Annotated in this window: 106 protein-coding genes and 1 tRNA gene (1 of these 107 cut by a window edge); 66 read left to right on the top strand and 41 right to left on the bottom strand. The window is 62.2% G+C overall.

Annotation, left to right across the window (positions count from 1 at the left end):
- The 23 genes from rplV to rplQ all read left to right on the top strand — a co-directional run.
- Nucleotides 1-9 carry the 3' end of a 50S ribosomal protein L22 gene (gene rplV, locus AC1RRC_RS31050; RefSeq protein ID WP_493059664.1) on the top strand. 324 nt of this gene lie to the left of the window's left edge, so the window shows 9 of its 333 coding nt (coding positions 325-333); its start codon lies off the left edge, out of view; its stop codon occupies nt 7-9.
- 9 nt (nt 10-18) lie between these two features.
- Entirely contained in the window at nt 19-813 is a 795-nt protein-coding gene (rpsC, locus tag AC1RRC_RS31045; RefSeq protein ID WP_493059651.1) for a 30S ribosomal protein S3, read from the top strand.
- A 3-nt stretch (nt 814-816) separates the two neighbouring features.
- Nucleotides 817-1,236: a 50S ribosomal protein L16 gene (gene rplP / locus AC1RRC_RS31040; protein WP_493059650.1), complete on the top strand. Its 420-nt coding sequence runs from the start codon at nt 817-819 to the stop codon at nt 1,234-1,236.
- A 12-nt stretch (nt 1,237-1,248) separates the two neighbouring features.
- Nucleotides 1,249-1,440: a 50S ribosomal protein L29 gene (gene rpmC, locus AC1RRC_RS31035; protein ID WP_154379322.1), complete on the top strand. Its 192-nt coding sequence runs from the start codon at nt 1,249-1,251 to the stop codon at nt 1,438-1,440.
- Entirely contained in the window at nt 1,437-1,709 is a 273-nt protein-coding gene (gene rpsQ, locus AC1RRC_RS31030) for a 30S ribosomal protein S17 (protein WP_093556910.1), read from the top strand. The genes rpmC and rpsQ overlap by 4 nt, the downstream gene beginning before the upstream one ends.
- A gap of 258 nt (nt 1,710-1,967) precedes the next feature.
- Nucleotides 1,968-2,336, top strand: coding sequence for a 50S ribosomal protein L14 (gene rplN, locus AC1RRC_RS31025; RefSeq protein ID WP_154379320.1), 369 nt, complete (start codon nt 1,968-1,970; stop codon nt 2,334-2,336).
- A 10-nt stretch (nt 2,337-2,346) separates the two neighbouring features.
- Nucleotides 2,347-2,661: a 50S ribosomal protein L24 gene (gene rplX, locus AC1RRC_RS31020; protein WP_493059649.1), complete on the top strand. Its 315-nt coding sequence runs from the start codon at nt 2,347-2,349 to the stop codon at nt 2,659-2,661.
- A gap of 6 nt (nt 2,662-2,667) precedes the next feature.
- Nucleotides 2,668-3,207 carry a 50S ribosomal protein L5 gene (gene rplE / locus AC1RRC_RS31015; RefSeq protein WP_493059648.1) on the top strand — a complete coding sequence of 180 codons (540 nt, stop codon included), beginning with the start codon at nt 2,668-2,670 and terminating at the stop codon, nt 3,205-3,207.
- Between the two features lie 7 nt (nt 3,208-3,214).
- Nucleotides 3,215-3,520: a 30S ribosomal protein S14 gene (gene rpsN / locus AC1RRC_RS31010; RefSeq protein ID WP_493059647.1), complete on the top strand. Its 306-nt coding sequence runs from the start codon at nt 3,215-3,217 to the stop codon at nt 3,518-3,520.
- 14 nt (nt 3,521-3,534) lie between these two features.
- Nucleotides 3,535-3,930, top strand: coding sequence for a 30S ribosomal protein S8 (rpsH, locus tag AC1RRC_RS31005; RefSeq protein WP_155440043.1), 396 nt, complete (start codon nt 3,535-3,537; stop codon nt 3,928-3,930).
- A 9-nt stretch (nt 3,931-3,939) separates the two neighbouring features.
- The gene (rplF, locus tag AC1RRC_RS31000) at nt 3,940-4,473 is read left to right on the top strand and encodes a 50S ribosomal protein L6 (protein WP_493059646.1); all 534 of its coding nucleotides are present in this window, start codon (nt 3,940-3,942) and stop codon (nt 4,471-4,473) included.
- 13 nt (nt 4,474-4,486) lie between these two features.
- Complete coding sequence (gene rplR / locus AC1RRC_RS30995; protein ID WP_092280160.1) at nt 4,487-4,849, top strand: 50S ribosomal protein L18; 363 nt, start codon at nt 4,487-4,489, stop codon at nt 4,847-4,849.
- Nucleotides 4,850-4,859: 10 nt separating this feature from the next.
- Complete coding sequence (gene rpsE / locus AC1RRC_RS30990) at nt 4,860-5,378, top strand: 30S ribosomal protein S5 (protein ID WP_493059645.1); 519 nt, start codon at nt 4,860-4,862, stop codon at nt 5,376-5,378.
- An 11-nt stretch (nt 5,379-5,389) separates the two neighbouring features.
- A complete protein-coding gene (gene rpmD / locus AC1RRC_RS30985) occupies nt 5,390-5,566 on the top strand; it encodes a 50S ribosomal protein L30 (RefSeq protein WP_028833787.1) in 177 nt (58 codons plus the stop codon).
- A 27-nt stretch (nt 5,567-5,593) separates the two neighbouring features.
- Nucleotides 5,594-6,025: a 50S ribosomal protein L15 gene (rplO, locus tag AC1RRC_RS30980; RefSeq protein WP_493059642.1), complete on the top strand. Its 432-nt coding sequence runs from the start codon at nt 5,594-5,596 to the stop codon at nt 6,023-6,025.
- A 27-nt stretch (nt 6,026-6,052) separates the two neighbouring features.
- Nucleotides 6,053-7,387: a preprotein translocase subunit SecY gene (secY, locus tag AC1RRC_RS30975; protein ID WP_493059640.1), complete on the top strand. Its 1,335-nt coding sequence runs from the start codon at nt 6,053-6,055 to the stop codon at nt 7,385-7,387.
- A 17-nt stretch (nt 7,388-7,404) separates the two neighbouring features.
- Nucleotides 7,405-7,623: a translation initiation factor IF-1 gene (infA, locus tag AC1RRC_RS30970; protein ID WP_010812378.1), complete on the top strand. Its 219-nt coding sequence runs from the start codon at nt 7,405-7,407 to the stop codon at nt 7,621-7,623.
- Between the two features lie 32 nt (nt 7,624-7,655).
- Nucleotides 7,656-7,769: a 50S ribosomal protein L36 gene (rpmJ, locus tag AC1RRC_RS30965; protein WP_005663407.1), complete on the top strand. Its 114-nt coding sequence runs from the start codon at nt 7,656-7,658 to the stop codon at nt 7,767-7,769.
- 28 nt (nt 7,770-7,797) lie between these two features.
- Nucleotides 7,798-8,163: a 30S ribosomal protein S13 gene (gene rpsM / locus AC1RRC_RS30960; protein WP_493059638.1), complete on the top strand. Its 366-nt coding sequence runs from the start codon at nt 7,798-7,800 to the stop codon at nt 8,161-8,163.
- Nucleotides 8,164-8,177: 14 nt separating this feature from the next.
- Entirely contained in the window at nt 8,178-8,582 is a 405-nt protein-coding gene (gene rpsK, locus AC1RRC_RS30955; RefSeq protein ID WP_154379299.1) for a 30S ribosomal protein S11, read from the top strand.
- A gap of 216 nt (nt 8,583-8,798) precedes the next feature.
- Nucleotides 8,799-9,422 (top strand): 30S ribosomal protein S4, encoded by a 624-nt coding sequence (gene rpsD, locus AC1RRC_RS30950; protein ID WP_493059635.1) that lies wholly within the window; start codon nt 8,799-8,801, stop codon nt 9,420-9,422.
- A 138-nt stretch (nt 9,423-9,560) separates the two neighbouring features.
- Nucleotides 9,561-10,538: a DNA-directed RNA polymerase subunit alpha gene (locus AC1RRC_RS30945; protein WP_154379297.1), complete on the top strand. Its 978-nt coding sequence runs from the start codon at nt 9,561-9,563 to the stop codon at nt 10,536-10,538.
- A gap of 126 nt (nt 10,539-10,664) precedes the next feature.
- Nucleotides 10,665-11,060 carry a 50S ribosomal protein L17 gene (rplQ, locus tag AC1RRC_RS30940; protein WP_154379295.1) on the top strand — a complete coding sequence of 132 codons (396 nt, stop codon included), beginning with the start codon at nt 10,665-10,667 and terminating at the stop codon, nt 11,058-11,060.
- A gap of 129 nt (nt 11,061-11,189) precedes the next feature.
- On the opposite strand, the gene AC1RRC_RS30935 is transcribed toward rplQ, so the two are convergent.
- Nucleotides 11,190-12,866, bottom strand: coding sequence for a M28 family peptidase (locus tag AC1RRC_RS30935; RefSeq protein ID WP_493059634.1), 1,677 nt, complete (start codon nt 12,864-12,866; stop codon nt 11,190-11,192).
- Nucleotides 12,867-12,968: 102 nt separating this feature from the next.
- On the opposite strand from AC1RRC_RS30935, the gene dsbD reads away from it, so the two are divergent.
- Nucleotides 12,969-14,732: a protein-disulfide reductase DsbD gene (dsbD, locus tag AC1RRC_RS30930; protein WP_493059632.1), complete on the top strand. Its 1,764-nt coding sequence runs from the start codon at nt 12,969-12,971 to the stop codon at nt 14,730-14,732.
- Nucleotides 14,733-14,945: 213 nt separating this feature from the next.
- On the opposite strand, the gene AC1RRC_RS30925 is transcribed toward dsbD, so the two are convergent.
- On the bottom strand, nt 14,946-15,461 hold the full coding sequence (locus tag AC1RRC_RS30925; protein ID WP_493059631.1) for a Spy/CpxP family protein refolding chaperone: 516 nt from the start codon (nt 15,459-15,461) through the stop codon (nt 14,946-14,948).
- Between the two features lie 207 nt (nt 15,462-15,668).
- Here AC1RRC_RS30925 and AC1RRC_RS30920 point away from each other — a divergent pair, with 207 nt between their 5' ends.
- The 7 genes from AC1RRC_RS30920 (at nt 15,669) to AC1RRC_RS30890 (ending at nt 25,324) form a co-directional block, all read left to right on the top strand.
- Nucleotides 15,669-16,394, top strand: a complete 726-nt coding sequence (locus tag AC1RRC_RS30920) for a response regulator (protein WP_493059630.1) — start codon at nt 15,669-15,671, stop codon at nt 16,392-16,394.
- Nucleotides 16,391-17,746: a sensor histidine kinase gene (locus AC1RRC_RS30915; protein ID WP_493059629.1), complete on the top strand. Its 1,356-nt coding sequence runs from the start codon at nt 16,391-16,393 to the stop codon at nt 17,744-17,746. Before AC1RRC_RS30920 ends, AC1RRC_RS30915 begins: the two co-directional genes overlap by 4 nt.
- A gap of 27 nt (nt 17,747-17,773) precedes the next feature.
- Nucleotides 17,774-18,991 carry an efflux RND transporter periplasmic adaptor subunit gene (locus AC1RRC_RS30910; RefSeq protein ID WP_493059628.1) on the top strand — a complete coding sequence of 406 codons (1,218 nt, stop codon included), beginning with the start codon at nt 17,774-17,776 and terminating at the stop codon, nt 18,989-18,991.
- Nucleotides 18,988-22,113 (top strand): efflux RND transporter permease subunit, encoded by a 3,126-nt coding sequence (locus tag AC1RRC_RS30905; RefSeq protein ID WP_493059627.1) that lies wholly within the window; start codon nt 18,988-18,990, stop codon nt 22,111-22,113. The genes AC1RRC_RS30910 and AC1RRC_RS30905 overlap by 4 nt, the downstream gene beginning before the upstream one ends.
- A 312-nt stretch (nt 22,114-22,425) precedes the next feature.
- Nucleotides 22,426-23,337, top strand: coding sequence for a cell envelope integrity TolA family protein (locus AC1RRC_RS30900; RefSeq protein WP_493059626.1), 912 nt, complete (start codon nt 22,426-22,428; stop codon nt 23,335-23,337).
- 7 nt (nt 23,338-23,344) lie between these two features.
- On the top strand, nt 23,345-23,755 hold the full coding sequence (locus AC1RRC_RS30895; RefSeq protein ID WP_493059624.1) for a DUF3052 family protein: 411 nt from the start codon (nt 23,345-23,347) through the stop codon (nt 23,753-23,755).
- A gap of 108 nt (nt 23,756-23,863) precedes the next feature.
- Nucleotides 23,864-25,324 (top strand): high affinity choline transporter 1, encoded by a 1,461-nt coding sequence (locus AC1RRC_RS30890; protein WP_493059622.1) that lies wholly within the window; start codon nt 23,864-23,866, stop codon nt 25,322-25,324.
- 60 nt (nt 25,325-25,384) lie between these two features.
- Here AC1RRC_RS30890 and hemB read toward each other — a convergent pair whose 3' ends face one another.
- Both hemB and yihA read right to left on the bottom strand, forming a co-directional pair.
- Nucleotides 25,385-26,389, bottom strand: coding sequence for a porphobilinogen synthase (gene hemB, locus AC1RRC_RS30885; RefSeq protein ID WP_493059620.1), 1,005 nt, complete (start codon nt 26,387-26,389; stop codon nt 25,385-25,387).
- 21 nt (nt 26,390-26,410) lie between these two features.
- Nucleotides 26,411-27,127 carry a ribosome biogenesis GTP-binding protein YihA/YsxC gene (yihA, locus tag AC1RRC_RS30880; protein ID WP_493059619.1) on the bottom strand — a complete coding sequence of 239 codons (717 nt, stop codon included), beginning with the start codon at nt 27,125-27,127 and terminating at the stop codon, nt 26,411-26,413.
- Between the two features lie 165 nt (nt 27,128-27,292).
- On the opposite strand from yihA, the gene AC1RRC_RS30875 reads away from it, so the two are divergent.
- The 7 genes from AC1RRC_RS30875 (at nt 27,293) to AC1RRC_RS30845 (ending at nt 36,263) form a co-directional block, all read left to right on the top strand.
- Nucleotides 27,293-27,949, top strand: a complete 657-nt coding sequence (locus tag AC1RRC_RS30875) for a c-type cytochrome (RefSeq protein ID WP_493059618.1) — start codon at nt 27,293-27,295, stop codon at nt 27,947-27,949.
- Nucleotides 27,950-28,102: 153 nt separating this feature from the next.
- Nucleotides 28,103-30,214 (top strand): cytochrome c biogenesis protein ResB, encoded by a 2,112-nt coding sequence (locus tag AC1RRC_RS30870; RefSeq protein WP_493059617.1) that lies wholly within the window; start codon nt 28,103-28,105, stop codon nt 30,212-30,214.
- Nucleotides 30,215-30,244: 30 nt separating this feature from the next.
- Nucleotides 30,245-31,582, top strand: coding sequence for a c-type cytochrome biogenesis protein CcsB (gene ccsB / locus AC1RRC_RS30865; RefSeq protein ID WP_493059616.1), 1,338 nt, complete (start codon nt 30,245-30,247; stop codon nt 31,580-31,582).
- A 79-nt stretch (nt 31,583-31,661) separates the two neighbouring features.
- Nucleotides 31,662-32,642 (top strand): protein-methionine-sulfoxide reductase catalytic subunit MsrP, encoded by a 981-nt coding sequence (gene msrP / locus AC1RRC_RS30860; RefSeq protein WP_493059614.1) that lies wholly within the window; start codon nt 31,662-31,664, stop codon nt 32,640-32,642.
- Entirely contained in the window at nt 32,642-33,283 is a 642-nt protein-coding gene (gene msrQ / locus AC1RRC_RS30855; protein ID WP_493059613.1) for a protein-methionine-sulfoxide reductase heme-binding subunit MsrQ, read from the top strand. Before msrP ends, msrQ begins: the two co-directional genes overlap by 1 nt.
- 89 nt (nt 33,284-33,372) lie before the next feature.
- Nucleotides 33,373-34,689, top strand: a complete 1,317-nt coding sequence (locus AC1RRC_RS30850; protein ID WP_493059612.1) for a choice-of-anchor Q domain-containing protein — start codon at nt 33,373-33,375, stop codon at nt 34,687-34,689.
- A gap of 77 nt (nt 34,690-34,766) precedes the next feature.
- Nucleotides 34,767-36,263, top strand: a complete 1,497-nt coding sequence (locus AC1RRC_RS30845) for a Fic family protein (RefSeq protein ID WP_493059611.1) — start codon at nt 34,767-34,769, stop codon at nt 36,261-36,263.
- Here the strand turns inward: AC1RRC_RS30845 and AC1RRC_RS30840 are convergent.
- Genes AC1RRC_RS30840 through lptM form a run of 3 tightly spaced genes read right to left on the bottom strand, consistent with a single transcriptional unit; the run spans nt 36,218 to nt 38,297 of the window.
- On the bottom strand, nt 36,218-36,754 hold the full coding sequence (locus AC1RRC_RS30840) for a 2-thiouracil desulfurase family protein (protein ID WP_493059663.1): 537 nt from the start codon (nt 36,752-36,754) through the stop codon (nt 36,218-36,220). The two genes, AC1RRC_RS30845 and AC1RRC_RS30840, sit on opposite strands and share 46 nt — an antisense overlap.
- Before the next feature lie 16 nt (nt 36,755-36,770).
- Nucleotides 36,771-38,048 carry a diaminopimelate decarboxylase gene (gene lysA, locus AC1RRC_RS30835; RefSeq protein ID WP_493059609.1) on the bottom strand — a complete coding sequence of 426 codons (1,278 nt, stop codon included), beginning with the start codon at nt 38,046-38,048 and terminating at the stop codon, nt 36,771-36,773.
- Nucleotides 38,049-38,051: 3 nt separating this feature from the next.
- A complete protein-coding gene (lptM, locus tag AC1RRC_RS30830; protein WP_493059608.1) occupies nt 38,052-38,297 on the bottom strand; it encodes an LPS translocon maturation chaperone LptM in 246 nt (81 codons plus the stop codon).
- Here lptM and cyaY point away from each other — a divergent pair.
- The 3 genes from cyaY (at nt 38,296) to sorU (ending at nt 40,379) form a co-directional block, all read left to right on the top strand.
- Nucleotides 38,296-38,631 (top strand): iron donor protein CyaY, encoded by a 336-nt coding sequence (cyaY, locus tag AC1RRC_RS30825; protein WP_493059607.1) that lies wholly within the window; start codon nt 38,296-38,298, stop codon nt 38,629-38,631. The two genes, lptM and cyaY, sit on opposite strands and share 2 nt — an antisense overlap.
- A 177-nt stretch (nt 38,632-38,808) precedes the next feature.
- Nucleotides 38,809-40,044, top strand: a complete 1,236-nt coding sequence (gene sorT, locus AC1RRC_RS30820) for a SorT family sulfite dehydrogenase catalytic subunit (protein WP_493059606.1) — start codon at nt 38,809-38,811, stop codon at nt 40,042-40,044.
- Nucleotides 40,044-40,379 carry a SorU family sulfite dehydrogenase c-type cytochrome subunit gene (sorU, locus tag AC1RRC_RS30815; RefSeq protein WP_493059662.1) on the top strand — a complete coding sequence of 112 codons (336 nt, stop codon included), beginning with the start codon at nt 40,044-40,046 and terminating at the stop codon, nt 40,377-40,379. The genes sorT and sorU overlap by 1 nt, the downstream gene beginning before the upstream one ends.
- Nucleotides 40,380-40,413: 34 nt before the next feature.
- Here the strand turns inward: sorU and AC1RRC_RS30810 are convergent, their stop codons facing one another.
- The 9 genes from AC1RRC_RS30810 to AC1RRC_RS30770 all read right to left on the bottom strand — a co-directional run bounded on the left by AC1RRC_RS30810 (nt 40,414) and on the right by AC1RRC_RS30770 (nt 47,097).
- A complete protein-coding gene (locus tag AC1RRC_RS30810; protein ID WP_493059604.1) occupies nt 40,414-41,085 on the bottom strand; it encodes a phytanoyl-CoA dioxygenase family protein in 672 nt (223 codons plus the stop codon).
- Nucleotides 41,082-41,564 (bottom strand): macro domain-containing protein, encoded by a 483-nt coding sequence (locus AC1RRC_RS30805; protein ID WP_493059602.1) that lies wholly within the window; start codon nt 41,562-41,564, stop codon nt 41,082-41,084. Before AC1RRC_RS30805 ends, AC1RRC_RS30810 begins: the two co-directional genes overlap by 4 nt.
- A gap of 37 nt (nt 41,565-41,601) precedes the next feature.
- The gene (locus AC1RRC_RS30800; RefSeq protein ID WP_493059601.1) at nt 41,602-42,129 is read right to left on the bottom strand and encodes a hypothetical protein; all 528 of its coding nucleotides are present in this window, start codon (nt 42,127-42,129) and stop codon (nt 41,602-41,604) included.
- Nucleotides 42,130-42,137: 8 nt separating this feature from the next.
- Nucleotides 42,138-42,446: a hypothetical protein gene (locus AC1RRC_RS30795; RefSeq protein WP_493059599.1), complete on the bottom strand. Its 309-nt coding sequence runs from the start codon at nt 42,444-42,446 to the stop codon at nt 42,138-42,140.
- Between the two features lie 101 nt (nt 42,447-42,547).
- Nucleotides 42,548-42,979 (bottom strand): hypothetical protein, encoded by a 432-nt coding sequence (locus AC1RRC_RS30790; protein WP_493059597.1) that lies wholly within the window; start codon nt 42,977-42,979, stop codon nt 42,548-42,550.
- A gap of 161 nt (nt 42,980-43,140) precedes the next feature.
- Nucleotides 43,141-43,611, bottom strand: a complete 471-nt coding sequence (locus AC1RRC_RS30785) for a DUF4431 domain-containing protein (protein WP_493059596.1) — start codon at nt 43,609-43,611, stop codon at nt 43,141-43,143.
- An 88-nt stretch (nt 43,612-43,699) separates the two neighbouring features.
- Nucleotides 43,700-44,170: a helix-turn-helix domain-containing protein gene (locus tag AC1RRC_RS30780; RefSeq protein ID WP_493059595.1), complete on the bottom strand. Its 471-nt coding sequence runs from the start codon at nt 44,168-44,170 to the stop codon at nt 43,700-43,702.
- Nucleotides 44,171-44,359: 189 nt separating this feature from the next.
- Entirely contained in the window at nt 44,360-44,734 is a 375-nt protein-coding gene (locus AC1RRC_RS30775) for a hypothetical protein (protein ID WP_493059594.1), read from the bottom strand.
- Nucleotides 44,735-44,778: 44 nt separating this feature from the next.
- Complete coding sequence (locus tag AC1RRC_RS30770; protein WP_493059593.1) at nt 44,779-47,097, bottom strand: penicillin-binding protein 1A; 2,319 nt, start codon at nt 47,095-47,097, stop codon at nt 44,779-44,781.
- A gap of 341 nt (nt 47,098-47,438) precedes the next feature.
- Here AC1RRC_RS30770 and AC1RRC_RS30765 point away from each other — a divergent pair, with 341 nt between their 5' ends.
- The 8 genes from AC1RRC_RS30765 (at nt 47,439) to AC1RRC_RS30730 (ending at nt 57,805) form a co-directional block, all read left to right on the top strand.
- On the top strand, nt 47,439-48,518 hold the full coding sequence (locus tag AC1RRC_RS30765) for a pilus assembly protein PilM (RefSeq protein WP_493059591.1): 1,080 nt from the start codon (nt 47,439-47,441) through the stop codon (nt 48,516-48,518).
- Entirely contained in the window at nt 48,518-49,165 is a 648-nt protein-coding gene (locus AC1RRC_RS30760; protein WP_493059589.1) for a PilN domain-containing protein, read from the top strand. Before AC1RRC_RS30765 ends, AC1RRC_RS30760 begins: the two co-directional genes overlap by 1 nt.
- Before the next feature lie 12 nt (nt 49,166-49,177).
- A complete protein-coding gene (locus tag AC1RRC_RS30755) occupies nt 49,178-49,846 on the top strand; it encodes a type IV pilus inner membrane component PilO (protein WP_493059588.1) in 669 nt (222 codons plus the stop codon).
- Nucleotides 49,843-50,379 carry a pilus assembly protein PilP gene (locus tag AC1RRC_RS30750; RefSeq protein ID WP_493059587.1) on the top strand — a complete coding sequence of 179 codons (537 nt, stop codon included), beginning with the start codon at nt 49,843-49,845 and terminating at the stop codon, nt 50,377-50,379. The genes AC1RRC_RS30755 and AC1RRC_RS30750 overlap by 4 nt, the downstream gene beginning before the upstream one ends.
- A 161-nt stretch (nt 50,380-50,540) precedes the next feature.
- Nucleotides 50,541-52,634, top strand: a complete 2,094-nt coding sequence (locus AC1RRC_RS30745) for a type IV pilus secretin PilQ (RefSeq protein ID WP_493059661.1) — start codon at nt 50,541-50,543, stop codon at nt 52,632-52,634.
- 23 nt (nt 52,635-52,657) lie between these two features.
- Nucleotides 52,658-54,916 (top strand): Ig-like domain-containing protein, encoded by a 2,259-nt coding sequence (locus tag AC1RRC_RS30740; protein WP_493059585.1) that lies wholly within the window; start codon nt 52,658-52,660, stop codon nt 54,914-54,916.
- Nucleotides 54,917-55,041: 125 nt separating this feature from the next.
- Complete coding sequence (aroKB, locus tag AC1RRC_RS30735) at nt 55,042-56,655, top strand: bifunctional shikimate kinase/3-dehydroquinate synthase AroKB (protein WP_493059583.1); 1,614 nt, start codon at nt 55,042-55,044, stop codon at nt 56,653-56,655.
- A 13-nt stretch (nt 56,656-56,668) separates the two neighbouring features.
- Complete coding sequence (locus AC1RRC_RS30730) at nt 56,669-57,805, top strand: deoxyguanosinetriphosphate triphosphohydrolase (protein WP_493059582.1); 1,137 nt, start codon at nt 56,669-56,671, stop codon at nt 57,803-57,805.
- A gap of 97 nt (nt 57,806-57,902) precedes the next feature.
- Here the strand turns inward: AC1RRC_RS30730 and mutY are convergent, their stop codons facing one another.
- The 3 genes from mutY to mutM are packed head-to-tail and all read right to left on the bottom strand — an operon-like array spanning nt 57,903 to nt 61,871.
- Complete coding sequence (mutY, locus tag AC1RRC_RS30725) at nt 57,903-59,060, bottom strand: A/G-specific adenine glycosylase (protein ID WP_493059581.1); 1,158 nt, start codon at nt 59,058-59,060, stop codon at nt 57,903-57,905.
- A gap of 9 nt (nt 59,061-59,069) precedes the next feature.
- Complete coding sequence (locus AC1RRC_RS30720; protein ID WP_493059579.1) at nt 59,070-61,001, bottom strand: dynamin family protein; 1,932 nt, start codon at nt 60,999-61,001, stop codon at nt 59,070-59,072.
- A 21-nt stretch (nt 61,002-61,022) separates the two neighbouring features.
- On the bottom strand, nt 61,023-61,871 hold the full coding sequence (mutM, locus tag AC1RRC_RS30715; RefSeq protein WP_493059577.1) for a bifunctional DNA-formamidopyrimidine glycosylase/DNA-(apurinic or apyrimidinic site) lyase: 849 nt from the start codon (nt 61,869-61,871) through the stop codon (nt 61,023-61,025).
- A 113-nt stretch (nt 61,872-61,984) separates the two neighbouring features.
- Here mutM and AC1RRC_RS30710 point away from each other — a divergent pair, with 113 nt between their 5' ends.
- From AC1RRC_RS30710 to pth, 7 genes are all read left to right on the top strand, one after another.
- A complete protein-coding gene (locus AC1RRC_RS30710) occupies nt 61,985-63,805 on the top strand; it encodes a tetratricopeptide repeat protein (protein WP_493059575.1) in 1,821 nt (606 codons plus the stop codon).
- 21 nt (nt 63,806-63,826) lie between these two features.
- Complete coding sequence (locus AC1RRC_RS30705) at nt 63,827-64,426, top strand: outer membrane lipoprotein LolB (RefSeq protein ID WP_493059573.1); 600 nt, start codon at nt 63,827-63,829, stop codon at nt 64,424-64,426.
- A 21-nt stretch (nt 64,427-64,447) separates the two neighbouring features.
- A complete protein-coding gene (ispE, locus tag AC1RRC_RS30700) occupies nt 64,448-65,329 on the top strand; it encodes a 4-(cytidine 5'-diphospho)-2-C-methyl-D-erythritol kinase (RefSeq protein ID WP_493059571.1) in 882 nt (293 codons plus the stop codon).
- Between the two features lie 88 nt (nt 65,330-65,417).
- Nucleotides 65,418-65,494 (top strand) — tRNA-Gln (locus AC1RRC_RS30695).
- Between the two features lie 163 nt (nt 65,495-65,657).
- On the top strand, nt 65,658-66,608 hold the full coding sequence (locus AC1RRC_RS30690) for a ribose-phosphate pyrophosphokinase (RefSeq protein WP_493059570.1): 951 nt from the start codon (nt 65,658-65,660) through the stop codon (nt 66,606-66,608).
- 174 nt (nt 66,609-66,782) lie between these two features.
- Nucleotides 66,783-67,406, top strand: a complete 624-nt coding sequence (locus AC1RRC_RS30685; protein ID WP_493059568.1) for a 50S ribosomal protein L25/general stress protein Ctc — start codon at nt 66,783-66,785, stop codon at nt 67,404-67,406.
- Nucleotides 67,407-67,500: 94 nt separating this feature from the next.
- Nucleotides 67,501-68,085, top strand: coding sequence for an aminoacyl-tRNA hydrolase (pth, locus tag AC1RRC_RS30680; protein WP_493059565.1), 585 nt, complete (start codon nt 67,501-67,503; stop codon nt 68,083-68,085).
- On the opposite strand, the gene AC1RRC_RS30675 is transcribed toward pth, so the two are convergent.
- Nucleotides 68,086-69,357 carry a cyclic di-GMP phosphodiesterase gene (locus tag AC1RRC_RS30675; protein WP_493059564.1) on the bottom strand — a complete coding sequence of 424 codons (1,272 nt, stop codon included), beginning with the start codon at nt 69,355-69,357 and terminating at the stop codon, nt 68,086-68,088. It lies immediately after the preceding gene.
- Nucleotides 69,358-69,505: 148 nt separating this feature from the next.
- The gene (locus tag AC1RRC_RS30670) at nt 69,506-70,126 is read right to left on the bottom strand and encodes a flavin reductase family protein (RefSeq protein ID WP_493059563.1); all 621 of its coding nucleotides are present in this window, start codon (nt 70,124-70,126) and stop codon (nt 69,506-69,508) included.
- Nucleotides 70,127-70,166: 40 nt separating this feature from the next.
- On the opposite strand from AC1RRC_RS30670, the gene AC1RRC_RS30665 reads away from it, so the two are divergent.
- Nucleotides 70,167-70,754, top strand: a complete 588-nt coding sequence (locus AC1RRC_RS30665; protein WP_493059562.1) for an RQC-minor-1 family DNA-binding protein — start codon at nt 70,167-70,169, stop codon at nt 70,752-70,754.
- 146 nt (nt 70,755-70,900) lie between these two features.
- Here the strand turns inward: AC1RRC_RS30665 and AC1RRC_RS30660 are convergent, their stop codons facing one another.
- Entirely contained in the window at nt 70,901-72,181 is a 1,281-nt protein-coding gene (locus tag AC1RRC_RS30660) for an alpha/beta fold hydrolase (protein WP_493059561.1), read from the bottom strand.
- Between the two features lie 78 nt (nt 72,182-72,259).
- The gene (locus tag AC1RRC_RS30655; RefSeq protein WP_493059560.1) at nt 72,260-72,697 is read right to left on the bottom strand and encodes an acyl-CoA thioesterase; all 438 of its coding nucleotides are present in this window, start codon (nt 72,695-72,697) and stop codon (nt 72,260-72,262) included.
- 105 nt (nt 72,698-72,802) lie between these two features.
- Here AC1RRC_RS30655 and ychF point away from each other — a divergent pair, with 105 nt between their 5' ends.
- Entirely contained in the window at nt 72,803-73,894 is a 1,092-nt protein-coding gene (ychF, locus tag AC1RRC_RS30650) for a redox-regulated ATPase YchF (RefSeq protein ID WP_493059559.1), read from the top strand.
- A 98-nt stretch (nt 73,895-73,992) separates the two neighbouring features.
- Here ychF and AC1RRC_RS30645 read toward each other — a convergent pair whose 3' ends face one another.
- The 3 genes from AC1RRC_RS30645 to AC1RRC_RS30635 all read right to left on the bottom strand — a co-directional run bounded on the left by AC1RRC_RS30645 (nt 73,993) and on the right by AC1RRC_RS30635 (nt 75,898).
- Complete coding sequence (locus AC1RRC_RS30645; protein WP_493059558.1) at nt 73,993-74,850, bottom strand: CPBP family intramembrane glutamic endopeptidase; 858 nt, start codon at nt 74,848-74,850, stop codon at nt 73,993-73,995.
- Nucleotides 74,851-74,867: 17 nt separating this feature from the next.
- A complete protein-coding gene (locus tag AC1RRC_RS30640; protein ID WP_493059557.1) occupies nt 74,868-75,344 on the bottom strand; it encodes a MarR family winged helix-turn-helix transcriptional regulator in 477 nt (158 codons plus the stop codon).
- Nucleotides 75,345-75,418: 74 nt separating this feature from the next.
- On the bottom strand, nt 75,419-75,898 hold the full coding sequence (locus tag AC1RRC_RS30635; protein WP_493059556.1) for a MarR family winged helix-turn-helix transcriptional regulator: 480 nt from the start codon (nt 75,896-75,898) through the stop codon (nt 75,419-75,421).
- A gap of 96 nt (nt 75,899-75,994) precedes the next feature.
- Between AC1RRC_RS30635 and AC1RRC_RS30630 the strand changes: the two genes are divergently transcribed.
- Together AC1RRC_RS30630 and AC1RRC_RS30625 are read left to right on the top strand one after the other, a co-directional pair.
- Nucleotides 75,995-77,086, top strand: coding sequence for a Rieske 2Fe-2S domain-containing protein (locus AC1RRC_RS30630; protein ID WP_493059554.1), 1,092 nt, complete (start codon nt 75,995-75,997; stop codon nt 77,084-77,086).
- Nucleotides 77,083-78,102 (top strand): PDR/VanB family oxidoreductase, encoded by a 1,020-nt coding sequence (locus tag AC1RRC_RS30625; RefSeq protein ID WP_493059553.1) that lies wholly within the window; start codon nt 77,083-77,085, stop codon nt 78,100-78,102. Before AC1RRC_RS30630 ends, AC1RRC_RS30625 begins: the two co-directional genes overlap by 4 nt.
- 66 nt (nt 78,103-78,168) lie before the next feature.
- On the opposite strand, the gene AC1RRC_RS30620 is transcribed toward AC1RRC_RS30625, so the two are convergent.
- Nucleotides 78,169-79,752, bottom strand: a complete 1,584-nt coding sequence (locus AC1RRC_RS30620) for an acyl CoA:acetate/3-ketoacid CoA transferase (protein WP_493059552.1) — start codon at nt 79,750-79,752, stop codon at nt 78,169-78,171.
- Between the two features lie 132 nt (nt 79,753-79,884).
- Here AC1RRC_RS30620 and AC1RRC_RS30615 point away from each other — a divergent pair, with 132 nt between their 5' ends.
- From AC1RRC_RS30615 to AC1RRC_RS30600, 4 genes are all read left to right on the top strand, one after another.
- Nucleotides 79,885-80,667 (top strand): crotonase/enoyl-CoA hydratase family protein, encoded by a 783-nt coding sequence (locus AC1RRC_RS30615; RefSeq protein ID WP_493059551.1) that lies wholly within the window; start codon nt 79,885-79,887, stop codon nt 80,665-80,667.
- A 31-nt stretch (nt 80,668-80,698) separates the two neighbouring features.
- Complete coding sequence (locus AC1RRC_RS30610; RefSeq protein ID WP_493059550.1) at nt 80,699-82,591, top strand: feruloyl-CoA synthase; 1,893 nt, start codon at nt 80,699-80,701, stop codon at nt 82,589-82,591.
- A 12-nt stretch (nt 82,592-82,603) separates the two neighbouring features.
- Nucleotides 82,604-83,854, top strand: a complete 1,251-nt coding sequence (locus tag AC1RRC_RS30605) for a thiolase family protein (protein ID WP_493059548.1) — start codon at nt 82,604-82,606, stop codon at nt 83,852-83,854.
- A gap of 68 nt (nt 83,855-83,922) precedes the next feature.
- Nucleotides 83,923-84,684, top strand: a complete 762-nt coding sequence (locus tag AC1RRC_RS30600) for an SDR family NAD(P)-dependent oxidoreductase (protein ID WP_493059547.1) — start codon at nt 83,923-83,925, stop codon at nt 84,682-84,684.
- Between the two features lie 30 nt (nt 84,685-84,714).
- Here AC1RRC_RS30600 and AC1RRC_RS30595 read toward each other — a convergent pair whose 3' ends face one another.
- From AC1RRC_RS30595 to AC1RRC_RS30530, 14 genes are all read right to left on the bottom strand, one after another.
- Nucleotides 84,715-87,321, bottom strand: a complete 2,607-nt coding sequence (locus AC1RRC_RS30595) for a sensor domain-containing protein (protein ID WP_493059546.1) — start codon at nt 87,319-87,321, stop codon at nt 84,715-84,717.
- A gap of 131 nt (nt 87,322-87,452) precedes the next feature.
- Complete coding sequence (locus tag AC1RRC_RS30590; protein WP_493059544.1) at nt 87,453-88,544, bottom strand: porin; 1,092 nt, start codon at nt 88,542-88,544, stop codon at nt 87,453-87,455.
- Between the two features lie 34 nt (nt 88,545-88,578).
- Complete coding sequence (locus AC1RRC_RS30585) at nt 88,579-90,351, bottom strand: acyl-CoA dehydrogenase (RefSeq protein ID WP_493059543.1); 1,773 nt, start codon at nt 90,349-90,351, stop codon at nt 88,579-88,581.
- A 10-nt stretch (nt 90,352-90,361) separates the two neighbouring features.
- Entirely contained in the window at nt 90,362-92,173 is a 1,812-nt protein-coding gene (locus tag AC1RRC_RS30580; RefSeq protein ID WP_493059542.1) for a tannase/feruloyl esterase family alpha/beta hydrolase, read from the bottom strand.
- Between the two features lie 73 nt (nt 92,174-92,246).
- Nucleotides 92,247-92,987 (bottom strand): ABC transporter ATP-binding protein, encoded by a 741-nt coding sequence (locus AC1RRC_RS30575; RefSeq protein WP_493059541.1) that lies wholly within the window; start codon nt 92,985-92,987, stop codon nt 92,247-92,249.
- Nucleotides 92,984-94,864 carry a branched-chain amino acid ABC transporter ATP-binding protein/permease gene (locus tag AC1RRC_RS30570; protein ID WP_493059540.1) on the bottom strand — a complete coding sequence of 627 codons (1,881 nt, stop codon included), beginning with the start codon at nt 94,862-94,864 and terminating at the stop codon, nt 92,984-92,986. Before AC1RRC_RS30570 ends, AC1RRC_RS30575 begins: the two co-directional genes overlap by 4 nt.
- Nucleotides 94,864-95,910 carry a branched-chain amino acid ABC transporter permease gene (locus tag AC1RRC_RS30565; protein WP_493059539.1) on the bottom strand — a complete coding sequence of 349 codons (1,047 nt, stop codon included), beginning with the start codon at nt 95,908-95,910 and terminating at the stop codon, nt 94,864-94,866. Before AC1RRC_RS30565 ends, AC1RRC_RS30570 begins: the two co-directional genes overlap by 1 nt.
- Nucleotides 95,907-97,049 (bottom strand): ABC transporter substrate-binding protein, encoded by a 1,143-nt coding sequence (locus tag AC1RRC_RS30560; protein ID WP_493059538.1) that lies wholly within the window; start codon nt 97,047-97,049, stop codon nt 95,907-95,909. Before AC1RRC_RS30560 ends, AC1RRC_RS30565 begins: the two co-directional genes overlap by 4 nt.
- Nucleotides 97,050-97,280: 231 nt before the next feature.
- Nucleotides 97,281-101,435 carry a carboxylesterase family protein gene (locus AC1RRC_RS30555; RefSeq protein WP_493059537.1) on the bottom strand — a complete coding sequence of 1,385 codons (4,155 nt, stop codon included), beginning with the start codon at nt 101,433-101,435 and terminating at the stop codon, nt 97,281-97,283.
- Nucleotides 101,436-101,446: 11 nt separating this feature from the next.
- Nucleotides 101,447-102,517: a WD40/YVTN/BNR-like repeat-containing protein gene (locus AC1RRC_RS30550; RefSeq protein ID WP_493059536.1), complete on the bottom strand. Its 1,071-nt coding sequence runs from the start codon at nt 102,515-102,517 to the stop codon at nt 101,447-101,449.
- Complete coding sequence (locus AC1RRC_RS30545; protein WP_493059535.1) at nt 102,517-103,875, bottom strand: DUF1329 domain-containing protein; 1,359 nt, start codon at nt 103,873-103,875, stop codon at nt 102,517-102,519. Before AC1RRC_RS30545 ends, AC1RRC_RS30550 begins: the two co-directional genes overlap by 1 nt.
- 11 nt (nt 103,876-103,886) lie before the next feature.
- Nucleotides 103,887-105,596, bottom strand: a complete 1,710-nt coding sequence (locus AC1RRC_RS30540; protein WP_493059533.1) for a DUF1302 domain-containing protein — start codon at nt 105,594-105,596, stop codon at nt 103,887-103,889.
- A gap of 49 nt (nt 105,597-105,645) precedes the next feature.
- A complete protein-coding gene (locus tag AC1RRC_RS30535) occupies nt 105,646-106,413 on the bottom strand; it encodes a coniferyl-alcohol dehydrogenase (protein ID WP_493059532.1) in 768 nt (255 codons plus the stop codon).
- A gap of 47 nt (nt 106,414-106,460) precedes the next feature.
- A complete protein-coding gene (locus AC1RRC_RS30530; protein WP_493059530.1) occupies nt 106,461-107,936 on the bottom strand; it encodes a benzaldehyde dehydrogenase in 1,476 nt (491 codons plus the stop codon).
- Nucleotides 107,937-108,186: 250 nt separating this feature from the next.
- Here AC1RRC_RS30530 and AC1RRC_RS30525 point away from each other — a divergent pair, with 250 nt between their 5' ends.
- Entirely contained in the window at nt 108,187-110,040 is a 1,854-nt protein-coding gene (locus AC1RRC_RS30525; RefSeq protein WP_493059529.1) for a sigma 54-interacting transcriptional regulator, read from the top strand.
- Between the two features lie 124 nt (nt 110,041-110,164).
- The gene (locus tag AC1RRC_RS30520) at nt 110,165-112,003 is read left to right on the top strand and encodes an NYN domain-containing protein (protein WP_493059528.1); all 1,839 of its coding nucleotides are present in this window, start codon (nt 110,165-110,167) and stop codon (nt 112,001-112,003) included.
- Nucleotides 112,004-112,102 lie beyond the last annotated feature (99 nt).

Genomic DNA, 112,102 nt, shown 5'->3' with positions numbered 1-112,102 from the left:
GGTAACTAAGGAGCCAAGATGGGTCAGAAAATTCATCCAACCGGTTTCCGTCTGGCAGTCACCCGTAACTGGGCCTCGCGCTGGTACGCTGGCAACGGCAATTTCGCTGCCATGCTGAACGAAGACCTGAAAGCTCGCGCTTTCCTGAAAAAGAAACTGAAGAACGCCTCCGTTGGCCGCATCGTTATCGAGCGTCCAGCCAAGAACGCGCGCTTCACCGTGTACAGCTCCCGTCCGGGCGTGGTCATCGGTAAAAAAGGCGAAGACATCGAAGTGCTGAAGACCGCACTGGCGAAGATCATGGGCGTGCCTGTGCACGTGAACATCGAAGAAATCCGCAAGCCGGAAATCGATGCTCAACTGATCGCCGACTCGATCTCGCAACAGCTGGAAAAGCGTATTATGTTCCGCCGCGCCATGAAGCGCGCGATGCAGAACGCCATGCGCCTGGGCGCCCTGGGCATCAAGATCATGTCCTCGGGTCGTCTGAACGGCATCGAAATCGCACGTACCGAATGGTACCGCGAAGGCCGTGTGCCTCTGCACACCCTGCGCGCCGATATCGACTACGGCACCAGCGAAGCTGAAACCACCTACGGCATCATCGGTGTCAAGGTGTGGGTTTACAAAGGTGACCGCAACGCCGCCGGCGAAGCACCAGTTATCGATGTCCCAGCGGACGAGAAAAAACCACGCGGCCCACGCCGTGACGACGGCAAACCTGGCCGTGGTCCACGTCCAGGTCCAGGCGCCAAGCCAGGCGCGCCAGCCGCCCGCCGTGCTGCCAAGCCGGCTGAGAAAGCAGGAGAATAAACCATGCTGCAACCTAGCCGCAGGAAGTACCGTAAAGAGCAGAAAGGCCGTAACACCGGCATTTCGCACACCACCGGCACCAATGTGTCGTTTGGTGAGTTCGGCCTGAAAGCCGTGGCACGTGGCCGTATCACGGCCCGCCAGATCGAGTCGGCACGTCGTGCCATGACCCGTCACATCAAACGTGGCGGCCGTATCTGGATCCGCGTCTTCCCAGACAAACCGATCTCGAACAAGCCAGCCGAAGTCCGTATGGGTAACGGTAAAGGTAACCCAGAGTACTACGTCGCTGAAATCCGCCCAGGCAAAGTCCTGTACGAGATGGATGGCGTCGGAGAAGAACTGGCACGCGAAGCGTTCCGCCTGGCTGCTGCCAAACTGCCTCTGGCAACCACCTTCGTGGTGCGCCAGGTTGGCCAATAATAGGAGTGAAATATGAAAGCATCTGAACTCCGCGGCAAAGACCAGGCAGCTCTGCAAAAAGAGCTGGCCGATCTGCTGAAGGCCCAGTTTGGTCTGCGTATGCAAGTCGCTACGCAACAACTGAGCAACACTTCGCAGCTCAAGAAGGTACGCCGCGATATCGCGCGTGTAAAAACGGTCATGAATCAGAAGGAAGCCAAATGAACCAGCCAGTGAAACAGTCGCTCAAGCGCACGCTGATCGGTAAAGTGGTCTCCGACAAGATGGACAAGACCGTTACCGTTCTGATCGAACGTCACGTGAAGCACCCTCTGTACGGCAAGATCATTGTGCGTTCGGCTAAATACCACGCACATGACGAATCCAACCAAGTCAAAGCCGGTGATACGGTCGAGATCCAGGAAGGTCGTCCGATCTCCAAAACGAAGGCGTGGACGGTGACTCGTGTAGTGCAAGCTGCACAAATCGTTTAATTGAGATTGCCTCCCGGGCGCAAGCCTTGGGAGGCAGTTTTAATTAGTTCTTGCAAGCCCGCAGGTTGTGTGTAATACTTGCGGGCTTCGTTCATGTATCGCCGCAAAGTGTCTCTCCGCAGACATGGATCGCGGTCAGTACTTGTTTGAAGATCAAGCACCCAAGCAGCACATCGCAAGATGGGCTGGCGGGACCAAGACTGACCGACAGGTCCATATTGTGTGGATTCTTCGGCTTAAGTTGGGAAAGAGAATACTATGATTCAAACTGAAAGCCGGCTCGAAGTAGCCGACAACACCGGTGCCAAGGAAGTTCTGTGCATCAAGGTGTTGGGCGGTTCCAAGCGCCGTTATGCTGGCATTGGCGACGTGATCAAGGTCACCGTTAAGGTGGCTCAGCCACGTGGTCGTGTCAAAAAAGGTGAAATTTACAACGCCGTGGTTGTGCGTACCGCTAAAGGTGTGCGCCGCCAAGATGGTTCCCTGGTGAAGTTCGATGGCAACGCTGCTGTCCTGCTGAACAACAAGCTGGAGCCGATCGGTACCCGTATCTTTGGACCAGTTACGCGCGAGTTGCGTACTGAAAAGTTCATGAAGATCGTGTCCCTGGCACCGGAAGTTCTGTAAGGAGTCAGCAATGGATAAGATTCGTAAAGACGACGAAGTCATCGTTTTGACCGGCAAAGACAAAGGCAAGCGCGGTACCGTGCTGCGTCGCGTAGACGCAGAGCACGTCGTGGTTGATGGCGTCAATGTCGCTAAAAAGGCTGTTAAGCCAAACCCGATGACTGGCGTAACTGGTGGCATCGTTGACAAGACCATGCCTATTCACGTGTCCAACGTTGCGCTGTTCAACGCTGCGACCGGTAAGGCAGATCGCGTAGGCTTCAAAGATGTGGACGGCAAAAAAGTCCGCGTCTTCAAGTCGAACGGCGAAGTAGTGAAAGGGTAATAAGAAATGGCCCGTCTGCAAGCAGTCTATAAAGACAAAATCGTTGCCGAACTGACCGAAAAATTCGGTTACACGACGGTAATGGAAGTACCTCGCCTGACCAAAATCACCCTGAACATGGGTGTGGGCGAAGCCATCGCTGACAAGAAAGTGCTGGAGCACGCTGTTGGTGACCTGACCAAGATCGCCGGCCAGAAGCCAGTGACCACCAAGGCCCGTAAAGCTATCGCCGGTTTCAAAATCCGCGAAGGCTACCCAATCGGTACCATGGTGACCCTGCGCGGCGCCCGCATGTACGAGTTCCTGGATCGTTTCATCACCGTGGCCCTGCCACGCGTGCGTGACTTCCGTGGCGTGTCCGGCAAATCGTTCGATGGCCGTGGCAACTACAACATCGGTGTGAAAGAGCAGATCATCTTCCCTGAGATCGAGTACGACAAGATCGATGCGCTGCGTGGTATGAACATTTCGATCACCACCACCGCGAAGACCGACGATGAAGCCAAAGCGCTGCTCGCCGCCTTTAAATTCCCGTTCAGGAACTAAGTAGATCATGGCAAAACTCGCACTGATTAACCGTGAGCAGAAACGTGTGGACCTGGCAAATAAATTTGCCGCCAAACGCGCAGCTCTGAAGGCCATCATTGATGACCAGTCGAAGTCGGAAGAAGAGCGTTACGAAGCGCGCCTGAAACTGCAGGCCCTGCCACGCAACTCCGCACCGACCCGCCAGCGCAACCGTTGCGCAGTCACCGGTCGTCCTCGCGGCACCTTCCGTAAATTCGGCCTGGGTCGTATCAAGCTCCGTGAATTCGCCATGCGTGGTGAGATCCCGGGTATGACCAAAGCCAGCTGGTAATAGGAGAACAAGCAATGAGTATGAGCGATCCTATCGCCGATATGCTGACCCGCATTCGCAACGCCCAAGGCGTGCAAAAAACGACCGTGGCCATGCCATCGTCGAAAGTCAAAGTAGCGATTGCCAACGTCCTGAAGGACGAGGGTTACATTGAAGATTTCGCTGTTGCCGTTGACGGTGGCAAGTCGGAACTCAAAATCGGTTTGAAATATTATGTAGGCCGTCCTGTCATCGAGCGTCTGGAGCGTGTATCGCGTCCAGGTCTGCGCGTGTACAAAGGCAAGGATGAAATCCCGACCGTGATGAACGGCCTGGGCGTTGCCATTGTGTCCACCCCGCAAGGCGTCATGACCGACCGCAAAGCACGCGCCAATGGCGTGGGCGGCGAAGTCATCTGCTACGTCGCGTAAGGAGCAATAATGTCTCGTGTAGCTAAAATGCCTATCGCTGTGCCAGCTGGCGCTGAAGTCGCCATCTCCGCACAAGCGATCACCGTAAAAGGCCCGCTGGGCGTACTGACCCAGTCCCTGAACGGTCTGGTAAAAGTAGAAAACAACGCTGGCACCCTGTCCTTCGACGTGGCCAACGACAGCCGCGAAGCGAACGCCATGTCTGGCACGCTGCGCGCTCTGGTGAACAACATGGTCACCGGCGTTACCAAGGGTTTCGAGAAGAAGCTGAACCTGGTTGGCGTGGGCTACAAAGCCCAGGCTCAAGGTGACAAGCTGAACCTGTCGCTGGGCTTCTCCCACCCGGTCGTACACGACATGCCAGCCGGCGTGACCGTGGCGACGCCAACCCCGACCGAGATCCTGATCAAGGGTATCGATCGTCAAAAGGTTGGTCAGGTAGCTGCTGAAGTTCGCGCTTACCGCTCCCCTGAGCCTTATAAGGGCAAGGGCGTCCGTTATTCGGACGAAGTGGTTAAGATCAAAGAAACCAAGAAGAAGTAATTAGGGGCTGACGATGGACAAAAAAGAATCTCGTCTGCGCCGCGGACGTCAAACCCGGATCAAGATCGCGCAATTGAAAGTGAACCGCCTGTCGGTCCACCGCACCAATCTGCACATTTACGCGAACCTGATTTCCCCGGAAGCCAAAGTACTGGTTTCGGCATCGACCTTGGAAGCGGAAGTGCGTGCCGAACTGGCTGGCAAATCCGGCAAGGGTGGCAATGCCGCTGCCGCCGCTCTGGTTGGCAAGCGCGTAGCAGAAAAAGCACTGAAAGCAGGAATCACCGAAGTAGCGTTCGATCGCTCCGGTTTCCGTTACCACGGCCGTGTTAAAGCGCTGGCAGAAGCTGCCCGCGAAGCCGGTCTGAAGTTCTAAGGGTACGATCATGGCAAAAATGCAAGCAAAAATGCAAAGCGACAAGCCGGATGACGGCATGCGCGAAAAAATGATCGCGATCAACCGCGTGACCAAAGTGGTCAAGGGTGGTCGTATCATGGGCTTCGCAGCACTGACCGTGGTCGGCGACGGCGATGGCCGCATCGGCATGGGCAAGGGCAAATCGAAAGAAGTGCCAGTGGGTGTGCAGAAGGCAATGGAAGAAGCCCGCCGCAACCTGATCAAAGTGCCTTTGAAAAACGGCACGCTGCAGCACACCGTCACCGGCCGCCACGGCGCGTCGAAAGTGATGATGAGCCCAGCCAAGCCAGGTACCGGCGTCATCGCTGGTGGCGCAATGCGCGCTATCTTCGAAGTGATGGGCGTGACGGACGTGGTGGCGAAATCCACCGGTTCGAACAACCCGTACAACCTGGTGCGCGCCACCCTGGACGGCCTGTCGAAAATGAGTACTCCTGCTGACATCGCTGCTAAACGCGGCAAGTCGGTGGAAGATATCCTGGCTTAAGGGGAAATCACATGAGCACTATTAAAGTCAAACTGGTGAAAGGCCTGATCGGCACCCGTCAAGACCACCGCGCTACCGTGCGTGGCCTGGGCCTGCGCCGTGTCAACTCGGTTTCCGAGTTGCAGGACACCCCGTCGGTTCGCGGCATGATCAACAAAGTCGCTTACCTCGTGAAAGTCGTATCGTAAGCCCTGGCTTGCGATCTGGAGAACACAATGGAATTGAATACCATTCAACCAGCAGAAGGCGCTAAGCACTACAAGCGTCGCGTTGGCCGCGGTATCGGCTCCGGCCTGGGTAAAACCGCTGGCCGTGGTCACAAAGGTCAAAAATCGCGTTCGGGCGGCTTCCACAAAGTCGGTTTCGAAGGCGGTCAAATGCCTCTGCAGCGTCGTCTGCCAAAGCGCGGTTTCAAGTCGCTGAACGCCACCTTCAAAGCTGAAGTGCGTCTGTCCGACCTAAACGCCCTGGCAGTTGGCGAAGTCGACATCCTGGTACTGAAGCAAGCCGGCGTTCTGAACGTCCTGGCGCGCGACGTGCGTGTGATCGCTTCCGGCGAGATCACCAAGGCTGTTACCGTCAAAGGTCTGAAAGTCACCGCTGGCGCGAAAGCTGCCATCGAAGCGGCTGGCGGTTCGGTAGCCTAATTGGCTGCTGACTAGATCGGAGCGACAATGGCGACCAACCCACAACTTGCCAAGAGTGCAGCTGCAGGCTTCCCATGGAGCCGCCTGTGGTTCCTGCTTGGCGCATTGGTGGTGTATCGTATCGGCGCTCACGTTCCTGTGCCGGGTGTAGACCCGGCACAACTGGCCTCGCTGTTCAAGTCGCAAGAAGGCGGCATCCTGGGCATGTTCAACATGTTCTCGGGTGGCGCCCTTTCGCGCTTCACAGTGTTTGCGCTGGGTATCACGCCTTACATCTCGGCCTCGATCATCATGCAATTGCTGTCGATCGTGTCGCCACAGATGGAAGCGCTGAAAAAGGAAGGTGAAGCCGGCCGGCGCAAGATTACCCAGTACACGCGTTATGCAACCGTGGGTCTGGCTCTGTTCCAGGCGCTGGGCATTGCAGTGGCGCTGGAATCGCAACCTGGACTGGTGCTGGATCCGGGCCTGGGTTTCCGCTTCGTGACGGTCGTGACGCTGTTGACCGGCACTATGTTCCTGATGTGGTTGGGCGAGCAGATTACCGAGCGCGGTCTTGGTAACGGCATCTCGATCATTATCTTTGCCGGTATTGCAGCAGGTCTGCCGGGCGCACTGGGCGGTTTGCTGACCCAGGTGGCGAACGACACGATCGGCGCATTCTCGGCCCTGATCATCCTGGTACTGGTGGCTGGCGTCACTTATACCGTGGTGTTCGTGGAACGTGGTCAGCGCAAGATTCTGGTCAACTATGCCAAGCGCCAGGTCGGTAACAAGATCTATGGCGGTCAGACCAGCCACTTGCCGTTGAAACTGAACATGGCCGGCGTGATCCCGCCGATCTTCGCATCGTCGATTATCTTGTTCCCGGCTACCATCGTGGACTGGTTCTCGAAGGGCGCTGACTCGTCCAACCCTGCTGTCCGGTTCTTCAAGGACCTGTCGGCATCGATGGCACCAGGCGAGCCTATTCATGCATTGCTGTATGCGGTGGCAATCGTGTTCTTCTGCTTCTTCTACACCGCTCTGGTGTTTAACAGCAAAGAAACTGCGGACAACTTGAAGAAGAGCGGGGCCTTTGTGCCAGGGATTCGTCCCGGTGAGCAGACTGCCCGTTACATCGACAAGATCCTGATGCGATTGACGCTGGCTGGCGCCGTCTACATCACCCTCGTGTGCTTGTTGCCGGAATTCATGAATGCCCAGTGGAAGGTGCCGTTCTACTTCGGTGGCACCTCGCTGCTGATTGTCGTAGTGGTTACCATGGACTTCATGGCCCAGGTTCAGAACTACGTGATGTCGCAGCAATATGATTCGCTGCTGCGCAAAGCAAACTTCAAGGGCGGAGTTCCGACGCGATAAGCGAGGTAAACATACGAATGGCAAAAGACGACGTCATCCAAATGCAAGGCGAGGTTCTGGAGAATCTCCCCAATGCAACATTTCGAGTGAAGCTGGAAAACGGCCACGTGGTACTTGGACACATTTCGGGTAAAATGCGGATGAACTATATCCGCATCCTTCCCGGCGACAAGGTAACGGTTGAGTTGACACCGTACGACTTGAGCCGCGCCCGCATTGTGTTCCGGACCAAGTAAATCAAACAAACGTACTAGAAAAGAGTGCAAAAATGAAAGTTAACGCTTCAGTCAAGCGCATCTGCCGCAACTGCAAGATCATCAAGCGCAAAGGTGTGGTCCGCGTAATCTGCGTAGAACCGCGTCATAAGCAGCGTCAAGGTTAATAACCGTTATTTATTCGAGGAATAACGAATGGCACGTATTGCAGGGGTTAACATCCCAAATCACCAACACACCGTTATCGGCCTGACCGCCATCTACGGTATCGGCCGTCCACGCTCGCAGTACATCTGCCAGCAGACCGGCATTGCTAGCAACAAGAAGGTCAAGGACCTGGACGACAGCGAACTGGAAAAGCTGCGTGATGAAGTTGGCAAGTTCGTAGTAGAAGGCGACCTGCGCCGCGAACTGTCGATGAACATCAAGCGTCTGATGGACCTGGGCTGCTACCGCGGTCTGCGTCACCGTAAGGGCCTGCCGGTCCGTGGCCAGCGCACCCGCACCAATGCACGTACCCGCAAGGGCCCGCGCAAAGCCGCTCAATCGCTGAAGAAATAATCTAGGAAACTACTATGGCTAAGCAACAAAGCTCCGCAGCAGCAGCTCGCGTGCGCAAGAAAGTCAAAAAGAACGTCGCTGAAGGCATCGCTCACGTTCACGCTTCCTTCAACAACACCATCATCACCATCACCGACCGTCAGGGCAACGCTCTGTCGTGGGCGACCTCCGGTGGTGCTGGCTTCAAGGGTTCGCGTAAATCGACCCCGTTCGCAGCGCAGGTTGCTGCTGAAGCCGCTGGTAAAGTTGCACAGGAATGCGGCGTGAAGAACCTGGAAGTTCGCATCAAGGGCCCAGGTCCTGGCCGCGAATCCGCGGTTCGCGCACTGAACAGCCTGGGTATCAAGATCACCGAGATCCAGGACGTAACGCCAGTGCCGCACAACGGCTGCCGTCCTCCGAAGCGTCGTCGTATCTAATACGGCCCAACCCGGCGATTTCGGTTGCCGGGGCTTCAAGCTGTAAAAAACTGCTGGAACAGTTAGTCGGAAACGACTATACTGTCCGGCTGTTCTCGTCTGTGGGATTGTCTCCCGCAGGCTTATTGTAGCCACGTCCCGCCGTTCGCAGGCTGGACTTGCGCCTAACCACATTCCGATGTGGCTGGGGCGTCAACATCATCAAAGGAAATTACTGTGGCACGTTATATCGGACCAAAAGCAAAACTGTCCCGCCGTGAAGGCACCGACCTGTTCCTGAAGAGCGCACGCCGCTCGCTGGATTCCAAGTGCAAACTGGACGTCAAGCCAGGCCAGCACGGTGTGAAATCGGGCGCCCGTACCTCCGACTACGGCAACCAACTGCGCGAAAAGCAAAAAGTTAAGCGTATCTACGGCGTGCTGGAACGTCAGTTCCGTCGCTACTTCGCTGAAGCCGACCGTCGCAAAGGCAACACCGGCGAAACCCTGCTGCAACTGCTGGAAACCCGCCTGGACAACGTCGCCTACCGCATGGGCTTCGGCTCGACCCGCGCTGAAGCGCGTCAGCTGGTATCGCACAAAGCGTTCACCATCAACGGCAACGTTGCGAACATCCCTTCGTACGTCGTGAAAACCGGCGACGTGATCGCTGTTCGCGAAAAGTCGAAAAAGCAGACCCGTATCGTTGAAGCCCTGTCGCTGGCTGAACAAGTTGGCATGCCAGCTTGGGTGTCGGTTGATTCGAAGAAAATGGAAGGCACCTTCCGTTCGCTGCCAGAGCGCAACGAAATCGCTCAAGACGTCAACGAATCGCTGATCGTCGAACTGTACTCGCGTTAATCGTAGGGCGGATTGTCATCCGCCTTGCAAGCAGTACCGCTCCACCCGAGGCGGATCTCCGGATCCGCCTTCACCATTTTTAATGCCATCAGCCTTATCGGTGTAACGAGCCGAGGGTAATGAAAAGGACATTTTCACATGCAAAACAGTTTGTTGAAACCACGTATCATCGATGTAGAAACCCTGGGCGCCGGCCACGCGAAAGTCGTGATGGAACCGTTTGAACGTGGCTACGGTCACACCCTGGGCAACGCGCTGCGCCGCGTACTGCTGTCGTCGATGATCGGCTATGCACCGACCGAAGTGACGATCGCTGGCGTCGTGCACGAATACTCGTCGCTGGACGGCGTGCAAGAAGACGTGGTTGACCTGCTGCTGAATCTGAAGGGTGTCGTGTTCAAGGTGCACAACCGTGACGCCGTGACCCTGACCCTGAAAAAAGAAGGCGAAGGCGCCGTGCTGGCATCGGACATCGATCTGCCACACGACGTAGAACTGATCAACCCTGACCACGTGATCGCCCACCTGACCGCTGGTGGCAAGCTGGACATGCAGATCAAGGTTGAAAAAGGCCGTGGCTATGTGCCAGGCAATGTTCGCCGCCTGTCGGAAGACACCAACAAAACCATCGGCCGCATCATCCTGGACGCGTCGTTCGCCCCAGTGCGCCGCGTGTCGTACTCGGTGGAATCGGCCCGTGTGGAACAGCGTACCGACCTGGACAAGCTGATCATCAACATTGAAACCAACGGCGTGATCACGCCGGAAGAAGCGATCCGCCAGTCGGCCCGCGTCCTGGTGGACCAGTTGAATGTGTTCGCTGCCCTGGAAGGCACCGAAGCCGCTGCCGAAGCGCCAAGCCGCGCTCCGCTGGTCGATCCGATCCTGCTGCGTCCAGTGGACGACCTGGAACTGACCGTCCGTTCGGCCAACTGCCTGAAAGCAGAAAACATTTACTACATCGGCGACCTGATCCAGCGTTCGGAAAACGAACTGCTGAAGACCCCGAACCTGGGCCGCAAGTCGCTGAACGAGATCAAGGAAGTCCTGGCTTCCCGTGGTCTGACCCTGGGCATGAAGCTGGAAAACTGGCCGCCTGCTGGTCTGGAGAAGTAATTCGTTTTGCAGCACCCGCCTGCGGCATGTCGCCGCGGGCGTTTTTACTTATAACCGGTCCGCGCCTAAGCTCTTGAGCGGTGGCGATCGAAGAACTCGGATTTAAACACCTCGAAAGGAAATACCATGCGTCACCGTCACGGCCTCCGTAAACTGAACCGTACCTCTTCCCACCGTCTGGCAATGCTGCGCAACATGACTGTTTCGCTGCTGCGTCACGAAGCGATCAAAACCACGCTGCCAAAAGCTAAAGAACTGCGCCGCGTAGTTGAGCCGATCCTGACCCTGGGCAAGACCGACACCCTGGCTAACAAGCGTCTGGCATTCTCCCGTCTGCGTGACCGCGAAATCGTGCAAAAACTGTTCTCCGAACTGGGCCCACGTTTCGCCAACCGTAACGGTGGCTACCTGCGCATCCTGAAAATGGGTTTCCGCGTTGGCGACAACGCGCCAATGGCCTTCGTTGAACTGCTGGACCGTCCAGAGATCACCGAAGCTGTTGAAGTGACCGGCGAAGAGTAATCTTCCGTCGTTTTCACGAGAAAAGCCGGGCTTGCCCGGCTTTTTTTTCGCCCCGACGAAATGCAACTAGTCGACATTTTGGGGCCTGGCCCCTTTAGTACTATCGTTCGGGATGGGGGCGATAGTGGTTTATTTGCCGCGCGTGGCGCCCTTGAATTCCGAGCCGGCTTTCCACTGCGGCCAGGTCTTGCCCTGCGCGATGTCATACCCGACCTGGAACAGCAGCTCGATATCCTGCACCCCGCCGGAAAAGTCCCAGTCGCCGCGCACGTCGTCCGACACCTTGTGGTAATCATGCGCCACGTAGTGATCGACCACCTGGCGGGCATAATCGGCGGGTTTGCCGATGTAATTGCTGCGCGCCTTGGTGTACAGCACCGGCACCCCCACGCGGGCGAATTCCAGCTGGTCGGCGCGGTAGAAGCTGCCCAGTTCCGGACGCGAATCCGGCTCCATCCTGCGCCCCTGCGTGGCGGCGTACTTGGCCAGCAAGTCATCGAGGGTCGAATGGCCCGACGTCACGTTTTCAATTTGTGCGGTCTTGCCCCACGCATTGATGCCATCGATATTGATGTTGGCCAGCGTTTTATCGAGCGGGTAAAGCGGGTGCTTCGCGTAATACTTCGCCCCCAGCAGTCCCCGTTCTTCCGCCGTGGTCGCGACAAACAGGATCGAGCGCTTCGGCGCCTTCGGCAGCGCCTTGTACGCCTTGGCCAGCTCCAGCAGCGCGCTGGTGCCGGACGCGTTATCGAGCGCGCCATGGTAAATCTGGCGCGAGCGCGGGCCCGGCAGTTTTTCATCGATCCCGAAATGGTCCCAGTGCGCGGTGTACACGATGAACTCGTGTTTCAGCTTGGGATCGGACCCCTCGATCTTCGCCACCACGTTATGCGACTGCACGTTGCGGGCCTGGTTCGCCACCTGGAACGAGGCCGTGCCGTTCAACGCAACTGGCTTGAAATCCTTGCGCAGCGCGGCCTGTTTCAACGCGTCGAAGTCATGCCCCGCCGCCGCCAGCATGTCCTTGGCGCGGTCCAGGTGGATCCAGCCCGGGATCACTGGCGCATCGGGATCGGGACCATCGCGCAGCAGGCTGAAATTCTCGGCCAGGCCACCGGTTTTCACCACGTCATACGGGTACGCGGCAGGCTTGGTTTCATGGATGATGATGGCCGCCGCCGCGCCCAGTTTGGCGGCGATTTCATACTTGTAAGTCCAGCGGCCGTAATACGTCATGGCCGTACCCTTGAACATGGTTTTGTCCAGCTGCGCGGGATCGGCGGGATCCGGAATGGCGGGATCGTTAATCAGCATCAGCAAGGTCTTGCCGCGCAGATCTGCGCCTTTGTAATCATCCCAGCCATATTCCGGCGCCTGCACGCCATAGCCGACAAACACAATCTCCGACGAGGGAATGGACACCTGCGTCTGCACCGCCGTCGAGTGCGCGACGTAATCGTCCGGGAAGCGCAGCGGCACGGTTTTGCCGGCCATCGTATAGCTGAACGTGGGCGCCGGCGTCTGGCCCCGCATCGGCACTTTTTGCACATAGGTCCCGTCGGGATTGCCCGGCTTGAGTCCCAGCTGCTTGAATTGCTGTTCAAGGTAAGCGATGGTCTTGCGCTCGCCCTCGGAACCGGGCGCGCGCCCTTCGAATTCATCGGACGCCAGCACCTTGATGTTTGCCAGTAATCCTTGTTCGGAAATCGCTTTCAGCGCGGCAGCGGGCGCCTGGGCGCCGGCCTGGCTGGCCGCCAGTGCCAGCAGCGGCACAATGGGGAGGAAAGTAATGCGTTTGGCTGCCATGTCTTATCCCACGGAGTGATTGAGCTTATGAGTTTCGCATATTTCATGCCTGGCCAAACCCGGTGTACCATAACCCGTTGCAATGTCACCCTGAAAGCAGTCATGTTCCACACCTTCATCCGCTTGCTGGCCGCGTTGTTCCTGCTGCTGGCCGGCGCCGCGCACGCCGAAGACGAATTCCTTGATCCCGCCGTCGCCTTTAAATTCTCCGCCCGCATGGTGGACGGCAAGACTGCCGCCGTCACCTTTGACATCGCGGACGGCTATTACATGTACCGTGAACGCTTTGCCTTCAAGGCCAATGGCGCCACCCTGGGCCAGCCGGACATCCCGCCCGGCAAGGTCAAATTCGATGAAACCTTTAACAAGGAAGTGGAAACCTACCGCCGCCAGGTGACGATCACCGTGCCGGTCGATGGCGCCGGACCGTTCACCTTGACGGTGACGGGCCAGGGCTGTTCCGATAAAGGCTTGTGCTATTCGCCACAGGACGCCTCGGCCAAGCTGATGGCGGCCGGCGGCACAGCCGTGGCCGGCAGCGGCGATGTGTCGGCCGCGCAGGCGTCCGCGAATGCCGCCAACGCTGCCACCGGCGCCGCCGCGCAGCAAAGCGATCTGGGCCAGATTGAATCGGCCCTGAAAGGTGGCCGTCTGCTGGTCATCCTGCCGCTGTTCGCGTTGCTGGGCCTGGGCCTGTCGTTCACGCCATGCGTGCTGCCGATGGTGCCGATCCTGTCGTCCATCGTGGTGGGCGATGGCGCGCCATCGAGCCGCTCGCGCGGCCTGCTGCTGTCGTCCACTTATTCGCTGGGCATGGCCATCGTGTATACCGCGCTGGGCGTGGCGGCCGGGCTGGCCGGCGAAGGCCTGGCGGCGGCATTACAGAATCCGTGGGTGCTGGGCGCGTTCGGCGTGCTGATGGCGGCGCTGGCCCTGTCCATGTTCGGCGTCTACGAGTTGCAGGTGCCGGCCGCGCTGCAAAGCAGATTAAGCGCCGCGTCGAACCGCCAGTCCGGCGGACGCCTGGCGGGCGTGTTCATTATGGGCGCGATTTCCGCGCTGATCGTGGGGCCGTGCGTGGCCGCGCCATTGGCCGGTGCGCTGGTGTATATCAGCCAGACGCGCGACGTCGTCATTGGTGGCGGCGCCCTGTTCGCGATGGCGGCCGGCATGAGCGTGCCGTTGTTGCTGGTGGGGGTATCGGCCGGCGCCTTGCTGCCGCGCGCCGGCATGTGGATGGAACACGTGAAACGGTTCTTTGGCGTGCTGTTGCTGGGTGTTGCGCTGTGGCTGGTGTCGCCGGTCTTGCCGGTGGTGGTGACGATGGCGGGCTTTGCATTCCTGGGCCTGGTCTATGGCATGGTTTTGCTGGCCCGCTCCGGCCGCAAGGGCAAGCTGGTGTCGCTGGTGTTCCTGGCGCTGGGCGGTGTGCAACTGGTCGGCGTGGCGACCGGCGGGCGCGACTTGCTGGCGCCGCTGGCGCACCTGGGGAAGGGCGGGGCGCAGCACGGCCTGGCATTCACCCGCATCAAGACCGTGGCGCAACTTGATGAAGTACTGGCGAAGACCGGCGGCAAGACCGTTATCCTGGACTTTTACGCGGACTGGTGCGTGTCCTGCAAGGAAATGGAAAAGTTGACGTTTGTAAAACCGGAAGTGCAGGCCCGCCTGGCCAACACCGTGTTGCTGCAGGCCGACGTGACGGCCAACGATGCCGATGACAAGGCCATGCTGAAACGTTTTAAACTGTTCGGCCCGCCCGGCATCATCTTGTTCAACGCGCAGGGCCAGGAAATCCCGGATTCCCGCGTTGTCGGCTTCCAGGATGCACAGAAATTCATGCAATCACTGGAAAAATTGAAATAAACAGTAAGTACGCATAAATTCTTGTGAATTCTGACTTCCATAACCGGCGCTCTGCGGCGTTGCCCGCTGCTAGCAGTGCTCGCACTGCGTCGCACCGGGCGCCTTGCAGCGCATCCGGTTCTGTTCGTCATAATTTCACAATAATTTCTTGATACTTACAGCGTGACGCCCCCTCGCCTTGGCAGGTGAGGGGGCGCTTACGCAATCGTTACATCACATGCCGCCGCGGTGGTGCATCATGACGCGGTGGCCCATGCCGTGCCCCATCCTGCGGTGCATCCTGGCCGCTTCCGCATCAAAGGTTTTTTGCTGTTCCGGCGTGAGCTGTGCATAAAACACTTTGGTGGCGGCGGCGCGGGTTTCCATTTTCGCCACGTGCTGCTTGGCCATGGCCAGGTGCTGGTCCAGGCGTTCCGGCGCCGTCGCGGTTGACGCGGCGGCACTGCGTTCTTGCAGCGTCGGCAAGGTTGGCGTGACGGCGGCAACAAAAGTTTGCCATGCCGGTTCCTGCGCGGCGGTCAGTTTCAGTTTATCGTGCAGGGCAGCCTGGTGTTTTGCCACCATCTCGGCAAATTTGGCTTTATGTTCTTCGTGTTTTGCTGCGCGCTCTTCCTGGCTCAGTGCGTGGCCGTGGCGGCCGCCTGCCGCCTGGTCGGCGGCATAAGTGGAGCCCAGGGCGCCCAGGCCCAGCAAGGCAACCATTACAGCTTTGGCAATCGTGTTTTTCATGATGTGTCCTTTCAGTGGGGTGCAGGTCAACTGTGCTGCACATGGAACCATCTTGGCACCGGGCTGTTTCCACTCCGTGTCCCTTGCCGAAGCTTTTGTATCAAACTGTTTCGGTGTTGCTGGCGCCTGACATCCAGTTTCCTCCGATATACAAGACGATACAAACGGTCATTGGCTATCCCCCCCTGAACTAAGGATAATTGAGGCATGGAACCGATTTCTACCATTCTGATCGTCGATGACGACCGCGATATCCGCACCTTGCTGGCCGATTACCTGGAAAGCAACGGTTACCGTACCCAATGTGCGGCGGATGGCGCCGGCATGTGGAAACAGCTGGAAGACGCACGCCCGGACCTGATCGTGCTGGACTTGAACATGCCGGGCGAAGATGGCCTGACCCTGTGCCGCAAACTGCGCGCCACCTCGTCGCTGCCGGTGATCATGCTGACCGCCCGCAGCGAGCCGCTGGACCGGATCCTGGGCCTGGAAATGGGCGCCGACGATTATTTGCCGAAGCCGTTCGAACCGCGTGAATTGCTGGCCCGTATCCGCAGCGTGCTGCGCCGCAGCCATGCGATGCCATCGAACGCCGGGTCCGACAAGGTGCAGAAAATGCGCTTCTCGAACTGGACGCTGGACCTGACGGCGCGCCACCTGGTCAATCCCGATGGCATCGTCATCATGCTGTCCGGCGCGGAATTTCGCTTGCTGAAAGTGTTCCTCGAACACCCGAACCGCGTGCTGAACCGCGACCAGTTGCTGAACCTGACGCAGGGCCGCGACGCCGACCCGTTTGACCGCTCGATCGATATCCAGATCAGCCGCCTGCGCCAGAAACTCGGTGAAGATGCGCGCGTGCCGCAAATCATCAAGACCGTGCGCAATGGCGGCTATGTGCTGGCCGGCGCGGTCTCGGTGGAGGGCGCGTGAAGGCGTTCTGGATGTCGATGACGGGCAGGGTGTTTTCCGTCCTGCTGCTGGGGATCGTGGCGTCGGCATCGCTGACCCAGTACCTGGCGGTCATGGAGCGCCAGCGCACCGTCGAGCGTTACCGCGATGCCTATGCGCTGGACCGCGCGGAAGAGTTGATCAGCATTGCCGCCGTGATCAAACCCGAAGCGCGCGACATGTATCAGAAGATCGCGGTCAAGGGCGCGATCCGGCTGGAGCCGACCGCTGACGCGATGCCGGGCGGTTCCGCGCAAACCGATTTTTCCCGCCAGCTGTCCACCCGCCTGGGCACCGACTACAAGGTGATGCCGGTGGCGGACCGCCCGGCCGCCTGCGATGAACCGCGCCAGATCAATTCGATCTTTGGCCCGGCCCAGTGGCGCGGCACCTGCGAAGCCATGAATGTGACCATGCACGACGGCTCCGTCATGCGCCTGACCGTGCTGCCGCCGAAACCACCGCCACCGACCGGCCAGAATGAAATCGCCACCTTCGTGCCGTTCGCACTGTCGATGATCGGCCTGGCGTTCCTGGTGACGCGCATGACCGTGCGGCCGCTGAAACAGCTGGCCAAGGCGGCGCGCGACCTGGGCGACGACATCAACCGTCCGCCGCTGGCATTGCGCGGCGCGGCGGAAATCCGCCAGGCTGCCGCCGCGTTCAACGCGATGCAGGCGCGCATCCGCCAGCACATTTTCCAGCGCACGCAAATGCTGGCCGCCATCACCCACGATTTGCAGACGCCGCTGACGCGCATGCGCCTGCGGCTGGAAAAAGTGTCGGACGCGGACTTGCAGTACAAGCTGCTGGGGGACCTGTCCGCCACCCAGCAAATGGTCAAGGAAGGCCTGGAACTGGCGCGCAGCATGGACAGCACGGAAACCATGCAGGCGCTGGACCTCGATTCGCTGCTCGACAGCGTCTGCGCCGATGCGGCAGATGCGGGCCAGGACGTGACCCTGAAAGGCCGCGCGTCGATGGCGCTGATGGGCCGCCCGCTGGCGATCCGCCGCTGCCTGGTGAACTTGCTCGACAATGCCGTCAAGTATGGTCAGAATGCGGGCGTCACCGTCGAGCGCATGGTGGGCGCGGCCCGCATCCGCATCCGCGACAGCGGCCCCGGCATCGCCCCGGACCAGCTGGCGCAAGTCTTTGAACCGTTTTACCGGATTGAGAGTTCCCGCTCGCGCGAATCCGGCGGCACCGGCCTGGGGCTGACCATTGCCCGCAATATCGCGGAACAGCACGGCGCCAGCCTGGCGCTGGCCAACCATCCCGACGGCGGGCTCGAAGTCACCCTTGTCGTCCCTGAATACTACGCAGGCAACTAACGCCCCGAAAGGGGCGACCAATACAATATGAAGAAATCCACACTGGTCATCCTGGTGGGCGCAGCGGCCGCGATCGGCGCCGGCGCCTGGTTTTACACTAAACCCGCAGCGCAGCAGGGCGGCGCCGCGCCTGCCCAGGCGCAGGGCCAGGGACAAGGCAAAGGCGGCGGCCAGCAAGGCCCGACCACCGTCAACGTGGTGGCGCCGCAGCGCCAGGACGTGGCGGTCATGTTGCAGGCCAATGGCACGGTGTCGCCGCTGTCCACGGTGGACCTGCACCCGCAAACCACCAGCACCATCACCCAGGTCCACATCAAGGAAGGCGATTTCGTCAAACAGGGCCAGCTGATCTTTTCGCTGGACAGCCGCAGCGACCAGGCCAACGTGGAAAAAGCCCAGGCGCAAGTGCAGCGCGACCGCGCCAGCTTGATGGACCTGGAACGCCAGTACAAGCGCAGCCAGGAATTGCTGTCGCAGAACTTCATCGCGCAGGGCGCGGTCGATACCTTGCGCAGCCAGGTGGACGCCGCCAAAGCCTTGCTGGCGGCCGACCAGGCGGCCGCGCAGGCGGCCCGGGTCGGCGCCGGCTACAACACGATCCGCGCGCCGCTGACCGGCCGGGTCGGCGCCATCAATGTCTATCCGGGCAGCCTGGTGCAAATGGCCACCTCGCTGACCACCATCACGCAACTGAACCCGATCAATGTCGCGTTCACGTTGCCGGAAAGTGCGCTGGGCGGATTGCTGGCCGCCAAGCAGGCCGGCAAGGTGAAGGTCGCGGTGACGTCCGGCGGCCAGGAATTCCAGGGCCACCTGAGCTTCATCGATAACGCGGTCGATGCGCAATCAGGCGTCATCAAGGTCAAGGCGGAATTCGACAACAGCGCCACGCGCCTGTGGCCGGGCCAGTACGTCAATGCCAAACTCACGGTGCAAACGCTGAAAGATGCGCTGGTGGTGCCGCAAAACGCTATCATTACCAATACCCGCGGCACCTTCGTCTATACCGTCGCCGAAGACCAGACCGCCAAAGTCGCCAATGTCGTCCGCGTGCATTCGTTCGGGGCCCATGCGGCCGTGACCGGCTTGAATGGCGATGAAAAAGTCATCGTGGAAGGCAAGCAAAACCTGCGTCCCGGCGCCAAGGTGAAAGTCGCCGAAGCGTCGGCCGAAGGCGGCCGTGGCGGCAAAGGCAAGCCTGGCGGCGACGAACGCAAGCGCGAAAAAAAGGATAGTGCGGTATGAACCTGTCCGAACTGTGCATACGCCGCCCCGTGATGGTGGTGTTGCTGTCGCTGAGCCTGATCCTGGCCGGTATCCTGGCCTATGCCCACATCCCCGTGGCGGCGCTGCCCAGCTATAACACCCCGGTCATCAACGTCAGCGCCGACTTGCCGGGCGCCAGTCCGGAAACCATGGCGTCGTCGGTCGCATTGCCGCTGGAAAAGCAGTTTTCCACGATTGCCGGCGTGGCGCTGATCACCTCCACCAGCACCCTGGGCAATACGTCGCTGACCCTGGAATTCGACACCAGCATCAACGTCAATGAAGCTGCGGTGGACGTGCAGGCGGCCCTGCTGCGCGCCCAGCGTTCGCTGCCGCAGGAAATGACGGACATCCCGTCGTACCGCAAGGTCAATCCAGCCGACCAGCCGGTGATGTTCCTGGCGATGACGTCGCCCTCGCTGTCGCTGTCGGAATTGAACGATTATGCGGAAAACCTGATTGCCCCCAGCCTGTCCACCTTGCCCGGCGTGGCGCAGGTGACGGTCAATGGCCAGAAGCGTTTCGCCGTGCGCATCCGCGCCAAGGCGGATTTGCTCAATGCCCGCAACCTGACCCTGGATGAACTGGCCACAGCCATCCGTTCCGCCAACACCAACACGCCGCTCGGCATCCTCGATGGCCCCAGCCAGACCCTGACCATCCAGGGCAATGCGCAATTGATGAAAGCGGCGGAATTTGCCGAATTGATCGTCGCCACCCGCAATGGCCAGCCGGTGCGGCTGAAGGAAGTCGCGTCGGTCGAAGATTCCTACCAGTCGATCAAGGCCGCCGGCAGCTACAACGGCGAGCGCTCGATCGTGCTGCAAGTGCAGCGCCAGCCGGACGCCAACACGGTGCAAGTGGTCGATGGGGTGCGCAGCCTGCTGCCGCGTTTCCTGGCGCAATTGCCGCAATCCGTGAAAATCAACCTGGTCAATGACCGCTCGGTTTCGATCCGCGAAGCGATCCACGACGTCAACCTGACCTTGGCGCTGACGGTGGCGCTGGTGGTGCTGGTGATTTTCCTGTTCCTGCGCAAGGCGGCCGCCACCTTCATTCCCGGCATCACGATGCCGATTTCGCTGCTGGGCGCGCTGGCGCTGCTGTACGCGCTCGGTTATAGCCTCGACAATGTTTCCCTGCTGGGCATCACCCTGGCGGTCGGCCTGGTGGTCGATGACGCGATTGTCGTGCTGGAAAACATCGTGCGCCACCTGGAAATGGGCAAGAAGCCGCTGCAGGCGGCGCTGGTCGGGTCGCGCGAAATGGGCTTTACGATTATCTCGATTTCGATTTCGCTGGTGGCCGTGTTCATTCCGATCTTCTTCATGCCGGGTGTGATCGGGCTGCTGTTCCATGAATTCGCCGTGGTGGTGGGCTTGTCGGTATTGGTCTCGGCCGTGGTGTCGCTGACCCTGGTGCCGATGCTGTCGTCGCGCCTGCTGTCGCATGAAGATGCGCACCATGAGCAGGCCGGCGGCTTTATCGGCCGCTGGTTCGAAGCCGGCTTCACCCGCCTGCGCGACAGCTATGCGCGCACGCTCGACGTCGCGCTGCGCCACCGTCCGGTGGTGCTGGCGGTCGCCATCGGCACGTTTGCGCTGACGATCTGGATGTACATCGATATCCCGAAAGGTTTCTTCCCCGAGGAAGACCTGGGCCAGATCCAGGCCACGACCGAAGCGTCGGAAGATATTTCATCCAGCGCCATGCTGGAACTGCAAATGAAGGTGGTGGAAATCGCGCGCGCCAATCCGAACGTCAAAGACGTGACATCGTTCTCGGGCGGATCCAATACTGGCCGCATGTTCCTGGTACTGAAACCGCGAGGTGAACGCGAGAAAATGCCGCAAGTGCTGGACAGCCTGCGCAAGTCGCTGCGCCAGGTGCCGGGGATGAACGTCTACCTGCGCCCCACGCAAAACCTGCAACTGGGTGGCCGTCCATCGAAGAGCCGCTACCAGTACACCTTGCAGTCCGTCAGCCCGGATGCGCTGAGCGACTGGGCCGGCAAGCTGCAGGAACGCATGCGCGGCGACGCGGACTTCCGTGACGTCACCAGCGATTCGCAAAACAAGGGCTTGCAGGCATCGTTGCGGATCGACCGCGACAAGGCCAACAGCCTGGGCGTGGAAATGTCCGCGATCCGCAGCGCGCTGTACCTGGCGTTCGGCGAGCGGCAAGTGTCGACGATTTACTCATCGGCGGCCAGTTACTTCGTGATACTGGAAGCGGCCACGGAAGACCGCCAGTTCGATGATGCACTGACCAAGATTTCCGTACGCAACAAGGCCGGCCAGCTGGTGCAACTGTCCAGTTTCGCCACGGTCGAGCGCACGGTGGGCCCGACGTCCGTCAACCACCAGGGCCAGTTGCAAGCCATCACGATCTCGTTCAACCTGGCGCCGGATGTCCCGCTGGGCAATGCCACCGCCAAGATTGAAAAAATGGGCGTGGAAATGGGCTTGCCGGCATCCATCATCACCAACTATGGCGGCGATGCGGCGGTGTTCCAGAGTTCGCAGGGCAGCCAGGTGATCCTGATCATCGCGGCGCTGGGCGTGATTTATGTGTTGCTGGGCGTCTTGTACGAAAGCTATATCCACCCGCTGACCATCCTGGCCGGCTTGCCGTCGGCCGCCGTTGGCGCGCTGCTGACCTTGCGCCTGTTCGGGCTGGACCTGACCATGATTGCCATCATCGGCATCCTGATGCTGATCGGGATCGTCAAGAAAAACGCCATCATGATGATCGACTTCGCGCTGCACGCGCAGCGCGAACAGGGCCTGGCGCCAGCCATTGCCATCCGCGAAGCGTGCATCCTGCGCTTCCGCCCGATCATGATGACGACCCTGGCAGCGCTGATGGGCGCGTTGCCGATCGCGCTGGGCCTGGGCGCGGGCGCGGAATTGCGCCAGCCGCTGGGCCTGGCGGTGGTGGGTGGCTTGATTTTCTCGCAAGTGATTACGCTGTACATCACGCCGGTGATTTATTTGTATCTGGACAAATACAGCGGCAGCGGACCGATGAGCGATGCGCAGCTGGCGGACGAGGAACCGGCCAGCCATGGCGTGGTGGGCCTGAAAGCGGTGAAATCGTAAAAATCGTAGGGCGGTAAGCTGAAAGCTTGCCGCCGTGCGCGCATCGCCATGACGTGCGATGCCACCGCGATGCCGGCATGGCGGCTTCCGCCAGTGCGGAAACCGCCCTACAGCTGATTAGTCATCGCAGCTTCTCGCTGCTATCATACGGCGGGCCGGATTGTCTCCGGCCCGTTTGCTTTTCTGACAATTGGTTTTATTGCTGATGTGATACATACAGTTACATCCGTCAAGACCGAGATTAGGTAAGCTGGCGGCTCGTTTTTTCGTTTCCTCCAATTCCGTTAGACGCAGTGCAGAAGGTTCGTCATCTTGCTCCAGCCCAGCCCATCCCCCGCGGACGATCACCACGCGCACTCGCACGATGAGTACTGCCATGCCTGCGGCCAGAAACTGCCTGACCGCAATGCCGGCTATTGGGGACCGAAAAAACACAACCGCGTCGGCGTCGGCATTTCCATCGCGTTGCACGTGGCCTTGCTGGCTTACGTGCTGTTTGCTCCGAGCAGCCGCATCGTCCTGAAGCCGCCCGCGAAAGAAGGGGAAATGGTGTGGGTCGCGCCGCTGGCGGACAAGCCCAAGACGAAGCCGGCGCCAAAGCCGGAACCGAAAAAATCCGAACCGGTGCGCGAACAGCGCGTGGCCAAGGCTGTCTCGAAACCCGCGCCCGCCGCCCCGCGCCAGGAAGTCTATGTGCCGCCGGTGCAAGCGCCGATGAAGACCATCACGCCGGTGCAGGAAGAAGATATGCAAGCGCGGGTGGAAGCGGCCCGCAAGCGCCGCGCGCAGGAAAACCCGCAACCGCAGCAGGCCGAGCCGGAAGAATCCGAAGCCCAGCGCGCTTCCCGCGTGGCGCGCGCCAACATCATGGGCGCGCAGGGCCGCAACGCGGCCGGCGAGCGCGAAGAAACCGGCGGCGTGTTCCAGGTGCTGAACCGCACATCGCTCAGCGCGGACTTCAAGTTCCGTGGCTGGAATACCAACTTCAAGCGCCAGTGGCTGCAGCAATACCACGTCGAAGTGGGCGCCGACCCGGACATTGAAACCGCCGTGGTGCGCAAGATGATCGAAGTGATCCGCAAGGAAAAGCCGGGCGAGTTCGAATGGGATTCGCAGCGCCTGGGCCGCACCATCAAGATGAATGCGAGCAAACCGTTCCAGGCAGAACTGGAAGCGTTCCTGATGAAAGAAATCTTCCCTGAATACCGCCGCGCGCGCGGCTAAGACCACCATGACAGGTTATTCCGGCACGCCATTGGCAAAGAAACTGGGCATCCAGGCCGGCAGCGAAGTGCTGGCGCCCGATGCGCCCGATGGCTACCGCGACTGGCTTGCGCCGCTGCCGGACGGCGTGCGCTTTGTTGCCAAACTGTCGTTTGCCACCGACGTGATCCACGTGTTTACCACCAGCGCTGCGGTGCTTGCCGAAGCGCTGGCGCAGGCCCGCGCCGCGATGCGGGCCGATGCGATGGTGTGGGTGTCCTGGCCGAAAAAAGCCAGCAAGGTGCCGACCGATATCACGGAAGACACGATCCGGGCGCTGGCATTGCCGCTGGGGCTGGTTGACGTGAAAGTGTGCGCGGTGACGGACACTTGGTCCGGCCTGAAACTCGTGATCCGCAAAGAGTTGCGTGAAAAATAATGATGTTGTAGTTGTGGCCTTTTTCTGGCCTTGACATCATTTCAGTAATGTTCTGCCGCTATAATCGCCCAAATTTTCCGCACTGAACTTTGCTTATCCCTCTGAACGATGAACATCACCCTGATTTCTTTTGTCGTGCTCTACCTGCTGGGCACGCTGGCGCTGGGCATGTGGGCCGGTACCCGCATCAAAAACACCACTGACTTCGCTGTGGCGGGCCGCAGCCTGCCCCTGATCATGGTGGTGACCACCACGTTTGCCACCTGGTTTGGCGCGGAAACCGTGATGGGGATTCCCGCCAAATTCGTGCAGGGCGGTTTGGGCGCCCTGATTGAAGACCCGTTTGGCGCCGGTACTTGCCTGATCCTGGTCGGCATATTTTTCGCCGCCAAGCTGTACAAGCTGAACTTGCTGACCATTGGCGATTTTTACCGCCAGCGCTATGGCAAGGGCATTGAAGTGTTTTGCTCGGTTGCCATCATCTTGAGTTACCTGGGCTGGGTCGCCGCGCAAATTACAGCGCTGGGCCTGGTGTTTTCCGTGCTGACCAATGGCGCCATGTCGGAAACCGCCGGCATGATCGTCGGCACCCTGGCGGTGCTGATTTATGTGGTGGTCGGCGGTTTCCTGGCTGTGGCCTGGACCGACTTCATCCAGATGATCGTGCTGGTGCTGGGCCTGGGCGTGATTGCCGTGTTTTCCGCCGACCTGGCGGGCGGCGCCGGCACGGTGATTTCCATGGCCAACGAGCGGGACTTGTGGAAATTCTTGCCGGAGCCGAGCTTCACGGAAATGGCCATGTTCATCGGCGCGGCCGTCACCATGATGTTCGGCAGTATTCCGCAGCAGGACGTGTTCCAGCGCGTGATGTCGGCCAAGGATTCCAATACCGCCCGCACCGGCGCCATGATTGGCGGCGCCAGCTATATCCTGTTTGCGTTCGTGCCGATGTTTATCGTGGCGTGCGCCGTGATCGTCATGGGCGAGCAGGGCATGGAAATGGCGAAAAACGATTACCAGCGCCTGTTGCCGACGTTCGTGCTGACCAAGATGCCGCTGATCATGCAAATCCTGTTCTTTGGCGCGCTGCTGTCGGCCATCAAGAGCACCTCGTCCGCGACCCTGCTGGCGCCGTCGACCAGCTTCGTGGAAAACATTCTGAAGAACCTGCGCCCGGAAATGGGCGACAAGCAGCAATTGCTGGCGATGCGCGCCTCGATCGTGGTGTTTGCCGCAGTGGTGCTGACCTATGCGATCGCCATGAAAGGCACGCCGATTTACGACATGGTGTCGTCCGCGTACCAGGTCACCCTGGTCGGCGCGTTTGTGCCGCTGGTGATGGGCCTGTACTGGCGGCGCGCCACCACGCAAGGCGCGATCGTGTCGCTGGCGGCCGGTATCGGGACGTGGGTTGTGTTCTTCCCGCAGCTCTCCACCTTTGGCGAACACTTCCCGGGCCAACTGGCTGGCTTGCTGGCGGCGTTTATCGGCATGATTGCGGGATCGCTGGCGCCGCAGGTGCTGCGCAACCGCAGCGATGCCAAGAGCCATGTCAAAGGGATGGCGTAAATCGTGTAGGGTGGCTTTGCAAAAGCCACCCTACGGAATTGGCGCCACCGCGTGCCGGTATTACGCGGCCTTTAATTTGCGCGCGATATCGAGTGCAAAGTACGTCAGCACCCCATCGGCGCCGGCGCGCTTGAAGGCCATCATCGATTCCATCATGACCTTGTCGTGGTCGAGCCAGCCGTTTTGCGCGGCCGCCTTGATCATCGCGTATTCGCCGGACACCTGGTAGGCAAACGTCGGCACCTTGAATTCGTCTTTGACGCGGCGCACGATGTCCAGGTACGGCATGCCCGGTTTCACCATCACCATGTCCGCGCCTTCGGCGATATCGAGCGCGACTTCGCGCAGCGCTTCGTCGGTGTTGGCCGGGTCCATCTGGTACGTATTCTTGTCGGCCTTGCCCAGCGCGGCGGCGGAACCGACCGCGTCGCGGAACGGGCCGTAAAACGCCGACGCATACTTGGCGGAATACGCCATGATGCGGGTGTGGATGAAACCCTTGTTTTCCAGCGCTTCGCGGATCGCGCCAATGCGGCCATCCATCATGTCGGACGGGCCGACGATGTCCACGCCGCATTCGGCCTGGGTCAGCGCCTGGCGCACCAGCATGGCCGTGGTTTCGTCGTTGAGGATCGAACCCTTGTCGTCGACCGTGCCATCCTGGCCGTGGCTGGTGTACGGGTCCAGCGCCACGTCGGTCATGATGCCCAGTTCCGGGAAATGTTTTTTCAGCTCGCGTACGGCGCGCGGAATCAAGCCTTCCGGATTGGTGGCTTCAATGCCATCGTTGGTTTTCAGCGACGGGTCGACATTCGGGAACAGCGACAGCACGGGAATACCCAACGCAACGCACTCTTCCGCCACCTTCATCAGCAAGTCCACCGAGACACGCTCGACACCGGGCATGGTCAGCACGGGTTCGCGGCGGTTGGCGCCGTCCAGGATGAACACTGGATAGATCAGGTCGCCGGCGGTAATGACATTTTCACGCACCATGGCGCGCGAGAAAGGATCGCGGCGCATGCGGCGCATGCGGATCAGAGGGAAGTTGCTGTTGGTGGGCATTGAGTCTCCTTCAGTAGGGTATCAGGCGTCGTCGTCAGGGCTATCGATGGCGTCAACATGCGCGGCCGCGTCGTCCTCGTCGAGGCCGGCCAGTTCCGTGATCTTGGCCGTGGCTTCTTCGATGCCGATGCGCTTGAGGGCGGAAAACAGTTGGACGGTGAACGGGAAACCTTCACCGTCTTCATCGACGTAGCTGTCCAGCCGGGCTTTGGCCTGGCGCAGCGCGTTGGTGGCGTCGTTGCGGGTCAGCTTGTCAACCTTGGTCAGGATGCAATGGATCGGCTTGCCGGTCGGGGCGAACCATTCCAGCATTTGCACGTCGAGGTCGGTGAACGGGCGGCGCGAATCCATAATGAGGATCAGCGCGGCCAGCTGCTCGCGCTGCTGCACGTAGTCGCCCAGCAGGCGCTGCCAGTACAGCTTGGTGTCGCCGGACACTTCCGCGTAGCCGTAGCCGGGCAAGTCCACGATCATGCAGCGGATTTCATCGACTTTGGTTTCATCCTTGCGGTGCATCGCCACGTGGGCGCCGCCGATCGAGAAGAAATTGATGTGCTGCGTGCGGCCCGGCGTTTTCGAAGCGAACGCCAGCCCTTTCTGGTTGCACAGGGTGTTAATGGTGGTCGATTTACCGGCGTTGGAGCGGCCGGCAAAGGCGATTTCAGGCACCGTCGTCTTTGGCAGGTCGCGCAAATGATTGACGGTGGTAAAGAAGCGGGCTTGCCAGAGTTTGGACATGGGATGGGCAGAAATGCAACAAGGGAAGGTATAACGCAGAAAAGCTATTGTACAATAAGGGGTTACGAATTGTTGTTATGCATAAAAGCAATAAGCAGCGTGCTGATATATAAGCCGCTGACAAAGCAATCCAACCATTTTTTTCACTTGTCTCAGGGTGTTTGAATGAATCGTGCGTTTTCCGTGAAGTCTTTGCTTGTCGCAGTTCTTGCCATTTCGGGCGCCGCTTCGGCTGCCGAGCATGCCGCGGCCCCGGCCAAAGCCGATGCCGCCAAAGGCGCCACCCTGTATGCCGACGGCGACAACGCCCGTGGCTTGCCAGCTTGCGTGTCGTGCCACGGCGCCTCCGGCAATTCCACCATTGCCGCCAACCCCAAGCTGTCCGGCCAGCCGGAAGCCTACCTGTATAAACAGCTGGTGAATTTTGCCGGCCCGGCGCGTAACAATCCCGTCATGACGACGTACGCGAAAATGCTGACGGACGCGGAGATGAAGAATATCTCCGCTTACTTGTCGACGCAGGCGCCGAAAGCCGGCGCCGCCAAGAACAAGGACACGATCGAGCTGGGCAAAAAGATTTATCGCGGCGGCATCGCCGAGAAAAACGTGCCAGCCTGCGCCTCCTGCCACGGCCCTGCGGGCGGTGGCATTCCAGCACTGTTCCCGCGCCTGGCGGGCCAGCACCAGGATTACACCTCGGCGCAGTTGACCGCGTTCCGTGGCGAAGGCCGTAAAAACAGCGCGGAAATGACCACCATCGCCAAGCGCCTGTCCGATGATGAAATCAAGGCGGTGTCGGATTACGTGGCCGGCCTGAAGTAATTCCGGGCGCAGGTCCCCTCAAAAAGCGGTTACCGGGAACGGGGCCGCTTTTTTGTTTTTAAGCCGGGCTTAAGGACTTTAGCGGGGATGGGATATCAGTGTTATTCTCCGCCGGGCACCCTGGCCGCCAATTAATTTGAGATAGTTTTCCGCATGAGCACCACCAGCACCGCCGGTATTACCCTGAAAACCCGCCGCCCGGCATTCAATCACTTCGTCGAACTGCTGTCGTCGATGCGTTTTGCCATCGCCGTCCTGGTGGTGATTGCCATTGCCGCCGTGATCGGCACGGTGATGCAGCAAAACCAGCCGATGGGCAATTACGTCAACCAGTTCGGACCGTTCTGGTTCGAAGTGTTCGACAAGCTGGGACTGTACTCGGTGTATTCCGCGTGGTGGTTCCTGGTGCTGATGGGCACCCTGGTGACGTCGACCACGCTGTGCATCGTCCGCAATACGCCGAAAATGCTGCGCGACATGCGCTCGTGGCGCGAACAGGTGCGCGAGCAATCGTTGTGGAATTTCCACGACAAGTCCGACTGGCATTCGCCATTGCCGCGCACCGCGCTGGCGCAGCAAATGCTGCAGCGCTTGGGCCATGCCGGTTACCAGGCCAAGCTGGTGGAAAAAGACCACGCCACCCTGGTGACCGCCAAGCGCGGCGCCGGCAACAAGTTCGGCTATATCTTTGCCCACGCGGCCATCGTGATTATCTGTATCGGCGGGTTGCTCGATTCCGATATCCCGATCCGCATGCAGGAATGGTTCCTCGGCAAGAAACCGTTTGGCGGCAGCGGCCTGATTGCCAAGATTCCCGCCGAACACCGTCTCAGCGTCGCCAACCCGACCTTCCGCGCCAATACCGCGATTCCCGAAGGCCAGTCCAGCAACACGGCGATCATTCCCCGCGCCGATGGCGTGCTGATCCAGGAATTGCCCTTCACTATCGAACTGAAAAAGTTCAACATCGATTTTTACAGCACCGGCATGCCGAAGCTGTTCGCCAGTGAAGTGGAAGTGCGCGACCACGAAACCGGTGAAAAGGTCAAAGCCGTCATCGAAGTGAACAAGCCGCTGATTTATAAAGGCTTGGCGGTGTACCAGTCCAGCTTTGAAGATGGCGGCACCAAGCTGAAGTTGAAGGGTTACCCGATGACGGGGACCGGCACTGAATCGTTTGCCTTTGAGGGCGATGTGGGCGGCTCGACCAAGCTCAGCGATGAATACACGGTGGAATGGTCGGGCTTCCGTCCGTTCAACGTGGAAAACGTGGCGACCCAGGATGCGCGCGCCGTTGCCAAGGGTGAAAAACTGGAAGACAGCTTTGCCCGCGGCCTCGACAAGCAGCTGGGTTCCGCCGCGAAAAACGCGCACAACAAGGATTTGAAAAACGTCGGCCCAAGCGTGCAATACAAATTGCGCGACAAGACCGGCCAGGCCCGCGAATTCCAGAATTACATGCAGCCGGTCAGCCTGGAGGGCGTGACCGTGTTCCTGGCCGGCGTGCGCGCCAACCCGAACGACCCGTTCAGCTACCTGCGCATTCCCGCCGACGACAACCACACGGTGGGCGAATGGATGCGCATCCGCGCCGCCTTGCAGCAGCCGGAGTTGCGCAAGCTGGCTGCGGAACGCTATGCGCGCCGCGCCATGCCGGCCTCCGGCGCGCAGGGGACCAACCCGGACGCCTTGCGCATGCAATTGCAGGAATCCGCCCTGCGCGGCCTGACCCTGTTTGCCGGCGATGGCACGGGCGGCGCCCAGGCCGGCTTCATTGCGATTTCCCGTTTCCTGGAAAAAGTGCCGGAAGCGGAGCAGGGCAAGGCAGCCGACATCTTCATGAAGATCTTGAACGGCAGCATGTGGGAACTGTGGCAGGCCGCCCGTGAAAAGGCGGGCTTGGCGCCGGTGGAAGGCGATGAAACCCATGGCCGCTTCCTGCAACTGGCGACCAATGCGCTGTCCGACAGCTTCCTGTATGGCGCACCGGTGTTCCTGCAATTGGATGAATATACGGAAATCAAGGCGTCCGTATTCCAGGTCACCAAGTCGCCCGGCAAGTCCGTGGTGTACCTGGGTTGCCTGTTCCTCACGCTGGGCGTGTTCGCGATGTTTTATATCCGCGAACGCCGGTTGTGGATCTGGATCAAGGATGGCAATGACGGCGCCAGCCATGCGCTGATGGCGATGAGCACCCAGCGTAAAACCCTGGATTTCCATAAGGAATTCGAGGAATTGAAGCAAAAGCTGCCGCAACCGGCGTAAGCTGGCGGCAGAGGTTTCGGAGACAAAGAAATGGACATCACCCAGAACAACATGGCGGCGCAGACTTATACGCAGACGCCCGGATACTTTAAACGCCAGGGCCCGCTGGACTGGCTGTTCGCCGTGGCCCTGCTGGCGGGCGCGCTGTTTGCGCTGAACCGCTACAGCGCCTACATGGACATGTATGAAAAGGTCATCCTGATCGCGTCGGCGCCCGTGTTTGCCGCGCTGGGCTGGGCATGGAAACCGGTGCGCTGGCTGATCCCGCTGACCTTCCTGCTGGCGCTGGGCGCCATCGGCCTGTATGGCGGCAGCCTGGACAACGCCAACCAGAAGTTCTGGCTGAAATACATGCTGTCGAGCCAGTCCGCGATTTTGTGGATGAGCACGTGCGTGTTCCTGTCCACGCTGTTTTACTGGATCGGCCTGATCGCCCGTTCCGGCATGGGTTTCACGGTCGGATCCAAGCTGTGCTGGGCCGCCGTCATCCTGGGCTGGACCGGCATGCTGGTGCGCTGGTACGAGTCGTACCTGATCGGCGCCGACGTCGGCCACATCCCAGTGTCGAACCTGTATGAAGTGTTCATCCTGTTTGCGATGATCACGGCGATGTTTTACCTGTATTACGAAGAGCATTATGCGACCCGCCAGCTGGGCGCGTTCGTGATGATGGTGATTTCCGCCGCGGTGGGATTCCTGCTGTGGTACACGGTGTCGCGCGATGCGGCCGACATCCAGCCGCTGGTGCCGGCGCTGCAAAGCTGGTGGATGAAAATCCACGTGCCGGCCAACTTCATTGGTTACGGTACCTTTGCGCTGGCGTCGATGGTGGCGTGGGCTTACCTGCTCAAGTATGAAAAAGTCCGCACCCTGTGGATCGCGCTGGTCATTGCGCCGATTGCACTGACGGCGGTGGCATGGGGCGTGGCGTATGCCGTGGGCGCTGGCGAAGCCGTCATGAAGGGGATGGTGACGGTGACCCGCTTCACGGCCGTGCTGGCGGTGTTGTTCTCCGTGACGAATCTGCTGCGCGACCGCCTGGCGGACCGCCTGCCGGCCGGCGAGGTGCTGGAAGACGTGATGTACAAGGCGATTTCCGCCGGTTTCGCGTTCTTCACCATCGCCACCATCCTGGGCGCGCTGTGGGCGGCCGAAGCATGGGGCGGCTACTGGTCGTGGGACCCGAAAGAAACCTGGGCGCTGATCGTGTGGCTGAACTACGCCGCGTGGCTGCACATGCGCCTGATGTCGGGCCTGCGCGGCAAGGTGTCGGCCTGGTGGGCATTGGTCGGCTTGCTGGTCACCACGTTTGCCTTCCTGGGTGTCAATATGTTCCTGTCCGGTCTTCATTCCTACGGGAAGCTTTAACAGGGCTTTCAGAAAACAGGTGTAAGGTTCTGAGGAATTGTCCGACCAAGCTCAGAACCCGCCTCTTTCTGGAGTAGCCATGTTGATCAAGCGTAGTCCCAACGGCATCGACTTGCCGTTCCCCTCGGAAATCACCCCGCGCGATGTCTATGAATCGCGCCGCACCTTTATCCGGCAACTGGCGGTTGGCGCGATGGCCGGCGGATCCCTGCTGGAAATGGCCAACCGCGAAGCCTTCGCGCAAGGCGCCGCCCGCGCCAAGTTGCCCGGCAAAGCCAATCCCGCCTATATCGCGCTCGATAAAATCACCGCGTACAAAGACGCCACCACCTATAACAACTTCTATGAATTCGGCACGGATAAAAGCGATCCGGCGGAAAACGCGCACACGCTGATCACCCGGCCGTGGACCGTGGCCATCGAGGGCGAAGTCAAGAAACCGATGACCCTGGACCTCGACCAGTTATTAAAACTGGCGCCGCTGGAAGAGCGCATTTACCGGCTGCGCTGCGTGGAAGGGTGGTCGATGGTGATTCCATGGACCGGCTATTCGCTGTCTGAACTGATCAAGAAAGTCGAGCCGACCGGCAATGCGAAATACGTGGAATTCGTGTCGCTGGCGGACCGCAAGCAAATGCCGGGCGTCGGCAGCCGCGTGCTGAACTGGCCGTACGTGGAAGGCTTGCGCATGGACGAAGCGATGCACCCGCTGTCGCTGCTGACCCTGGGCATGTATGGCGAAGTCTTGCCGAACCAGAATGGCGCGCCGGTGCGCATCGTGCTGCCGTGGAAGTATGGCTTCAAGTCCGCGAAATCCATCGTAAAAATCCGCTTCGTCAAAGACCAGCCGCGCACCGCGTGGAACGTGGCGGCGCCGTCGGAATATGGGTTTTATTCGAACGTGAACCCGGAAGTCGACCACCCGCGCTGGTCGCAGGCGGCCGAGCGCCGCATCGGCGAAGACGGGTTCCTGGCGAAGAAGCGCAAGACCTTGATGTTCAACGGTTATAACGACGTGGCGCCGCTGTACGCGGGCATGGATTTAAAACGGTACTTCTGATGAACCTGTCGAATCCCTCGGCGCGGCAGGTCACGGCCATCAAGGTGGCCGTGTTTGTCCTGTCTCTGCTGCCGTTTTTTAAACTGATCTGGCTGGTCGCCAACGACCGGCTGGTGGAACCGCTGCAATACATCACGCGCGCCACCGGCGACTGGACCCTGTACTTCCTGTGCATCACGCTGGCCGTGACGCCGCTGCGGCGGCTGTCGAAGTGGAACTGGGTGCTGAAATTGCGGCGCATGCTGGGGCTGTATGCGTTCTTTTATGCGCTGCTGCATTTCACGACCTTCCTGTGGTTCGACCATTTCTTTGATGTGGCGGAAATGCTGAAGGATGTGGTGAAACGCCCGTTCATCACGGTCGGCTTCATTGCGTTCGTGCTGCTGATCCCGCTGGCGGCCACCAGCACCAATGGCATGGTGCGGCGCCTGGGCGGCAAGCGGTGGCAGCTATTGCACAAGGCGATCTATGTGATCGCGCCGCTGGGGATTTTGCACTTCTGGTGGATGAAGGCGGCCAAGCACGATTTTTCACAGCCGATCTTGTTTGGACTGATCGTGCTGGCGCTGCTGGGCGTGCGCGTGCTGTGGGCGCGCGGCAAGGCAGCCACGGGACGGCATCCGGCAAGTGTTGTTCGTTAGCAATTGTTAAAGTCCCTTTTGATTGCGTATCGTCGTTGCCTGGTAAATAATTCCGGGTGGCAATAAATTATTCAATCAAGGGGACGTTGATGCGACACACTTTTTCCGCGCTGGCCTTCAGCCTGTGCGCCGCGGCGCCGATGGCGCAAGCCGCGACTTACTATGTGGATGCGGTGGCGGGCAGCGACAGTAATTCCGGCCTGAGCAGCACTACCGCGTGGCGCTCGCTGGACAAGGTGGCGCAGGAAAGCAATAACCGCAAGGTGCGCAAATCCGGCTTCGTGGCGGGCGACCAGATCCTGTTCCGGCGCGGCCAGACGTTCCCGTCGGCGTCGTATCCCGTGATCCGGGTGGCGGGCACGGCAGCGGCGCCGGTGGTGCTCGATGCGTGGGGCAGCGGCGACGCGCCCAAGTTCGACAATACCGCGCCCAACATCTATGACCTCGTGATGAAGGTCGATGGCAAATATGCGCTGCTGCGCAACCTGGCCTTCATCAAGTCCAATCCCGCCAATGTCACGGAATTCGGCGCGTACATGGCCGGTACCGGCCACCGCATCACGGCCTGCGATTTCTCCGGCGTGGGCATCGGCGTTAAACTGCAAGGCAGCGGCCACCGCGTCGATGCGTCGGCATTCCACGACTTGACGATGGTGATCAACGATACCGCCAACCGCGACAATGATTACGGTGCCATTGGCGTGCTGGTGGCGGGCGCCAGCGATATCAATGTGGACCACAACCGCTTCGAGCGGCTGCGCGCGGCCAGCCCGGATTACGGGGTCGATGGCTCGGCGCTGGAAATCTTCAACGCGGCCACCCGCGTGCGCTTCTTCAACAACGTGGTGCGGGAAGTGGCGGCGCTGACGGAAATCGGCGGCAGCGTGCCGACCGATGTGGTCAGCGATATCGTGTACCACCACAACCTGGTCTTGAACGCCGACAGTATCGGCTACTTCCACAACAACGCGGGCAATACGACCTTCGGTGTGGGCGTGAAGAATGTGCGCTTTGAGCACAATACCTTCAGCAAGACGTCGGACGCGTATAACACGTGGCTGCTGGGCTTCGGCGTGCCGCCCGCCGCCAATGAATTCTTCTTGCGCAATAACATCATCGAGCACCGCAACAGTTCGGGCCTGTTCTATAACGCGGGCCAGCTGGTGCACCAGTCCAACCTGTATTGGCTGACCAATGCGAACTTCGGCGATCCGGGCTTTGCGTTCACGGCGACGGAATTGTCCGCCAACCCCTTGTTCCGGAATCCGGCCGGCGGCGATTACCGTCTGAGCGTGGGCAGCATGGCGGTCGATCGCGGACAGGCGCTGGGGTATGCCAGCGACCTGGATGGGCTGGCGATGCCGGTCGGGAATGGGCCGGACTTGGGGGCGTACGAGCTTCGCTGAGCCAAGACAACGCAAGGCGTAAAAAAAAATGGGAGAATGCCTGTTGAAATAAAAAAAATTAGAATTTGTAAAAAAAAATGAGAACGCTAGGCTATGAGTTTCTGAGGCAATCATTGCGGCTCAGTGCATTCCCACTGAAGCGCCCAGCGCGAGAATTCGCCGTCACGAAAGTTGCCCCTACAGAAACCAGCCTGGCTGTTCCATCCCATGTGGCGCCGGAAGACGATGATCCTGTATCGCACATATTGTTCGCATTAAAGCACGAAGGTACGAACTTACAAGTATTGTCAGAAGCGCTGCCGCTGATCGATGCCACTGCCATCAGAGCCCGTTTGATGGATGCGCCCAACAGCGCTTACGTACGCTTGTTGTGCTACCTGTGGGAAGCATTCAATGGGCGGCAGTTGGAGAATATTCCGGCTATTGGTGGCGCCAACGTTCCCTTATTTGATCCTGAAAAGTACGTCACTGCGCCGCCTGTGCGCAACGCCCGCTGGCGGGTGCTTTTCAATGGCCTTGGCAGTTTGACGTATTGCGTGACAGTGGAGCGGACTCCCGGCGTGAGGCTGGCGCTGGCTTCCGATCTGCTTGGCCGTGCAGGCGAATTCCTTGCTTCGCTGGACACCGTTGCAATGGACCGCGCACTGGCCTGGGCATATTTGCATGAGACGGAGAGTTCGTTTGCAATTGAGCGTGAAGCGCCGACGCAGGATAAGGCATCCGCTTTTATCGCCTTGCTACACCAGGCACACGAACCCCGTGCACTGGATGAAGATTACTTTGTCGAACTGCAAAATACGGTCATTACCAATCCTTACGAAAAGGCTGCCGCCTATCGTCACCAGCAGAACTGGCTCCAGGGGCCGTTGAAAGGCGCGGCCGGCATCAGTTATGTGCCGCCATCACCAGAGCTGGTACCTGAGTTAATGAGGGAATTGGTGGGGCTGGTACTGTCCACGCAAAGGACCGTTGATCCGCTGGTGGTTGCCTCCATTGCTTCATTTGGTTTTGTTTTTATTCACCCATTTATGGATGGGAATGGCAGGTTGTCACGCTTCCTGTTCCACCATTCGCTATGTCAGTCAGGCAAGCTGGCAAGAGGGCTGTTGCTGCCGGTTTCAGTTGCAATGAAGCGCAATGAACAAGAGTATCTGGCTGCCTTGCAGCAATTTTCCATTCCGGCGAGGGAGCGGTGGAAAGTATTGTGGGTAGACGAAGGACGCTATGCGTTTGAATTCAAAGGCAGCGCATCGATATACCGCTACTGGGATGCGACGGCTTGCGTTGAATTTGGGTATCGCATGGCTGAACAAGCGCTGGAAATCGATTTGCGGAAAGAAACGGAATTCCTTGCCCGCTATGACGCTGTTTTTAAAGCAGTCGACGCACAATATGATGTTCGGGGGAGCGACTTGGCAACGCTCGTGCGTTGTTGCCTGGAAAACGATGGCCGGTTGTCTAAAAACCGGCGCAAGCAATATCAGTACAGGATTCCTGCGGAAGTCCTGGATGCAATAGAGCAGGTGACTCAGGTCATCTTGTCAGGAAGTGATGCGGACGACGACACAATCTGATTTTCCAGTTGTGCCAGATACGTGGCTGCTTCCGCCAACTGGTCTTCACTGAATACCGCAATCCCCGCCTCGCGCAGCAAATCGGCCGTCACCCCGGCGCCGGCCACGGTTTGGCCGCTGAAGCTGCCATCGTAGATTAGCGTGGAGCCGCAGGACGGACTGCCTTCCTTCAGGATGGCGATGCGGAGGCGTTTGCGCTGCGCCAGCGCCAAGGCCTGGCGCGCCCCGTCGATGAATTCGGCGGAGACATCGTTGCCGCCGGCTTCCATGACGGCGGACTGGCCGGCCAGCACGCTGGCGCCGCCCGACCCGCCACGGATTTCCGCCGGCGGCCGGGGCGTCGGCAAGCCGCCCGCCACTTCCGGACAGAAGGGTACCACCCGGCCTTGCGCGATCCAGCCCTGCAACAGGGCGTGATCGCAGCGCTTGCCCGCCCCGTCGTAACGGACGGGATTGCCCAGCAGGCAGGAACTGACCAGGATGGCTTCCATTGGCATGACGGGATGCTTATTTGATCACGGATTCCAGCGCAAACAGGTCGGCCGGATTTTCACGCTGGCGCACCACGTGTACCTGGGTGCCGTCGACAATCAGTTCCGCCGCGCGGCCACGGGTGTTGTAGTTCGACGCCATCGTCATGCCATACGCGCCGGCCGTTTTCATAGCCAGCAAGTCGCCCGCCGCCAAAGACAGGGCGCGGTCGCGCGCCAGCCAGTCGCCGGATTCGCATACCGGACCGACCACGTCATACGTCGCCACCGCGGCAGCGCTTTGCACCACGGGCTGCATGTCCATCCATGCCTGATAAAGGGCTGGGCGGGCCATATCATTCATGGCTGCGTCGACGATGCAGAAATTCTTTTCTTCGCCGTGCTTGATGAATTCCACGCGGGTCAGCAACACACCGGTGTCGCCCACGATGGAGCGGCCCGGTTCGAAGCACACCTTGATCGGCTTGCCGGCGTGGCGTTCCTGGCGCCAGGCGTCGATGCGGGCAAACACGCGGCCCAGGTAGTCGCCGACCGGCACTGGCGCGCTGTCTTCCTCGTCGCCGTAATCAATGCCCAGGCCACCGCCCAGGTCCAGGTGGTGCAAATGGATGCCGTCCGCGTCCAACTTGTCGATCAGCTCGATCAGGCGGTCCAGCGCTTCCAGCAGCGGCGCGTCGTCCAGCAATTGCGAGCCGATGTGGCAATCGATACCAGCGACATCCAGGTGCGGCAGCTTGGCGGCGGTGCGGTAGGTTTCCAGCGCGTCCGTGTACGCCACGCCGAACTTGTTGGCTTTCAGGCCGGTGGCGATGTACGGGTGGGTCTTGGCGTCGACGTTCGGATTCACGCGCAGCGACACGCGGGCTTTCTTGCCCAGCGAACCGGCCACCTCGTTCAGGCGGTGCAGTTCCGGGATCGATTCCACGTTGAAGCACAGGATCTCGTGTTCCAGCGCCAGGCGCATTTCCGCCACGGTCTTGCCGACACCCGAGAAAATCACTTTCTTCGTATCGCCACCCGCCGCAATCACGCGCAGCAATTCACCGCCGGACACGATGTCGAAACCGGCGCCGCGCTGCGCCAGCAAGTTCAATACGGCCAGGTTGGAGTTGGCCTTCATCGCATAGCAAACCAGGGCGTCGCGGCCGGCGCAGGCGTTTTGGTAGGAATCGAAATTGGCCAGCAGTTGGGCCTTGGAATAGACGTAGGTCGGGGTGCCGTATTGTTCGGCGATGGCGGCCAGGGACACGCCTTCGGCGTGCAGCACGCCGTCCTGGTAAGAGAATTGCGACATAAATTATTGTTGGGATGCGGGAGGTGTGGAAGGTACCGGAGCGGAGGGAGGCGCTACGCCGGGCTTGCCTTGGGCGGGTTGGCTTTGAGCAGAGGCTGGCTTGGCCGGCTGTTTTGGTAAGTACAGCGGGCCAGTCTGGCCGCAGCCCGCCAGCAGGGCGGACAAGCAGGCCACCGCAGAGATGTGCAGCGCTAAAGTGGACTTCACGATTAAAATCAGGGTTTGACAGAAGATCTTGGAGTGTAGCATGACCGAATCAGAATTTTTGGACGTGGCCGACGCCACCCTGTCCGCCATTGAAGGTGCGCTGGACCGCTTGTACGAGCAGGACATGGTCGACGTCGAGTGCAGCCGCAGCGGCAATGTGCTGGAAATCGAGTTTTGCCACAACGGTTCCAAGGTCATCGTCAACAGCCAGGCGGCGATGCAGGAAATCTGGGTGGCGGCCCGTTCCGGCGGTTTCCACTACAAGCGCGTGGATGGCAAGTGGATTGATACCCGCACCGGCAAGGAGCTGTTCCAGGCGCTGTCGGATATCACGACAGAGCAGGGCGGAGCCCCGGTCGTGGTCAGCGAGCAGTAACCAACAAGGGTGCGGACAGCACCCTTGTTCTTTTCCGGCATATGTCATCAATTGCCAAGTGATTGTCGCGCGCTGCGCAGCGGCGCCGCCTGCTTTTGCTGCACCATACCGCATAACAGCAGTAGCCCGTCGCCAGCCCCGTTCAAGGCTGGCATCGATAACGTTCAGGAGATAACGATGACAGATTCCCCGTTCGTACCATCCCGCCGCGCCTTGCTGGGCGGCAGCCTGGCCGCCGTGGCCGCCGCCGGCCTGGACAGCCTGTCGCGCACGGCGCTGGCGCAGGCGGCCAGCACCGCCGCGGCGCCGGCCGCCCCGGCCGCCAAGCCACTGCCTGCATTTGCTGCCTGGAAAGATAACAGCGTCATGATCGTGCATGGCGCCAACGCGCTGGAAACGCGTCGTGGCGCGCTTGGATCCAGCATCATCACGCCGGCCGACCGGCTCTATGTGCGCAACAACCTGCCCGCGCCGGACGCGGCCATCCTTGCCGACCGCGATGCCTGGATGGTCCAGGTGGAGGGCGTGAAACATCCCCGGGCGCTGAGCGTGAAGGAATTGAAGGGCATGGGCCTCGATACAGTGGCCATGGTGCTGCAATGCTCCGGCAATGGGCGGGGCATGTTCCCCAGCAAGCCCAGCGGCAGCCCGTGGCAAGTGGGGGCCGCTGGCTGCGTGCTCTGGAGCGGGGTGCCGGTGCGCGCGGTGGCCGAAGCGCTGGGCGGTCCGCTGGCCGGCCTGAAATACATGACGGGTACGGGCGGCGAAAAGCTGCCGGAGGGCATAGACCCACGCACGCTGGTGGTGGAGCGTTCGGTGCCGTTGGAAGCCATGGGGGACGCCCTGCTGGCCTGGGAAATGAACGGGGCGCCCATTTCGCTGGCGCACGGCGGCCCGCTGCGCCTGATCGTGCCGGGTTATACCGGCGTGAACAACATCAAATACATCAAACGCCTGGCGTTTACAGCCGAGCAGAGTGAAGCGGCGATCCAGCAGCACGGTTACCGCATGACGGCGCCGGGCCAGAAAAGCGCCGCCACCGATCCGTCGGTGTGGGAAATGGGCGTGAAATCGTGGATCAACGGCCCGTTGCCGGACCACGGCACGCTCGCCGCCGGTCCGTGCGTGGTGCAGGGCGTGGCGTTTGGCGGCCTGCATGCGATCAAACGGGTGGAAGTCTCTGTGGATGACGGTAAAACCTGGCAGGAAGCGCGCCTGGTCGGCCCGGACCTGGGCCGCTACGCCTGGCGCCAGTTCGCACTGCCGGTCAAATTGCCGGCCGGTAGCCACACGCTGCTGTCCCGTGCGGAAGACAGCAAAGGCAACCGCCAGCCGGAAATGCGGGTGGAAAATGCCCACGGCTACGGCAACACCAGCTGGCGCGATCACGGCGTGAAAGTGACGGTGGCATGATGGGCGTGAAACGATGGTTGGCCGCCGCAGTGCCGCTGCTGGCGGCCTGCGCCGACGCGCACGCGGCCAAAGCCGAGGGCGATGCCGCGCTGCTGGAAAAGGGCAAGCGCCTGTTCACGCAAGACGCGGCGCCGCCCTGCATGGTGTGCCATACTTTGCGCCACGCCGGCGCCGCGGGGGAAATCGGCCCGAACTTGAATGAAATGGCGCCGGACGCATCGCGCGTGGAAAAGGCGGTGCGCAACGGCATCGGCGTCATGCCGCCCTTCAAAATGAGCGAGGCGGACTTGAAGTTGCTGGCGCAGTATGTAGCGACGGCGAGCCGGTTGCCGTAGCAAGCCGATGTCCCGGCCCCGCGTCAGGGACCTGCTAGACCGCGTGATGCCAGCTGAGACCGTACCCGATGACGCGTGGCCCGAAAACGAAGTGCAGGACACGGCGGCGACTGTGTCCTGCGGACTTCGCGGAGGCGTGCAAGAGCAGCGGCCGCATGACCAGCGCACCACCCCGGTCGCACAGGCATGCAACTTCGCCTTCCACTTGCCGGGCATGCACGGCGGCTTCCGGCCGCACCACACCTCGCATGTGCGATCCGGACACGACTTTCAAAGGCCCGTCCAGCTCGCCGCACGGATCCAGGTGAACGCGGACCGCAATCAATTGCTCCAGAAGCGCCACCGGGGCTTGGACAAACAGTTGCCCCTCCTTCTCCGACCAGCCTCGCAGGTTGGAATCGGATACACGCGACGCCACGGGAATGCTGAGATCCTGGTGCACCGGGACCAGCCAGTTCCGGTCCGTCGATTTTTCAAAATACGTGCATTGCACCGCTACATGCCCTGCGGGAATCAGCTCGGCCAGCCGGGCATGTTCGCGCAGCCGCTTTGACAGCGCAGCACACCACGGCTCGGCAAGAAAACAGCGCGCGCCGCTCTGGATCGCACTGTCCCGGACGGTTTCCGCGAGCGATTCGCACTCCATGGCGGGCACCGCGTCCGCGACAATTTCGTAGCCTCTGGATTGAAACGTGTCGATGCTCATGTGCCTCCAGTCACCTTCCTGAAGCGCACGATGGTGACCTCGGCGTTGGAGTCGATAGGTTTGAACGCTTCCACCATGAGCTTGAGCGCACCGTCCTCCCCAAAACCACCGGTGCCGGCACCGATGATGGGAAAGGCCACGCTGGCGTAGTGATGCTGGTTGACCAGCGCCATCGCCGACACCACCGAGTCTTGTATCGATTGCGCCGACGAGCGCCACCACATGCTGATGCCGGCCACATGGATGATGGCTTGATAGGGCAGGCGGCCGGCGCCAGTCTGGACCGCGCCGCCAAGCGGAATCGCGCCCATCCCGCCCAGTTCAAAAAACGGCTGCAACCCGGCCCGGCGCTTGATCGCGCCGGAAATGCCTTGCGGGATCAACAGCCACCAGGGAATGATGTTCCTGTTCCAGGCGTTGACGATCACGTCGGCCTGTTGGTCCAGCAGGTCGCCGTCGACGATGGTGGGAGTGACCATGGGGGGCTCGGTTGGCTGATTGGAATGGGGGGACTGGTCAGCCGTGGCGGCGGTGCCGCCACGCCCACCAGATGGCATGGATCGCCAGCACCAGCCCAAGCACTTTCAGGCTATTGCCGATGCGAACGTCCTGCGCCAGCATACCCCAGCGGCTGAAAATTTCCAGCCAGTCGTGATCGCCGCCGCCAACCAGGGGGAGTTCGCCGGCGCGGGCGTCTTTCATGTAGCGGCCGACATTCATCAAGTTCTCGCCCAGCCACAGCAACGAGCCGGCCCAGCCTGCAGCTTGCCGTTCACGCCAAAAGTAGTGGGCAAAAACCATAGGAAACAACAGCTGGAATATTGTTCCACCATAGACGCCCAGGCGGCTCGACAGCAAACCCACAATCGGATGACCCGCCTCGTGCAGCGCCAGGTTGGCGTTGTCGAGCAGGAAAACCCAGCTGTCGGCGGTCAGGAAGTGTTGCCAGGTTATCCAGATTGCCGCGAGCGTCAGCGCCATCGCTGCGCCGGTGGGAATGGGGATCCAGTAGACCTCGTCGTTGTCGGGTTGGGAGCTCATCATGTTATGACCTAATCGCCGAAGGCAAATAAGGCGCCGAGCACCTTGTCCTGACGTAGACGAACCGTGCAGCTGAACTTGCCAAGCGAGCCGTAGTCGTAAACATGGGCGACGTTGGCGTGTGGTGATGCCACTTTAAAGCCCAACTGACTGGCCCGCTGCTGGAGGAGGGCAGTTGGCATGTCTGGTTGAAGTTCGTCGCAATATGCCTTCAGCGTAAATGGCCGGGTAATCAGGGGCCAGAGTAGTACGCCAACAAATGCCAGCACGATCAGGCCGAAGGCGATGTTGAGCCATTTGCGGATGGGGGAGAGTGCCATAGCATTGATCGGGCGCCGTTAAGCCGTCGGCTGGAACGTGTGGTAGTCACATTATGCATTGCAATGACGGTCTTGGTTACTACGGCGCCCGCAACAAGGCATCAGCCTGGAAGGCGGCATTGATCGGCGCGCCGCCATACCGCTTCACAAGGAAAACGAAGCCATATCGTATGCCACGCATTGCGGTTGCCGCCACCCTGCATGTTCACGAATTGCGACGGCGACACATGCGCCTCATCGCAGGTGATTTTTTCTCCGACAACTCGGGCATAGTAGGTGGTGCCAAGGAATGACTGCCGCAGCATGGTGCCATCCGGGAGGAATAGTTGTTTCCATTGATAGCCACGCTCCTTGGAAATATCAAGGATTGCTTCTGGAGGGCTGGGCACCGGGAATGTCCCGGTGTTCCAGTCCCGCAGTATGGCGAAAATCAGCTCCTTCGTTCTGGGACCGATCCTCTGTTCGTCAGCGTGCTTGGTCAGTTTTTCAAATACGTCTTCGGGAACGTCCAGGTACACAGTATGGGGTGCCATCACATACCTCCCGCTAAAATGGACTAAACCACATTAAAGTGATCGAAAACAACCTAATCACCGCTACAAATCCAGCCATTCGCTCTAGAACGCTCTACGAGTTCTCGTTGGGCTGCAATTCTTAGAGTGTTTGCGAGCAGAGTAGTTCGACTTCCAGGGATTTAGATGGGTTTAGTGGGCAGAGGAGGAGCTAGGTGTTTAAGCGCCTGCGGAGTAAATGTGTTCGCCGGAACGGGCCTGCATGCTGCGGCCGACAGTAACACCGGTGAGTGATGGTGGCCACTGATTGCCGAAAACAGGGCGCCGGTGCACACGATCGGCTTCCCAAGATAGGGGCGCAAGCGCTGATATGCATTGTTTTTACCTGCCAATATCAGCTGTATTCGCGTGACGCTGGGGACCGCCGGCTCGGCGTCATCGCTCCCGCCAGCTACGCAAAATGGCTTTCGTGGCGTGACAAAAAAATAAGTTGCTGGCGCATCGCCGCGGGCAATACTTTCGTAATTCGGCTGCTCTGGAAATGTATGGCGGGTAAGCGTTCCATGCAGCGTAACGCCACCGGAATACTCCAGGCATGGAGACGCCATCGCGGCATTGTAGCCGAACAGGAAAATGGCGGCGAGTCGTCTCACTTTTGGTTGGCGCTATGACATGAAAGGGACTTGCGCATTTTACATGCGGCCGGAGCCGCATTGTCGGATGGTCACGTTGGCCGAATGGTCAAGCCATATTGGCCTGATTCGGCCTGTCATACCACACCCCATATTTATCACCGAGCCAAATATGCAAACGGAACAGATAGCCATTGGACAGCATGATTAACCCTCCGATGAGGGCTGGCTCATTAATCAGGCCAAGAATGCAGAATAAAAAGCCGAAGACGTGGGAAATGACTTCAACGTTAATTGCGGCATTCCTGGTTGGGCGCAAGCTAAAGAAATTTAATGCGAACAGCCATTTCAGGGCCACGGGAAGATTTTGCCAATTGTTTGATGCTTTGCTCATCACGAATTTCTCCTGGTTGAGAGTTGGGATATCAACTTCAAGCACTGACGCCAGGCATTTCAGTGATTCCAGGCTAGGACTGTGGCCGCTTTCAATCCGCTGAATGGTCCGGACACTCAGCCCGGACATTTGCGCGAGTTGTTCTTGAGACAGGTGGCGGCTGAGGCGTAGTTGCTTGAGAATCATTGATGACCCCGATGTGAGTGAACCATGATCATTGCGTGTTGCCTCGGGTGGCGGTTACGACAGCGACCCGACATTGAGCCGACACTCAAGTAACAGGCGTGAAAAACGCAGGTCGTGCATTACCGCGACATTGTTGATGAACCGGTGCGCGTCAGCACATCCGTGTCGCTCAGTGGTTCGGCCTGCCGATCACTTCGGCTCCGACTGAGTACGATATTTTTGGCGATCCGGGTTATAGAATGCGAAGCCAGCAGGCGCGACCTCCAGTGAACCGTTCAAGCCTGCAGCCTGCAGTACGCGCTTCACATCGTCCAAATCCTCCGGGTTATTGAATTTGAGCGTATATCGCTTCTTCAAGATGTCTCCGTAGTTTTTGTCAATGTGTTCCTCGGCAAAGACAACATCAATCTTTCCATTCATCGAATGAATATGAATATCGTGGTCGATGGCATAGGTTCGAATTCGCCAAGGCGTAGCTGGGGTTATCGAAAACTGGATCGTATCCTCGACGGCAGTCGAGGATCTTTCAATGTTAGCTTTATAGCTGCTCTCGGTGGTGAGCATCGCTATGACCAAGACTAGTTCATTCATCGCAGGCACGGCAAATATCAGAACAACTCATTCTTAACCGCATCCTTCGCCTTCTCCTCCGCCGGTGTTCCCCGCGAAGCGCCCTCTAAACTCTGTACCCCCATCCCCGGCGGATTCTCCGCGTAGTAATACTCCCCATCGACCACCATCATGCCCTCCGGCACCGGCCGCTCCTCGATCGGGATGTTCTTCAGCGCCTTTTGCATGTAGCCGATCCAGATCGGCAGCGCCAGGCCGCCGCCGGTTTCCTTGTTACCGAGGTTGCGCGGCTGGTCGAAGCCGATCCAGGCCACGCCGACCAACTTCGGCTGGTAACCGGCGAACCAGGCGTCGATCGAATCATTGGTGGTGCCGGTCTTGCCCGCGATATCGGTGCGCTTGAGCGACAGCGCCTTGGTGGCGGTGCCGTATTTGATGACGTCCTTCATCATCGAATCCATCAGGAAGGCGTTGCGCTCGTCGATCACGCGGTTCGACGGATCGCCGGCCTTGTCTGGCGAGGCTTGCGACAAGACTTTGCCATTGGAGTCGGTTACCTTGGAAATCAGGTATGGCGTGACTTTATAACCGCCGTTGGCGAATACGGCGTAGGCGCCGGCCACCTGCAGCGGCGTGACCGCGCCGGCGCCCAGCGCCAGGGTCAGGTATGGGGGATTCTTTTCCGCCTCGAAGCCGAAGCGGGTCGTGTATTCCTGGCCGTATTTCGCGCCGATGCGGTGCAGGATGCGGATCGAAATCATGTTTTTCGACTTGGTCAGACCCCGGCGCATTGTCATCGGGCCTTCATATTTGCCGTCGTAGTTCTTCGGTTCCCACGCCTGGCCGCCGGTCTGGCCCGCGTCGAACGAAATCGGCGCGTCATTGATGACGGTCGAGGGCGACAGGCCGCGTTCCAGCGACGCCGAGTAAATAAATGGCTTGAACGACGAGCCGGGCTGGCGCCATGCCTGCGTCACGTGGTTGAACTTGTTGCGGTTGAAATCGAAGCCGCCCACCAGGGCCTTGATCGCGCCGTCTTCGGGCGACGCCGACACGAACGCCGATTCGACTTCCGGCATTTGCGTGATTTCCCAATCCTTGCCTTCCTGGTGCACGCGGATCACCGCGCCACGGCGGATGCGTTTATTCGGCGCCGCTTTTTCCGTCAGCCACGAACGGGCCGCTTCCAGCCCTTCGCCGACAATCGTGATTTCCTCGCCGGACGCGGTCACCGCCACCACCTTGGTGGGCGACACTTGCAGCACCATGGCCGCCACGATGTCGTCACTGTCCGGGCGCGCCGCCAGTTCGGCTTCAATCGCCTCGTCGGCTTCTTCCTTGTTGGCCGGGATATCGATATACGCTTCCGGGCCACGGTAGGCGTGGCGCTTTTCATAGTCCATCACGCCACGGCGCAGCGCCAGGTAAGCGGCGTCCTGATCCGCCTTGGTAATGGTGGTGAAGACGTTCAGGCCGCGCGTATACGTATCTTCCTTGAATTGTTCATAGACCAGCTGGCGCGCCATTTCCGCCACATATTCCGCATGTACGCCGAAATCGCTGCTGTCGGTCTTGGTTTTCAGCTGTTCGGCTTTCGCGGCCGTGAACTGGGCCGTCGTGATATAGCCCAGGTCATGCATGCGCACCAGGATGTATTGCTGGCGGGTGCGGGCGCGTTTCGGATTGACCACCGGGTTGTAGGCGGACGGGGCTTTCGGCAGGCCGGCCAGCATGGCGGCTTCGGCCACGCTAATGTCTTTCAAATTCTTGCCGAAATAAATCTGGGCGGCGGAAGAAAAGCCGTACGCGCGCTGGCCCAGGTAAATCTGATTCATGTAGACCTCAAGGATCTGGTCCTTGGTCAGGTTCTTTTCGATTTTCCAGGCCAGCAGCATTTCATAAATCTTGCGCTTGAAGGTCTGTTCGCTGGAAAGGAAAAAGTTGCGGGCGACTTGCTGGGTGATGGTGGAGGCGCCCTGGCGCGCGCCGCCGGTCGCATTGTGGAACGCCGCGCGCAGGATGCCGGTATAGTCGACGCCACCGTGTTCATAGAAGCTGCTGTCCTCGATGGCCAGCACGGCTTTTTTCATGACGTCGGGGATGTCCTTGATGCGCACCAGGTTGCGGCGTTCTTCGCCGAACTCGCCGATCAAGACGCCGTCGGCGGAAAAGATTCGCAGTGGCATTTTCGGACGGTAATCCGTCAGGGAATCCAGTTCCGGCAAATTGGGATACGCCAGCGCCAGGCCGAATACCAGCAACAGCACGCCGGCCAGCACCAGGCCGGCCACGGAAGCAATGAGGGTAAACAGCAGGCCGCGCGAGCGGGCCGGATTATCGTTGGCAGCAGTGGTCATGCAGGTAATCTTTCTCTTGACGATCGGGCCATTATAAGCGAGGCCAGATAGCTTGCGGCGTGCTTAACAGTGCGACAATAGCCGTGAAATATTTACTATGAGCAACTAAATAAGTGAGTTGAATTCATGGCTACAGAGTGGATTTCAAGTGTGGTGCCGGGTGCACAAATGAGCAATTGTGCATGGCAGAAATACCTTTACACTCTCTCAGCGTTATTGCTAGCATCTGATGTACCGTCCCGTTTTTACCCTCAAACGCCCTCAACCGCAGGTATCAAATCGAGTCTCCTTATGCGATCAACAACGGTGTGTAACCAGCTGCAACATGGCGGGGAACCGTTATGAACCTGGACCTGAGCACACTGTTCGGCAGGGGCAATGCGCCACTGGTGGGCGTGGACATCAGCACTTCCAGTGTCCGGCTGGTGGAACTGGCCCAGGGCGGCAAGGAAGGTTTGCGGCTGGAGCGCTATGCGTCGGAACCGTTGCCGCGCGGCGCCGTGGTCGATGGCAATATCGAAAACCTCGAGCAGGTGGTGGATGCGTTGCGCCGCGTGTGGAAGAAAAGTGGCACGCGCGCCAAGCTGGTGGCGCTGGGCATGCCGCCCGCTTCCGTCATCACCAAGAAAATCACGCTGCCGGCCGGCATGTCGGAAGACCAGTTGGAAGTCCAGGTGGAATCCGAAGCCAGCCAATATATCCCGTTCGCCCTCGATGAAGTCAGCCTGGACTTCGACGTGATCGGCCCGTCGCCGACGTCGGAAGACGATGTCGAAGTGTTGCTGGCCGCGTCGCGCCGTGAAAAAGTCGAAGACCGGGTGGCCGTCGCCGAAGCGTCCGGCCTGAAGGCGGCCGTGATGGATATCGAATCCTATGCCGCGCGCGCCGCGTTGGACCGGGTGCTGGCCCAGGTGCCAGGCGCCAGCGCGGGCCAGATCGTCGCGCTGTTCCAGATCGGGGCGCAAGTCACACATATTTCCGTGCTGCTCGATGGCGTGGCCATTTATGAACGCGAACAGCCGTTTGGCGGCAATACGCTGACGCAGGATATCGTGCGCGCTTATGGCATGGCGTATGACGAAGCGGAAGCGAAAAAGAAATCCGGCGACTTGCCGGACAATTATGCCAACGACCTGCTGGCCCCCTACCTGGAAAGCGCGGCGCTGGAAGTCACGCGCGCCGTCCAGTTCTTCTACACCTCCACTCCGTATACCCGGGTCGACCAGCTCTATCTGGCCGGCGGCTGCGCCCTGATCCCCGGCTTGCTCGATATCGTGGCCAGCCGCACCAAGATCAATTCCGCGGTGATTTCCCCCTTCAAGGGCATGGCGCTGGGAGCCGGCGTGCGTGAACAGGCGCTGCGCAGCGAAGCACCTGCCTACCTGGTCGCCTGCGGGTTGGCGTTGCGGAGGTTCGGCTGATGATCCGGATAAACCTGCTCCCACACCGCGAGGAAAAGCGTAAACAGAAAAAAGCCGCGTTTTATGCGCTGATGGTGTTCGGCGTCCTGATCGGCGCCGCCATCGTGCTGGTGGTGGGCGGTTATAACGCCCGCGCCCTCGCGATCCAGGACCAGCGCAACAAGGCGATCCAGGATGCCATCGTGGTCCTGGACAAGAAAATCGCGGAAATCGCCACCCTGAAACAAGAGATCGAAGCGCTGAAAGCGCGCCAGCAAGCGGTGGAAGACTTGCAGGGCGACCGTAATCAGCCGGTCTACCTGCTCGACGAACTGGTCAAGCACACCCCGCCCGGCGTGTACCTGAAGAGCTTCAAGCAGGATGGGCAGCGCGTCGTCGTGCAAGGTTATGCGCAATCCCAGGAGCGAGTCTCGGAATTGCTGCGCAATGTGTCGAGCGTCTCGCCATGGCTGGAAAAGCCGGACCTGGTGGAAGTCAAGGCAACGGGACTGGGGCAGGGCAAGACCGCCAAAAAAGTCGTGGAATTCAACATGATCGTCGGCATCAAGCGCCCGCGTGACAAGGACCATCCGGAAGACGGCAAACCGGGCAAGCCCGGCGAGCCCAAGCCGGCTGCGGCCATGGCCAACGCGCCCGCCAGGCCCTGAGCAGAGAACCCTATGGCTATCGACGTCAAACAATTAAGCGATTCGCTGCAAGCCCAGTTCCAGGGCTTGAATGGCCGCCATCCAGGCATGTGGCCGATTGCGCCCCGTATCCTGTGCGCGGTGGGGGTGGTGCTGGGCGTGGTGGCGGCCGGCTATTTCGGTTACTGGAGCGGACAGTTCGAAGAACAGGAAGCCGGCGCCGCCAAGGAAGCCAAGCTGAAAGCCGAATACGCGGAAAAATCGCAGCAAGCCGTCAATCTGGAAGCGCTGCGGGCGCAAAAAGTCCAGGTGGACCAGTATGTCGAGCGCCTGCAAAAGCAATTGCCGAGCAAGGCGGAAATGGCGGCGCTGCTGTCGGACATTAACCAGGCCGGCCTTGGACGCGGTTTGCAGTTCGAACTGTTCAAGCCGGGCCAGGTGGTGGTCAAGGATTATTACGCGGAGTTGCCCATCAATATCAAGGTGACGGGCAATTACCATGACATCGGCGCCTTCGCCAGCGACATGGCGAACCTGCCCCGCATCGTCACCCTGAACAATATGCAGCTGTCGGCGCCGCAGCAGGGCGGCAACGTGCTGACCCTCGATGCGGTGGCCAAGACCTTCCGCTACCTCGATCCGGAAGAAGTGGCCGCGCAGCGCAAGGCCGCCGCCGACAAGAAGAAGGGAGCGAAAAAATGAAGCGCTGCCTCGCGATGGGTTGGCCGGTATTGCTGGCGCTGGCCGGATGCGGCGACAGCGATGTCCAGGAAGTCCGGGACTGGATGAAGCAGACCGACAGCCAGGCCAAGGTGATGGTGAAACCCATTGCCGAACCCAAGACCTTTGTCCCGTTTGCCTACAGCGCGAGCGCGGAAGTCGATCCCTTCAACCAGAACAAACTGCTCGCTGAACTGGCGCGCCAGGCCAACGCGGGCGGCGGTTTGCGGCCCGACACCACGCGCCGCAAGGAATTCCTCGAAGGGTTCCCGCTCGACGCCATGAAAATGGTGGGCACGATGGAGAAATCCAAAACCATGTTTGCCTTGCTGCAAATTGATAAATCCGTGTACCAGGTCCGTCCCGGCCAGCATCTCGGGCAAAACTTTGGCCTGATCACGGCCGTGACAGACGATGCCATCAGTGTCAGGGAGATTGTGCAGGACGCCACGGGCGACTGGATCGAACGCCTGTCCAAGTTGGAGTTGCAGGAAAGTAAGGAGAGCAACAAATGAGCCCCCTCATCACTTCCGCCTCGCCACACCCGGCCAGGCCTGCGTGGCCTGTGTTGCGTTCGGTGCTGGCCATGGCGGCATTGCTGGCCCAGCCCATGCTGGTGCAGCCCGCACTGGCGCAGGCGCCGGGCACCGGCGCACCATCGGCCCAGCCTGCAGCGATGGCTGCGGCGACCAATGGCATCGAATCGGTGACCGTCAACCAGCAGGGCGCCAACGTGATCGTCAGGGTCGCGATGAAACATGCGCCGGACAAGTTGCCGATCGGCTTTTCCATCACCAATCCCGCGCGCATCGCGCTGGACTTTGGCGCCACGGTGAACTTGACGGGCAAGAACACATTTGAATTCAACCAGGGCGATTTGCGCAGCGTCAATCTGGTCCAGGCCGGCGAGCGGGCCCGTCTGGTGTTCAACCTGAAACGCACCTTGAATTACGCGGCCGCCATCGATGGCAATGCCATCATCGTGACCATCGATGGTTCCGGCGGACTGGCGACGGCAGTGGATTCAACCGGCTTGCCGGTCGCCCCGGCGGCCAATGCGGCGAAACCGGCGGAGCGCGCCGACAAGGCGCAAAAGCAATTGCTGCGCGACCTGGACTTCCGCCGCGGCTCCAATGGCGAAGGCCGCATCGTCGTGGATTTGCCGAACAGCCAGGTGGCGGTTGATGTGCGGCCCAATGCCAACGGCCTGGTGGTGGACTTCCTCAAGACGGGGGTGCCGGAAACCCTGCGCCGCCGTCTCGACGTGACGGACTTCGGCACGCCGGTGTCGCAAATCACCACGGTGCCGCAGGGCGATAACGTGCGCATGACGATCGACGCCAAGGGGTTGTGGGAGCAAAGCGTCTATCAGAGCGATACCCAGCTGGTGGTCGATGTGCGGCCGCTGAAGGAAGATCCCAACAAGCTGACCCAGGGCACCCAGGGCTACCGTGGCGAAAAGCTGTCGTTCAATTTCCAGAACGTGGAAGTGCGCGCGGCGCTGCAGGCGATTGCCGATATTTCGGGCCTGAACATCATTACCAGCGACAGTGTTGCGGGCAACTTGACCCTGCGCTTGCGTGAAGTGCCGTGGGATCAGGCGCTGGACGTGGTGTTGCAGGCCAAGGGCCTGGACATGCGCAAGAATGGTTCCGTACTGTGGATCGCGCCCAAGGAAGAGTTGCTGACCAAGGAAAAGCTGGAATTGGAACAGCGTGCGCAAATCGCCGACCTGGAACCGTTGAAGTCCGAAATCTTCCAGCTCAATTACCAGAAGGCGGAATCGTTCAAGTCCGTATTCGGTCTCGACGCGGGCGACGCCAAGAACCGCGTCCTGTCCAAGCGCGGCAGCGCCATTATCGAACCGCGTACCAACCAGTTGTTTGTCACCGATATCGCGTCCAAGCTGGAAGACATCCGCAAGCTGATCGCCCGTACCGACGTGGCCACCAAGCAAGTGCTGATCGAGGCGCGCATCGTCGAAGCGTCGGATTCCTTTACGCGCAACCTGGGCGCCAAGCTGGGCTTTGTCGACATGCGCACCTTGCGTGGCGGCGACACGGGGTACCAGATCGGCGGTTCCAACAACCGCATCGCCATCGGCGGCAACCTGACGGGCATCGGCCAGATCACGGGCCAGACGCCGGATAAAGGCGACGGCTATACCAATAGCACCTTGATCAATTTGCCGGCCGCGCCGATCAATGGCTTGTCGGCGGGGAACCTGGCCATCAGCCTGTTTTCGTCGGCCGCCAACCGCTTCCTGAATCTGGAATTGTCCGCGCTGGAAGCCGATGGCAATGGCAAGATCATTTCCAGCCCGCGCGTGGTGACGGCGGACAAGGCGCTTGCCACTATTGAACAGGGCCTGGAATTGCCTTATCAAGTGGCGACCAGCAGCGGCGCCACGTCGATTGTGTTCCGCAAGGCGAACTTGCGGCTCGAAGTGACGCCGCAAATCACGCCGGATGGCAATGTCGTGATTGACGTGGACGTCAACAAGGATAGCGTGGGGCAGGAAACCCGGGCCGGTTTCGCCATCGACACCAAGCATGTGAAGACCCAGGTGATGGTGGAAAATGGCGGCACGGTGGTGCTGGGCGGGATTTACCAGCAGATCGAGCGCACCACGGTGTCCAAAGTGCCGCTGCTGGGCGATGTCCCGGTGCTGGGCATGCTGTTCAAGAACACTGGCCGTACTGACGAAAAAACCGAGCTGCTGGTGTTTATTACGCCGAAGATTGTCGCCGAACGTCTTTCAGCACGATAATGCAGGCAACAGAGAGGACCCTTATGTACAAAACGACAACTGGTTTGATGGGCGGCTTCCGGGACTGGCTCGCGCTGCTGTGCTGCGCCGCCTTGCTGGCCGCGTGCGGCGGCGGCGGCGGTAATCCCGGCACCACCACCGGCACGACCGGCCCCTCCACGACGCCCAAGGTCGCCAGCGTTGTATTGGTTTCCACGGCCGACACCATCGCGTCGTCCGGCGCGGACGGTACGGAAGTGACGCTGTCGGCCCTGGTCAAGGATGCCAATAACCTGGTGATGGAAAACCAGAATGTCGATTTCAAGGCCGACTCCGGCAATATCGTGGTGGTCAGCAAAACCACGGATGCCACCGGCACCGCCACGGCCAAGCTCAATGTCAAAGGCGATGCGTCGCTGCGCACGATCACCGTGACTGCCACGGTGGGCACGATTGCCACCACCAAGAAAATCCAGGTCGTGGGTGTGGTGCCGCCGCCGGTGCCGACTGCCACCATGACGCTGCTCAACAGCGCGGGCGCCGCCAGCAATGCGCTGTCGTCGGCGACGCCGCTGACGGCCCGCACCACGGTGCGTGACAAAGACAACAAGCCGGTCGCCAATGCGCTGGTGTCGTTCACCGGGGATAGCACGCTGGTGTCCTTCTCGCCATCGGCCGGCACCGCGCTGACCGATGCCAATGGCGTGGCCGAAGTCACCATCCGGCCAGCCAGCCTGTCCGCCTCCGGCGCCGGCACGGTCAGTGCCGCCGTGGTCGTGGCCGGGACGTCGCTCGACGCCACCGCCAACTTCAGCGTGGGCGCCACCGCCATCGTGCTGGGCCCGCTGAGCCTGAATCCGACCAGCATCCCGGCTTATGGCTCGACGGTCATCACGGTCGATGTGCTGGCCGGTAGCAGCAAATACACGGATCAGCAGTTGAGCATAGCGTTCACCTCGAATTGCGTGACGTCCGGCAAGGCCACCCTGGCTGCCACGGCGCCAACCTCGAACGGCACGGCGCAAGTGGTGTTCCGCGACCAGGGCTGTGGCAATACCGACCAGATCACGGCCTCGGCCTCCGGCATCACCAAAGCCAGCACGGCCAGCCTGGCGATCGCCGCCCCGCAAGCCGCGTCGGTCCAGTTCTCGGCCGCCTCGCCGACCGATCGTTCGATCGTCATCAAGGGGCAGGGCGGTATCGGCCGCACGGAGACCGCGACCCTGACGTTCAAGGTGTTCGATACCTTCGGTAAACCACTGGCCGGCCAGACCGTGCGTTTCAGCACCGCCTCCACCAACGTCACCATCAACAAGGCCAGCGACAGTACCGATGCCAATGGCGAAGTGATCACCACGGTTAATTCCGGGTCCGTGCCGACCTCGTTCCGGATCACCGCGACGCTGGACAATGGCGCCTCGACCACCTCCGACTCGATCGTCGTGACGAGCGGCCTGCCGGTGCAGCGCGCCTTCTCGCTGTCCGTGGTCAGCCCGAACGTGGAAGGCTGGGCCTACGACAGCGGCGCCGTCACGCCGGCCACCAATGTCAATGTGCTGGTGGCGGACCAGGCCGGCAATCCGGTGCCGGATGGCTTGCCGGTGGTATTCCAGACCAACCTGGGTTCCGTGGGCTCCTCCAGCAAGGGCGCCTGCAACACCGTCAATGGCGGCTGCTCGGTGGACTTCCGTACCCAGGCGCCACGCGTGGCCGCGCCGAACACGCCGTCGACACCGTGCAACACCGGCACATCCGGCCTGGTCAGCAATGACGCGACCCGTACCGGCCTGGCCACCGTGTGCGCCAGCACCACCGATGGCGTCAATACGCTGTTCTCGAAACTCGGCATCTTCCTGTCCGGCAGCTTCGCCACCAATGTGTACTGGACCGACATGCCTGTGGTGGGCGAAAGCAAGCTCCGGAGCGATCTCGCGACCGACCTGGGGACGGTGACGTCGACTGAAACCAAAGTGTTCAACCTGCAACTGAACGACGTGAATTTCAACCCGATGCCGTCCGGCTCCAAGGTGGAAATCACCAATGCGGTGAACCTGGTGGCGGTCGGCGTGTCGCCCGCCACGGTGCAGAACGTGTTCCCGCACTCGGCGAGCGCCGACGTCAACAGCGGCACCGGTATCGATAATAATTCGGTACGGCAAGGTTCCACGCACCAAATTTCGATCGGCAGCGCCCAGGCTAAACCCTGCCTGACCGCGCTTGCAGGCACATTCAATGTGACGGTAACAACGCCTAAAGGGAATGTGACCTCGTATCCGTTTAAACTGGCGTTCTCGTGTCCATAAGCATGTTCATAAGACAGGATCCGTAACACGCTACGCGCGCCGGCCCAGAGCCGGCGTTCGTGTTTTCAGAAAAGTAGATTCAAGTGGCTGAAACTTATCGAGGTAACATCTTTTTAGTGGGGCTGATGGGGGCGGGAAAGACCACCATCGGGCGCCTGCTGGCGCGCAAGCTGGGCCTGCAATTCATCGATTCCGACCATGAAATCGAAGCCCGCACGGGCGCGTCGATTCCGTGGATTTTTGAAATCGAGGGTGAGCAAAGCTTCCGCCGCCGCGAAGCGGAAGTGATCCGGGAATTGTCGGCGCAGCCAGGCATCGTGCTGGCCACGGGTGGCGGCGCGATCCTCAATCCGCAGTCGCGCCAATACCTGCGCGACCGCGGCACCGTGATTTACTTGCGCGCAAGCATCAACAGCATCTTGCAGCGCACCGCCCACGACAAGAACCGGCCACTGCTGCAAACCGCCGATCCGCGCAAAAAGCTCGAAGAATTGATGGCGCAGCGCGAACCGCTATATGAGGAATTGGCGCACCTGGTCGTCGATACCGGCCGACCTAACGTACAATCGATGGTTCACATGATTTTGAACCAGCTGGATGCCCGTGCCTGCGAGGCCGCGCCCAACTGCCTCACGGAAGCACAGATGACTGAACATAACATCCTTTTGAACGTCGACCTGGGCGAGCGCAGCTATCCCATTTCCATCGGACCGTCGCTGCTGGACGATGGCGCGCTGCTGGTGCGCCACGCCACAGGCAGCAAGGTTGCCATCGTCACCAATACCACGGTGGCCCCGCTGTACCTCGACAAAGTGAAAAGCGCGCTGCTGGCCGAAGGCAAGCAGGTGATTGAGATCATCTTGCCGGATGGTGAAGAGCACAAGAACTGGTCGAGCCTGATGCAAGTGTTCGACAGCCTGCTGGCCAACAAGGCCGACCGCAAGTGCACGCTGATTGCCCTGGGCGGCGGCGTGATCGGCGATTTGACCGGTTATGCGGCGGCCAGCTACATGCGCGGCGTCGACTTCATCCAGATTCCCACGACGCTGCTGTCACAGGTCGATTCGTCGGTGGGCGGCAAGACCGGCATCAACCACCCGCTGGGCAAGAACATGATCGGCGCGTTTTACCAGCCGCGCGTGGTGATTGCCGATACCGCGACCCTGGAAACGCTGCCGGACCGCGAACTGTCGGCCGGCCTTGCCGAAGTCATCAAGCACGGCGCCATCATCGACGCGGAATTCTTTGACTGGATCGAAGCGAATATTGAAAAGCTGGTGGCGCGTGATAAAGCGTCGCTGGCGTACGCGATTGCCCGGTCGTGCGAAATCAAGGCGGACGTGGTGCGCCAGGATGAGCGTGAAGGCGGCTTGCGCGCCATCCTGAATTTCGGCCACACGTTCGGCCACGCGATCGAAGCGGGCCTGGGCTATGGCGCATGGCTGCACGGCGAAGCCGTCGGTTGCGGCATGGTGATGGCGGCGGACCTGTCGTACCGCATGGGCCTGGTCGATGCCGACACCGTGGCGCGCGTGCGCCAGTTGGTGAAAGCGGCCGGCCTGCCGACCGTGGCGCCGGACCTGGGGACGCAGCGCTGGCTGGAACTGATGGAAGTCGACAAGAAAAACGAAGGCGGCGCCATCAAGTTCATTTTGTTGAAACCATTGGGCAAACCATCGATCACCAACGCGCCGCAGGAATTGCTGCTGGCGACCCTGGCAGCCTGCACGAAGGAATAACCGGGAGTTCAGCATGAGTTACGAAACCCACCTCGCACCCTACGCCGTACAGTCGGACAAGGACGCGGGGCGGCGTTTCGATGAAACTCCGCACGCGTCGCGCAGCCAGTTCCAGCGCGACCGCGACCGCATCATCCATTCGACGGCGTTCCGCCGGCTCGAATACAAAACCCAGGTCTTCCTCAATCACGAGGGCGACCTGTTCCGCACCCGCCTCACGCACAGCCTCGAAGTGGCGCAAATCGGCCGCTCGCTGGCGCGCAACCTGCGCCTCAATGAAGACCTGGTGGAAGCCGTGGCGCTGGCGCACGACCTGGGCCACACGCCATTCGGCCACGTGGGGCAGGACGTGCTCAATGAATGCATGGTTGACCACGGTGGTTTCGAACACAACCTGCAAAGCTTGCGGGTGGTGGACGAGCTGGAGGAAATGTATGGCGCGTTCGATGGCCTGAACCTGATGTTCGCCACCCGCGAAGGGATTTTGAAGCACTGTTCGCTGAACAATGCGAAGTTGCTGGGACCGGTCGCGCAACGCTTTATCGACCGCACGCAACCGTCGCTGGAAGCGCAGCTGACCAACCTGGCCGATGAAATCGCGTACAACAGTCACGATATCGACGATGGCTTGCGTTCCGGCCTGATCACCATCGAACAACTGGAGCAGGTGGAATTCTTTGCCCGCATCTGGCACGACGTGCAGCGCAGCCATCCGGGGCTGGCGGGGCGGCGCGCGATTTATGAAACCCTGCGGCGCGTGATCACGGCGCTGGCCGATGATTTACTGGCGACCTCGCGCGAACTGCTGCTGGATGCCGCGCCGAAAAGCATCGAAGACGTGCGCGCGGCGCCGCCGCTGATCCGCTTTTCTCCGCAAATGCGCAAGGATGCGACGGAATTAAAACGCTTCCTGCGGGCCAACCTGTACACGCATTACAAGGTCAACCGCATGCGCGTAAAGGCAAGCCGCATCATCCGCGAATTGTATGAAGCGTTCATGCACGACCCGGTGCTGCTGCCGCCTGATTACCACGATACCACGGGCGACGTGCACAAGCAGGCGCGCAAGATTGCCGATTACATCGCGGGGATGACGGACCGGTATGCTTTTAAAGAGTACCGGCGGCTGTTTTCGATGGATGAGTTGTAGGTGTGCCGGCATGGCGGCTTCAGTACCGTTGTCTCGCACGACCCGGGGGCGTCACACCGTAGGGCGGCTTTTACAAAGCCGCCATGCGTGTGCAGTGTTACAGCAACCGCCCTTGGGCGTCGCCAGCATTGCCCAGCACGTCCAATAACAGCTTTTTAACGGGCGCCGGCAACGCCGCGTCGCCCACCTTCGCCGCATCGAGCCAGACATGGCGCCCCTCGCCGGCCATCGGCGCGCGCTGCCGCAAGGTCACAAGCAATGGTGCGATGTGCAGCTTGTAGTGCGTGAACACATGCGTGACATTGAGCAGCCGTTCATGGGTATCGATCACGCCGAACGGTTGCACCGCCGCCAGCAACGCCACGTCGTCCACCGGTGCAATCTCGTCATCCTCGGCCAGCGCATGGCCATCGAGTTCCGGCAGCGACAGCAGGCCGCCCCAGATGCCGGTGGCGGGGCGCTGCTCCAATAATACCTGGCCATCGTGCACGATGGCCAGCATCACCGCATGCTTTTCCGGCGATGCTTTTTTCGGCTTGCGCACCGGTAAATCTTTAACACGGTCCGTGGCAAAGGCCACGCAGCGCGGCGCCATCGGGCAGCGCGTGCAGTCCGGGCTGGAGCGCGTGCACAGCGTCGCGCCCATGTCCATCAAGCCCTGCGTATAGGATTCGATCCCCGCTTCCGGCAGCAGCGCTTCGGCGCGCAGCCACATCGCCTGTTCCGTCTTTTTCTCGCCGGGGAAGGTATCGATGCCGAACACGCGGGCAAACACGCGCTTGACGTTGCCGTCCATGATGGCCGCCCGCGTGCCATACGAAAACGCGGCAATCGCCGCCGCCGTCGAGCGGCCGATGCCGGGTAACTCCGCCAGCAAGACCGGGTCGGACGGGAATACGCCGCCATGTTGCGCAACCACTTGTTGCGCACACTTGTGCAGGTTGCGCGCCCGCGTGTAGTAACCGAGGCCGCTCCACTGCGCCATTACGTCTTCGACCGGCGCTTCGGCCAGCGATTGCAGGGTCGGAAAACGTTCCAGGAAGCGCGCGTAATACCCGAGCACGGCGGATACTTGCGTTTGCTGCAGCATGATTTCCGACAGCCACACCAGGTAGGCATTGCGCGTGTTTTGCCATGGCAGCGTGTGGCGGCCATGTTGTTGTTGCCAGGCGATCAAGGTGGCGGAAAAGGTGGGATCGGTGTAATCGGTCGCGCTGGAACCGGAGGGGGCCAGCGGGTGAGTCAGTCGTTTCATCCCGCCATTTTACGCCGCCGCGTCCATCTCCACGAATTCCGCATTGATGGCAATGCTGATCGCTCCCGACAGTTCCGTCAGCCGTACCTTGAGCTGGTCCAGTTCCGCCTGGCCCAGTTCGAAGGCTTCGATTTTCTGTTCCAGGTCATCGGTCGCATCGTGGATGCGCTGGATCGACGCTTGCCGGTGTTTCAGTTGTTCCTTGTGTTGGCGGATTTGCGCTTCCAGCGGCGCCATGATGACTTTCAGCCAGGCTTCGGCATCCGCATTGGCCGCCTTGAAGCACCGTTTCACGCTGGACGCGATGGAATCAAAGAAGCGTTCGATCAGCACCACGCGGCTGGTGGTGAGCAAGGTCATGGTGCCGAACTGCTTGTCATAGATATCTTCGATGTCGGCGATTTCATCGCGGTATTTATCCAGCGTGAACGCCATCGGCGGCGCCAGCGACAAGCCGTGTTCGGCCGAGAATTTGCGGTACATGACGTCCATCATGTCGCGGATTTCATCGATCTTGTGTTCGGACGCGTGCAAGTCCTGGCGGATGCTGGCAAAGAACGCCTTCACCGCTTCGCGCATGCCGAGCGTGAAACGGCTGCTGGCCATGGCGTTGCGCACGGAATGCACGTGGTCGCGCAGGATATCCATGCCCATGTTCGTATACAGCTCGGTCGACAGCCGCGTAAACACGGCGCGGGTGGCCTGCAGCTTGAACAGGCTGCTGTCGAACTCTTTCTTTTCCGCTTCCACCCGCTTGACCATGTGCGCAATCACGCTTTGGTTCTTGCCTCTTAAACTTTTCAATTCATGCAATTGCTCGACGATGCCGCGCATGCGCGCGCCGATCAGCGCCTGCTGCGCCGACGACAGCGTCTGCAAATCCTGGGCCAGCTGTTTGCGCACGATGTCTTTTTTTGCCGGGATCAGTTCATCGAACAGTGCCCGTTCCAGCTCACCCAGCCGGCTCTTTTCCAGCAGCTTCGCCTCATTGGTGATTTTCGCCACCAGCGCCTTTTGCGCCGACACGGGAAACACCTGGCGCGGTTCCAGCGACAGCATATGCGCCGCATGTTCCTGCTGGCGGCGGATGGCGTCATTGACTTCGTCGTCGCTGCGCAATTCGTCCCACATGCTGTCGATTTTATTGAGCACCACCAGCCGGCCGGCGCCGCCGCCGATATGCTGGCGCCAGACTTCGATGTCGCTCTTGGTGACGCCGGTATCGGCGGCCAGAATGAACAGCACGGCGTGCGCGTGCGGAATCAGGTTCAAGGTCAGTTCCGGTTCCGTGCCGATCGCGTTCAGGCCCGGCGTATCAAGGATGACCAGGCCTTGCTGCAGCAGCGGATGCGGGAAGTTGATAATGGCATGGCGCCACAGCGAGATTTCCACCAGGCCGTCGTCATCGAGGGTGGCGGCCATGTCCGGATCGTTTTCGTCATACAGGCCATAGCGCTTGGCTTCTTCCACGCTGACATGGCGCGTCAGGCATACCTGGCGGAATACGTCATGCATGGACTCCGGCGTGTCCAGGTCCAGCGGCAGCATGGTCCAGGCGGAAGCCTGTTCGCGGTAATCGCTGGTGGACAGGTTTTCCGCCCGCGTTTCTATCGGCAGCAGGCGGATGCACGGTGGCCAGGCGGGGTCATACAGCAATTCTGTGGGGCACATCGTGGTGCGGCCCGCGGCGGAGGGGAGGATGCGCTGGCCGTAATCGGCAAAGAAGATGGCGTTGATCAGTTCGGATTTGCCGCGCGAGAATTCCGCCACGAAGGCGACCGACAGCTTGTCATCGGACAGCCGCGCCAGGGTGCGGGCAAGGCGCTGTTCCGTGGCGGCGTCGGCCAGTTCGGCGCCGGCGATCCATGCCTGGTACTGCTTCAAGGCGGAAATCACGCCGTGGCGCCACGCGCTGTATTGTTCCAGGTCCCTCACCACCATGCTTAACCTTTCAGATAGGCGTCATTTTTGGCACTGTACGCAATAAAAAGTCGACCGTTGACCCTGCTTGATCTGCCGCACCGGCGTGCCGCACACGCGGCAGGGGATGCCAGTACGATCATAGACGAAATATGTCTGCTGGAAATAGCCTGACTGGCCATTCACGCTGATAAAGTCGCGCAGGGTGCTGCCACCCTGCACAATGGCTTCCGCCAGCACGTCGCGGATGGCTTGCGCCAGTTTCATATAGCGCGCCAGGCCGATGCGCCGAGCCGGGGTTTTCGGGTTGATGCCGGCCCGAAACAAACTTTCCGAACAATAGATATTGCCGACGCCGACCACAATATCGCCGGCCAGCAGTACTTGCTTGACGGCGGCGCTGCGCTGGCGGGTCTGGTCATACAGCAGCTGGCCGGTAAATCCCACTTCCAGCGGTTCCACGCCGAGCCCCCGCAACAGCAGGTTTTCTTCCAGCTCGCCTTCCTCATTGTCATGCCACAGCACCGCGCCGAAGCGGCGCGGGTCCGTCAGGCGCAGCACCTGGAGGCCGTCTTGCTGGCCGCCTTGCCCACTGCTGACGACGAGATCGAAATGGTCATGCTTGGCCGGCGGGATCCCTTGCGGCAGCACGCGCAAGTGACCGGACATGCCAAGGTGGATGATCAGCGTGCCATGTTCAAAGCGTAGCAGCAGGTATTTGCCGCGCCGCCCCGTTCCCAGCACGGTGCGGCCCACCAGCGCTTGCGCCAGGCCGGGCGGGAATGGCCAGCGCAAGCCGCTGCGGCGCATGACCACGTCGCGCACGGTGCGGCGCTCGATATGGGGCGCGACGCCGCGGCGCGTTACTTCGACTTCCGGCAATTCAGGCATGTCGCAACGAAATCCTTATAAATTTCCTTACAAATGTAAGGCCGGGCAAATGCCCGGCAGCGGGTGGGTTGGCGTAAAATCGAAATAAGTTTCCGAAAAGTCAGGACCAACCTTTGAAAAACGCTTTCGCCATTGTAACCCTGTCGGCAGTGCTGTCCGGCTGCGCTGTTGCGCCTTGGCACGCCCCTGCGGAGGCGCCAGCGCCGGCCGCGCCGCCCGCGCCAGCAGTCCCGGCCCCGGCCGTGTCCACGGAAGATACGCCGGCCACGCAGGCCGTGGCGGCGGCCGCCGCCGTGCAAGTCAATGAAACGCTGCCCGGCGTGGATTTGACGGCCGACCTGTTTTACAAGCTGACCAAGGCGGAGCTGGATTTCAAGCGCGGACAATGGCAAAGCGCCTATGTGACCCTGATGGTGCTGGCGCAGCAGACCCGCGATCCGCGCCTGGCGCAGCGCTCGGCGGAAATGGCGCTGGCGGCCAAGCAGGGCGGCGAAGCGATGGCGGCGATCCGCCTGTGGCGCGAACTGGCGCCCGAATCCGACGAAGCGGCGCAATACTTCCTCGGCTTTGCCGTGCTGGGCGATGATTTGACGGAAGCGGAACAAGCCTTCACGCAGCGCCTGAAGAAAAGCCCGGCCAACGCGCGCGGCCTGGCGATGTTCCAGATGCAGCAATTCCTGCTGCGCGCGAAAGACAAGGCGGCCGCCTTTGCACTGATGGAGCGGGTGCTGGCGCCCTATGCCGGCCAGCTGGAAACCCACCTGGTGCTGGCGCAAGGCGCCTTTGCCAACAATGAAGCGCTGCGCGCCGCCACCGAAGCGCGCCGGGCCCTCTCGATCAAGCCCGATTCCGAACTGGCACTGCTGACGATGGCGCAGGTGACGCCGGATCCTGCCATCGTGACCAAACTGGTGACGGAATTCCTCGCGCAATATCCGCAATCGCGCGAAGTGCGCGCCGCCTATGCGCGCATGCTGGTCGAGCAAAAGCAATATGACAAGGCGCGCAATGAATTCCTGACCTTGCTGAAGGGGCAGCCCGACAACCCGGCCACCCTGTATGCGCTGGGTATCATGGCCATGCAGGCGAACGACACGCCTGCCGCCGAAGGTTATTTCAAGCGCTTTGTCGACGTGCTGGAAAAAGATGGCGGCGATGATCGCGACCCGACCAAGGCGCTGCTGATCCTGGCGCAAATCGCGGAAGAAAAGGGCGACCTGGCCGCGGCGCAGGAGTGGCTGGACCGGGTCGACAATGGCGAACCGCGCATGATGCTGACGGTGCGCCTGAAGCGCGCGCACCTGGCCGCCCGCATGGGCGACCTGGAAGGCGCCCGCAAACAGCTGGCGCAAATCAAGACAGAAGACCCGGCCGAACAGGCGCAAATCATCCAGACCGATGCGCAATTGCTGCGCGATGGCGGCCAGGGCCTGGAGTCGTACAAGGTGCTGGAAGATGGCGTGCTGCGTTATCCGAACAGCCCGGACTTGCTGTATGACTTCGCGCTGGCGGCGGAAAAGCGGGGCAAGGTCGAATTGATGGAAACGAGCCTGCGCAAAGTCATGGAAATGTCGCCGGATAACCATCACGCCTATAACGCGCTGGGCTATTCCCTGGCCGAGCGCAACCAGCGCCTCGATGAAGCGTATGCGCTGATCGACAAGGCCATGCAAATGGCGCCGGGCGACCCGTTCATCATGGACAGCCTGGGCTGGGTACATTTCCGCATGGGTAAGTTGAAGGAAGCGGAAGTGCTGCTGCGCCGCGCCTATGCCTTGCGCAGCGATCCGGAAATCGCTGTGCACCTCGGTGAAGTGCTGTGGGCGCAGGGCGATACGGCGGGGGCGCAAGGCTTGTGGCGCGAAGCGCGCGCCAAGGATCCGCACAACGATGTATTGAAGAGTACGTTGGCACGGTTGAATACCAGCCTGTAAACCTTACCCTTCCCAACCTTTATGCAAAAACTGATACCGCTGCTGCTGGCAGCCGCGCTGGCCGGCTGCGCTTCCGCGCCTGAACGTCCGTCCGGCGCGCCGCCGTCCGGCCCGGTCGCACCGTATAGCGACGCCATCGCGCTGGCCGGGAAAATCAATGTCGCTTATATCCGGGATGGCAACCGGGAAGCGCTGATAGGCCGCTTCGAGTGGCAGCAAAGCGCCCAACGCACCGAGGTGACCATTCTGAGCCCGCTGGGCCAGATCGTGGCGCAAATCGCCGTGACGCCGCAGCAAGCCACGCTCAGGGAAGGCAACAAGCCGCTGCGCACGGCAGACAATATCGATGCGCTGAGCGCGCAGGCACTGGGCTGGACCTTGCCGGTCTCGGGTTTGCGTGAATGGCTGCAGGGCCACGCGACGGCGGCCGGCGGCAAGCATTTCCGCGCCAGTTCCCAGGATGCGACCGTGGCGACGGCCGATGGCTGGCGCCTCCACTATGTTTCGTGGCACGATCTCCCGGGGGCGCCGAAACCGAAGCGGATTGATATCGAGCGGGGCGCCACCGGCCAGCTCGAGGCCATGACGATCCAGGTGGTGCTCGATGCGCCAGCTCCATAAAACAAGAATGGTATATACCGTATGACCAGCCTGACGCATTGCCCGGCCCCGGCCAAACTGAATTTATTCCTGCACGTGACAGGCCGCCGTCCGGACGGCTACCACTTGCTGCAAACGGCATTCCAACTGATCGACCGCGGCGATGTGCTGCATGTGCACTTGCGCGACGATACACAGTTGCGCCGCACCAGCGAACTCGACGGCGTGCCGGAAGAGCAGGACCTGGTGATCCGCGCGGCGAAGCTGTTGCAGGCGGAAGTGGTGCGCCGCACGGGCATGCTGCCACGGGGCGCCAATATCGCGGTCGACAAGGTGTTGCCGATGGGTGGTGGCCTCGGTGGCGGTTCTTCCGATGCGGCCACCGTGCTGATGGCGCTGAACAAGCTGTGGGATGTCGGCTTGAAACGTGAAGAATTGATGGCGCTGGGCTTGCCGCTGGGCGCCGATATCCCGTTCTTTATCTTTGGTGAGACCGCTTTTGCCGAAGGCGTGGGCGAAGCCTTGCAGGCGGTGGACGTGCCGGAATGCTGGTATGTGGTGATTGAACCGGGGGTGTCGGTACCGACTGCGCAGATTTTTACGCACGAGCATTTGACAAGGAACACACCAGCCGTTAATATGGCGGCCTTCTGCAGCTACTACAGCAAGCAACGCGAGCTGAAGCAGTTTGGGGAAAATGATTTGCAGCAAGTTGCAATCCGCTTGTATCCGCAAATAGCAAAAGCCATCGAATGGCTGGCGCAATTTGGCGATGCAAGGATGACGGGTTCCGGAGCTTGTGTATTTTGCGCCTTCCCAGATGAAGGCCAGGCAAATGCGGTGCTTGAAAAAGCACGCGGCGCCTGGACTGCCTGGAAAGCAAAATCACTGAAAAAGCATCCGATTGCCGCAAAGTTGATTTAAAAATCAACGCAGTAAAAAAGATTTGCTTGGCGTCAAAAACAGTGTATAATACGCACCGTCGAAAACGACAAGCAGCAAGTTTCAGCGTAGGGGAATCGCCAAGCTGGTTAAGGCACCGGATTTTGATTCCGGCATACCAAGGTTCGAATCCTTGTTCCCCTGCCACCAATTCTCTCCGAGTCTGTCGATGCAGCAGCGTCCAGTCGGAGTAAAATATCAGATGCCGAACGGCATCGAAACAAAGTGCCGAACGGCAATCGAACTAAATCCGAGTTGTACCTTCGGCAGTCAATCTCGAATCAACGCACAATTTTCTCTGGGACTCCCTATGGCTTACGAAAACCTGATGGTTTTTACCGGCAACGCTAACCCTGCGCTCGCGGAGGGGGTCGCAAAGAACCTCGGCATTCCAGTCGGCAAAGCAGTCGTGTCGAAATTCTCCGACGGCGAAGTCATGGTCGAAATCAACGAAAACGTCCGTGGTAAAGACGTGTTCGTGCTGCAATCGACCTGCGCTCCGACCAACGACAGCCTGATGGAACTGATCCTGATGGTTGACGCGCTCAAGCGCGCTTCCGCCGGCCGCATCACCGCCGCGATCCCTTACTTTGGTTATGCCCGCCAGGACCGCCGTCCGCGCTCGGCCCGTGTTGCGATCTCCGCGAAAGTGGTGGCCAACATGCTGGAAAGCGCCGGCGTGGAACGCGTCCTGATCATGGACCTGCACGCTGACCAAATCCAGGGCTTCTTCGATATCCCGGTCGACAACATCTACGCTTCCCCGATCCTGCTGGGCGACCTGCAAAAGAAAGCGGAAGAAAACCTGCTGGTGGTGTCGCCGGACGTCGGCGGCGTGGTCCGCGCCCGTGCGCTGGCAAAACGCCTGGGCTGCGACCTGGCCATCATCGACAAGCGCCGTCCAAAAGCCAATGTGTCCGAAGTGATGAACATCATCGGTGAAGTCGAAGGCCGTAACTGCGTGATCATGGATGACATGGTCGACACCGCGGGCACCCTGGTGAAAGCTGCGGACGTGCTGAAAGAGCGCGGCGCCAAGAAAGTTATCGCATATTGCACGCACCCGGTCCTGTCCGGCCCGGCAATCGAGCGCATCACGAATTCGTCGCTGGACGAACTGGTGGTGACCGACACGATTCCGCTGTCCGACGCCGGCAAGGCTTGCCCGAAAATTCGTCAGCTGACGTGCGCACCACTGCTGGCCGAAACCTTCAAACGCATCATCAAGGGCGATTCCGTGATCTCCCTGTTCATCGACTAATTAGTATAAAATATCGATCCCACAGCGGCGCGACCGGTTTTTGACCGGTTGCGCCGCTGTTTTTCCGAAGCGTTCTGGTCGCGGGACGCTTCCTCACACAAGGCGCGAGCCTTGTATTTAGTGGCACCTGACACCTGTGGTATCAGGCACCAACACATAAAATTGGAGTTTCAAATGAAAGTAGTTGCATTCAAACGCGAACTGCAGGGCACGGGTGCGAGCCGCCGCCTGCGTATTTCCGGCCAAACCCCAGGCATCATCTACGGCGGCTCCGAAGCCCCGGTGAATATCGCCCTGGACCACAACGCGCTGTACCACGCGCTGAAAAAAGAAGCGTTCCACTCGTCCGTACTGGACATGGAAATCGACGGCGTGACCCAGCCAGTACTGCTGCGTGACTTCCAGATGCACGCATTCAAGCAACTGGTTCTGCACGCTGACTTCCAGCGCGTTGACGCCAACACCAAAGTGCACCTGAAAGTTGCTCTGCACTTCGTGAACGCTGACGTGTCGCCAGCTGTGAAACTGCACGCTGCCACCATCTCGCACGTTGCCAACGAAATCGAAGTTCTGTGCCTGCCATCGGCTCTGCCAGAATTCATCACCGTTGACCTGTCGAACGTAGAAGTTGGCCAATCGGTCCACGTGAACGACATCAAACTGCCAGAAGGCGTGACCGCTGTGACCCACGGCAAAAACCTGACCATCGCTACCGTTTCGGTACCAGCTGGCCAAGTTTCCGCTGAAGCTGCTGCAGCTCCTGCCGCTGCTCCAGAAGCCAAAAAAGGCAAGAAGTAATCTTTGAAGCGCCATCTCCGGATGGCTTTCATGGAAAAAACCCCGCCAGTCGGGGTTTTTTTGTATCCTCACGTTTTTTATATCAGCACAACCAATGTCCATCCGCCTGATCGTCGGCCTCGGCAACCCCGGCCCGGAATACGAACAAACCCGCCACAATGCCGGCTTCTGGCTGGTCGACAACCTGGCCAATAGTTTGCCGGGCGCGCGCCTGCAGCGCGAAACCCGCTTCAATGCCCTGATGGCGAAGACGTCGCTGGGTGGCAAGGAATTGTGGCTGCTGCAGCCGCAAACGTATATGAACCGCTCCGGCCAGTCGGTCGGCGCGCTGGCCCGCTTTTATAAAATCACGCCCGATGAAGTGCTGGTCGTGCATGACGAACTGGACTTGCCGCCCGGTGCGGCCAAGCTGAAGAAGGGCGGTTCGTCGGGCGGCCACAATGGCTTGAAGGACATCACGTCCGCCCTGGGAACGCAGGATTACTGGCGCCTGCGTATTGGTATCGGCCACCCGCGCACCTTGAATCTGGCGCAGCCGGTCGCCGATTTCGTGCTGCATCGTCCGCGCCGCGACGAGCAATTGCTGATCGATGAAGCGATTGAAAAAGCGCTGCGCATTATTCCCACCGCGGTCGCCGGCGACTTCCCGAAAGCGACCATGGAGTTGCACACGCCGTAATTACGCGGATTCAGGCGCCCCGCTCTGGCCGTCAAAATAATAGCTGACCCGTTTGCGCGGGCTCAGGTAGCCATAGACCACCGGCGGCACCTGGCCCGGCCGGATCGCATTGACGATTTGCAGGTCCGGCTCCTGTTCCATATCCACCATGATGGCTTCACTGCGCGGCACGCTGGCATCGTAAATCACCAGCACGGGCCGCATCGGCTTGGCGGTATTCACTGTAGTGACCATGCCGGTCATGTTATTCGACAGTTGCACGATGGTGCCGGGCGGGTACACGCCCAGGCAGCGGATAAACACTTGCAGCAATTTCGGGTCGAAGCGCGCGCGGTGCTTGGCAAACATCATCGACAGCGCTTCGTGCGGCGTCAGCGCCTGCGCGATGCTGACCGGATTGCACAATTCATCGTAATAGTTGGCGATGGCGATGATGCGCGCCAGCACACCGATGGCTTCCCCTTTTAAGCGGCGCGGATAACCGTTCCCGTCAAATAATTCATGGTGGTCGCGCACGATGGCGCCCACGGCCGCCGGCAATTGCAGCTTTTGCGCAATGTCGTAGCCATATTGCGCATGCAATTCATACAAGTGCTGCTCGGACTGCGTGTAGGGCTCGATCTTGGTCAGGATCTTGTCGGGAATATTCTTGCGGCCGATGTCATGGAACAGTGCGCCCAGGCCCAGCACCGACGCCAGTTCGGTCGGCAATTGCACTTCCCGTGCAATCATGATGGACAGCATCGTGACGTTGAGCGAATGGAAGTACAGCTCTTCATTGCCGAGGGTATCGCCCATCACGTGGATCGCCAATTCCGGCGCGCACAGGATGGAGTCGCTGATTTGCGCGATCAATTCATTGGCCTGGCGCGCGGTTTCTTCCGGCTTGGCGAACAGGTTTTTTTCAATGTCGCGGATAGTGCGCGCGGTTTTTGCGAAGGCGCCCTCGATCCGCGCGGCATCGGCCCGGTGCTGTTTCAGCCGCTCCATCATGGCGCGCTTGGCAGCCAGGGCGGGCGATACATCCGGCGCCGGTGTTGCTTCCGCCGACGCTTCATCGCCGGCCTGTTCCAGTGGCGCCGGGGCGATGTCGCTGAGGCTGGGGTTGTAGCGCACGGTTTGCAGCCCCAGGCTGCGCAAGGTGCTGATCTGTTCTTCACTCTTGATCTTGAAGTGGCTGAAGGCGAACGGATGCTCAAACCATTTGAGGTCCAGCTCGATGTACAAGCCGACCCGCAACTGGTTCATGGTGATAGTGACATCGTCAAGCATCTGCGCCTCTTTCCGCCAGGATGAAATATCCTGGAAACTCCCTACCCGCTAAGTGTATACGTTCGCAACGCCGCTGACATCCGCCAAGCCCTATGGATGAAAAAACGTTAACTTTTATGTTGCGAGGCGGTAACGAACAATCAACGCCTTACACCGAAGGGCGGTAAGCGGGGCGCGCCAGGTCAAAGCGTTCGCGGGTATGGGCATAGCCATTCCCGCCCATTTTGCCCACGGCGTCCAGCAATTGCGGATCGATGACGCCATGCGCCAGCACGTGATCGGCCACGTGGATGTGCACGACGTCGAGCAACATCATGGTGCCGCCCGAGGGTTCCGCGCTGATTTCCACGACTTGCCGCAGGCGGCATTCAAAGCGCACCGGCGCATCCGCCACGCCATCGGCCGCCACGACCGCGCTGGGCGTGCGGGCAATGCCGGCAGCGGCAAACTCACTGATGCCGGCCGGGTAATCGGCGCACGTGGCATTCATTTGTTCGGCCAGCGCGGCGCTGACGATATTGACCACGCAGGCGCCGGTGGCTTTCAGGTTGGCCAGCGTATCTTTCGACAGCCGGTCGCGCGGATTGACTTGCGTGACGCTGAGGACTGGCGGGTTGCAGCTGGCCACGGTGAAGAACGAGTAGGGCGCGAGGTTGGCGACGCCATCGGCGCTGATGGTGCTGATCCAGGCAATCGGGCGCGGCACGATGCTGCCGACCAGCAGACGGTAGACGGTATTGGGGTCGAGGGTGGCGGGATTGAATTCCATAATTAATAATAGAAAGGTGAGACGGGATTTTGAAAGGACGATGATGTCACGACAGACAAGGCAATACGAATATCGGTTGCATCCCAAGGCCGCGGAGTCACTGCCGTTGGCGGACATCAGTGCCATCCTGCGCGCCGCGGATAGTTTGATTGCTGTCGGCGGACGGACGCTGCTGACGAAAATCTTGCGTGGTTCCCGGGCAAAGGAAGTGCTGAGCCACGGGCTGGAGCAAAATCCCGCTTACGGCTATTACCGGGAATTGCCGGAAGACGAAGTCCTGGCGCGGATCGACTGGACGATACGGCATGACTACCTGCGGATTATTTACCAAGGGAAGTTGCCCGTGCTTGTTTTTGCTCCGGCTGGCTGGAACATTGAACGAGACGCCATTGCTGATGAAATCGTGCAGGGGTTTGACGCGCTACTGGCCAATGGCCAGCAGCGCCCCTATGCGATGGCGTACTTGAAGGACCGGAACCGCGAGATGATTTTACTGGTCCTCGACAAGGTGCTGGCCAGCGGCGATGGCAAATATATCCCGTTGCTGGAAGACTGGAGCCTGGTCGATTGCAGGAAGATCAGGGAGCGGATTGCCGAGGTGATTGGCGGTCTGGCAGTTTGCTCCTGAACTTGGCTCCTGACGCGAACTTGGCCGGTGCGGACGATGGATGCCAAGACAGCGCGCACCGTCACCGGCCGGTTGCTGGCCCGCGCCACATTTACACGGATGCCCGCGTGCACCACATCCGGGAATGGATTGGCATCTGCGCAGACTTATTGTGTCGCGGTCATCGCCTGGTTGGCCTGTTCCAGATTCTTTTGGTAGCCTTCGAGTGCGCGTCCACTTTTGCCCTGGGCTTGCGCAAGGGTGATCGCCTGCAGGAACTGTGCCTTGGCTTGCTCGGGCTGGCGCAGCGCGAGCAATACCTCGCCATAGCTGTCGTGCGCGTTGTCCGAGTCCGGGAAGGATTCAACATTGAACTTCATGAACAAGGCCGCGAGCGGCGCCTGGTTCGGCTTCGAGAGCAACTCATAGGCCAGTTTATTGATATCGCTTTCACCAAAGCCGCTGGCCTTCAGGCTCGCCGCGATGATGGCTTCCGCGCCGCCGTGGTCAGGCTTGCTCACCAGGGGCGCGGCCTGGTCGACCGACTTGAGGATGTTCGCGCGCGCTAACTGGTGGGCGCGCCGTTTCTTCTCGGCGCTGGCGCTCGCCATCACCTGCTCGATCGCGCCGATCACCAGTTGCGGCTCTTCGAGCTGGATATAGTGGCCACTGTTGGCCGTGACGATGTGGCCGCCATTCGAGAATTGACGGAAGAATTGTTCTTGCAGCGAACGCCACGCAGTCATTCCCGCCGGGGTATGCAGGAAAAACTCGGGATGTTCATACACCTTGGCCGAGGTCAGCACCATGGTTGGCACGTTGGGTAATGGTCCGGCTTGCGGCAGTTTGGCGGCGTCAAAGATTTTTTGCACCAGCTTGAGCTCGGCCTTGAATTGTGGCGGCGTCAGGGACTCGATGGTTTTCCGGTCTTTCTCGAACCTGGCGGCGTCGATCTTTTTAAGCGCCGCATCGATGCCTTCGGCGCTGGCGTCCACGAACACCATGCCTGCGACCTGGTCTGGATGACGGGCGGCAAATTGGCGCACCAGGAAGCCGCCATAAGAGTGTCCGACCAGGATATACGGCGCTTTGAGCTGCGCCGCCGTGAGCATTTGCTCCAGTTCCGCGACACTTTGCTCGGGCGTGCGTGGCTCCGGGCGCGGATCGGAGGCACCGATGCCGGCACGTGAATACACCACCACTTTGGCTGATTTTGCCAGGGCCGGCGCGACTTTCTTCCAGACCGACCAGTCGCTGGCAAACCCCCCTTCGAAAATGATCGTGTACGGGCCATCGCCCATGGTTTGCACGTCCAGTTTGTATTGCCCCAATTGGACGCCCTGTTGCGGCGCGGTCGCGGCGGGGGACGCGCCGCACACGTTAGCGGACAAGCCAATCAATAGCGATAGCACGGCTGCGCGGGCGGTTTTTTTTGAAAACTCATGCATGTGGCAACGTTCCCCTCATTGGTAATGCGTTGGGTTAAAAAGGAGATTATGTTGCCATATAGGCAATGTCGCATCAAGCTATGCTGGCGTAGCGCTGTGAATGGTTTCCAGAACACTGCGCACAGCCGCGGGAATCGCTACTGAGCGATTGCTGCTACGCTCGACATAGACGTGCACGAAATGCCCCGCCGCGCACGGCGTTGCATCGTTATTGCGATACAAGGCGATTTCGTAGCGCACACTGGAATTGCCCAGCTTGCTTACACGGATGCCCGCGTGCACCACGTCCGGGAATGAAATCGAACTGAAGTAGGAACAGCCCGAATCGACCACGAAGCCGACGATTTCGCCCTGGTGGATGTCGAGCACGCCGCGTTCAATCAGGAACTGGTTGACCGCCGTGTCGAAGTACGAGTAATAGACGACATTGTTGACATGGCCATAAATGTCATTGTCCATCCAGCGCGTGGGAATCGGCAGGAAATGGGGAAATTGCGAACGGTCGGCATCGCGCATAGTGAGGTTAGCTCCAGCGAATGAGGTACAATTGACCCCTTGTGCGCCTTGCATGGACGCAACGCGGCGCAGCAGAACAATACCATCATTCAAAGGTTTTCTCCCATGAGTCTCCAATGCGGCATCGTCGGCTTGCCTAACGTCGGCAAGTCCACCCTTTTCAATGCTCTGACCAAGGCGGGTATCCCGGCTGAAAATTATCCGTTCTGTACCATCGAGCCGAACGTCGGCGTGGTGGAAGTACCGGATCCGCGTATGGCTGCGCTGGCAGACATCGTCAAGCCGGAACGCATGGTCAACGCCATCGTGGAATTCGTCGACATCGCCGGCCTGGTGGCCGGTGCGTCGCAAGGTGAAGGCCTGGGCAACCAGTTCCTGTCGCACATCCGCGAAACCGACGCCATCGTCAACGTGGTGCGCTGCTTCGAAGATGAAAACGTGATCCACGTGTCTGGCAAAGTCAGCCCGCTGGACGACATCGAAGTGATCCAGACCGAACTGGCGCTGGCCGACCTGGGCACCGTGGAAAAAGCCATCCACCGCGAAAACAAGAAAGCCCGTTCCGGCGACAAGGATGCCGCCAAGCTGGTGGCGCTGCTGGAAAAAATCGTGCCGCAACTGAATGAAGCCAAGCCAGTGCGCGCCATGGGCCTGGATGCCGACCAGATGCTGCTGATCAAGCCGCTGTGCCTGATCACCGCCAAGCCAGCCATGTACGTGGCCAACGTATCCGATACCGGCTTCACCAACAACCCGCTGCTGGACCAGCTGACCGCCTACGCGGCTTCGCAAAACGCCCCGATCGTGGCGATTTGCGCCGCGATCGAAGCGGAAATCGCCGACCTGGACGATGCCGACAAGTCTGCTTTCCTGGCCGACATGGGCATGGAAGAGCCAGGCCTGGACCGCCTGATCCGCGCCGGCTACAAACTGCTGGGCCTGCAAACCTACTTCACGGCTGGAGTGAAAGAAGTGCGTGCCTGGACCATCCACGTTGGCGACACCGCGCCACAGGCCGCCGGTGTGATCCACACCGACTTCGAACGCGGCTTCATCCGCGCGCAAACCATCGCTTACGACGATTACATCCAGTACAAGGGTGAAGCCGGCGCCAAGGAAGCGGGCAAGATGCGCGCCGAGGGCAAGGAATATGTGGTCAAGGATGGCGATGTGCTGAACTTCCTGTTCAACGTGTAATCAGCCTGTTCCCGATAAAAAGCCTGGCCTCCAGTGGAAGCCAGGCTTTTTTTAATTTCAGCCGTAGGAGCCGGGTCTTCAGGCCGGGCATCCTGATTTCATGACGGACGGCGTGCGCTGACCAGCAAACACGCGGCCACCATACTGATCACCACCACCGTCACCACCGACGCTTCCACGCCAAACGCGCCGCCGGTCAGTAATTCCGAACCGCTCAGTTGCCCGCGCAGCAAGCCTTCCTTGGTTTCGTGGCCGGAGACGGCCGTGGAAAACACCTGGCCGACAAAGTAATTCCACGCCACGTGGTTGGTGATGCACAGCCACAGGCGGCGGGTGCGCATGTAGATGGCGGCCTGCATCACGCTGTAGGCGCACAGGGCGGCGATGCCGACCAGGCTGACGCCGTCATTCGGCAAATGGCCCAGTGCGAACAGGATGGCGGAGATCACGATGGCCCAGGCGCTGCCCAGCGATTTTTCAGTGATGCGGAACACGATGCCACGGAACAGTATTTCTTCCGCCAACCCCACCAGCACCAGCTCCGCCAGCGGCAGCAGCAGGCTCAGGCCGACTGCATTGACGCCGTCCAGGTGGTAGGCGCCCAGCAAACCCAGCACCGCAAACACCGTTCCCACCAGCCCCGCGCCCAGCAGCAGGCCAACAGCCATTTCACGGCCCGCGCCTTTAGTACCAAATTCCGTCAGCGCGCGCTGTTCCGTGCTGCGGATAAACCAGCGGTACACCAGGAAGCTGATCAGGGCGGCCAGCAATTGCGGCCAGACCACGCGGTACGGCTTGTCCACCAGTTTGCTGGCCACGATCATGGTCAGCGGCACCGGGGCGAACGTCAGCACGGCGCCCGCGACAATGCGGACGGCCGGATGCGCCCAGACGCGCGCCGCCAGGGATGGCGACGTTGCCTGATTCGTGGTGGAAATTGCCGCTGCTTCACTCATGTGGTGTCTCCAGGATGTTATTGATTGTTTTGTAAATCTGTCCGCGCCGCCCGGATGCGTTCACCGAACGGGCGGTTATTCAAGACTTCAATGGCTTGTGCCAGGCACTGTGACAGTGGCGTGTCCAGTTCCGCATCCAGGCTGTCCGCCGCCATCTTCGTGGCGCGCCAGCAAGCCTGTACGCGTGGCAGCAAGGCCAGGCCTTTCTCGCTGAGGCTGACGATGCGCTGGCGCGCATCGTGGGGGCCCGGCTCGATCAGCAACAGCCCCTTCTTTTGCATCAGCGCCACCGTCTGCGTCGCCGCAGGTTGTGTGATGCCGGCGACCTCGGCGATATCGCCGATCGTCACTTGCTGGCGCGTCGACAGCACCCGCATGACGGGCGTGAAACGCGGCCGGTAATCCGGCAAGTCCGCTTCCGCGTACGACGCCTCGACGGCGCCGTCCAGCAATTCAATCAAATGGCGCAATTGTGTACCCAGTCCTTGTTTCATGTGACAAATAATATCAGCAGTTATATAAGCAGTAAAGTAATTTGATGCAACTTGCCGGCGGCAAGCTGCCCGGCTTAGTCGCCGCTTGGCGCACTCAGCGGCGCGCGGCTCTGTTCGTTGTTGGCATTGACCAGCCGGGTCAGCAATTCCATGAATTGCAATTGTTCGGCGCCGCTCAGCGGCGCCAGCAGGCGGCGGCGCAGGCGTTGCGCGCCGGGCACCAGGTTGTCCAGCAATTGCTCGCCGGCCGTGGTGATGGTCAGGGCGCGCTGGCGGCGGTTGTGCGGGATGACTTTGCGTTCCAATAGCCCTTTTTCTTCCAGGCGCGCGCAGACCGTGGCGCCGGTGGACGTGTCGATACCGGTCACGGCCGACAGCGAGACCTGGTCGATGCCGGCATGGCCGGCCAGGTTGCGCAGCATCGCATATTGCACGGGCGTCAGTTCGTCGCCCATCTCGTCGTAAAACATCGACACCGAAATCTGTTGCGCGCGGCGCAGCAGGTGACCGGGGTGTTCATACAAGTCTTCGAGTTTGCTTTCGGTGTGCGGCATCGGCAAAAAATTTTCTTCAGGGTGGTTTACTTCGCGGCGCAGAAGCCTATACTTTACAACATTCAGTGTACTGAATATTGATAAAAAGGAGACGAGATGTACCCCAAGAACACCTGGTATGTGGCGTGTACGCCGGATGAAATCGATGGCAAACCGCTGGGCCGCCAGATTTGCGGCGAAAAAATCGTGTTTTACCGTGGCGAGGGCGGCAAGGTCGCGGCCGTCGAAGACTTTTGCCCGCACCGTGGCGCGCCGCTGTCGCTGGGCTTTGTGCGCGATGGCCAACTGGTGTGCGGCTACCACGGCCTGACCATGGGCTGTGAAGGCAAAGCCGTCAGCATGCCGGGCCAGCGCGTGCGCGGGTTTCCGTGCATCCGCAGCTATGCGGTGGTGGAGCGCTATGGCTTCATCTGGGTCTGGCCGGGCGACCAGGCGCTGGCCGATCCGGTGCAGATCCACCACCTGGAATGGGCCGACAACCCCGAATGGGCCTATGGCGGCGGCTTGTACCACATCCATTGCGAATACCGCCTGATGATCGATAACTTGATGGATTTGACGCATGAAACCTATGTGCACGCGTCGAGCATCGGCCAGAAGGAAATCGATGAAGCGCCGGTCCAGACGCGGGTCGAGGGCGACCAGGTGATCACCAGCCGCTACATGGAAAACATCATGGCGCCGCCATTCTGGCGCGCCGCCTTGCGCGGCAATGGCCTGGCGGACGACGTGCCGGTGGACCGCTGGCAAATCTGCCGCTTCACGCCGCCCAGCCACGTGATGATCGAAGTGGGCGTGGCCCATGCCGGCAAGGGGGGATACGACGCCGATCCGCGCTGGAAGGCGTCGAGCATCGTGGTCGATTTCATCACGCCGGAAACCGAAACCTCGCACTGGTATTTCTGGGGCATGGCGCGCAATTTCAAACCGGACGACCAGGAACTCACCGCCACCATCCGTTCCGGCCAGGGCAATATCTTTGCGGAAGACCGCGACATCCTGGAGCAGCAGCAAGCCAATATCCTGCGCCACCCTGAGCGCAAGCTGCTGATGCTCAATATCGACGCCGGCGGCGTGCAGTCGCGCCGTGTGCTGGACCAGTGGCTGCGGCGCGAACAGGAGCAGACACAGGAACAGGTACAGGAACAGCGGCAAGCGCAGGAGCCGATACAGGAGCAGCGGGCATGAGCGCGCCCGTGGTGCAAGCGGGCGCCGTGCGTCAGCCGTCCGGGCAGGAAGGCGGCGCGCTGCTGCAAGTGACGGTGGCGCGCAAGCTGGCCGAGGCGGAAGGGATTTGCAGCTTCGAGCTGGTCAGCGCGGACGGCGTGCCGCTGCCGCCGTTCAGCGCGGGCGCGCACATCGACGTGCACGTGCGGCCCGGGCTGGTGCGCCAGTATTCGCTGTGCAATCCGCCGCATGAGCGGCAGCGCTACCTGATCGGCGTGCTGCGCGACCCGGCGTCGCGTGGCGGTTCGCTGGCCATGCACGATGACGTGCAGGCTGGTGCGCTATTGCAGATCAGCGCGCCGAAAAACCATTTCCCGCTGGCCGAGGCGCCCGGCAGCCTGCTGCTGGCGGGCGGGATCGGCATCACGCCGATGCTGGCGATGGCGGAAACGCTGTCCGACCGGGGCGCCGGGTTTGAACTGCATTACTGCACCCGCTCCCCGCAGCGCACCGCGTTCCGCGCGCACCTGGCCGCCGCGCCGTATGCCGCGCAAGTGCACTTCCACTACGACAGTGGCGATGCCGCACAGCGGCTGGATTTACCGGCGCTGCTGGCGCGCACGGACCGGCGCACCCATCTTTATTTGTGCGGGCCGTCCGGCTTTATCGACCATGTGCGGAGCACGGCCGCCGCGCAGGGTTGGCCTTTGGACCAGGTGCACCTGGAATACTTCGGCGCCGCCGCCGCGCCGGCCGGCATCGAAGGCGACCGGGCGTTCGAGGTCCGCCTCGCTTCCAGCGGCAAGGCGTATCAAGTGCCCGTTGGCCGCACGGTATTGCAAGTGTTGACCGAGGCGGGCGTGTTCGTTTCCGCATCGTGCGAGCAGGGCGTGTGCGGCACCTGTGTGACGCGCGTGCTCGATGGCGTGCCGGACCACCGCGACCTGTACCTGACCGAAGACGAGCAGGCCGCGAACGACCAGTTCACGCCGTGCTGCTCGCGCGCCCGCAGCGCGCAACTGCTGCTGGATTTGTGAACCGTGCGGCCGGTCCAGCGCCCGATGGCGGCGGACCGGCCGCACGGCGCTGGATTGCGCGGCCGCTTAGTGCTTGCCCTGGCCTTTACCCTGCCGTTCGCGCAGCGCCGCCCGCAAGCCGCCCCAGCGTTCCTGGAACAACGCCGCATCCATCAGTTTCACGTCGCGCATGATGGGGCGGAAGCCCATGTGGGCCAGCACGTCGCGCTCCAGGTCGATGCCGGGCGCGATTTCCGTCAGCTCCAACCCATCGGTGGTCAGGCGCAGCACCGCGCGTTCGGTAACGAACAGCACCTCCTGGCGGCGCTGCGCGGCGTCGAGCCCGTTGAACGTGACTTGCTCGACCTGCTCGATGAATTTGCGCGACTTGCCTTCGGTGATGATTGTCAGCGCGCCATTGCCGATCCCGACCTGCAGTCCGCCGGCGGTAAAGGTGCCGCAAAACACCAGCGTGGGGGTGGCGCGCGTGATGTTGATGAAGCCACCGCAGCCAACCGGGCGGCCGTTGAATTTGCTGACGTTGACATTGCCACGGCTGTCCGCCTGGGCCAGGCCGAGGAAGCTGGCATCGAGTCCGCCGCCATCATAAAAATCGAATTGCGACGCTTGTTCAATAATGGATTCCGGGTTGTAGGCCAGGCCGAAATCGCCGAATTGTGCCGGCACGCCGCCATTGATGCCGCTTTCTATGCTCAGCTGTAGCAATTCCGCCACGCCTTCCTCGGCCGCGATCGATGGAATGCCGGCCGGGATACCGATGCCCAGGTTGCTGATGGCGCCCGGTGTGAGCTCCAGCGCGGCGCGGCGTGCAATCACCTTGCGTTCATCGAGCGGCATCGGCGCCAGTGACCCGAGCGGCACGCGGACATCGCCGCACAGGGCCGGGTCGAACTGGGTGGCGATCGATTGCATGTGGTTTTCCGGCCGCCCCAGCACCACGTAATCGACCAGCAGGCCGGGGATTTTCACGGCTTTCGGATGCAGGCTGCCGGCCTGCACCACCCGTTCCACTTGCGCGATGACGATGCCGCCGCAAGCGCGCGCCGCCTGCGCGATCGACAGCTGTTCCAGCAGCATGCCTTCCTTGTCCAGCGTGATGTTGCCGTTTTCATCGGCCACGGTGCCACGGATGATGGCCACGTCGATTTTCGGGCAAGGGTAGTGCAGCCATTCCTCGCCGTTGAATTCCACCAGCCGCACCAGGTCTTCGCTGCAGCGGCCATTCAGTTTGCCGCCTTCCAGGCGCGGATCGACGAAGGTGCCCAGGCCGACCTTGGTCAGCAAGCCCGGTGTGCGGGCCGCGATATGGCGCGTCAGGTGCGACAGCGAACCTTGCGGGAAGTTATAGGCTTCCACCTCGCCATCGAACACCATCTTCATCATTTCCTTGCCGGTCTGGCCGAAATGGCCCGCCACCACGCGCCGCACCATGCCCGGATGGGCGAAATGCACCATGCCGCCGTCGGCGCTGTTGCCGATCGCGCCGCAGGCCCAGGTGGTGAGGCCGCGCGGGTGGCCTCCGGCCAGGAAGCTGCGCTCCAGTCCTTTTAATACTTCCTCGGCCAGGCTGGTCATCGCCAGTCCGCCCAAAAACACGGTGGCGCCGTCGGCCACCAGGCTGCCCACGTCATCGGCACGAATGATCTTCATCTTGCTGCTCCTCGGGGTGGTTGAAGTCCGCGTTTCGGCGGTTGCCGCCACGCTTGCGTTTTCGCTCGATTTGATTATACTGAATAATAGTTATATTTTAAAACTAAATTGCGGAGATCCGGAGGAAACACCATGCAGCAAAACAGCGACCTGTTAACCCTGGCCCATGACGGTGCGGTGGCCCGCATCTCGATCAACCGGCCGGCCAAGCGCAATGCCCTCAGCGACGAGTTGATCGGCGTGCTGCAGCGCACGTTCGACCAACTGCCGGACACCGTGCGCGCCGTGGTGCTGAGCGGGGAGGGAGAGCATTTCTGCGCCGGCCTGGACCTCGGCGAAATGCGCGAGCGCAGCACCACCGAAGCGGTCCACCATTCGCGCATGTGGCATGCCGCGTTCGAGCGGGTGCAGTTCGGCCGCGCCCCCGTGATCGTGGTCTTGCGCGGCGCGGTGGTGGGCGGCGGACTGGAACTGGCGGCGGCGGCGCATATCCGCGTGGCCGAACATTCGGCCTTTTATGCGCTGCCGGAAGGCCAGCGCGGCCTGTTCGTGGGCGGCGGCGGTTCGGTGCGGATTTCACGCATGGTCGGCGTGCCCGCCATGAGCGATTTGATGCTGACCGGGCGCGTGCTCGATGCGCATGACGGACACCGGCTCGGCGTCTCGCAATACCTGGTGGAACCGGGCCAGGGCCTGGACAAGGCGATGGAACTGGCGCGCAAGGTGGCCGCCAATGCGCCGATGACCAATTATGCGGTGATGCATGTGCTGCCGCGCATTGCCGACCAGTCGATCCAGGATGGCATGATGACGGAATCCCTGATGGCGGCGGTGGCGGTCAGCGATCCGGATACGCGGGGCAGGCTGCTGGCCTTCCTTGACCATAAAGCCAACAAGGTCCGGGTCCAGGCCTGAGCCGTCCCGACAGAAGAATAAGGAGACAACCATGCAGTCAGCTTCACCCGCAGCTTTGCCCATGGATACGTCCGCGCCGCGCTACCGGCGGCTGGCCTTTGGCATCCGTGGCGTTCAGGTGGAACCCCGCCCCGGTGGCAGCGCGTATGTCCGCACGGAGCAGGCATTGCAGGCTTACCCCGAGCGCCTGGCAGACCGCCTGTTGCACTGGGCCGCGCTGGCGCCGGAGCGCAGCTACATGGCGCGGCGCGGCGCCGATGGCGCATGGCGCCACATCAGTTACGGCCAGGCGCTTGATGCCGCGCGCCGCATCGGCCAGGGTTTGCTGGAACGCGGCCTGTCAGCCGAGCGCCCGCTGCTGATCCTGTCCGACAACGACCTGGAACACGCGATGCTGACCCTGGCCTGCCTGTATTCCGGCATTCCATTCTCATCGATTTCGCCCGCATATTCGCTGCTGTCGAAGGACTACGACAAACTGCGCCATGTCTTGACTGTACTGACGCCGGGCATGGTGTTTGCGGCCGACGGTGAGCAGTTCGGCGCCGCCATCCGCGCCTGCGTGGCGGACGAGGTGGAAGTGCTGGTGACGGCCAACCCGCCGGCCGGCCGTGCGGCGACCCTGTATGCCACCCTGGCGGAGACGCCGGCCGGCCCGGCAGTGGACCAGGCCTATGCAGCCACCGGCCCGGACACCATCGCCAAGTTCCTGTTCACGTCCGGTTCCACCAAGATGCCGAAGGCTGTCATCAATACCAACCGCATGTGGTGCAGCAACCAGCAAATGATCCGCCAGACCTGGCCCTTCCTGGCCGAGGAACCGCCGGTGCTGATCGACTGGCTGCCGTGGAACCATACCTTCGGCGGCAACCACAATGTCGGCCTGGTGCTGTACAACGGCGGCACCATGTACATCGACGATGGCAGGCCCACGCCGCAAGGCATCGGCGCCACCTTGCGCAACTTGCGCGACATCGCGCCGACGATTTACTTCAACGTGCCCAAGGGCTGGGAAGAAATCGCGTATGCGCTGGAAGCCGATCCGCAATTGAGCATCTTTTTCCACAGCCGGCTGCGCATGCAGTTTTACGCGGCGGCCGCGCTGCCGCAAACCATCTGGGACAAGCTGCACGCGGTGGCCGAGCGCGATTGCGGCGAGCGCATCGTCATGAATTGCGGCCTGGGCATGACGGAAACCGCGCCGTCGGCGCTGTTCGTGGTGCAGGAGCAGGTGCGGGCCGGGCAGATCGGCGTGCCGCTGCCTGGCATCACGGTCAAGCTGGTGCCGAACGGCGACAAGACGGAAGTGCGCTACCACGGTCCCAACGTCACGCCCGGCTACTGGCGCGACCCCGGACAAAGCGCCGCCGCGTTCGACGACGAGGGCTTTTTCTGTTCCGGTGACGCGGTGAAGTGGTACGACGCGCAGCAGCCCGACCTGGGTTTCGTGTTCGACGGCCGGGTGGCGGAAGACTTCAAGCTGTACACCGGTACCTGGGTCAGCGTGGGGCCGCTGCGCGGACGCGTCATTATCGAGGGCGCGCCCTGCCTGCAGGACGTGGTGATCGCCGGCCATGACCGTGCCGAAGTGGGCATCCTGATCTTGCCGAACCTGGCGCAGTGCCGGCGCCTGGCCGCGCAGCAGGGCTTTGACGCGGCTGGCGCGACCGATGCGCAAGTGCTGCAATCGGCGCCGGTGCGCGGGTTCTTCCAGGCCATGCTGCAGCGCCTGTATCAGCAGGGCACCGGCAGCGCCAACCGCGTGGCGCGCGCGCTGATCCTGCTCGAGCCGCCCAGCATCGACAAGGGAGAAATCACCGATAAAGGATCGATCAACCAGCGCGCCGTCTTGACGCACCGCGCGGCGCTGGTGGCGGCGCTGTATGACAACGCCGATCCTGCCGTACTCCTTCCCAATACCTGACAAGGACGCACCATGAAACAAAAAGGTTTTTACGCCGGTTTCGACGACATCTGGCTGATCGATGGCGTGCGTACGCCGATGGTCGATTATTGCAGCCACTTCGGCGGCGTTTCCCCCACCGACCTGGGCATCAAGGCGGCGCGCGAAGTATTGCGCCGCAGTGGCGTGCCGGCCACGGACATCGATTCCGTCATCACCGGCAATATGGCGCCCGGCGACTTTTTCCAGTTCGTGCTGCCGCGCCATATCGGCTTGTATGCCGGCGTGCCGGTGGATGTGCCGGCGATTAACGTGCAGCGGATTTGCGGCACCGGTTTTGAACTGATCCGCCAGGCCGGCGACCAGATCGAACGCGGTTACGCCGAGGCGGCGCTGGTGGTGGCCACGGAAAACATGACGCGCAACCCGATTGCCGCGTTCGGCCACCGCACCGGTTTCAAACTGGGCGCGCCGGTGGAATTCAAGGATTACATGTGGGAAGCGCTGGTCGATCCGGCGCCCGGCGTGACGATGCCGCAGACGGCGGAAAACCTGGCCAAGCGCTATGGCATCAGCCGCGCCGAAGTCGACGCCTATGCCGCGCTGTCGTTCGAACGGGCGCTGGCGGCGCAGGAGTCCGGCTTCCTGGACGGCGAGATCGTCGCGGTCGGCAACGAGCAATTCACGCTGGACGGCTATGCCACGCGCGGCATCAAGCTGCCGCCGAAAGTGGGCGACGTCGCGCGCGACACCCATCCACGGCCGTCGCCGCTGGAGGCGCTGGCCAAACTGCGCGCCTTGTATGACGGTGGCGTGCAAACGGCCGGCAACAGTTCCGCGCTGGTCGACGCGGCCGCCGCCACCATCGTCGCGTCGGGCGCTTATGTGCGCCGCCATGGCCGGGCGCCGCTGGCGCGCGTGGCGGCGGCCGCCGCCGTGGGCGTGCCGCCGGAAATCATGGGCATCGGCCCGGCCGCCGCGATCCGCCTGCTGCTCGAGCGCAGCGGGCTGGCGCTGGACGACATCGCGCTGTTTGAAATCAACGAGGCGCAAGGCGCGCAAGTGCTGGCGGTGGAACGTGAACTGGGGCTGGACCGCAGCCGCCTGAACGTCAACGGCGGCGCGATCGCGCTGGGCCACCCGCTGGCCGCGACCGGCGTGCGGCTGACCGTAACGCTGGCGCGCGAATTGCGCCGGCGTGGCCAGCGCTACGGCATTTCGTCGGCTTGCGTGGGCGGCGGGCAGGGTATCGCGCTGCTGGTGGTCAATCCGGACACGGATTGATCCAGGCGGTGTGGCAGCACCTACACGAGCAAATACCCGAACACGAATATTTATACGGAGAGACAGACATGCAACTACAAGGACAAGCCGCGCTGGTGACGGGCGGCGCATCGGGGCTGGGCGCGGAAACCGTGCGCCAGCTGGCGCAGGCCGGCGCGAAGGTGGCGGTGCTGGACGTGAATATCGCGGCGGCCGAAGCGCTGGCGCGCGAAGTGGGCGGCATCGCCGTGCAATGCGACATCACCAGCGAAGCCAGCGTGCGCGAAGCGCTGGCGGTGGCGCGCGCCGCGCACGGCCCGGCGCGCATCCTGATGAATTGCGCCGGCATCGGCGGCGCGAAACGGCTGGTGGGGCGTGATGGCCCGATGCCGCTGGAAGACTTCAGCCGCATCATCAACGTCAACCTGATCGGCACCTTCAACGTGATCCGGCTGGCCGCCGCCGAGATGACGGCGCTCGATCCGCTGGAAGACAATGAACGTGGCGTGATCGTCTGCACCGCGTCGGTGGCGGCCTATGATGGCCAGGTGGGGCAGGCCGCCTATGCCGCGTCGAAAGGCGGGCTGGTGTCGCTGACCTTGCCGCTGGCGCGCGACTTGGCGCAATTTGGCGTGCGGGTGGTGACCATCGCCCCGGGCCTGTTCCTGACGCCGCTGCTGTACCAGTTGCCGGAAGAAGTGCAGCAATCGCTGGGCGCGTCGATTCCGTTTCCCAAGCGCCTCGGCAAGGCGGCGGAATTCGCGGCGCTGGCGCTGCATATCGCCGGCAACCTGGCGTTGAATGGTGAAGTGATCCGCCTGGACGGTGCTTTGCGCCTGCCGCCGCGCTGAGTGACGTGGCCCGCAGAATCACCGGCCACGTCATTCAGCGGGCACGTCCTGTTCCGCCAGCAGGACGCTGAACCCTGCCAGCGGCATGGGTTTGCCGAACAGGTAGCCTTGCGCCAGGCGGCAACCGTGCGCCACCAGGTAAGCCGCCTGCTCGGCGGTTTCCACGCCCTCGGCCACGGTCTCCAGCCGCAGCGCGGTGGCGATCGACAGCATGGCTTTGACCAGTTCGCATTTGTCGCGCTGCACCGGAATGCCTTGCACGAATGATCGGTCGATCTTCAGTTGGCCGACCGGGAACCGGCTCAGGTAGCTGAGCGCGGAATACCCGGTGCCGAAATCGTCGATCGAGATCGACAAGCCCATGCCATGCAGCGTTTCCAGGGTGGCGGCCACCTCGCGGCTGTCTTCCAGCAGCAGGCTTTCGGTGATTTCCAGTTCCAGCCATTCAGGATGGCACCCGGTTTCCGCCAGGATGCGGCGTATCGAGCCGGCCAGGTCGTTGCGCACGAACTGGCGCGTCGACAGGTTGACGGCCACCCGCACCGGGACGGCCCGTCCCTGGTTCCAGCGCACCACGTCGCGGCAGGCGGTCCGCAATACCCATTCGCCGATGTCCACGATCAGGCCACAGGCTTCGGCGGCCGGAATGAAGCGGTCCGGCGGCACGATGCCGTAGCCGTCGCGGCGCCAGCGCAGCAGCGCTTCGGCGCTGACCATGCGCCCGCTCTGTAGTTCGATCTGCGGCTGGTAATACAGCGCCAGTTCGCCGCGCTTTTGCGCCCGCCGCAGCGCCGCTTCCAGCTCCAGCCGGTCTTGCGAGCGCTGTGTGAATTCGGGCTGGTAAAACTGGAAATTGTTGCGTCCCATCTGTTTGGCGTGGTACATCGCCGAGTCGGCATACTTGTACAGCGCCTCGATGCCGGTGCTGTCGTCCGGATACAGCGCGATGCCGATGCTGCACGAGATGAATAATTCCTGGCCGTCCATCACGAAGGGTTCGGCCAGTGCGCGCAGGATGTTGCCGGCCACCGTCGCCAGATCGTCGCCCATGCGGATGTTCGGCAGCAGCACCGAGAATTCGTCGCCACCCAGCCGCGCCACCGTGTCGTACGGGCGCACGCTGGCCAGCAGGCGCTGGGCCGCCATGCGCAGCAATTCATCGCCGGCGCCGTGGCCCATGGTGTCGTTGATTTCCTTGAAATGGTCCAGGTCCAGCATCATCAGGCCGAACTGGTGGCCGTGGTAAGCGGCATCGGCGATGGCGTGGCGCAGGCGGTCGGTCAGCAAGGTGCGGTTGGGCAGGCCGGTCAGTGCGTCGCTGAACGCCTGGCGGTGTATCACGCGCCGGTACTCATCGATTTCGCTGATGTCGCGGCCAATGGCCAGCACATGGCTGACGCGGCCATGGACGTCGAACTCCGGGCAAATGCGCACGTGCAGGCAAGTCTCAGGACCGTCCATGCGCCATTCCAGTTCGAGGCTGCACTCCTTGCCTTGCGCGATCACCTCGCGGATGGCTTCCAGGTAGCGTGCGCCAGGCTCTCCGCCGGGCAGGTCGGCCGGCGTGGTGCCCAGGATGCGCGCCAGGTCGCCGCCCAGCGCTGCCACACCGCGCGGGTTGGTATAGATGCGGCGGCAATCGAGGTCATAGCGGGAAATGATGTCCGGCGAATTTTCCACCAGTGCGCGGAATTCTTCTTCGCGCTTGCGCATCAGGGTTTCCAGCCGCTTGAGTTCAGTGATGTCGCGCATGATGGAGAGCACGCCGGTCACCGTGCCATGGGCGTCGAATTCCGGCCCGAAGTGGTTCTGGAAGTGGCGCAAGCGTCCGTCCGGCGCGTGGTACTCGATTTCGCTGACGATTGGTGTGCCGCTGGCCAGCACCGCGCGGATGTCGGCCAGCAGCCGCGCATTCTGCGCGCCGGTGGCGAGCGGCGCATCGGCCGGCGTCACGCCGAGCAGTTCGGATGCCGCCTTGCCGGTGACGCGCTCCACCGCCGGGCTGACATAGGTGCGGCGGCATTCGGTGTCGTAGCGGAACAGCGGGTCCGGCAAATTCTCGACCAGTGTGCGGTAACTGTGTTCGCGCCGCTGCAGCAGTGCTTCCAGGCGTTTGCGCTCGGCGATGTCGTGCGCGTGGCCTTCGGCGCGCTCATAGGCCAGGCGCCGCGCTTCCTCGGCCCGGCGGGCGCGGATGTCGCGCGTGTAGGCAACGGTGACAGCAGCGCCTTCGTGCATCTGGCACAGCAGCATCACTTCAACCGGCACCAGGTCCCCGCTGGCGACGCGGTGCACGGTTTCCAGCGTGTCCGAATCGCCGTGCTTCAGCTTGCGGTAGAGCGCCGCGATATCGGCGGCGCCCATGGTGGGATTCCAGTTCGGCGGGCGCCAGGTCAGCAGCGTATCCCGGTCGACGCCGAAGTGCAGGCAGGCGGCGTCGTTGGCGTAGATCACCCGGCCGCCATCGGTCATGTCGTGCATGGTCACGGCCACATCCCTGACCTGGTTGATCATGTTGCGGAACAGCGCTCCCTCGTTCACTTGCGCCCGCAGCCGCCGCACATGGCGCGCCTGCAGGATGAGAAGGAAAATGGCTGGCGGCAGAAGGATCGCCCAGGCGGCGGCAAACGAAATCATGACATGCGGCGACAGGTAGGCAGGTGGGGTAATGCGGCTATCACCATGGTAGGGCCGCCTTATCCAAATGCCTATCAGGGTATTCCCGAACTCCCGTCAGGAAATCCTGACCCGCCTGCCCGCCATGGCGTTCAGAAAGCGTGGCGCACGCCGGCCATGATGCCGTTCTGCGTCTTGCCGGCGCCCACCGTGCCGCCCGCGTCCAGCGCCACGGCGGAAGCGCCGTCATTTTTCATGCGGCCGATGGCGGCATAGGTGGCGGTACGCTTGGACAACAGGTACGTCACACGCGCCACCAGCATCGTCACGTCGGCGCCGCTGTTTTTCAGGTCGCGGTAAGCCACCTGGCCGTCCAGCGTGAGCAGCGGCGACAGCGGGTGGCTGGCGCCGAGGTAATACAGGTCGGATTCGCTGACGCCGGTGACGGCGTCGGTCTTGCGGGCGATCACGCCGCCGCCCAGTTTGGTGTCACCCAGCATGGCATAGGCGTTCAGGGTGATGCGGCGGTCGCTGTGATTACTGCTGGCCAGGCCGCCGGCGGCGCCGGTGTTGCCGTACAAAATGTCATACGAGGTGGTGACGCCGAAGCGCTTGTTGTCGTAGCCCAGCAGGCCGGTGACCTGGCGGCACGCCTTGGTATTGCCCGCCACTTCGCCGGCGCAATTGGTGGCCGCCGGGCCGCCCGCCGCCGAAGCGTCGCGTCCGAAACTGTAAGTCGCGCCCACGGTGAATGCATTGAAATTGCCCAGGTAGCCGATCGCGTTGTCGCTGCGTGCGTTCGGCAGGTAGGGATCGATGCTGCCGATGGCGAACAAATGCGGGCCCAGCACGTCGGTCTTCATGCCGGATAAATACGTCATGTTGTGCTGGCGGCCGATGGTCAGCGTGCCCCATGCGCCTTTCAGTCCCACGAACGCCTGGCGTCCGAACAGGCGGCCGCCCTGGCCGGTGGCGCCGGTATCGAGCGACATGCCGTTTTCCAGCGTGAAGATGGCTTGCAGGCCGTTGCCCAGGTCTTCCGTGCCACGGAAGCCGATGCGCGACGGGAAGCTGCTGGTCAGCGACGGGATTTTCGTGATCGAGTCGCCGGCCGCGTTGATGTTCGTGGTGTAGGCGATGCCGGAATCGACCAGGCCATAGACCGTGACCGACGATTGCGCCATGGCGGCGGATGCGGCCATGCAGCTCATTAGGATGCATGCGTTACGGATTGCTTGTTTCATTTCAGTCTCCTTGGTTTTGGGGTGGTGCGGTACGTCAAGTCAAAAGGAAAGCGTCGTCCCCGGCGTCCTGTCGCAGGCACGCGTCGATGACGGCAAACAGTTGTTCCACCTCGGGCAGCACATAGGTGAAGTAATACGTGGCGGTGGCGCGCTTGGCCGCGTGGAAGGCAGGGTCCAGCGCGTGTCCGTCGAGGGCGGCGCGCGCCGCGCGCAGCCACATCCAGGCCAGCCCGCAATGGCCAGCCACGCGCAGCATGTCTGGCGCCACGCGATACGGCAGCGCCGGTTGCGCGGCGGCCGCCTGCGCTATGGCGCGCACCGCCGCCTGCGTGCGCTCCACCAGCGTGGCCAGCGCCTGCGCGTGCGCCGCCAGTGCGCCGCCGCGCTCCCGGCCGGCCGTGGCGAGCACCTGGGCCAGCCAGCAGTCCAGCCGGGCGCCCCGGTCCGCCAGCACCTTGCGCAGCAACAGGTCGACCGCCTGGATTTCGTTGCTGCCCTCATAAATCATGGCCACCCGCGCGTCGCGCACATACTGCTCGATGCCGGTTTCCGTGATGTAGCCGTGGCCGCCGAACACTTGCAAGGCCTGGCTGGCGCCCGCATACCCCTGTTCGGTGAGCATGGCCTTGAGCACCGGCGTGAGCAGGCTGACGTGGCCGTGCGCCTGCTCGCGCATGGCCGGGTCGGGATGCCGTTCCGCGCAGTCGAGCGCCAGGGCGGTCCAATAAGCCAGCATGCGTCCGCCTTCGAGGCAGGCGCGCTGCGTCATCAGCAGGCGCTGGACCGCAGCATGCCTGGCGATCGGATCGGCGCGCCCGCCGTCCTGGCCGGGGGAACAGGCCGCAGCCTTGCCCTGCACCCGTTCATGCGCGTACGCCACGGCGTTTTGCCACGCGGTCTGCGCGATGCCCAGTCCCTGCGCCGCCACTTGCAGCCGGGCCGCGTTCATCATGACGAACATGGCGGCCAGGCCGCGGTGCGCTTCACCCACCAGCCAGCCGGTGGCGCCGTCGAATTGCAGGCTGCAGGTGGCGCTGCCCCGGATTCCCATCTTGTGTTCGATGCCGGTGCAGTGGACGGTGTTGCGCGTGCCGTCCGGCAGCCATTTCGGCGCCAGGAACAGGGAAATTCCCTTGCTGCCGGCCGGCGCATCCGGCAGGCGCGCCAGCACCAGGTGGATGATGTTGGCGGTCATGTCATGCTCGCCGCCGGAAATGAATATCTTGCCCCCGCTGATGGCGTAGCGGCCATCGGCGGCCGGTTCGGCGCGGCTGCGCAGCAGGCCCAGGTCGCTGCCGGCCTGCGGCTCGGTCAGGCACATGGTGGCCAGCCATTCGCCGCTGACGATCTTTTCCAGGTAGCGTTCCCGCAGTTCCGCGCTGCCGTACTGCGCCAGGCAGGCATAGGCGCCATGCGCCAGGCCGGGATACATGCCCCAACCGTGGTTGGCCGAACTGATCATTTCCTGCAGCACGCAGTTGAGCACTTGCGGCAAGCCTTGTCCGCCGTGTTCCGGCGCGCAGGCCAGCGCAGGCCAGCCCGCCTCGCTGTACTGGCGGTAGGCGTCCGCGAAGCCGGGCGGCGTATGCACGTTACCCTGTTCAAAACGGCAACCTTCACGGTCGCCCACGGCATTGAGCGGAAACAGCACACCGGTGGCAAAGCGGCCCGCTTCTTCGCACACCTGGCGCATCAGGTCCGCGTCGACTTCCGCGCAGGACGGCATGGCGGCCAGTTGCGCCGGCGCGTCCAGCACCTGTTCCAGCACGAAGCGCATGTCCTTCAAGGGAGGCACGTATGACAGCATCGCCGTTCCCTTACTGGCAACTGAAGCTGGCCGCGTCTTCCACGCTGCCGCTGCCGTTGTACTTCACCACCTTGGGATAGGGGCACAGCGGGCGCGTACGGTTGGCCGGGATGCTGCCCAGGCCGTTGTTCAGCGCGGCGCTGCGGCTGGTGGCCTTGACGCTGGCCGGGGCCTGGCCCTGTTCCACCCAGTTCACCAGCGCGGTCACCATGTCGAACTGGTCGGTGGCCGGGCCGCCGGAACAATGGTTCATGCCGGGGATGGTATAGACGCGTGCGAAATCGGCGGCTTTGCCGCCATGGTGGGCGTCCAGCGCTTTCCACCAGTTGATGGTGTCGTGATAGGAAAATACCGGGTCGCTGACGCCGTGGAACACCATCATCTTGGCGCCGCGGTTGCGCAGGGTGGACAGGTCGGCAGGGTTGGGCGCGGTCATGAACGTCATCGCCGATTCCGTGAACACCGGCGTGGTGGCGAAGATTTTCGGCGCATCTGTTTCAAAACTGTAGCCCAGCGTGAACTTCATCAGCGACGCCATGCTGCCATCGACCACCTGCGGGCTGGCGGGCGGCGTCGAGAAGAGGTACGCCATCGATGGCGTGCCAAGGAAAATGTTGAACGCGGGGACGGGCGGATTGCCGATCTTCCACATGCGCCAGCCGGGCGCGCCGATGCCGGCGTCCATCGGCCAGTCGCTGTACAGGGCCGTGCCGGCGGCGTTTTTCGCGCCGCCGAACACCTTGGCCAGCGCACCCTTTTGCGCTGCCGTCAGGCAGGCGCCGCCGGCCGCGCCGGTGCAGGTGGGCACGTCGCTGGCCAGCGAGAAGGTGCTTTGGCACTGGGCCGGATCGCCCACCATGCCGTCCGTTACGCCATCGAGCGCGTCGCATTTGGCCAGTACCTTGTCGGATATGAGTTTCAGGTCCGCGTCGCTGAAACTGGCCGCCAGGTTGGGCAAACCGTCCTCGCCGGTGGGAGACACTGCGGCGAACGCCTGGTTGTCCCACATCTCGGCCACGGCGGCCTTGGGCAGGTTAAAGCCGGGATTACCGGCCAGGATGCCGTCATACTGGTCGGCGTAGCGGCTGGCCGCGACGAAGCCGTGGCGGCCGCCGTTCGAGCAGCCGGCGAAATACGAGCGATCCGGTGTTCGGCCGTAGGCGGCTTTGATGAGGTTTTTCGCCATCGGCGTCAGTTGCGCCACCGCGTTGTAGCCATAGTCGGAACGTGCCTGCGGGTCCAGGCCGTAGGTCTGCCCGTTGATCCCGGAAGGATAGGACGTGTCGGGCACGTGGCCGGCGTCCGAACTGATGACGGCAAAGCCTTGCAGCAGCGCGTTGCTGACCGGGCTGCCGCCCAGCAGGTTGCCGAAGGCCGCGTTGCCGCCGGAGATGCTGCCGTCGTTGCCGCCGTTGGCCTGGTAAAAGAAGCGGCCGTTCCACGTGGCCGGCAGGCGCATTTCAAAACCGATCGCGTAACGCTTGCCATCGACTGCGCTGGTGCGCTGGTTCATCGTGCCCAGCACGATGCAGTGTTCCGGCATGGGGACGGACTGGCCGGCCAGGGTTTGCGTGACGCTGCCGGCCGGCGCCAGGGTGGCGGACGTGATGCTGGTGTTGGCAAATCCGGCCTTGGCCACGAGGCCGGCGCAATCGGTCAACGCGCCCGGCGCGGCGGCGCCCAGCCGCGGGATGGCCGCTTCGGATGGCGTGTCCGTGCTGCCGCAGCCCCCTATGGACATGGCGGCAATGGCGGTGATAGCGGTGATGGCGGTGAAGCCCGGCGTAGCGGCGTGCCGGGTCCTACGTTGTTTCAAACGCATAGCGGATCTCCTGATATTTTTTATGAAGACACGGCGGCCCTGGCGGGGGCCACCGTGGAACTGCCGGAGTGACTCAGTGCTTGCCGAATCCCAGGTAGGCCTGCACCACTTGCGGGTCGCCGGCCAGTTGCGCGGCGGGGCCGCTCATTGACATTTGCCCCAGCTCCAGCACGTAGCCGTAATCGGCCACCTGCAGCGCGGCGCGGGCATTCTGTTCGATCAGCAGCACCGACAGGCCGCCGTCGCGCAAGGCGCCAATGATGTGCAGGATCTCTTTGACGATGCGCGGCGCCAGCCCCAGGCTGGGTTCATCGAGCATCAGCAGGGTGGGCTTGGCCATCAGCGCGCGGCCGATGGCCAGCATTTGCCGTTCGCCGCCGGACAGCGTACCGGCCAGCTGCGTGCGGCGTTCCTTCAGGCGCGGGAAAATGTCGTACACGGTGGCCAACTGGTCGCGCGGGTTCGCTTCGCCCAGCCGCATGCGGCGGAAACTGCCCAGCAACAGGTTGTCTTCCACCGGCATGGTGGAAAACAGTTCGCGCGTTTCCGGCACCAGGCCGATGCCATCCAGTACGCGCTGTTCCAGCGGGCTGCGTTCGATGGCGCGGCCCTGGTAGCGGATCGCGCCGCGCGATGGCAGGATGCCCATCACCGCGTTCAGCAGCGTGGATTTTCCAGCGCCATTCGGGCCGATCACGGTGGCGATGCTGCCTTTTTCCAGCTTCAAGCCGACCTGGTGCAGCGCCTGCACCTTGCCATAGCTGACTTGCAGCTGGTCCACTTCCAGCACGAGGTTACTCGCTTCTTGACTCATTCCGTGCCTCCCAGATACGCTTCAATCACTGCAGGATGGACCTGGATCTGTTCCGGCGTGCCTTCCGCGATTTTTGTACCGAACTCCATCACCACGATATGGTCGGTCAGCCGCATGACGAATTCCATGTCGTGTTCCACCAGCAGGATGCTCATGCCGCCAGCGCGCAATTGCTTCAGCACGTCGGCCAGCGCCTGCTTTTCCAGGTGGCGCAAGCCGGCGGCCGGTTCGTCCAGCAACAGCAGGACCGGGTCGCAGCACAGCGCGCGGGCGATTTCCAGGATGCGCTGCTGGCCCAGCGCCAGGCTGCCTGCCGGTTCGTGCATCAGGTGCGCCAGGCCGACCTGTTCCAGCGCGCGCGCCGCTTCGGCCAGCAGGCGCGCCTCGGTTTTCCGGTCGAGCCGCAGCATGGCGCGCGCCACGTCCATGCCCATGACGCTGTCCAGCCGCGCATGCGCGCCCAGCGCCACGTTTTCCAGCACCGTCATGGCGGGCAGCAGCTTCACGTGCTGAAAGGTGCGGGCCATGCCGCGCCGCGCGATGGCGCGCGCGCCCTGGCCGGCAACCGGCTCGCCCAGGAAGCGCACCGCGCCTTCGGTCGGCTTGAGCAAGCCGCTGACCAGGTTGAAGGTGGTGGACTTGCCGGCGCCGTTGGGACCGATCAGGCCGGCGATTTCACCGGCTTTGACGTTGAAGCTGACACCGTTGACCGCCACCAGGCCGCCAAAGCGCTTGGTCATCGCTTCCACTTGCAGCAGCGGCCCGCCGGCCTGCGGCATGGCGCGCCGTGGCAGCGCCTCCGCCGGGGCGGGGGCCTGGCGTGGCGCCGCCGGCAGCACCCGGGCCGCCAGCGCCGCGACGCTGGGCCATACGCCGTGGCGCGCATATTTCAGCATCAGCACCAGCACCAGGCCCAGCACGATGCCTTCATAGCTGCCGCCGCCACCGAGGAGGCGTGGCAGCCAGACCTGCAACTGGTCTTCCATCAGCTTGACAATGCCGGCGCCCAGCAAGGCGCCCCAGATATGCGACACGCCGCCCACCACCGCCATGAACAGGTACTCGATGCCCATCTTGATGCTGAATGGCGACGGGTTGACGGTGCGCTGCAAGTGCGCGAACAGCCAGCCCGACACCGACGCCAGCAGCGCGGCCAGCACGAACAGCAGGATTTTGTGGCGCGCGGTGTCGATGCCCATGGCTTCGGCCATCACCGCGCCACCTTTCAGGGCGCGCAGGGCGCGGCCCGGGCGCGAATCGAGCAGGTTCAGGCTGAGCCAGGCGGCCACCAGCACGATGCCCCACACCAGGTAATACATGGCGCGGTCCTGGGCCAGGTCGATGCCGAACACGCGCAGTGCCGGCACGCCGGAAATGCCGTCATAACTGCCCAGCCAGGCCAGTTTGCCGAACAGGAAATACAGGCTGATGCCCCACGCGATGGTGGCCAGCGGCAGGTAATGGCCGGACATGCGCAAGGTGATCCAGCCCAGCGCCAGCGCGCTGGCGCCGGTCAGCAACAGGCCGATGCCCAGCGCCAGCCACGGCGACACGCCGTGCGCGGTGCACAGGTACGCGCTGGTATAGGCGCCGATGCCGGCAAAGGCGGCCTGGCCGAACGACGTCATGCCGCCGATGCCGGTCAATAGCACCACCCCGATCGCGGCCAGCGCATACAGGCCGATATAGTTCGCTTGCACCACCCAGAATTGCGGCGTGGGCAGCAGCGGGAACAGGACAAAAACCGCCAGCAGCAGGGCCGGGGCCAGCCATGGCTTGCGCCGGCGCGGGATGGTGTCCGGCGCAGGCGCGGGCGCCGATACGGTTGCCGCGGCCTTGGCGGATGGCGCGGCGCGCAGCGCGGATCGATGGTGCATTACGCTTCCTCCTCATCATGGGCCGGGCTGGCGATGGAACGCCACAGCAGGATCGGCAGCAGCGACATGAACACCACCACTTCCTTGAAATCGCTGGCCCAGAAAGAACTGAACGATTCGATCCAGCCCACCGCCAGTGCGCCGCCGGCCGCCAGCGGGAAACTGGCCAGGCCGCCGATGGTGGCGGCGACAAAGCCCTTCAGGCCGATCAGGAAGCCGGAATCGTAAAACATGGTGGTCATCGGCCCGATCAGCATGCCGGACAGCGCGCCGATAAAGGCCGCCATGGCAAAGGTCAGCTGGCCGGCCAGGCCGGGCGACACGCCCATCAGGCGCGCCCCGAGCCGGTTGACGGCGGTGGCGCGCAGGGCCTTGCCGTACAGCGTGCGTTGCAGTACCAGCCCCAGCACGGCCATCAAGACCAGCGCCGCCAGCAGCACCGCCACGGTTTGCGCACCCAGGGTGACGCCATTGACCGTCCAGCGCGCGTCCCAGAACGCCGGTGTGCGGAATCCTTCGGCGCCAAAGAACAGCAGTCCCAGTCCGGTCAGCGTGAAGTGCACGCCGACCGAGACGATCAGCAGCACCAGCACGCTGGAGGCGGCCAGCGATTCGTAGACCACCTGGTACAGCAGCGGACCCAGCGCCGTCACCAGCAGCAGGGTCAGCGCCACTTGCAGCGGCAGCGCGAACTGGCGCGGCGCGGCCCACATGACCAGCGCCGCCACCAGCGCCGGCAATACCAGGTTACGCAACAGCATGGCGGGCAGCGCGCGCGCCTGGCCGGTGCGCAGCAAATCCACGCCCCGGGTGGCGCTGGCGCACACGGCCAGCGCCAGCAACAGCCACACCGGGCCCGGCACCTGGCCTTGCTGCAGCATGGCCAGGGTCAGCGCGCCATACGCCACGAATTCACCCTGCGGCAGGAACAGGATGCGCGTGACCGCGAACACCAGTACCAGTGCGATCGCAATCAGCGCATACACCATGCCGCTGGTGGTGCCATCGAGTAACAGGATGGCGGCGATGGATCCATCGAGATTCATGGCGCCAGCGCTTTCCAGGCGCCCTTGTCGATCGTCAACAGCATGCGCGAGTTGGAACCCAGGCCGAAATGGTCGGTCGGGGTGTAATGGATCACGCCCTGCGTGATGGGAATGTTGGGGGTGCTTTCCAGCGCCTGTTTCAGGGCGGCGCGGAATTCCGGCGTGCCGGGTTTGCCCTTTTTCAGCGCTTCCGGCACCACGTACTGCAGCAGCAACTGGGCATCGTAACTGTGCGCGGCGAACTGGTTGCGGGTGCCGGCGCCGAACTGTTTTTCATAGCGTTCGACGAAATCGAGCGCCAGTTTTTTCGATGGGTGGCTGTCCGGCAGCGCTTCCGGCGTCACCGCCAGTCCGGCCACCACCACGGCGCCTTCCACGTCCTTGCCGCCCAGGCGGATCAAGTCATTCGAGGCCGCGCTGTGGGTCTGGTAAACCTTGCCCTGGAAACCACGCTCGATCAGCGACTTGTGCGGCATCGCGGCGCCGCTGCCAGAACCCACCACCAGCACCGCGTCCGGGCGCGCGGCCACCACTTTCAGCGCCTGGGCGGTGACGCTGGTGTCGGCGCGCCCAAAGCGTTCCGCCACCACCACCTGGATCCCCATGGCTTTGGCGGCGGCGCTGATTTCACGCAGCCAGCTCTCGCCATAGCCATCCGAATAGCCAAGGAAACCCAGAGTCTTGATGTTGGCGCCCTTCATCTGGCGCGCCAGGCCGCTGGCCATGACGGCGTTCGACTGGGCCAGGCGGAAGGTCCAGGCGCCTTTGCCTTCGGGTAGTTCCACCGGCGATGTTGACAGCTGCACGGTCTGGCCTTCCGCCGCGACTTCGGAGATCGCCATGGCGGGCGCGGTGGCGGACGAACCGATGATCAGGTCCACCTTGTCTTCGGCAATGAAGCGGCGCGCATTTTTGCCGGCCTGGGTCGGATCGCTGGCGTCATCGAGGATCACCAGTTTGACTTTTTCTCCGCCCACCGTGGCGGGCCACAGCGCGAAACCGTTCTTGGACGGGATGCCCAGGCCGGAGGCGGGGCCGGTCAGCGGCATGCTGACGCCGATGGTCAGGTCGGCATGGGCCTGGCCGGCTGCCAGGACGCTTGCAAACGCCAGTACGCTGGCGCGGAATGGAATGGTCATGCTGTGTCTCCAAAGGTGGATGGATGGTCGGGTTGGTTCCCATATACTTATTGTTTATAACTATTATTTAGTATAACGATTGGTGCGGCGAAAGCAAGCGCTAAAAAGCGGCAGGCGCGCGGGCGCCTGCCGCCGGGCCGGAAATGCCGGCGGGGACGGGAGGAGGGGGATGATGTTGTGATAATGCAACGGCGCCGTGACGCGGCGGCGCCGTGGGATTGCCGGTACTGATCAGGGCCAGTGGGCGGGCCGGAATTCCTCGGCGCTGCCATTGACTTGGTGGGCGGCGGCAAAGCGGGCGAATTCCGCCGCCCCGACCCGGTTGGCGAAGACCGACCAGCTGAACATGCGCGCATACAGCCGCACCCGTTCACGCGGCTCGTGGTGGAAGGTGGTATCGGCCGCCAGTTCCTGTTTCAGGGTGTCCGCATCGACCCGCAGCGTGCCGGCGCGGACACCGCCGTTGGCGGCGCCGTCGAACAGCATCAGCTTGCCGGTGTCCGGCGCCACGGTCCAGCGCGGCCATGCGGGGCGCTGCTGGCGCTCGCCCCGGGTCGGGACGCCGCTGTGCGCGAAACTGGTCCAGTAGCCCGCCATGGCGTCGGACACCAGCCGGCGGCTGGCGAGGTTGCCCTTGACGGCGCAGCGCAGCGGATCGAATTCGCCGTCCAGGTCGCGCAGAGTAAACGCGATTTCCGCCACGTGCGCCGCACCCAGCAACAGCTTCAGTTGCAGCAGCGGCACGTTCGGGTGCTCGTCCCAGTCGAAGCGGTAGACCCACACGTCGCGCTGGCCGGCCGCCACCATGTTGGCCGCCGGCGCATCGACGCAATTGGCTTTCCACAGGTCCGACATGTAGCGTGCATAACGCGCATAGTGCGCCGCGTTGCGGATCCATGGCACGCCGCCCGGCAACTGGCGCACGAATTCCGGATTGCTCGCCATGAACAGTTTGTATTCGTCGCGGTTGCTGCCGATGATGACGGGCACCGCGTTGTAGCGCGCGGTATCGGCGAACCATTGCTCGAACGGGGCCAGTGGCAGCACCAGGCCGTCGCGCAGCACCACGGGGGCTTCATAAAATCCCAGCCCGGCCGGCGTCACGGCGGCCAGCAATTCCGCTGCCGGACGGGCGCGCAGCGCTTGTGCCAATTGTTGCGGCGGCATGGCGTCCACCACGGCGCGCGCCGCGTCGCGGGACTCGCCGGGGGCGAACCAGCGCAACAGCAACTCACGCGAACTCAGTGCATGGCCTGGCATGCCGCTGTCGGCGGCATTTTGCGCTTCGGCGATACTGTGGCTGAGCGTGATCGGCGATTGCAGGATGGCCTTGTGAAATAAACCCTGGGCCAGCGGGCTGGCCAGCAAGGTGTAAACATTGAGGCCGCCGGCCGATTCGCCGAACACGGTGACGTTTCCCGGATCGCCGCCAAAGGAAGCGATATGGCTGCGCACCCACTGCAGCGCGGCAATGATGTCCAGGGTGCCGAAATTGCCGGAGCGGTCCAGCGGCGTGGCGTTATCGTCCGCCAGTTCGGCCAGGCTGAACCAGCCGAAAATGCCGAGCCGGTAATTCAGCGACACCACCACCACCTGGTCGTGTCCCGCCAGGTTGCGCAGCGCGGTATACGCCGACGCACTGCCGGCCGTATTGGCGCCGCCATGGATCCATACCATCACCGGCAACTTCGGTTGGTTCCGCGCCAGCTGCTCCGGCGTCATGCGCGGCGCGAACACGTTCAGGGTCAGGCAATCCTCGGAGCCCGTCACCTGGCCCCATTGCTTGCGCGGCGCGCCGATGGTCTCGCCGGCAAATTGCATGGCCACTGCGCCATAGTGCAAGGCCCGGCGCACGCCGCGCCACGGCAGCGGTGGACGGGGCGCCTTCCAGCGCAGCGCTCCCACCGGCGGTTGCGCGTACGGTATGCCCAGCCACGCGTGGGTGCGGTGGCGCTCGGCGTAGCCGATCACGGCGCCCTGTGGCGTCATGCGCAACGAGTCCGGGTCGGGATCGCGCGCCGGCTGGCCCGGCAACAGGAAGTGCGCCAGCGCCGGCAACAGCACCAGCGCGCCCACCATGTTCCACAGGAACATAAAGGCCAGCAAGATGCCCATGTCGGCCTGGAACTTGATCGGCGACCAGATCCAGGTGGCCACGGCAATCGCCAGGGTGACGCCGGTCAGCATCACGACCTTGCCGGTGAATTGCAGCGCATGCTGAAACGCGTCGGACAAGCTGGCGCCGGCACGCTGGCGCGCCAGCACCACGCTCAGCACATACAGCGCGTAATCGACGCCGATGCCGACGCCCAGCGCGATCACCGGCAGGGTGGCGACCTTGACGCCCATGCCCAGCCAGACCATCAGCACTTCGCACAGGATCGATGTCAGCACCAGCGGCAGCACCGCCACCACCACCGCGCGCCACGAACGGAACGCCAGGTAGCACAGCAAGACCACCGCGCCATACACCCAGTACAGCATATCGTGCATGGCTTTTTTCACGACGATATTGGTGGCGGCCTCGATGCCGGCGCTGCCGGCCGCCAGCAGGAATTGCTCTTGCGGCGTGTCGTTGTCGGCGGCAAAGCGTTCCACCGCGCCCACCACGGCGCTCAAGGTGGCCGCCTTGTGGTCCTTCAGGTAGACGTACAGCGACAGCAGCGAACAATTCTGGTTGAACAGTTCACGCGGTGCGCGGGTCTGCACCGCGCCCAGCGCGCTCTGGTTGGGCGTCAGGTTATACCACTTGAAATTGCCTTCGTTGTAGCCGGTGGCGGCCAGCTTGCTGAGCGACGCCATCGAATTGGTGGAATCGACACCCGGCAATTGTTCCAGTTGCCACGCCAGCGCATCGACCTTGGCCAGGGTCTGGTATTGCGTGCACTGGTCGGCGGCGGTTTTCACCATCACCACCAGCACATCGGCGCTGGCGGCATAATTGCGCACCATGAAAGCGTTATCGCGGTTGTAGCGCGAATCGGCGCGCAATTCCGGTGCGCCCGGATCGAGGTCGCCGACCTGCAATTGCAGGCTGGCCAGGTAACCCAGCAGCGCCAGCACGGCGCTGGCGGCCACCGTCACCGTGGCCCAGCGGCGTTGCGTGAAGCGGTCCAGCACGGCCCACAGCCACGGCGATTGGCCCTGCTGTTCCGCCTGCAGGCTGCGCGCGGCCGCGCGTGCGCTGACGCCGGTGTACGACAGCAGGACCGGCAGCAACACCAGGTTGGTGAAAATCAGCACGGCCACGCCGATGCTGGCGATGGCGGCCAGGTCCTGGATGACTTTAATCTGGATCATCGTCAACACCAGGAAGCCGACCGCGTCGCACAGCAGCGCCGCCATGCCGGCCGCGAACAGGCGCCGGAACGTATAGCGCGCCGCCACCACCCGGTGCGTGCCGCGTCCCACGTCTTGCATGATGCCATTCATTTTTTGCGCGCCATGGCTCATGCCGATCGCAAACACCAGGAATGGCACCAGCACGGAATACGGATCGAGTTCGTAACGCAGCAGCGCCAGCAGGCCGAATTGCCACAGCACCGCCACCAGGGAGCACAGCATCACCAGCATGGTGCTGCGCCAGCAGCGCGTGTACCAGTACAGCACCGCGCTGGCAATGGCGATGGCGGCAACGAAGAACAGCAACACCTGTTGCAAACCTTCGATCAGGTCGCCGACGATCTTGGTGAAGCCGGTGATGTGGATATCGACGCCTTCGGCCTGGTATTTGGCGCGGATGGTTTCCAGTTGTTGTGAAAAGGTGCGGTAGTCGAGCGGCAGGCCGGTCTGCGGATTCACGTCCAGCAGCGGCACGAACAGCATCGAGGACTGGAAATTCGCGGCCACGGTCTGGCCGATCTCGCCCGAACGCTCGACATTGGCGCGCAACACGTCCATGCTGCGCGCCGAACCGTCGTAATCGTCCGGGATCACGGTGCCGCCATCGAGCCCTTCCTCGGTGACGGCGGTCCAGCGCGTATTGGCGGTCCACAGCGATTTCATGAATGGACGGTCGACCCCGGGCAACAGGTAAATCTCGTCATTCATTTTTTGCAGGGTGGCCAGGTAGCGCGCGTCGAAGATGGTGCCCTGGCGCGCCGCCACGGCAATCCGCAGCGAGTTGCCCAGGCCGCTCAAGTCCGCCTTGTGGTCGAGGTAATGGCGCACATACGGGTGGCCGGTCGGGATCATTTTTTCAAAGCTGGCATTCAGCCGCAAATGCGTGGCTTGCCAGCCCAGCAGCGCCGTCAGCAGCAGGCACAGGGCAATGATCACGGGCCGGAAGTTGAACAGCGCGCGTTCCGCCAGGTTGCCGGAGCGCGTGTCGAAGTCCTGCAGCCGCGCGATGACGGGCTGCTGGTCCAGGTCTTGGTCGGTATGCATGGGAATCCTGCTCAAGGTGTTTTCAGGGAGGACGCCAGGCGCTGCAGGCCGCGCAGGCCGGCCACGACCAGCGTGCCATCGGCGGCTTGCGCCAGCGCGGCGGCCGGCAGCGGCAGCGAGTTTGGCGCGCGCGTGAAGGTGCGGCCGGCGTCGCTGCTGAGCAGGATGTCGCCGCCCTGGCTGAGCAGGGCCAGGCTGCCGTCGTCCAGGTTGACGCCAGCGGTCAGCGACTGCTGCAACCCGGTCTCGACCTGGCGCCAGGTGCGCCCCTGGTCGCCCGACCACCAGGCGTTGCCGCGCAAGCCATACGCCACCAGTTCGCCGCCGGGCGCCGCCAGCAAGCCGAAGTAACTGCCTTTGTACGGCGTGGCCAGCGTCTCGAAGGTGGCGCCGCCGTCCAGCGAACGCAGCAAGGTGCCCTGTTCGCCGGCTAGGTACAACGCGTTGCCGGCCGCGCGCATCGCATACAGGTGCAGGCTTTTCGGATTGGCCGCGTGGTCCTGCCAGGGCTGCCAGCTCTTGCCGCCGTCCGTGGTGCGGAACAGCAGGTTGTAGGCGCCCAGGATATATCCGTTGCGCTCGTCGCTGAAATACAGGTCGAGGAACGGTTTATCCGGACCGTCCTCCTGCATTTGCCGGGCGGCGCGCACGGCGTCCGGTGTGGCGGCCGCGCGCGCCATCGCGGCGGCGGCCTGGATGCCGTCGAACTGCTTGTGCCAGGTCAGCCCGGCGTCGGCGGTGTGCAGCACCACGCCCAGATGGCCGGTGGCCCAGCCTTGCTCCTGCGTGACGAATTGCACCGCCACCAGGCTGACCTGCACCGGCGTGGCGGCCTGGCGCCAGTGCGCGCCATCGTCGTCGGACAGCAGCACGATGCCGCGTTCGCCCACCGCCACCAGCCGGCGGCCGGCGCGCGTCACCGCCAGCATGGCGGCGCCGCGGGCCTTGGCGGACTGGATGGCGGGCTGGGTCAGCACCGCCAGCGGCGGCGCGGCCGGCTGCGGCTGCGCCATCGACGGCGCGGCCAGCGCGGCGGCCAGCAGTGAAAGAATCGCAAGGATCTTCATGGCTGCGGCGCGCATCAGCGCGACCCCTGGTTGGCCAGTTCTTCCGGACCGAAATAGCTGACCGGCAGGCGCGCAATCGGCTTGTACTGGATCGGCAATTCATTCGACGCGGCGTTCAGCAGGTAAGCCCCGGTCTGCACGTTGTACGTCCCCCACATCACGCTGCCGATCACGGCCGGGAAGTCCGGCGCCAGCAGGGTCAATGTGTAATTGCTGCGCCAGATCTGGCCCTGCGCGTCATAGCCGTCGGCCAGGATGGCTTGCCAGGTGTCTTCGTCGAGGTAATAGCGGCGCTTGGCCACCACATGGCGCTTGCCCGGCGCCACCGTGGCTTCGACTTCCCACACGCGGTGCAATTCCCAGCGCACCAGATCGGGATTGAGGAATTGCGGGCCCACCAGGTCGGCGATTTTCGCGCCGGCCGCGCGGTTGTTGTTGTACGGGATGTACATTTCTTTTTTGCCGACCAGTTTCAGTTCGTGGTGGTCGATCGGACCGAACATCATGAACGCTTCGTCGAAGAAGCCAATGCCGGACGTGACGGAATCCGGCGTGTCGTACGCCACCGACGGCGCACGGCGCACGCGGCGCTGACCCACCAGGTATTGCCACAGTGCGCGCGGCGATTTTTCATTCAGGCCGTCGTGCGCCAGGATGCCTTCGCCGGCCTTCGATGCCGGCGCGCGCGTGATCAGGCGGCCGTACTGGTAAGGGCCATCCATTTTTTCCAGGCTGCCGTCCTTGAAATAGTAGGGGCGCATGATGGTTTGTTCCGCTTCGTTCGCCAGCGAACGCTTGCCGTCGGGCGTGACGATCCAGGTGCGGGTGGCGTAGATCGCGGTTTCCCCGGTCCATGCCAGGCGGTGGTTCCACACCGCTTCATAGCCGGATTTCGGGATCGGGAAGGGCGTGCCCCCAAAGGCGCCATCGGCGCCATAGCCGCCGTCCACGGTCTTGGCGCGGGTGGCGTTTTTGAACGTGTTGTCATAGACCCAGTTCGGCGCGCCGCCGGTGCGGTGGGTCGGATAAATGTCGACGCGGTAGTTGGGATACTTTTTCAGCATGGCCACCGTGCCGGCCGACAGTTTCGCCGCGTACTGGTCGACGTTCTTGCCGGTGATGGAAAACAGCGGCTTTTCCGCCGCGAACGGGTCGGGGCGGGCTTCGCCTTCCTTGTAGCCGGCCGCTACCTTGCTGTAGACGCCTTCCCACGCGGGGATGGTGCCTTCCTTGTTGCCGGCTTTTTCCGCGCCCAGCGGCGTCAGGGTGGATTTCAGCGTGGCCGCTTCGTCGGGACTGACGGCGGCAATGGCGTTGCCGGCCAGCGCGGAGCAGGCCAGGGCGATGGCGGTGGACAGGGTATATTTTTTCATGATGGCTTCCTTCAAAACGCGCGTTTGACGTTGAACGAGATGTAGTTGCGGTCCTTGAGCGGCTGGGCATAGCTCAGGATGGGCGTGTTGGTGGCGGCATGGTTTTTCAGGAAGGTGCCGGCCGAACCCAGGAAGCGCACATAGCTGATACCGAACTTCCAGTCCTGCTGATAGCTGCCGTTGATGCCGATATTGAAATCGCCGCCGTGTGCGGCGCCGCCATTGAAGTTGAAGATCGCGGACGAGCGGCCATCGATGTTGTAGCCCAGGCCGATCGGCACCGTCAGGTCCAGGCCATGGAGCACCTGGTAATACGCCGGTTCAAAGATCATGCGCATCGACGTGGCGTCACGCGTGGTGTTGGGGTCGAGCGCCCCCTTGAATGCGACGCTGGTGGTACGGTTCCACGCCAGTTCGCCCAGCAGCGCGCCGCCCTGGAACAGGCTGTTGGTCGGCAGCACATAAATCGCCGACAGGTTGGCGTGCGCGGTATTGCCGACCGCGTAAGCCGGATTGCCGTTGTTGTCGGCAGGGATGCCGACGCCCTGGCGCGACAGGAAGTTCGGCGTCGGATCACTGACCAGCGGCGAGTTGCGCCGCACCGACACTTCGGCCGCCACGTTGAAGCCGCCCAGCACCGTGCTGGCGCTGGCGCCGAAGGTGCGGATGCCTTCGGCATACACGGCTTGCACGGTGGCCGGCGCGCCGGGCGGGAAGGCTGGCGCGAAGCCCAGGTAGAAATACGGCGTCTTGTCGTGATAGCGTGCCGCGTACAAGCCATATTCGACGTCGGACCCGGCCGGCGTGAATTTCAGCTGCAAGCCGCCCTGGCCGGCGTTCTTTGCTTTCATGTCCGGCTGCGTATAAAACGCCGGCGCGCCGGAATTGGTTGGGGCGACCAGGAACGCGGTGGCGCCGGCGCCGGCCGCGTCATAGGCGCTGAGGTAGCTGCCCACGCCGGGGATGCGGGTCGGACGCCATTCGAACTGGACGTAGCCGCCCAGCGACAGGTTGGGCAGCAATTGCAGCTGGCCGGACACCTGGTTCACGGGACGCAGGATTTCCTTGAATTGCGCGCCCGGCACCGACAGCAGCTTGACCAGGTCCACCGGGCCCTGTGCATTGGCGATGCCGTTGGCGCCAAAGAACAGGCTTTCACCGTATTGCAGCGTATGGCGGCCCACGCGCAAGGTGCCGGGCATGTCGCCCAGGCTGCCCTTGCCAAAGACAAAGGCGTCCAGCAATTCGGCGTTGCGGCCATGCAGGACACGGGTGCCCTTGGTGAAGGCGTTGCCGGCAACGCCGGCCAGTACACCGGCATTGCTGGCGGCCGACGCATTGTCGTTGCTGCCGGTGTAGGCGCCGTCGTACCAGGCCGCCGCGCTGATGCGCAATCCCGCGTTGCGGGTGCCGGCATCGAATTCGGTCAGCCAGTCGACCCTGTTCGATACCACGCCCTTGTTGCGGAAATTCTGGTTGCCGTCATCGAGGTTGAAGCCGGTGAAGTCGGCCGGGCCGTAACCGGGATAGCCGCCCGCCAGCAGGCGCGGGTCGGCATCCTTGAGACGGTACGCCACGCTGTATTTGAAGGTATTGTTCCAGCTGACTTTGATGTCGGAGCCGGTGTCGAATTCATAGGCGTGCGCCGGTGCGCCGAAGGCGGCCAGCGCCAGCGCAAGGATGGTCGGCCGCAGCGGCGGCCAGGTGCGTTGCAGTTTCATGTCTCCCCCAAGGGTTGTTTTAAGTGTGTGTACTGCAGGGACTGCGGATTCAGATATAGGTCGACGCCAGCCCTCCATCGACCGGCAGGTTGATGCCGCTGATCCAGCGCGCGGCGTCGGAACACAGGAACAGGACGGCCGGCGCGACTTCGTCGGCAAAGGCGGGGCGTTTCATCCGTGCGGAATCGCGCTGTATGCGTTCTTCCCCCAGCATGGACACGAAGTCGCCGAGGATCGGGGTGAAGACCGGGCCGGGCGCCACGCAATTCATGCGCACCGACTTTTCCAGGAACCAGGTTTGCGATTGCGAAAACGACCAGACCAGCAGCGCTTCCTTGAAATACTGGTAGCAGGTGTCCTGGTGCGCCGGGTGGTCGCGCAGCCATGCCGCACCGGCCTCGAAGCCTTGCGTGGCAGCCAGGTCCTTGTGCTGCGCCAGCCGTTGCGGCCATTCGGCGCCCAGGATGGAGGCGATATTGACGATGGCGCCGCCGGCCGGCATGCGTTCGAGCACGCGCTCGGTCAGGTGGCGCAATCCCAGGTAATTGACGCGCGCCACCAGTTCCATCGGCGCGGTGCCGGGCACGCCGGCCACGTTGCACAGCGCATCGACGCGCGCCGGCAATTGCGCCACCGCGGCGTCGATCGCTTCCGTGTCGCCCAGGTCGGTCTGGATGAAGCCATCCAGGGTCAGCCCGGGCGGGTTGCGGTCGATGCCGATCACGGTGGCGCCACGGGCGCGCGCCAGGCGCGCGGTTTCCGCGCCGATGCCGGAACAGGCGCCGGTGATGACGATGGTTTTGTTGAGTAGATCCATGAGGTCTCCGCTTTTGTGGTCAGGAAAAGTTGGGTTGATGAAAAGGGTCAGAACGGGTAGCGCGGCGCTTCGCTCTTGATGGTCAGCCATTGCCATTGCGAGAATTCGTCCCAGTCGGCCGGGCCGCCATGGCGCCCGCCATTGCCGGAGGTGCCGCTGCCGCCGAACGGCGCGTGCACTTCCGCCAGCACGGTCTGGTCGTTGATGTGGGCATGGCCGCAAGGCACCCGGTTGACGATGTGCATGGCGCGCGCCAGCGATGGCGAAATCACGCCCAGCGCCAGGCAGCCCGCGGTTTGCGAAGCCAGTGCGATGGCGTCGTCGTCGCGCTCGAATACCGTGATGGAGGCGACCGGACCGAACAATTCCTCTTCGAAGCAGCGCATGCCGGGCTGGGCGCCGGTCAGCACGGTGGGCTGGTAAAAACGGCCGTCGTGGCGGCCGCCGGCCAGCAGCGTGGCGCCGGCGGCAACCGAGTCGTGCACGATGCCGTGCAGGCGCTCGACCTGGCGGCCATTGATCAGAGGACCCAGCGCCACGGCGCCGCTGACCGGGTCGCCAACGGGCAGCGCGTTCGCCTTGGCCAGCAAGCGTTCCGTGACGGCGGCGGCGATGCCCCGCTGCAGCAGGATGCGGCCGGACGCCATGCAAATCTGGCCCTGGTGCAGGTACGCGCCCCAGGCCACGTTGGCGGCCGCGATATCGGGATCGGCGTCATCGAGGATCACCAGTGAATTCTTTCCGCCCAATTCCAGCGACACTTTCTTCAGCGCGCGCCCCGCCAGTTCCGCCACGCGGCGGCCAACGGCAGTGGAACCGGTGAACGACACCATCGCGATATCCGGGTGGCTGCACAGCGCTTCGCCCGCGTCGGCGCCGCCCGGCAGCACGTGCAGCACGCCTTTCGGCAAGCCGGCCTCTTCGAAAATACGGGCAATGATGACGCCGCCCGTGACCGGTGTTTGCAGGTCGGGTTTGTGGACCACGGCATTCCCCACCGCCAGCGCCGGCGCGATCGACCGGATCGACAGGATCAGCGGAAAGTTAAAAGGCGAAATCACGCCGACCACGCCGTGCGGCACGCGCCGCGCAATGCTGAACTGGTCATGCGGCGCGGCCAGCAACTGGCCTTGCGGCTGCGTCAGCATGGCCGCCGCTTCGTGCAGGTGGGCGGTGGCTTCGCGCACTTCCAGCTGCGCTTTCGGCAAGATGCCGCCGGTTTCGCGGGCGATCCACATGGCCAGTTCGTCGCTGTGCTGTTCCAGCAGCGCGGCGGCCTTGCGGAAGATTGGCGCGCGCTGCTTGTAGTCCATCGCGGCCCAGGCGCGCTGGGCGGCGCGTGCGGCCACGGCGGCGCGCGCCACGTCGTGCGCATTGGCCTGGCCGGTGACGCCCAGGGTGGCGCCGGTGGCGGGTTCGATGATGGGGTGCCGCCCTCCCTGCGCGGCGATCCAGTCGCCGTCAAAGACGTTGCCGTGCCAGGGGGTGTCGTGCAAAAACGCGGTCGTGTCGGGTGCGCCCATTGTTGTCTCCATCTGTTGAGTTATGTGTATGTGGCTTGCTTGGAGGAATAGCGAGTTCCGTGCCAGAGCGTGGCCGCGCGCCGGTGCCGCACTGCGATACAATGCTAAATGCTTATATTTAATAATTAATTTTCGAAAGCAGGTGCTGTTTGATGCGGCGCGGCAGCGCGACCGTCGCGGAAATAATTTGATCAGGTGATCAAATGCCGGACGGGGACGCTGTACCATTTGATAAAACCGGGAGGGGTGGATGACAAAAGCGCAACAGGTATCGCTGGCGGAAATGGCCAGGGGCGGCGGCAAAATCCTTAACCGCGGCGACAGCGCGCACATGAATGCGGGCGCGCCGCCGACCCTGGACGACTTGACGCAAAGCCTGCAGTTCTCGCCCGGCGACGGCCGCATCTGGCTGCATGGCCAGCGCATGCAGTTGCTGCACACCAGTTCCATCGGCGATTTGCGGCGTGAACTGATGGACAGCCTGGGGATCGAAAAGACGCGCGGATTGCTGACGCGCGTCGGCTACTCGGCCGGCATGCGCGATGCGCAACTGTTGCGCGAACGGTGGCCGGACGCCGAACCGGCCGCCTTGTTTGCCGCCGGTCCGCGCATGCACGCGCTGGAAGGCGCGGTCAAGGTCGAGCCGGTGCATTTCGAGTTTGACGTCGACCGGGGCATCTACCACGGCGAATTCCTGTGGCATCACTCGAGCGAAGACGAAGCCCATATCGCCCATTTCGGCATCGGCACCGAACCGGCGTGCTGGATGCAGACCGGGTATGCGATCGGCTATACCAGCGCACTGGTGGGGCGCCTGATCATTTACCGTGAAATCGAATGCCAGTCGATGGGGCACCGCCAGTGCCGCCTGCTGGGCAAGCCGGCCGACGAGTGGGACGATGCCGAGGAAGACCTCAGCTACCTGAACGCGGAAGAATTTGTCGGCACCGCCGCGTATGGCCAGCGTCAGGGCGGCACGTCGAAAAACACTGCGGTGCTGTTCCCGGCCGCCGATGAGGGCGCGGACGGCACAAACGGCGGGCGGCAAATGGTGGGCGTGTCGTCGGCCTTCAATGCGGCCTGCCACATGCTGCGGCGGGTGGCGCCGACCGAGGCCACCGTGTTGTTTACCGGCGAATCCGGCGTCGGCAAGGAAATGTTCGCCGCCATGCTGCACCAGGTCAGTCCCCGCAGCGGGCGCCCGTTCGTGGCGGTCAATTGCGCTGCGATTCCCGAAACCCTGATCGAATCGGAATTGTTCGGCGTCGAGCGGGGCGCGTTCACCGGCGCGTCCGAGTCGCGCCCGGGGCGCTTCGAGCGTGCCGCCGGCGGCACCCTGTTCCTCGATGAAATCGCCACCTTGAGCATGGTGGCCCAGGGCAAGCTGTTGCGCGCGTTGCAGGAAGGCGAAATCGAGCGCGTGGGCGGCGTGCGCACCTTGCGCGTCAATGTGCGCGTGGTGGCGGCCACCAATGTCAATTTGCGCGAAGAGATCCGCCAGGGGCGGTTCCGCGAAGACTTGTTTTTCCGGCTGAACGTGTTTCCCATCCATTTGCCGCCGCTGCGCGACCGCCGCGAAGACATTCCGTTATTGATGAGTTACTTCCTGCGTCATTACGGTCAAAAGCACCAGCGCCGCCTGACAGGATTCACCGCGCGCGCGGTGGATGCTCTGCTCAACTATGCGTTTCCCGGCAATATCCGCGAACTGCAAAACCTGGTGGAGCGCGGCGCGATCTATGCCGACGAAGATGGCCCGATAGATTTGCCGCACCTGTTCACCAGTGGCGAAGAGGCGGCGCAATCGTATTTTTCGCTGAGCGTGACGGGGCGGTTGCGCCAGCGCGGCAGCGAGCCGCAGCCCGCCGCGCCGGGCGCCAGCCCCGGCTTGCAATTGCTGGACCTGGTGCCCGGCGTCTTGAATCCCGGCGGCGCCTGGTCGCTCGACCAGCTGGAACAGGCGCTGATTGTCGCCGCCGTGGAGCGGGCGGAGGGGAACTTGTCGGCGGCGGCGCGGCTTCTGGGCTTGAGCCGGCCCACGCTGGCTTACCGCATCCGCAAGTTCGAGGAGGCCGGGCAGTTACCACAAAGCGCCGGCGAATGACGCGGCGCCGGCGTGGAGCGGGGACGCAAGCGAGGCGTCACGCTGGCGGAGGGCTGCCTGTATAATCTGCCAACCCGCCTGCCGGCATGTCCGGCTTGCATTCTCCCCACCACTAAAGAACAACATGGCTTCATCCAACGATAACGTCAGCATGGCGCTGTTCTGCGACTTTGAAAACGTCGCCCTGGGCGTGCGAGACGCCAACTACGAAAAATTCGATATCAAGCCGGTGCTGGAACGCTTGTTGCTCAAGGGTAGCATCGTGGTCAAGAAAGCCTATTGCGACTGGGACCGCTACAAGGGGTTCAAAGCGGCGATGCACGAAGCGAACTTCGAGCTGATTGAAATCCCGCACGTGCGCCAGTCCGGCAAGAATTCCGCCGACATCCGCATGGTCGTCGATGCACTCGACCTGTGCTACACCAAGTCGCACGTGAATACCTTCGTCATCATTTCCGGCGATTCCGATTTTTCGCCACTGGTGTCGAAACTGCGCGAAAACGCGAAAAAAGTCATCGGCGTCGGTGTCAAGCAATCGACCTCGGATTTGCTGGTGGCGAACTGCGACGAATTCATTTTCTACGATGACCTGGTGCGCGAACGCCGCCGCGCCGACGCCGCCAAGCGCGACACGCGCGAAGGCCAGGGCGCCAAGCGCACGCCGGAAGAGGAAAAACGCCGCCGCGAAGAAATGGACAAGCGCCGCACCCAGGCCGTGGAAATGGCCGTGGAAACCTTCGATGCGCTGGTGGCCGAGCGCGGCGATTCCGGCAAGATCTGGGCCTCCGTGCTGAAAGAAGCCATCAAGCGCCGCAAGCCGGACTTCAGCGAGTCGTATTACGGCTTCCGCACATTCGGCAACTTGCTGGAAGAAGCCCGTGCCCGTGGCTTCCTGGAATTCGGCCGTGATGAAAAATCCGGCGCGTATGTCTACCGCAGTTCCGGCGCGCCGGCGCCGGGCGCCGAAATCACCGCCGATGGCGCGGCGCCGGACGCATTGTCCGCGCCGGCAGCACAGGCCGACGCTGCGGAGGGCGCGCAGGGCCGCCACGAGGGCAGCCGCCGTGGCCGTGGGCGTGGCCGTGACCGCGACCGCCGTCCATTCCCGAACGCCGGTCGCGTGAACGGCGAAGTCGCCAGCGACCTGCAACTGGCGCACGATGAAAACGCCTATGCGCAAGCGGAAGCCGAACATGCGGCCGATGACGCGGTGTTTGCCGGGCATCCGGAAGATGCGGGACTGGAGCCGGGCGGCGTGATCGCGGATGACGCCGCGCATGTGGCCGAGGCAGGCGCCGAAGAAGCGGCAGACGTGGCGCCGCAGGCGCAAACCGCGGACCAGGGACGGCGCAAGCAGCAGAAACTGCCGGCGCGCGCCGCCAAGGCGGCCAAGATGAAGGCGCAGCAAGCCGCCAAGGGTGGCGCCGCACCAGGCGCCGCATCAGGCGCGGTAGCGGCGCCTGCGGAACAGGACATGCCGGCGGCCGCTGCGGCGGCCGCACCGGTATCCGTGGCCGACGTCACCGCCGCCGTGGTGGCGGAGATTGCGGCGGAAACCGCCGCCCAGGATGCCGCGCAAGCGGTGTCGGCGGCAGAGGTGGAAGGGGCTGAAGCCAAGCCGGCCGCCAAGGCTGAAAAGGGCCGGGGCAGGGCGCCGGCCAAGGGACGCGGTGGCAAAGGCACGCCACGCGCCGCCAAGGCGGAAGCCGACGGCCAGGCCGCCGCGCAGCCCGCACCGGCAGCCCAGGCGGCACCGGCGGCATCGGAGTCGCCAGCGCCACGAACCGCACCTGCGGTGCCGGCGGCGCCTGCACCGGCATCAGCGGCGGCAACCACTGCGCAGCCGCAGGATGCCGCCGCCGCGCCAGGGGAGGCGGCGGAAGCCGCCGCCAAGCCGGCCCGCAAACCCTCCACCCGCGGCCCGCGCCGCCCACGCAAGCCGGACGCCAAACAGGGCGGCTGACCAGCGTCGTTGCACCCCGGGCGTGGGGGGGGGGGGGGGGGGGGGGGGGGGGGGGGGGGGGGGGGGGGGGGGGGGGGGGGGGGGGGGGGGGGGGGGGGG

The organism is Pseudoduganella sp. GW821-FHT12E03, assembly GCF_058807115.1.
Note: the sequence above shows the minus strand (reverse complement) of the source record. Positions and strands in the feature narration are given on the sequence as shown.

Excerpts from the sequence above, each read along its gene's own strand:
- mutY (WP_493059581.1), bottom strand. The coding sequence starts at position 59,060 with ATGAAACGACTGACTCACCCGCTGGCCCCCTCCGGTTCCAGCGCGACC.
- AC1RRC_RS30670 (WP_493059563.1), bottom strand. The coding sequence starts at position 70,126 with ATGGAATTCAATCCCGCCACCCTCGACCCCAATACCGTCTACCGTCTG.
- AC1RRC_RS30615 (WP_493059551.1), top strand. The coding sequence starts at position 79,885 with ATGCAGCAAAACAGCGACCTGTTAACCCTGGCCCATGACGGTGCGGTG.
- msrP (WP_493059614.1), top strand. The coding sequence starts at position 31,662 with ATGTTGATCAAGCGTAGTCCCAACGGCATCGACTTGCCGTTCCCCTCG.
- AC1RRC_RS30790 (WP_493059597.1), bottom strand. The coding sequence starts at position 42,979 with ATGGCACCCCATACTGTGTACCTGGACGTTCCCGAAGACGTATTTGAA.
- rpsH (WP_155440043.1), top strand. The coding sequence starts at position 3,535 with ATGAGTATGAGCGATCCTATCGCCGATATGCTGACCCGCATTCGCAAC.
- AC1RRC_RS30660 (WP_493059561.1), bottom strand. The coding sequence starts at position 72,181 with ATGCATGAGTTTTCAAAAAAAACCGCCCGCGCAGCCGTGCTATCGCTA.
- AC1RRC_RS30520 (WP_493059528.1), top strand. The coding sequence starts at position 110,165 with ATGGCTTCATCCAACGATAACGTCAGCATGGCGCTGTTCTGCGACTTT.
- AC1RRC_RS30575 (WP_493059541.1), bottom strand. The coding sequence starts at position 92,987 with ATGAGTCAAGAAGCGAGTAACCTCGTGCTGGAAGTGGACCAGCTGCAA.
- AC1RRC_RS30640 (WP_493059557.1), bottom strand. The coding sequence starts at position 75,344 with ATGAAACAAGGACTGGGTACACAATTGCGCCATTTGATTGAATTGCTG.
- rplP (WP_493059650.1), top strand. The coding sequence starts at position 817 with ATGCTGCAACCTAGCCGCAGGAAGTACCGTAAAGAGCAGAAAGGCCGT.
- sorT (WP_493059606.1), top strand. The coding sequence starts at position 38,809 with ATGACAGATTCCCCGTTCGTACCATCCCGCCGCGCCTTGCTGGGCGGC.
- msrQ (WP_493059613.1), top strand. The coding sequence starts at position 32,642 with ATGAACCTGTCGAATCCCTCGGCGCGGCAGGTCACGGCCATCAAGGTG.
- AC1RRC_RS30945 (WP_154379297.1), top strand. The coding sequence starts at position 9,561 with ATGCAAAACAGTTTGTTGAAACCACGTATCATCGATGTAGAAACCCTG.
- dsbD (WP_493059632.1), top strand. The coding sequence starts at position 12,969 with ATGTTCCACACCTTCATCCGCTTGCTGGCCGCGTTGTTCCTGCTGCTG.
- AC1RRC_RS30555 (WP_493059537.1), bottom strand. The coding sequence starts at position 101,435 with ATGCATACCGACCAAGACCTGGACCAGCAGCCCGTCATCGCGCGGCTG.
- AC1RRC_RS30730 (WP_493059582.1), top strand. The coding sequence starts at position 56,669 with ATGAGTTACGAAACCCACCTCGCACCCTACGCCGTACAGTCGGACAAG.
- AC1RRC_RS30720 (WP_493059579.1), bottom strand. The coding sequence starts at position 61,001 with ATGGTGGTGAGGGACCTGGAACAATACAGCGCGTGGCGCCACGGCGTG.
- AC1RRC_RS30550 (WP_493059536.1), bottom strand. The coding sequence starts at position 102,517 with ATGCGCGCCGCAGCCATGAAGATCCTTGCGATTCTTTCACTGCTGGCC.
- AC1RRC_RS30770 (WP_493059593.1), bottom strand. The coding sequence starts at position 47,097 with ATGACCACTGCTGCCAACGATAATCCGGCCCGCTCGCGCGGCCTGCTG.
- AC1RRC_RS30525 (WP_493059529.1), top strand. The coding sequence starts at position 108,187 with ATGACAAAAGCGCAACAGGTATCGCTGGCGGAAATGGCCAGGGGCGGC.
- AC1RRC_RS30755 (WP_493059588.1), top strand. The coding sequence starts at position 49,178 with ATGGCTATCGACGTCAAACAATTAAGCGATTCGCTGCAAGCCCAGTTC.
- AC1RRC_RS30905 (WP_493059627.1), top strand. The coding sequence starts at position 18,988 with ATGAACCTGTCCGAACTGTGCATACGCCGCCCCGTGATGGTGGTGTTG.
- AC1RRC_RS30610 (WP_493059550.1), top strand. The coding sequence starts at position 80,699 with ATGCAGTCAGCTTCACCCGCAGCTTTGCCCATGGATACGTCCGCGCCG.
- AC1RRC_RS30845 (WP_493059611.1), top strand. The coding sequence starts at position 34,767 with ATGAGAACGCTAGGCTATGAGTTTCTGAGGCAATCATTGCGGCTCAGT.
- AC1RRC_RS30565 (WP_493059539.1), bottom strand. The coding sequence starts at position 95,910 with ATGAATCTCGATGGATCCATCGCCGCCATCCTGTTACTCGATGGCACC.
- AC1RRC_RS30800 (WP_493059601.1), bottom strand. The coding sequence starts at position 42,129 with ATGATGAGCTCCCAACCCGACAACGACGAGGTCTACTGGATCCCCATT.
- AC1RRC_RS30595 (WP_493059546.1), bottom strand. The coding sequence starts at position 87,321 with ATGATTTCGTTTGCCGCCGCCTGGGCGATCCTTCTGCCGCCAGCCATT.
- AC1RRC_RS30875 (WP_493059618.1), top strand. The coding sequence starts at position 27,293 with ATGAATCGTGCGTTTTCCGTGAAGTCTTTGCTTGTCGCAGTTCTTGCC.
- AC1RRC_RS30605 (WP_493059548.1), top strand. The coding sequence starts at position 82,604 with ATGAAACAAAAAGGTTTTTACGCCGGTTTCGACGACATCTGGCTGATC.
- rpsK (WP_154379299.1), top strand. The coding sequence starts at position 8,178 with ATGGCTAAGCAACAAAGCTCCGCAGCAGCAGCTCGCGTGCGCAAGAAA.
- AC1RRC_RS30760 (WP_493059589.1), top strand. The coding sequence starts at position 48,518 with ATGATCCGGATAAACCTGCTCCCACACCGCGAGGAAAAGCGTAAACAG.
- rpsM (WP_493059638.1), top strand. The coding sequence starts at position 7,798 with ATGGCACGTATTGCAGGGGTTAACATCCCAAATCACCAACACACCGTT.
- rplN (WP_154379320.1), top strand. The coding sequence starts at position 1,968 with ATGATTCAAACTGAAAGCCGGCTCGAAGTAGCCGACAACACCGGTGCC.
- rpsN (WP_493059647.1), top strand. The coding sequence starts at position 3,215 with ATGGCAAAACTCGCACTGATTAACCGTGAGCAGAAACGTGTGGACCTG.
- AC1RRC_RS30935 (WP_493059634.1), bottom strand. The coding sequence starts at position 12,866 with ATGGCAGCCAAACGCATTACTTTCCTCCCCATTGTGCCGCTGCTGGCA.
- AC1RRC_RS30590 (WP_493059544.1), bottom strand. The coding sequence starts at position 88,544 with ATGAAACAAGCAATCCGTAACGCATGCATCCTAATGAGCTGCATGGCC.
- aroKB (WP_493059583.1), top strand. The coding sequence starts at position 55,042 with ATGGGGGCGGGAAAGACCACCATCGGGCGCCTGCTGGCGCGCAAGCTG.
- sorU (WP_493059662.1), top strand. The coding sequence starts at position 40,044 with ATGGGCGTGAAACGATGGTTGGCCGCCGCAGTGCCGCTGCTGGCGGCC.
- AC1RRC_RS30895 (WP_493059624.1), top strand. The coding sequence starts at position 23,345 with ATGACAGGTTATTCCGGCACGCCATTGGCAAAGAAACTGGGCATCCAG.
- ccsB (WP_493059616.1), top strand. The coding sequence starts at position 30,245 with ATGGACATCACCCAGAACAACATGGCGGCGCAGACTTATACGCAGACG.
- AC1RRC_RS30690 (WP_493059570.1), top strand. The coding sequence starts at position 65,658 with ATGGCTTACGAAAACCTGATGGTTTTTACCGGCAACGCTAACCCTGCG.
- AC1RRC_RS30890 (WP_493059622.1), top strand. The coding sequence starts at position 23,864 with ATGAACATCACCCTGATTTCTTTTGTCGTGCTCTACCTGCTGGGCACG.
- ispE (WP_493059571.1), top strand. The coding sequence starts at position 64,448 with ATGACCAGCCTGACGCATTGCCCGGCCCCGGCCAAACTGAATTTATTC.
- AC1RRC_RS30620 (WP_493059552.1), bottom strand. The coding sequence starts at position 79,752 with ATGAAGATCATTCGTGCCGATGACGTGGGCAGCCTGGTGGCCGACGGC.
- rplX (WP_493059649.1), top strand. The coding sequence starts at position 2,347 with ATGGATAAGATTCGTAAAGACGACGAAGTCATCGTTTTGACCGGCAAA.
- AC1RRC_RS30530 (WP_493059530.1), bottom strand. The coding sequence starts at position 107,936 with ATGGGCGCACCCGACACGACCGCGTTTTTGCACGACACCCCCTGGCAC.
- AC1RRC_RS30675 (WP_493059564.1), bottom strand. The coding sequence starts at position 69,357 with ATGCTTGACGATGTCACTATCACCATGAACCAGTTGCGGGTCGGCTTG.
- rplF (WP_493059646.1), top strand. The coding sequence starts at position 3,940 with ATGTCTCGTGTAGCTAAAATGCCTATCGCTGTGCCAGCTGGCGCTGAA.
- AC1RRC_RS30665 (WP_493059562.1), top strand. The coding sequence starts at position 70,167 with ATGATGTCACGACAGACAAGGCAATACGAATATCGGTTGCATCCCAAG.
- AC1RRC_RS30655 (WP_493059560.1), bottom strand. The coding sequence starts at position 72,697 with ATGCGCGATGCCGACCGTTCGCAATTTCCCCATTTCCTGCCGATTCCC.
- AC1RRC_RS30850 (WP_493059612.1), top strand. The coding sequence starts at position 33,373 with ATGCGACACACTTTTTCCGCGCTGGCCTTCAGCCTGTGCGCCGCGGCG.
- rpsQ (WP_093556910.1), top strand. The coding sequence starts at position 1,437 with ATGAACCAGCCAGTGAAACAGTCGCTCAAGCGCACGCTGATCGGTAAA.
- AC1RRC_RS30625 (WP_493059553.1), top strand. The coding sequence starts at position 77,083 with ATGAGCGCGCCCGTGGTGCAAGCGGGCGCCGTGCGTCAGCCGTCCGGG.
- AC1RRC_RS30910 (WP_493059628.1), top strand. The coding sequence starts at position 17,774 with ATGAAGAAATCCACACTGGTCATCCTGGTGGGCGCAGCGGCCGCGATC.
- AC1RRC_RS30795 (WP_493059599.1), bottom strand. The coding sequence starts at position 42,446 with ATGGCACTCTCCCCCATCCGCAAATGGCTCAACATCGCCTTCGGCCTG.
- AC1RRC_RS30745 (WP_493059661.1), top strand. The coding sequence starts at position 50,541 with ATGGCTGCGGCGACCAATGGCATCGAATCGGTGACCGTCAACCAGCAG.
- rplR (WP_092280160.1), top strand. The coding sequence starts at position 4,487 with ATGGACAAAAAAGAATCTCGTCTGCGCCGCGGACGTCAAACCCGGATC.
- AC1RRC_RS30765 (WP_493059591.1), top strand. The coding sequence starts at position 47,439 with ATGAACCTGGACCTGAGCACACTGTTCGGCAGGGGCAATGCGCCACTG.
- rplQ (WP_154379295.1), top strand. The coding sequence starts at position 10,665 with ATGCGTCACCGTCACGGCCTCCGTAAACTGAACCGTACCTCTTCCCAC.
- AC1RRC_RS30560 (WP_493059538.1), bottom strand. The coding sequence starts at position 97,049 with ATGACCATTCCATTCCGCGCCAGCGTACTGGCGTTTGCAAGCGTCCTG.
- AC1RRC_RS30780 (WP_493059595.1), bottom strand. The coding sequence starts at position 44,170 with ATGATTCTCAAGCAACTACGCCTCAGCCGCCACCTGTCTCAAGAACAA.
- AC1RRC_RS30600 (WP_493059547.1), top strand. The coding sequence starts at position 83,923 with ATGCAACTACAAGGACAAGCCGCGCTGGTGACGGGCGGCGCATCGGGG.
- AC1RRC_RS30580 (WP_493059542.1), bottom strand. The coding sequence starts at position 92,173 with ATGCGTTTGAAACAACGTAGGACCCGGCACGCCGCTACGCCGGGCTTC.
- AC1RRC_RS30810 (WP_493059604.1), bottom strand. The coding sequence starts at position 41,085 with ATGAGCATCGACACGTTTCAATCCAGAGGCTACGAAATTGTCGCGGAC.
- rpsE (WP_493059645.1), top strand. The coding sequence starts at position 4,860 with ATGGCAAAAATGCAAGCAAAAATGCAAAGCGACAAGCCGGATGACGGC.
- AC1RRC_RS30920 (WP_493059630.1), top strand. The coding sequence starts at position 15,669 with ATGGAACCGATTTCTACCATTCTGATCGTCGATGACGACCGCGATATC.
- rpsC (WP_493059651.1), top strand. The coding sequence starts at position 19 with ATGGGTCAGAAAATTCATCCAACCGGTTTCCGTCTGGCAGTCACCCGT.
- AC1RRC_RS30545 (WP_493059535.1), bottom strand. The coding sequence starts at position 103,875 with ATGAAAAAATATACCCTGTCCACCGCCATCGCCCTGGCCTGCTCCGCG.
- AC1RRC_RS30685 (WP_493059568.1), top strand. The coding sequence starts at position 66,783 with ATGAAAGTAGTTGCATTCAAACGCGAACTGCAGGGCACGGGTGCGAGC.
- lptM (WP_493059608.1), bottom strand. The coding sequence starts at position 38,297 with ATGCTACACTCCAAGATCTTCTGTCAAACCCTGATTTTAATCGTGAAG.
- AC1RRC_RS30750 (WP_493059587.1), top strand. The coding sequence starts at position 49,843 with ATGAAGCGCTGCCTCGCGATGGGTTGGCCGGTATTGCTGGCGCTGGCC.
- AC1RRC_RS30540 (WP_493059533.1), bottom strand. The coding sequence starts at position 105,596 with ATGAAACTGCAACGCACCTGGCCGCCGCTGCGGCCGACCATCCTTGCG.
- infA (WP_010812378.1), top strand. The coding sequence starts at position 7,405 with ATGGCAAAAGACGACGTCATCCAAATGCAAGGCGAGGTTCTGGAGAAT.
- AC1RRC_RS30705 (WP_493059573.1), top strand. The coding sequence starts at position 63,827 with ATGCAAAAACTGATACCGCTGCTGCTGGCAGCCGCGCTGGCCGGCTGC.
- cyaY (WP_493059607.1), top strand. The coding sequence starts at position 38,296 with ATGACCGAATCAGAATTTTTGGACGTGGCCGACGCCACCCTGTCCGCC.
- AC1RRC_RS30740 (WP_493059585.1), top strand. The coding sequence starts at position 52,658 with ATGTACAAAACGACAACTGGTTTGATGGGCGGCTTCCGGGACTGGCTC.
- pth (WP_493059565.1), top strand. The coding sequence starts at position 67,501 with ATGTCCATCCGCCTGATCGTCGGCCTCGGCAACCCCGGCCCGGAATAC.
- rpmD (WP_028833787.1), top strand. The coding sequence starts at position 5,390 with ATGAGCACTATTAAAGTCAAACTGGTGAAAGGCCTGATCGGCACCCGT.
- yihA (WP_493059619.1), bottom strand. The coding sequence starts at position 27,127 with ATGTCCAAACTCTGGCAAGCCCGCTTCTTTACCACCGTCAATCATTTG.
- rpmJ (WP_005663407.1), top strand. The coding sequence starts at position 7,656 with ATGAAAGTTAACGCTTCAGTCAAGCGCATCTGCCGCAACTGCAAGATC.
- mutM (WP_493059577.1), bottom strand. The coding sequence starts at position 61,871 with ATGCCTGAATTGCCGGAAGTCGAAGTAACGCGCCGCGGCGTCGCGCCC.
- hemB (WP_493059620.1), bottom strand. The coding sequence starts at position 26,389 with ATGCCCACCAACAGCAACTTCCCTCTGATCCGCATGCGCCGCATGCGC.
- AC1RRC_RS30535 (WP_493059532.1), bottom strand. The coding sequence starts at position 106,413 with ATGGATCTACTCAACAAAACCATCGTCATCACCGGCGCCTGTTCCGGC.
- rplE (WP_493059648.1), top strand. The coding sequence starts at position 2,668 with ATGGCCCGTCTGCAAGCAGTCTATAAAGACAAAATCGTTGCCGAACTG.
- AC1RRC_RS30840 (WP_493059663.1), bottom strand. The coding sequence starts at position 36,754 with ATGGAAGCCATCCTGGTCAGTTCCTGCCTGCTGGGCAATCCCGTCCGT.
- AC1RRC_RS30805 (WP_493059602.1), bottom strand. The coding sequence starts at position 41,564 with ATGGTCACTCCCACCATCGTCGACGGCGACCTGCTGGACCAACAGGCC.
- AC1RRC_RS30775 (WP_493059594.1), bottom strand. The coding sequence starts at position 44,734 with ATGCTCACCACCGAGAGCAGCTATAAAGCTAACATTGAAAGATCCTCG.
- AC1RRC_RS30570 (WP_493059540.1), bottom strand. The coding sequence starts at position 94,864 with ATGCACCATCGATCCGCGCTGCGCGCCGCGCCATCCGCCAAGGCCGCG.
- secY (WP_493059640.1), top strand. The coding sequence starts at position 6,053 with ATGGCGACCAACCCACAACTTGCCAAGAGTGCAGCTGCAGGCTTCCCA.
- AC1RRC_RS30585 (WP_493059543.1), bottom strand. The coding sequence starts at position 90,351 with ATGCTGTCATACGTGCCTCCCTTGAAGGACATGCGCTTCGTGCTGGAA.
- AC1RRC_RS30645 (WP_493059558.1), bottom strand. The coding sequence starts at position 74,850 with ATGAGTGAAGCAGCGGCAATTTCCACCACGAATCAGGCAACGTCGCCA.
- AC1RRC_RS30630 (WP_493059554.1), top strand. The coding sequence starts at position 75,995 with ATGTACCCCAAGAACACCTGGTATGTGGCGTGTACGCCGGATGAAATC.
- ychF (WP_493059559.1), top strand. The coding sequence starts at position 72,803 with ATGAGTCTCCAATGCGGCATCGTCGGCTTGCCTAACGTCGGCAAGTCC.
- AC1RRC_RS30870 (WP_493059617.1), top strand. The coding sequence starts at position 28,103 with ATGAGCACCACCAGCACCGCCGGTATTACCCTGAAAACCCGCCGCCCG.
- lysA (WP_493059609.1), bottom strand. The coding sequence starts at position 38,048 with ATGTCGCAATTCTCTTACCAGGACGGCGTGCTGCACGCCGAAGGCGTG.
- rplO (WP_493059642.1), top strand. The coding sequence starts at position 5,594 with ATGGAATTGAATACCATTCAACCAGCAGAAGGCGCTAAGCACTACAAG.
- AC1RRC_RS30925 (WP_493059631.1), bottom strand. The coding sequence starts at position 15,461 with ATGAAAAACACGATTGCCAAAGCTGTAATGGTTGCCTTGCTGGGCCTG.
- rpmC (WP_154379322.1), top strand. The coding sequence starts at position 1,249 with ATGAAAGCATCTGAACTCCGCGGCAAAGACCAGGCAGCTCTGCAAAAA.
- AC1RRC_RS30635 (WP_493059556.1), bottom strand. The coding sequence starts at position 75,898 with ATGCCGCACACCGAAAGCAAACTCGAAGACTTGTATGAACACCCCGGT.